The organism is Pseudomonas sp. ATCC PTA-122608, from assembly GCF_001952855.1.
GTDB lineage: Bacteria > Pseudomonadota > Gammaproteobacteria > Pseudomonadales > Pseudomonadaceae > Aquipseudomonas.
The window spans coordinates 228,506-340,860 of the sequence record NZ_LPNO01000046.1 but is presented as its reverse complement, the minus strand read 5'-3'; the positions used below and the strand labels follow the sequence as shown (position 1 = coordinate 340,860).

Below are 112,355 nucleotides of genomic sequence, written 5' to 3'. Positions count from 1 at the left end.
TATTGACCCTTACCCTGTTTTCCAGCCTTGGCTTCGCCGCCTCCCCTGTCGTGCTGCAACGGCCCATCAGCCTGGACACCGGCACTGGTGAGCTATTTGGCTCGCTGTTGTTACCCAAATCCGACAAGCCAGTGCCGGTGGTGCTGATCATCGCAGGCTCCGGGCCCACCGACCGCAACGGCAACAGCGCCGACGGCGCACGCAACGACAGCCTCAAGCGCCTGGCCTGGGTGCTGGCCAAACACAACATCGCCAGCGTGCGCTACGACAAGCGCGGTGTAGCCGCCAGCCTTGCCGCCACCCCCGATGAACGTAACCTGACCCTGGACGCTTATGTGTCCGACGCCGTGGCCTGGGGCAAGATGCTCAAAGCCGACCCGCGCATGGGTCCGTTGATTGTGCTGGGCCACAGTGAAGGCGCACTGGTAGCCGCCCTCGCCGCCCCGCAGCTTAATCCGGCCGGGGTAATTTCCCTGTCGGGCAGTGCGCGCCCGGTGGACCAGGTCATCCGCCAGCAACTGGCCGACCACATGCCTCCCGCGCTATTACTGCGCAGCAACCAGATTCTCGATCACCTCAAGGCCGGCCAGGTGGATGCCGATGTGCCCACACCGCTTGAGGGCATTTTCCGTCCCAGCGTGCAGCCTTATATGATCAGCCTGTTCCGCGCTGATCCTTCGGCGGCATTTGCCCGACTGAAGGTGCCGGCGCTGATCATTCAGGGCACCAATGACCTGCAGGTCGGCGTGGCCGATGCGCAACAACTGCAGAAGGCCAAGCCCGACGCCGAACTGACGGTGATCGAGGGCATGAACCACGTAATGCGCATCGTGCCCAATGACGTGAAGCAGCAATTGGCATCCTACAACGACCCACAGTTGCCGCTGGCTGCCGCACTCGGCACACGCCTGGTTCGCTTTATCGACGGACTTCGCGCCAGTTAAGCGAGTATTGCCCCTCCAGTCCTGAGTAAAACGGCCGATAAGCCATGGGTCGACAGCAAAAAGCCTGTCGGCCCGCAGAGCTTGGACAGGATCGCGCCGAATGACGAACACCGAAGCAACACCCGAACCTACCGCCGACACCACGGCTGACACCGAGGCCGCCGCATCGGCCGCGTTACCGTGGGCGGAGGTACAGGCCGAACATTTCAAGATGCTGCGCCTGGCCCCTTTAGCCACCGACCGCGCCACCGGCGTGCGGCCCCTGCGCTTTGTGCAGTTCGGCTGGGCCGAACGCAACAACAAAGACCACAGCCTGCTGCGCATGGTCATCCAATTGCCTGGCCAGCGGGTGCGCCGGGAACAGAATCACCTGGATATCTGGGTCGACCACGCCACCCACCGCGTGCATTTTGGCCCGGGCAACAGCCTGGAGATCGAACCGGCGAACCGCGGCATCGGCCGCTTCCTGGTGGCCCAGGGCGCTGCCTGGGCGAAAAAGAAGTGGTCGCACTACCGCGTCGACGGCGTTGACCTGGCCAACAAGGACGCACTGAACGAAGCCACACGCTTGCGCCGGGATCACTTCCTGCGAATCCAGGGCTTTGATGTGGCGTATGCCGATGTCCAGCATTTGAAGGGCAACGTGCAGCCGGGCAAGGTCAGCGATGTGCTGGACAGCTGGAACACGGAGAAGCTGCAGTTCGTAGAGATTCTGGAAGCGGCGCAGATGCTGCAACAGGCCGAGCAGAACCTGGCCGAGCAGGAAGTAAAGCTGCGCAAGGAAGAGGAAAAGGTCACCAAGTTCAAGCGCGAAGACAGCGGGTTGCGCTTTACGATTACGTGTTTGGTGGCGTTTACCGTGTTTCAGGCGGGGTTGTTGATCTGGATTGCGACGCACAGGTAACCCGGTTTCTCAATTGAAACCGGATCAAAATGTGGGAGCGGGCTTGCTCGCGAATGCGGTGGTTCAGTCAAGATATCCAGAGACTGACACACCGCATTCGCGAGCAAGCCCGCTCCCACACTGACCGCGTTACTCACTTGGAAGCGGTTAAACCCTGGCGGCAAACACCGCCTGATGCGCCCGGCATTGCTCTGCCGTCAACATGAACACGCCATGCCCACCGCGCTGGAACTCCAGCCAGGCAAAGTCCACTTCCGGGTACAACGCCTCGACGTGAACCTGGCTGTTGCCCACCTCGACAATCAGCAAGCCCTTCTCGGTCAAGTGATCCGCCGCTTCGGCCAGCATCCGCCGAACCAGGTTCAAACCGTCATCTCCGCAAGCCAGGCCCAGTTCCGGCTCGTGCTGGTATTCATCCGGCATGTCGGCAAAGTCTTCGGCATCAACATAGGGCGGGTTGGACACGATCAGGTCAAAACGCTGGCCCGGCAAACCATCAAAACCATCGCCCTGAACGGTATAGACCCGCTCGTCGACGCCATGGCGCTCGATGTTCTGGTTGGCCACTTCCAGTGCTTCAAAGGACAAGTCGCCCAGCACCACTTCGGCGTCCTGGAACTCGTAGGCGCACGCAATACCGATGCAACCGGAACCGGTGCACAGGTCCAGAATGCGTGCTGGCGGTGTGCCAAGCCACGGTTCGAAGCGGTTTTCGATCAGTTCGCCAATCGGTGAGCGTGGAATCAGCACGCGCTCATCGACGATAAACGACATGCCGCAGAACCAGGCTTCCTTCAACAGGTAGGCGGTCGGCACGCGCTCGTGGATACGTCGGTGCAGCAAGCGTTGTACGTGGGAGATTTCCTCTTCTTCCAGGTTGCAATCCAGGTAGCTGTCGGCAATTTCCCACGGCAGGTGCAAGGCGCCGAGCACCAGTTGCCGGGCTTCGTCCCAGGCGTTGTCGGTGCCATGCCCGAAAAACAGGTCTTCCCCATGGAAACGGCTGACGGCCCATCGGATGTGGTCGCGCAAGGTGCGCAGGCGAGAAGTGATCACGGGGGCAAGCTCCTGGAAAAAACGACCGGCGATTCTAACAGTCTTAAGCTGTACCGACGATGTACGAAAAAACCCTTTGCCGCACGTCGGATTTCATCTTAAACGTGGCTTTTGCCTAAACGTAGTGACCTATTGACATCGCTACACGCCAGCAACGGCGTACCTTACGATGGTAGCGATTCACAGAAGCGCTCAGCCAGAGGACAATGTCACAAAAGCCCCACTCACAGGAGCCCCAGAATGTCCGTTCCAAAGACGATGTTTCAACTCAGCGGTCGTGGTTACGCAGCGGCGAACCTGAACCATGCGACCCTCGTGATCATCGACGCCCAGAAGGAATACCTCAGCGGTCCCCTCGCCCTCTCGGGCATGGACGCGGCTGTGGAAAACGTCAAGCAACTGGCCGCTGCCGCGCGCAACGCCGGGCGCCCGATCGTGCATGTGCGCCACTTGGGCACAGTCGGCGGGCTGTTTGATCCCCAGGGCGAGCGCGGTGAATTCATTCCAGGCCTCGAGCCCCAGGCCGACGAGACCATCATCGGCAAGCTGCTGCCAAGCGCCTTCCATGGCACTGGCCTGGAGAAGCACCTGCAGGACCTCGGTTCCCTGGACCTGATTGTCTGCGGCTTCATGAGCCACTCCAGCGTCAGCACCACCGTGCGTGCGGCAAAGAACCTGGGCTTTCGCTGCACCCTGGTAGAAGACGCCTGCGCCACCCGCGACCTGCCGTACAAGGGCGGCATCCTCAGCGCCGACCACGTGCAGCAGACCGAAATGGCCATCATGGCCGACAACTTCGCCACCCTCGCCTTGACCAAAGATCTGATCTGATCGACCTTCGATGAGCGGGTAGCCGCCCGCTCATCCGCAAATACCTGTCATTTGCTGCAATTGCCTCTGTACCCGGAACAACCTGTGTATCTTCCGGTCGAAGGGCCGATACCCTGGAGGAAAGGTCGGAATGAAGATATCCGATGGTTTTGATGCTCGTCGCTTGCGCCCCAAGGGCCCAAGCAACTGGCGTCTGCGCATCGGCGCCGGCTTTGCCGCGCTGTTTGCGATCGTGGGCGTGCTGCTGGCAATTGCCGGTGCCGCTGGTTTGTCTGGACATTCACCGGCTTTGGGCGAACTGAACGCCAGCCCGGGCGGTTCTGCAATACTGTTGGTGATCGGCCTGCTGGTGCTGTGGTTCGGCGTCTGGCTGTGGCGCCGTTGCCGTCGGCGCATGCGCCAGCCCCTGTCACTGAACATCGCCTCGCACCTGATGAAAAAGCACGACTGATGGCGTACAGATAGCGTTTGTTGCGCATCAAGCCGCCGCGATTAGGTAAACTGCCCGCCCTTCGCGGAGGCTGACATGCAAGACGACGATTTTTCCCTATTCAAGAACGAGCTGCGCGGCGTCAAGCCGATCAAGCACGATCGCGCCGAGACCGGCAAACCCAAGACCGACCGCGCCCAGATCGCCAAGCTGCGCCAGGCCGCGACCGTGCGCACGGACGCCACCACCGTGGACGGCCTGTCGGATCAGTTCGTTATCGATGTAGGCCCCGAAGACGAGCTGATGTGGGCCCGCGACGGCGTGCAGGAAAGCCAGATGCGCAAGCTCAAGGTCGGCCAGATTCCGTTCGAAGGCAGCCTCGACCTGCACGGCATGACCGTCGAAAAAGCCCGCGAAACCCTCTGGGCGTTCCTCGCTGAAGCCACCAAATTCGAAATCCGCTGCGTGTGCGTCACCCACGGCAAGGCTGTGCGCCTGGACGGTAAGCGGCCGATGATCAAAAGCCACGTCAACACCTGGCTGCGCCAGCACTCGCAAGTGCTCGGTTTTACCTCATGCCAGCCACGTCACGGCGGCGCTGGTGCGGTGTATGTGATGCTCAAGCGCACCATGATGGAAGGCCGCGACGAGTAACAAGTGCCATCGTCAGGCTTGCAGCGATGTGTTGGCCGCCGTACCCTTGCCCTTTGCGAAAACCCTACTAGGTAGTTTCATGTCCCTGGAACAGAATTACACAGAGATCCTTGGCCAACTCGGCGAGGACGTCTCCCGCGAGGGCCTGCTCGACACGCCAAAACGTGCAGCCAAGGCCATGCAGTATCTTTGCCGCGGTTATGAACAGACCCTCGAAGAGGTCACCAACGGTGCCTTGTTCAGCTCTGACAACAGCGAAATGGTGCTGGTCAAGGACATCGAGTTGTACTCGCTGTGCGAACACCACCTGCTGCCGTTTATCGGCAAGGCTCACGTCGCGTATATCCCGAGCGGCAAAGTGCTGGGCCTGTCGAAGGTCGCGCGTATCGTCGATATGTATGCCCGCCGCCTGCAGATCCAGGAAAACCTCAGCCGCCAGATCGCCGATGCGGTCCAGCAGGTCACCGGCGCCCTGGGCGTTGCGGTGGTGATCGAGGCCAAGCACATGTGCATGATGATGCGCGGTGTGGAGAAGCAGAATTCGTCGATGATCACGTCGGTGATGCTGGGTGAGTTCCGCGAAAACGCGGCGACCCGCAGCGAGTTTCTCAGCCTGATCAAGTAATACGCAGCACCTGGAAAAACCGGCGTTCATCGCCGGTTTTTTTTCGCCTGTGAAAAATCAGGTAAGCTGCGGCCCCTTAAGTCTAGGGCAAGAGGTTTATAACCGTGTTCGTTAAAGCGCTTCGAGTAGGCCTCGGCCAGATCATCATCTTCGGCGACTTCATCACCCGCCCGCGCAAGCAACAACGCCCGGCGAGCGCCCAAGCCCTGGTTGACCAGGCGGCCAAGGACCTGACGCTGTATCAATTCCACGCCTGCCCGTTCTGCGTGAAGACCCGCCGCACCCTGCACCGCCTGAACGTGCCGGTGGCCTTGAAGGACGCGAAGAACAACGAACAGGATCGCCAGACCTTGCTGGAGCAAGGCGGCAAGATCAAGGTGCCGTGCCTGCGCATTGAAGAAAACGGCCAGACCACCTGGATGTACGACTCCAAGGTGATCATCGATTACCTGGACAAGCGGTTTGCGGCGGTCTGAAGCCCGGCCACGCTTCCCCTGTAGGAGCGAGCTTGCTCGCGAAGGTCGCAAACGATAACGCGGGAAGCCTGGCACCCAGCGGGATTCTCAGGTTTTTCGCGAGCACGCTCGCTCCTACAGGGAGCGCAATTCAATATCCAGTAATGCAGAGCCCAGGCACTTGCCATGGGCATCCAGCGCCAGCGACCGCGTCACCCCACCCCGCAAGATCCCCGGCAACACGAAGTTCAGCGCCTGCACATTGGGCAGCTCATAACGCCGCACCGGTGCTGCGCCCTCCTCCAGTAACGGCGCAAAAAACGCCGCCACCGCCTCAGCCGTCAATTGCTCGCAGAGCAGCGGATAGTCCTCGGCCCGATACGCAATGATCGAGATGTTCGAGGTGTCGCCCTTATCGCCGGTACGCGAATGGGCCAGGGTATGCAGCTTCATGACTCGATCCTCGGGTTGACCGCATTGCGCGCCAGCAATAACGACGCCACCGCCACCACCTGGCGCAGGCTCTTGCTCGCGCCACCGCCGCCGGAGGGGCCGTTGGTGTAGAGGGTTTCCACTTCATTGCCGACGCGCACCGCCTCGCTGCGTTCTTCGCAGCGGGCGGCAACGCGCAGGCGCACTTCCCACGGTTCAACAGTGCTGCGCGGGCCGTGCAGGGAGTCGATGCCGATCAATTCGGCACGCACGTCCTGCATGCGCACGCCGGTCAGTTCCAACCGTTTGAGGACTACATCGCGAGCCAACTGCGCACGGGCGATCGCACCCGGGCCGCCGTAGGAAATCTGACCCTCGCCGATCCAGCCATCCAGATACCCGACACTGACTTTCAACTGCTCTGGCCTTGGCCGTCCACTTGCGCCATGGGCTCGCACCCGGTCCACGGCTTCTTCGGTAAACGCCACCCCGGAAAAATCCGCGCACACGTCCGGCGTAAGGTAGGCGGCCGGATCATGCACTTCGTAGATCAGTTGTTCGGTGCACGTGGCCCGGCTGACCCGCCCACCGGTGCCGGCGACCTTGGTGATCAGTGCCTCGCCGTCGGCATCAATCTCGGCCAACGGAAAGCCCAGGCGTGCCAGGTCGTCCACGTCCTTGAAACCCGGATCGGCAAAGTAGCCACCGCTGACCTGCCCGGCACATTCCAGCAAATGCCCCACCAGCGTGCCACGTCCCAGGCGTTGCCAATCATCGCCAGCCCAACCGAATTCGAACATCTGCGGCGCCAGGAACAACGAAGGGTCTGCCACCCGGCCGGTGATCACCACGTCGGCATCGGCGCGCAACGCGTCGATAATGCCGTCGGCACCCAGGTAGGCATTTGCGGAAATCAGCCGATCGCCCAATGAGCCAAGGGTCTGGCCGTTGTCGAGCAACTGCTCCGGCTGGCCCCGCAGGGTCTCAAGCACGTCATCGCCAATCACCGCCAGCACCTTGAGGTTCAGCCCCAGCTCACTGGCAATCCGGCGCACTTCCACTGCCGCCGCCACAGGGTTGGCCGCGCCCATATTGGTAATTACCCGCAAGCGCCGGCGCCCGCCGGGCTGGCCGACAAAGGGCAGCACGCGGCGCATGCGCTCACTCAGCAGCGGGTCGTAACCGCCTTGTGGATCGCTGATCCGCGCCTGTTGCGCCAGGGCGATGGTGCGTTCAGCCAGGCATTCGAAGACCAGGTAATCCAGGTCGCCCTGTTCGGCCAACTCCACCGCAGGCTCGATACGGTCACCGGAGTAGCCGGCGCCGGAACCGATGCGCAAGGTTTTCATGTCAAATCACTCCCAGGAGCAAAGCCGTCAGGGTCATCAACACCGACGCGGCAAACAGAAAGGGGATGGTGAAGCGCTGGTGATCGGCCAGTTCGATCTTGCACAGGCCCACCAACAGGAAGGTCGCGGGCGTCAGCGGGCTGACCGGGAAGCCGGTGGTGTGCACGCCCAGCAACGAGGCCTGGGCCACTTGCAGCGGGTCGACGCCCAGGGCTTTGCCGACTTCGGCAATCACCGGCATCACGCCGAAGTAGTAGGAGTCGGGATCAAACAGCATGCTCAACGGCATCGACAGGAAGCCCACCACCGCCGGGATCAGCTTGCCGTGGCCCGCCGGAATCTGCGCCACCGCCACCTCGGCAATGGCCTTGAGCATGCCGGTGCCTTGCATGATGCCGGTGAACACACCGGCGGCGAGCAGGATGCTGGCCATGGTCAGGGCGGTTTTTGCGTGGGCATCGATCCGCGCGCGCTGGGCGTCGACGTTCGGGTAGTTGATGCACAACGCCACCACGGTGCCGAGCATGAACATCACCACCGGGTCGACCCAACCGGCAATCATCACCACCATCACCAGCACCGTCAGGATCAGGTTGACCCAGAACAGCCGCGGGCGACGCAGGGCAATGTCCTCCTCGCTGAGCACCCGTTGCGGCACGGCGTCCACACTGGAACCGGCGCCCAGCCCCAAGCGTTTTTCTTCACGGTGGCCCAGCCACCAGGCGCAGGCAAACACAAAGACCAGGCCGACGATCTGCACCGGGATCAGCGGCTGGAACAAGTCCGCCACCGGCACATGCAACGCCGCCGAAGAGCGCAACACCGGGCCGGTCCATGGCAGGAAGTTGACCCCGGCCGCCATCGCCGCCACACACGCGAGGATGCGTTTATCAATCCCCAATCGCGTATACAGCGGCAACATCGCCGGGATCGTCACCAGGAAGGTCACCGCGCCGGAGCCGTCCAGGTGCACCAGCAACGCCAGGGTCGCGGTACCGACGACAATCCGTGTAGGACGCGTCCCTACCGTGCGCAGGATGCGATCAATGATTGGATCCAGCATGCCGGCATCGGTCATGATCCCGAAAAACAGGATCGCGAACACAAACATGCCCACCACGGGGGCGACGTTCTTGATGCCGGTGATGATGAAGGTGCTGGTTTGCAGGCCGAAACCGCCGAGCAGCGCGGCGATGATCGGCAAGGCGATCAGGGCCACCAGTGGCGACAGGCGTTTGCTCATGACGGCAGTGAGCAGGCACAGGATGGTGATGACACCCAGGGTAGCGAGCATGGGGTAACTCCAGAACGGCGTTTTCGGCCGGTTATTGTTTTCCTGGAGTATTGGAATCGCGTTAGGCTTTGTAAATTGGAATATTCGGTACTCCACATTCGAAAAAACAAAACGTTCGAGCAAAATAAAAATGAAAAATTCGATCCAGCATATCCAGGCGTTTCTCGCCGTTGCCCGCACGGGCAGCTTTACCAAGGCCGCCAATGAGCTGCACTTGTCGCCCTCAGCGCTGACCGTGCAGGTGCAACAACTGGAGGAATGGCTCGGGGTTGCCCTGCTCGACCGCAGCCCGCGCCACGTCAGCATCACCGCCGCCGGCCTGGATGCACGCGGGCCGATGGAAAAGCTGTTGCTCGACCTGGACAACATCGTCACCGGCTCCCGCGACCTTGCGGCGCTACGTCGAGGCGTGGTGACCATCGCCGCCCTGCCCTCCGTGTGCGCCGGTGCATTGCCGCCGGCCCTGCGTCTGTTTCGCGAGCGCTTTGCCGGGATCGAGGTGCGCCTGCATGACTTGGTGGCCCATCGCATTCATGCGCAAGTGCGTTCGGGCGAGGTGGATTTCGGCATTGGCGTGCGGGCGCGGTTGAGTCATGGGCTGGCGTTTGTGCCAGTGCTGAATGATCGGTTATGTGCGTTCGTGCCGCTGGATCATCCGCTGACTCGCTTTGCAAAGTTGAGCCTGGAGCAACTGGCCGAGCAGCCGATCATCCTCACCGGCCGCGACAGCAGCGTGCGGGAACAGGTGGACGCGTTGTTCGACGAAACACGCCTGACGATGCTCGCGGGGATGGAGGCCAACTACATGTCGACCGTGTTGGCGTTGGTGCGGCAGGGCTTGGGGATCAGTGTGTTGCCGGAATCGGCGGCGGACAGCCTGGAAGGGTTGAAGCGGATTATGATTAATCATCCGGGGGTGAACCGGGAGATCGGGTTGATCAGTCGGAGTGGGCAGCCGTTGAGCCCGGCGGCAGAACGGTGCTTCGAACTCTGTAGGAGCGAGCTTGCTCGCGAAGAACGTTAACGATAACGCGGGGCATCTGATACCCCGCGGTGTTCTTGCGTTTTTTGCGAGCAAGCTCGCTCCTACAGTAGAAGACCGGTGATCAGCCCAGCATCGGCACATGCTTTGGATGGCTGGCCACGCGTTTCAACCACGCCTGCACACCCGGATAAGCGCCCAGGTCAAAACCACCCTCATTCGCCACATGGGTGTAGGCATACAGCGCCACATCGGCAATCGAGAACTGGTCGCCCACCAAGTACGGGGTCAACTGCAACTGACGCTCCATCACCTTCAGGGCTTTATAACCGCCCTTGTGCAGCTTCTTGTATTCCTCCAGCCGATCTTCCGGCAGCCCCAGGTAAAACTGGATAAACCGCGCCACCGCAATATACGGTTCATGGCTGTACTGCTCGAAAAACTGCCACTGCAGCACTTGGGTGCGCAGGCGCGGTTCGGTGGGCAGGAACTCGCTGCCGTCGGCGAGGAAGTTGAGGATCGCATTGGATTCCCACAGGCAGGTGCCGTCTTCGAGTTCCAGCACCGGGATCTTGCCGTTGGGGTTCTTGGCCAGGAACTCTGCGGTCTGGGTGTCGCCGTTCAGGATGTCGACATTGATCCACTCATAGTCGATGCCCAACAAGCTGAGCATGAGTTTGACCTTGTAGCAGTTGCCCGATTTGTAATCGCCGTAAACCTTGTACATGGAGGCTCCCCTATGCCGCTTGCGCGTGCTGTGCTTGACGGACCACCGCGGCAAGACGCTTGAGACCTTCGTCCAAACGCGCCGGGTCGATATGGCTGAAATTGAGCCGCAGGTGACCGTGATGGTTATCCGGCTCGGAAAAGAACGGCTCACCGGGCATGAACGCGATGTCCTGGTCGAGCGCAGGTGCCAACAAGGTGCGGGTATCGAGCGGCTGTTTCAAGGTCAGCCAGAAGAATAATCCGCCCTGGGGTATTTGCCAGTCGGCCAGGTCGCTGAAATGCCGCGCCAGTGCAGCCTGGAATGCATCGCGGCGGCCTCGGTAGAAACTGCGCAGTTCCACCAGGTGGTGCTGGTATTTCTCGGTGCCGATCCATTGCATCGCCTGCCACTGGCCAACGCGATTGGTGTGCAGGTCCGCCGATTGCTTGAGCTTGAGCAGGTGCGGGAACAGGTCCGGGCTGGCGATCAGGTAACCGACCCGCAGGCCGGGCAACAACGTCTTGGATACGGTGCCGGTGTAGATCCAGCTGGCCTTTTTCAGCCGGCTGACGATGGGTTGCGCGCTGCCGCCGTCGAAGGTCAGTTCGCGGTAGGGCTCGTCCTCGATCAGGGTCACGCCGAACTCGTCCAGCAGTGCGGCGACGGCCTCGCGCTTGGCCTCGCTGTAGCGGACCGCCGAGGGGTTCTGGAACGTCGGGATCAAGTAGACGAAGGACGGACGATGCTGCTCAAGGCTGCTGCGCAGCGCCTTCAGGTCCGGACCGTCCGCTTCAAGCTGCACGGTCAGGCACTCGGCGCCGAATAGCTGGAATATCTGCAACGCCGCGAGATAAGTCGGGCCTTCCAGCAGGATTTTGGTGCCGTTGTCGATATACAACTTGGCCGCCAAATCCAGGGTTTGCTGGGAGCCGCTGACCACCATGACCTGGCTGGCCTGGCACGCAATACCCAGCCCCCGCGCCTCGGCCGCCAGCAACTCACGCAACTGCGGCTCGCCTTCGCTCATGCCGTACTGGCCAATATTCAGCGGCATGCCTTCCCAATCCAGCTTGGGCAGCATCACTTCGGCCGGCAGGCCACCGGCGAAGGACATCACCTGCGGCTTTTGCGCCGCCGCGAGGATTTCACGGATCAAGGAGCTTTTGAGGCGCGAAACACGTTCTGAGAAGGCCATATGGGTCACCGGTAGCGAAGCCTGAGGAAAATACGTCAAACTGGTTGACCGAAATTACGACGACTTGGGCAGATACGTCAATATGCTTGACCTTAAAAACCAGACCAGCCAACAAACCGCCATGGAAGCCTTCTTCTTCGGCTACCAGGCGTTCACCGCCAAGGCCGACGAAATGCTTGAGCGCCGGGGCCTGAGCCGGGTGCATCAACGCATCGTGTTTTTTATCGCGCGCTACCCGGCCTTGAGCGTCAAGGAGTTGCTGGAATTGCTCGGCGTGAGCAAACAGGCGTTGAACATGCCGCTGCGCCAGTTGCAGGAGATGCACTTGGTGAACAGCGTGGCGTCCGAGACCGACAAACGTAAGCGCCTGCTGGAGTTGACCGAAGAAGGTCAGCGTTTCGAACAATCCCTGCGTCGCGAGCAAGTGAAGCTTCTGCAACGGGCGTTTGCCGAGGCTGGCGAGACGGCAGTAGAGGGCTGGCTGGCGGTAAACAAGGCACTCGGCGGCCAATCCTGAATTGCCTTTCATCCTTTTCGCACACAAAATAGAAAACATTATTTGCTTTATTTGTATACAAAAGCATAATTCGCTTCGTGCGAGTTCCTGACCTATTGGTCAACAAAACCCGCTGGTACCTCAAAGCGCTGCTGCCCACTCATGTGTCCGGCGCTGGAAATAACAATAAAACTCTTGAGGAGTACTTGCTGTGGAAAGCCGCAAATCCGAAGCCCCTACGCTCGACCTCTCGCCAACCCACAACGGTTGGCTGGAACGCCTGTTCAAACTCCGCTTGCATGGCACCACAGTGAAGACCGAGCTGATCGCTGGCCTCACGACCTTTATCACCATGGCCTACATCATCTTCGTCAACCCCAACATCATGGCCGACGCCGGCATCGATCACGGCGCGGCGTTTGTCGCCACCTGCATCGCGGCTGCGCTGGGTTGCCTGCTGATGGGGCTCTACGCCAACTGGCCGGTAGGCCTGGCACCAGGCATGGGCCTGAACGCGTTTTTCACCTACACCGTGGTCGGCACCATGGGCTACAACTGGGAAACGGCACTGGGTGCGGTGTTTATCTCCGGTGTGTTGTTCATGATCCTGACGCTCTCGCGTATTCGCGAGTGGCTGCTCAGCAGCATTCCGGTGAGCCTGCGCCACGCGATGGGCGCAGGTGTCGGACTGTTTCTCGGGGTGATCGGCCTGAAAACCGCCGGCATCATCGTGCAAAGCCCGGCCACCCTGATCAAGCTCGGCTCCCTGCATGAGCCCGCCCCGCTGCTGGCGGCGATCTGCTTCCTGTTGATTGCGATCCTCAGCTACCACCGGGTATTTGGCGCGATCCTGATCAGCATCATCGCCGTGACCCTCGCCGGCTGGGGCCTGGGCCTGGTGGAGTACCACGGCATCATCGCCTCCCCGCCAAGCCTGGCGCCGACCTGGATGGCCATGGACGTGATGGGCGTGTTCAACGTCAGCATGATCAGCGTGGTGTTCGCCTTCCTGTTTGTGCACATGTTCGACACCGCTGGCACCTTGATGGGCGTGGCCCAGCGTGCAGGCCTGGTGAATGCCGATGGCAAGATCGAAAACCTCTCCCGCGCCCTGAAAGCCGACAGTGCTTCCAGCGTGTTCGGCGCCATGGTCGGCGTGCCGCCAGTCACCAGTTACGTGGAAAGCGCCGCCGGGGTTGCCGCCGGTGGCCGTACCGGGCTGACGGCCGTTACGGTTGGCGTGTTGTTTATCGCAGCGATGTTTTTTGCTCCGCTGGCTGGCATGATTCCCGCTTATGCCACCGCAGGCGCGTTGATCTATGTGGCGATGCTGATGATGAGCGGCATGGCTCACATCAACTGGGACGACGCCACCGACAGCATTCCGGCGATCGTCACGGCGATCATGATGCCTCTGACCTTTTCCGTCGCCGATGGCATCGCGTTGGGTTTTATCACCTACGTGGCGCTGAAGGCCGGCACGGGTAAACACAAGGAAATTTCCATCAGCCTGTGGGTGCTGTGCGCGATCTTCATCGCCAAGTTCGCGTTCCTGTAGGCCAACTGGCTTGACCCTGCCTCACCCCGTCGGGTGGGGCTTTTGTACGAATGGAGGAATGCAATGAGTCTGGAAACCTGGCTGCTGTTCAGCGGCGCTGCGCTGGTGGTGATCCTGATCCCCGGCCCCCTGTCCTTGCTGATGATCAGCAACAGTTTGAACTACGGCCTGCGCCGTTCGTACCCGGCCTTTCTCGGTGGGGTGATTGCTTCCATCTGCCTGTTGAGCGCCTCGGCGCTGGGCTTGGGCGCGTTGTTGTTGGCCTCGGAGCAGCTGTTCAGCGCCCTGAAGATCGTCGGCGCGCTGTACCTGTTTTATCTTGCCTGGCAGAGCTGGCAGCAATCGCGGCAGCCGTCACTCGGTGCCGACGTGCCGCAAGTGGCCGCCACCCCGCGTTTTCGCGCGCTGTTTGGCCGGGCCTTTGTGCTGGGCGCCAGCAACCCGAAAGACATCCTGTTTTTCGCCGCCTTCCTGCCGCAGTTTCTCAGTGCCCAGCAGGCCTTTTTGCCGCAGCTGCTGATCATGATCGCCACCTGGACCGTGCTCGACCTGCTGTGCAAACTGGCCTATGGCTTGGGCGCCCATGGCGCTGCGCGGTATCTGCGCAGCGGCAAGGGCCAAAGCTGGTTCAACCGGGTCAGTGCCGGGTTGTTTTCCGGAGCCGGCGCAGCGTCGTTGCTGAGCCGTTAGCATTGCCCATCAAAACGGTATAAGTTTGACGAAGAACACCGTGACGCCGGAACCCTCGGTACGTTGTATGCCGGCGATAATCCGCACCAGGCGCCGCTCCTCCAGCGCTTTGAGGACAGGGTGATAGCGCTCGGCCTGAAACATGATTGTCGACTGGCCAGCACTGCGAAACCACGCATCGGACAGCTGCAACATATTGCGGGATTTCAGGGTAATGCTGGGCGACTCCGCCCATCGCGTCAGCACGAAATAGAGGTTGCTTGACTTCGGATGGGTGCAGACGAAGTTATAAAACAGCGGGGAGCCGCCTTTGTACAGTCGTCGAACCGAAAACCCCTGTTGCTCCAGCACCTGCTTGACCATCAGTTGCGCGGCGATAGGCCTGGCGTGGCTGATGGACGTATTGTTGAGGACAGCCGGGTCAAGCGGTACGGGCAGTTGAAAGTCCAGGCGCTCCAGCCCGGGAACAACCCCCTCCCTTCCTATATTGACGCTCTTATGACCTCGGCGAACAATCGGCCTGAGCATGCGCAACAAGTCATCCGTCTGGCCCACCGCTCTGGGTATTGGAGGCAGCCAGTCGTCCAGTGTCAGACGAATATTGAGGAGGCGGGTCGCGGTCATTGAGCGACCGGAATCAGCCAGCTCCACCAGACGCTCAGCCACGAAGCGATTACTGGAAGGGGTTAAACCGGGGAACGCGTACCTCACAGATTCGTCGAGGGGCCTGGCGAACAATGGCTCACGTGGCACCCACAACCCATCAGCGCCAAACATTGCGGGAACGGGTTGCTCGCGCACATCCGGTAGCAGCCAGCGCATAAACCCGTGACGCGGCTCTGCAGCGACCACCTCGGGTTTTTTGATAAACACGATACTGTCCGACGCCTTGGAGCCGCTGGGCAACAGTTCATAGAAATTCGCCCCCAGCTTTATCGCATCGAAGGGTTCGTCCCCCTGAACCCGATACAACCGCCGAGTTGCGGAAGTCTCTTGTGTCACCCGCCTCTGCAGCGACCTCCCCCAGCCCTGCCAATGGCTTGAGGCCAATACCGGTTGCCGGGCTATCAGGTCAGTATGAGAAGCCGGCGGGGCAACCCATTCGGTTGCCGGCGTTTGCGCCTCCCAAGGCCTGTGAATACCTGAACTGAGCCCAGGCCGCGGCTCGGGGGCATCGGCGCCCAACAGCCGTTCACCGGACTGTTCGATGTACAAAACCAGCTCATCCTGAGCGTCGTTCCGCGGGCTCTTGAGCCGCAGCGCCCGCTCGTTGCGGCGTCGGTAGACCGGATACGCCTGGCCGTCATCCAACACAAACTGTTCGCCAGCCTTAACAAACGTGCCCTTGTTTACCGGCCCGTGCAGCGCGACGGCCCCATCCACCGGTAACGCTTTCTTGAATCCTTCAAGGCCCTTTACCCCCCACGCAGGGACCGTCAACCCCAGGTTGGAAAACCCAGCCTGGCGAAGCTGGATAAGGTTCATCACCGACGTCCTGGCCTGCAACCCAGGCTTCGGCGTGCCCTTGGCAGAAGGCAGCAACATCAGCGCCACATCGGCCAACAGAATCAACACAGCAAACCCGACACCTACGCCATCCGCAGGATCACCGCTGTGGTGAAACCGCCGGGCCGCCAGAAGCACTTCATAAATATTGACGCCGATGCTCACGCCCGGGATAAACGACAATATTCCCCGCACTCGCGCTTCCGATTGCTCGCCCAGGCGCCATTTGCGATAGCTCGCCAGCGCTTGCTGGGAATTGGCCATGGCCCGCACTTCCCGCCGTAAGCCCAGCACGTGGGCATGGGCCAGGATGCTCAAGATGTCACTGGCGCCGGTAGCCGTGAGCCCCAACCAGTGCTGCGGCGCCTGCTCGTGCTGCTCGTTGATCTCCTGCTCGATCTCTGCCAAGTGACTGGCGGGAAACTCCCGGCGGCGTTTGAACCAGCGCACCAGCCCCCCGACAAGCTGCGCGGCCTTTACCCAGTAAGACTCCTGAAACAGATCGAACACTGAAGTAGCGGCACCGCGCCAATCGATAGTCCCGAACGCAGGCTCCATGGGTACCGGATAACTGCGCAGCGCCTGGTGCTCCCAACCAGGAGCGATGTGCCGGGCCAGGTGCTGACGGTTTTGCGGCGTGCCGGCCATGTTCATCAGCGCCTGCTGTGCCGCTTCCAGGCTCGCATGTTCGCTGAGGGGCGGATGACCGGCTATGTGCGGCCAATAAAGCAGGGTTTTGGCCGATAGCCGATCATGAATGACCAACACACCGGCGATGTGCCGGGGCTGTTGCAAGGTAAACGCCGCAAGGTGTGGGCAAAACAGCTGCAACTGGTGGCCGTTTTTCTGCAGGTCCTGTGGCGTCTTTGCCGCCAGTGCAGTGGAGAAAATGCTCTGCGCTGCGTCGCTTAACCCTTGTTGCCGGGCGCTGAATAACTCCAGGCGTGCAAGCTGCGCCAGCGGTCGCTGGACCAGCGCCTGGAACAGTACAGGCGAGCTGGATGCGTAGAACACCTGATCAATCATTTGCTCGTACGCACCCGCAAGATCCAGGCTGGCGATCAGCTTGACCAGTTTGTCAGGGGGCAAAAGCCGCTGTACCTGCGGGTCCAGGTAGCTGCCGCGCTTCAAGCGCCATTGTGTCCAGGGGGCCTCTTCATCCAGATTGTGCAACGCCAGTTGCAGCAGGCTGTAGGTGTGGCGCTCCTTGCTGACCACCACCCGTATGCCAGAATCCCCAGCCGGGCGCTGCGGATGCGATTCCCAATGAGTGCTGACATCATCGGGCATATCCAGCAGCGGTTGATCGATGTCCAGATGAATCAGGCCTTCACGGCTCAACTGCGCCAACAGGTTTTTGCGAGCAAAGGTTTGCAGGCTCGGCAATATCTTAAGCAGCTGTTCTTCAAGCGCCTGGACGCTGGTCAGATAATGGATGTAATGGCCCTGATAACGTTTGCGCAGGGCACGGGGCGCGGTGGTTAGCCATGCGGGGAAGGTGTTTGTCCGGGCAGCCGCCAGCCGTAGCAGGCTGACATTGGCCAAAGCCATGGCGCGGGCGGCGCTGGTGGGCAGGTGCAGGTTGTCTGCCAACTCACGGGCCAGCAAGGTGTGCGTCAGGGTCGGGTCTATGACCTCACTGAACGGCTTGGCACCCTGCGCCACCCAGCGTTCGACTCGCGCCTGGCACTTGATCTGCTCCTTGAAACTGTCCGCTAGCACATCAGCCCCCATCAACTGGAATGACACGAACATTGCCTGTGTGCCAAGTGCTGCAACCAAGGCCTTCGCCTGCGCTCGTTCATCGCGCCCTATACAACGCCACAACATCGAACCATCCGGGCTCTTGAGGCTGGCATCAATACAAACCTGTAGCTCATCCAGAGACTCGAACGCCTGCAACCCTCCATCAATGCCCGGCACCTGCAACAGGACGGGATGCCTGGCCTGCGGTTGGACGAGGGCTTGCACAGTGGTGACGACAAACACTCCCACCAACCGATACAGCGGTTGCCCACTGCGCCCCACAGACAGTTGCACGACGCGGGTGCTGCGGGTGCTGTCCTCAGCCGGGGCCCGCCATGCAAGGGCTTCACTCAGTGCGGCCAGGTTATCTTCACTGATCAGGCCCAAACGGTATTGCAGTTGCGCATCCTGGAGCAGGGCCTGGCTGCGAGCGAGCAGCCACTGTGCGGCTCGATGCCGCGAAGCTCCCGCAGGCACATACATCCAGAAGGCTTTTTGCCCCAGTTGTGACATGTGCCCCTCCAGCAGCAGCCGCACCGTCTCAGCCTGCTGCTGCCACTGTGTCTGCAACGTGATAAAAGCGCCAAAAGGTTGGTGATCGCGGCTCCAATCGGCGGGATCCAGCAACGCCAGAAGCCCCTGCTCATGACGCCGCACCAATGCCTCCCGAGTGCGAAAGGCCATGCCTGCACCGAGCCCTGCGCAGGTGATGTGCCCTGTTCGACGGTAACCATCCCAGCCCAGTAACTGCTCAACGGCGATGCTCAGCCCAGGCATGTCCGGAGCCCCGTGCCGACTGCGCTCAATCAGCCGTAAACGCTGCGCAGGGCTCATGTCACATCCCTGGCCCACCTTGTCTGTCAGCCAGGGTGCGTAACGGGAATCGATGCTCGCCCATTCGTTATCGCGCTGGGTGTGCAGTTGCGCCAACGCACTCTGACGCAGGGCATCAGCGGTCAAAATCGGCGCGCGGCGAACGCTGAAAGCCTGCACCGTGCTATTCACATCCAACGCCAGTTCATGTCGATTCACCAGAGGCAGGCATTGCCAAAGTAAGGCGCGTTGCGCCCCGTTTATCACCTCTGGTAATCGATGTTGCAGCTGTCTCAGGCTGTCGAACTCATGAAAGGGCTGCACTGACGCAGGCAGGTAAACCACCTGTCGATTATTCAGCCCGTCGCCACTGCGGTAGAGGTGCAGGGCCCCGGCGACCGAAACACCCCCGGCAACATCGCGAGGCCAGAGCAAGCCGCTGACCTGCAACCGTTCCCAGGCACCGCCCGCAGCCAGGCGCGTTGACACGTCAGGGGCGTCCACCAGCTCCAGGACCATGGCCAACCCATGGTCTGACAACATGCACAGCCCATGAGCCAGCAACGCACGCTGGGCAAATACCTCGGTGCACAACTCAACCCACCGCGCTTCACGGTCCAGCGCACTACCGGGGGCCAGGCCCTGCCAATAACCCGTCGTGGTTGCCCGGATATCTGGTGGCACGCCCAGTGCGAGAGTTTGCGTCGACGCCGCGCGCACCCATCGCCGCAGGCTGGGTGCACGGAGCATCAGGCGACGCAGTGCCTTGGTCGATTCGGCGCAACGTACCTGAGCGAGCTGCAACTGGTTGATGAATTGGCTGGGTGAGTTGTGTCGGCCGAGGCGGCGAGTCAGGCCGTCGCGAATCTTTTGCTGCCAGACGAAAGTGTCGGGATCTGTAGCCATGTCACTATCGGCTCCTGATTAAAAATCCGAGCGTAAGCAGCTTGATCATGCGGCGGGCTTTACATAGATAGGGCCCGATCACCCGACGAAAAAAAGCCCGCAGTGTGAGCGGGCGAAAAACCAACGAAGAGCTTTGGGGGTGTGAAGCGCGGTGACGACTCAGCTACCGCGATAGGTGGAGTAGCTGTAAGGCGAAATCAGCAAAGGCACGTGATAGTGATCCTGTTCGGCACTGATGCCGAAGCGCAGTACCACCACGTCGAGAAACGCAGGTTCGGGGAGTTGCACACCGCGGGCGCGGTAGTAGTCACCGGCGCTGAACTGCAACTGATAGACACCGCTGCGGTAGTCATCGCCTTGCAGCAGAGGTGCATCGCAACGGCCGTCGTTGTTGGTCAGGGTGCTGGCCACCAGTTCAAGCTGTGTGCCCTCGACACGGTACAACTCAACCTTGATCGCGCTGCCAGGGCAGCCGTGCGCGGCGTCCAATACGTGTGTGGTCAAACGTCCCATAGCGTCTGCGCGCCTCCCGAAGTCAGTAAAGTGAAAGACCGCACCTTTTCAGGTCACTGAAAAAGCCGGCAATGACTGATTAAGACACTTTTCAAAAAAATTGTACACAATAAATTCAACAAACCCGCTATCCGTTGCTGACGCCGATACTGTAGGAGCGAGCTTGCTCGCGAAGATCGTTAACGATAACGCAGCGCTTCAGAGGTAACGAGGCGCTCTCAGGTTTTTCGCGAGCAAGCTCGCTCCTACAGTAAAGGAGGTTTTTTTCAATATAGTTGACCAGTCAGGCAGGTTTCTTGCAGTGCTATTCTGCAAAGACCCTGCGGAAAAAATGCAGAAATACAGGCTTACAAAGTGCGCACTACGTTGTATACAATCAGTCATCGCTGTGACGCCACCCCAGTCTTTTCGCTGCCCGGCCGCCACACACACCGTTACCACGAACAAGAAGGAAGACTGCAGTGAGCGCTGACTACCCACGCGACCTGATCGGTTACGGCAGTAACCCTCCTCACCCACACTGGCCAGGCAAGGCCCGTATCGCCCTGTCGTTCGTACTCAACTACGAAGAAGGCGGCGAGCGCAACATCTTGCACGGCGACAAAGAGTCGGAAGCCTTCCTGTCCGAAATGGTCTCGGCGCAACCGCTGCAAGGCGAGCGCAACATGAGCATGGAATCGCTGTACGAATACGGCAGCCGGGCCGGCGTGTGGCGCATCCTCAAGTTGTTCAAGGAATTCGATATCCCGCTGACCATCTTTGCCGTGGCCATGGCCGCCCAGCGCCACCCGGACGTGATCCGCGCGATGGTCGCCGCCGGCCACGAAATCTGCAGCCACGGCTACCGCTGGATCGACTACCAATACATGGACGAGGCCCAGGAGCGCGAGCACATGCTCGAAGCGATCCGCATCCTCACCGAACTCACCGGCGAACGCCCACTGGGCTGGTACACCGGGCGCACCGGCCCCAACACCCGGCGGCTGGTGATGGAGGAAGGCGGTTTCCTCTACGACTGTGACACCTACGACGACGACCTGCCCTACTGGGAACCCAACAACCCGACCGGCAAGCCGCACCTGGTGATCCCCTACACCCTGGACACCAACGACATGCGCTTCACTCAGGTCCAGGGTTTCAACAAGGGCGACGACTTTTTCGAGTACCTCAAAGACGCGTTCGACGTGCTGTATGCCGAAGGCGCGGAAGCACCGAAGATGCTCTCCATCGGCCTGCACTGCCGCCTGATCGGCCGCCCGGCGCGCATGGCTGCACTCAAGCGCTTTATCGAATACGCCAAGGGTCATGACCAGGTGTGGTTTACCCGCCGCGTCGACATCGCCCGTCACTGGCATGACGTACACCCTTTCCAGGGAGCCGCCAAATGACAGCTTTCCAGACCTTGAAACCCTCGACCCTGAGCCGCGACGAGTTCGTCGCAGCCTTCGCCGACATCTACGAACATTCGCCATGGGTGGCCGAAAAGGCCTTCGACCTGGGCCAGGACGCTTCGATCGACGAGATCGAAACCCTGCACCAGCGCATGAGCGACATCCTGTTGAGCGCCGATCACACCAGTCAACTTGCCCTGATCAACGCTCACCCGGACCTGGCGGGCAAAGCTGCCGTCCAGGGCCAGTTGACCGAAGCCAGCACCCATGAACAGGCTGGCGCCGGTATTCACCAATGCTCGAGCGACGAGTTTTCGCGCTTCACCGAGCTGAACGATGGCTACAAGGCCAAGTTCAAGTTTCCCTTCATCATGGCGGTAAAAGGCAGCAACCGGCATCAGATCCTCGCCGCGTTTGAAACGCGCATTCACAACTCGGTGGAAGCCGAGTTCAAATGCGCGCTGGCCGAGATCAATAAAATCGCGTTGTTCCGATTACTGACCCTTTAGCAGACCTGGCCCGAGCGGTTCATGAACGCCCAGGGCCTGGCGAGCATCCCAAGCCACTTACTTTAAGGCAGACAAGAAGAATGAAAGCTTACGCCGTACCTTTCGAGAAGTTCGTCAACCTGGCCGACGCCCGCCTGGGCACCAAGATCATCTCTGTTACCGATGACTGGTTCGCCGACGCCAACCGCCTGTTCCAGCCGACCCCGGCCGTGTGGAAGGAGGGCGTTTTCGATGACAACGGCAAGTGGATGGACGGCTGGGAGTCACGCCGCAAGCGCTTCGAAGGCTACGACAGCGCGGTGATCCGCCTGGGCGTACCGGGTTCGATCAAAGGCGTGGACATCGACACTTCATTCTTCACCGGCAACTTCCCGCCATCGGCGTCCCTGGAAGCCTGCTTCCTGGCGTCCGGCGAGCCGGACGACAACACCCAGTGGGTTGAAGTGCTGTCGGCTGTAGAGCTGCAAGGCAACAGCCATCACTTCCACGAGATCAACAACGACCAGGCCTTCAGCCACCTGCGTTTCAACATCTACCCGGACGGTGGTGTAGCCCGTCTGCGTGTGTACGGCATTCCGTTCCGCGACTGGTCGGCGGTGGGCGACAACGAACAAGTCGACCTGGCAGCTGCATTGAACGGCGGCCGTGCACTGGCCTGCTCCGATGAACACTTCGGGCGCATGAGCAACATCCTCAACCCGGGCCGTGGCATCAACATGGGCGACGGCTGGGAAACCGCCCGTCGTCGTACGCCGGGCAATGACTGGGTCATCGTCGCACTGGGCAACCCGGGCGAGATCGAGAAGATCGTGGTCGACACCCTGCACTTCAAGGGTAACTACCCGGACACCTGCTCGATCCAGGGCGCATTCGTGAAGGGCGGCACCGACAGTCAGATCGAAACCCAATCGCTGTTCTGGCGCGAACTGCTGCCGGCGCAGAAGCTGGAAATGCACGCTGAACACACATTTGCCGAGCAGATCAAGGCGCTGGGCCCGATCACCCACATTCGTCTGAATGTGTTCCCGGATGGTGGTGTGAGCCGCCTGCGGGTTTTGGGCAAGGTCTCGAAGTAAGCGGTGAACCTGTGGCGAGGGAGCTTGCTCCCGTTGGGKCGCGAAGCGGCCCCAAGAAATGGGACGGCTACGCAGTCCAGCGGGAGCAAGCTCCCTCGCCACAAAAGCAAACAACACAGAATCCGGATAAGAAGACAGCCATGCGCACACTGATGATCGAACCCCTGACCAAAGAAGCCTTCGCCCCTTTCGGAGACGTTATCGAAACCGATGGCAGCGATCACTTCATGATCAACAACGGGTCGACCATGCGCTTTCATAAACTGGCGACGGTGCAAACCGCCACGCCAGAAGATAACGCGATCATCAGCATTTTCCGCGCCGACGTGCAGGACATGCCGCTGACCGTGTGCATGCTGGAACGACACCCGCTGGGCAGCCAGGCTTTCATCCCGCTGCTCGGCAACCCCTTTCTGATCGTGGTCGCGCCACTTGGCGATGAACCTGTATCGGGCTTGGTCCGCGCCTTCGTCACCAACGGCAGGCAGGGCATTAATTACCATCGCGGCGTCTGGCACCACCCGGTGCTGACGATCGAAAAGCGGGATGACTTCCTGGTGGTTGATCGCAGTGGCACAGGCAACAACTGCGATGAGCATTTTTTTAAAGAGGATGAGCAGTTGATCCTCGCCCCCCACCAATAAGAGAAGGTCTGATCACTCGACGACAGAGTGACAGGCGAGAGGTAAAGACTGTGGAAGCACATTTGATGGAATGGCTGAACCTTAGCGTGCGCTGGGTTCACATGATTACCGGCGTCGCCTGGATCGGCGCTTCGTTCTACTTCGTCTGGCTGGAAAACAACCTCAATCGCGTCAACCCCAAGGACGGTCTCGCCGGTGACTTGTGGGCGATCCACGGTGGCGGTATCTACCACCTGGAAAAATACAAACTGGCCCCGCCGACCATGCCGGACAACCTGCACTGGTTCAAATGGGAAGCCTATTTCACCTGGATGTCCGGCGTCGCGCTGCTGTGCGTGGTGTTCTACGCCAACCCGACGCTGTACCTGCTGGCCCCGGGCAGCAGCCTGAGCGGTCCGGAAGGTGTACTGCTGGGCATTGGCTCGCTGTTTGTCGGCTGGTTCGTCTACTCCTTTCTCTGCGACTCGGCCCTGGGCAAGCGCCCTGCCCTGCTCGGCCTGATCCTGTTCGTGCTGTTGATTGCCGCTGCGTATGGCTTCAGTAAAGTGTTCAGCGGCCGTGGTGCGTACCTGCATGTGGGCGCCGTGATCGGCACCATCATGGTGGGCAACGTGTTCCGCATCATCATGCCGGCCCAGCGTGCGCTGGTGGCGGCGATTGCAGAAAACCGCACACCCGACCCGGCACTGCCGGCCAAGGGTTTGCTGCGTTCGCGTCATAACAACTACTTCACCTTGCCGGTGTTGTTCATCATGATCAGCAACCACTTCCCGAGCACCTACGGCAGCCAATACAACTGGCTGATCCTGGCAGGTATCGCGGTGGCGGCGGTGTTGGTGCGTCACTACTTCAACACCCGTCACAACAGCCAGAAATATGCCTGGACCTTGCCCGTAGGCGCACTGGCGATGATTTGCCTGGCGTACGTGACCGGCCCAAAACCGGTGGCGACTGCACCGGAAGTGGCCAAGGCACCCGCGGCCATCGAGTACCAGCCACTGCCGGAAACGGCGCTGGGTGGCGGGCTTAAACCGGCTGCACCCGCGGCACCTGCACCGGCGCCTGCCGAAGCAGCACCGGCCCAGGCCTCGATTGATTTTGACAAGGTCCACGGGGTGATTCAGGAGCGCTGCGCAGTGTGCCATTCGGCCAAGCCGACCAGCCCGCTGTTCAGTGCCGCACCGGCGGGTGTGATGTTTGATACGCCGCAGCAGATCCAGCAAATGGCCCCGCGCATTCAGGCGCAGGCCGTGGCCAGCCAGATCATGCCGCTGGGCAATATCACTCAGATGACCCAGCAGGAACGGGACTTGATTGGCACCTGGATCAATCAGGGGGCGCGTACCAACTAAACATCGGCCCCCTCCCCTGTAGGAGCGAGCTTGCTCGCGAAAAGCTCAAGGGCAACGCGCTCAAACTGGATGCGCGCGTTATCGTTGACGACCTTCGCGAGCAAGCTCGCTCCTACAGGGATCAAGGGCAGCGCTACCGGCAATCGAATGCCGAACAACACAACAATAAAAAGATCCGAGGTGTTGCATGTCCCAGCTAGAAACGCAGACTCCTGCCGCGCCCACCATGGTGCGGCTACCCCTCTTGCAACTGATTCTGGTAGGCCTGCAACACGTCTTGCTGATGTACGGCGGCGCCGTCGCCGTGCCTTTGATCATCGGCCAGGCCGCAGGCTTGAGCCGTGAAGAAATCGCCTTCCTGATCAACGCCGACCTGCTGGTGGCGGGCATCGCAACCATGGTCCAGTCATTCGGTATCGGCCCGGTGGGCATTCGCATGCCGGTGATGATGGGCGCCAGTTTCGCCGCAGTCGGCAGCATGGTCGCCATGGCGGGCATGCCCGGCATCGGCCTGCAAGGGATCTTCGGCGCGACCATCGCCGCCGGTTTTTTCGGCATCGTGATCGCGCCGTTCATGTCCAAGGTCGTGCGCTTCTTTCCGCCACTGGTGACCGGCACCGTGATCACCGCCATTGGCCTCTCGCTGTTTCCCGTCGCGGTCAATTGGGCCGGCGGGGGCGCGGCGGCGTCCACGTTTGGCTCACCGATTTACCTGGCGATTGCCGCGCTGGTACTGGCCACCATCCTGTTGATCAACCGTTTCATGCGCGGCTTCTGGGTGAGTATCTCGGTGTTGATCGGCATGGCCCTCGGCTATGGGTTGTGCGGGATGATCGGCATGGTCGACCTCAGCGGCCTGGCCCAGGCACCGTGGGTGCAAGTGGTGACGCCACTGCATTTCGGCATGCCGAAGTTCGAGTTGGCGCCGATTCTGTCGATGTGCCTGGTGGTGGTGATTATCTTCGTCGAGTCCACCGGGATGTTCCTCGCCCTGGGCAAGATCACCGGCCAGGAAGTTACGCCGAAGATGCTGCGTCGCGGCCTGTTGTGTGATGCCGGCGCGTCGTTTTTTGCCGGCTTCTTCAACACTTTTACTCACTCCTCGTTCGCGCAAAACATCGGCCTGGTGCAGATGACCGGTGTGCGCTGCCGTTCGGTGACGATCATGGCCGGGGCGTTTCTGATTGTGCTGAGCCTGCTGCCCAAGGCCGCGCTCCTGGTAGCGTCGATTCCGCCCGCAGTGCTGGGCGGCGCGGCGATTGCCATGTTCGGGATGGTGGCGGCCACCGGGATCAAGATCCTCCAGGAAGCCGACATCGCCGACCGCCGTAACCAGTTGCTGGTGGCGGTGAGTATCGGCATGGGATTGATCCCGGTCGTGCGTCCCGAGTTCTTTGCGCAGTTGCCACTGTGGATGAGCCCGATCACTCACAGCGGCATCGCCATGGCCACCCTCAGCGCGCTGTCGCTGAACCTCTTGTTCAACATTCTGGGCGGCGCCGAACGCGCTGCCGCAAGCGAACACGCACACCAACATTGATTCCTGCGTCACAACAAAAACAATAACGATCAGGGAATACACCATGCACGCCATTCACCCGGGGCCGGCTACCCGCCGTGCCCCATTCTCGCCCCGCGCGCTCTGTAACGGCGCACTTGAGCACCCGCCTCGGAGTCAGTATTCTCGGCGCCCGCTCAAATCGACTCAAAAAAAAACAGCGAATGTAAAAGCTGACTGCAAGGCCAACTTATCCGGGCCCCAAGTCCGCAGCCAACGTGTGCAAAAACTCTCCGAATTCGACTGTGGTCATCACAGCCGACGGGGATTTTTTGGCTTTTTAAACACCTTGGCGCAGCTCTTGCTAAAAGCATTAAAGCTGACCGAACAGACGATTTTTGCGGCAAGCAAAAAGACGCCACACCAGAGCGTCCGCTTAGAAAAAAAACCAGAAACCTTTACCTCGGGAGCAACCGAATGAAACGTACTGTGAACAGCCTGATGCTGGCAGGATCCCTGCTGGCCGGGGGCCAGGCCATGGCCGGTGATCTGCTGCAGTGGCAGAACAACAGCCTGACTTATCTGTGGGGCAAGAACTTCACCGTTAACCCGCAGATCCAGCAAACCGTAACCTTCGAACACGCCGATGCGTGGAAGTACGGCGACAACTTCTTCTTCCTCGACCGCATCTTTTACAACGGCAAGGAAGACGGCAACGTCGGCCCAAGTACTTACTACGGCGAGTTCAGCCCACGTTTGTCGTTCGGCAAGATCTTCGACAAAGACCTGTCGTTCGGCCCGATCAAGGACGTGTTGCTGGCGTTCACCTACGAGTTCGGCGAAGGCGACAACGAGTCGTACCTGGTGGGTCCTGGTTTCGACTTGGCAATCCCCGGCTTCGACTACTTCCAGCTGAACTTCTACCAGCGCCAGACCGAAGGCAATCGCCCGGGTGATGGCGTGTGGCAGATCACGCCGGTGTGGTCGTACACGATTCCGGTGGGCAACTCCAATGTGCTGATCGACGGGTTTATGGACTGGGTCGTGGATAACGACAAGAACGCCCGTGGCACTTACCACGCCAACCTGCACTTCAACCCGCAGATCAAATATGACCTGGGCAAGGCGCTGCATTGGGGCGATAAGCAGTTGTATGTCGGTATCGAATACGACTACTGGAAGAACAAGTACGGGATCCAGGACAGCGGCGCGTTCGAGACCAATCAGGACACCGCGAGTTTGTTGGTGAAGTACCACTTCTGATGTTTCTCCTGTAGGAGCGAGCTTGCTCGCGAAGACCGCAAGAACACCGCGCCTATTCTGAATAAACGCGCCGCTCTCAGGTTCTTCGCGAGCAAGCTCGCTCCTACAGGGAATCAGGTCAGGCCTAGAAACCGCTTTAGCTCTTCGCGCTTGGCCAGCGCATCCCGCCGTCCCAATTCGATCAACTCGCTGCAATACCCCGCCTCGAACAGCAGGTAACTGAGCACGCCCGCCCCGCTCGTTTTGGTCGCCCCCGGCCCACGCAGAAACAGGCGCAATGCCGCCGGCAACTCCTGACGATGACGTGCCGCGATTTCGTCGATCGGCTGGCTTGGTGCAATCACCAGCACCTCTACCGGTGCCAAACCCTGTATCGCCGCATCGGCAGGCAACACATGGCTGAACTGGTTCAGGCGCTCAAGCAATTCGATGTCGCTTTCCAGGCTATCGATGAACGTGCTGTTGAGCATGTGCCCACCGATCTGCGCCAAAGTCGGCTCCTGGCCGGTGAAGGTACGTACCGGGTTCGAAGGGTCGTTGCCGCGCGGGTTGCCACTGACGCCCACCACCAGCACCCGGCTGGCTCCCAGGTGCAACGCAGGGCTGATGGGTGCCGATTGCCGGACGGCACCGTCGCCAAAATATTCCTGGTCGAGTTTGACCGGCGCAAACAGCAACGGAATCGCCGAGCTGGCCAGCAGGTGTTCAACGGTTAATTGCGTGGGAATACCGATACGCCGATGGCGCAGCCAGGCATCGATGGTGCCGCCGCCCTGATAGAAGGTCACGGCTTGCCCGGACTCGTATCCGAAAGCGGTGACGGCCACCGCATGCAAGTGTTTCTGGCGGATCGCCTCGTTGATGCCTTCCAGGTGCAGTTTGTCACGCAACAAATCCCGCAGCGGCGAACTGTTGAGCAGCGCCACAGGCACTTGCGCACCAATCCCCAGCAGGCTGTGAATAAGGAAACGACTGGCCTGGCTGACCACTCCGGGCCAGTCACTGCGCAGCACCAGATGGCTGCGAAAGCCTTGCCAGAAGGCGGTCAGACGCTGGATGGCGGCGGTAAAGTCCATGGCGCCGCTGGCCAGGCTCACCGCATTGATCGCCCCGGCCGAGGTGCCGACAATCACCGGAAACGGATTGGCCGCCCCCGGCGGCAACAGCTCGGCAATCGCCGCCAATACCCCCACCTGATAGGCGGCCCGCGCCCCGCCGCCGGAAAGAATCAAGCCTGTGACCGGTTCAGCTGGGCGCATTGCATCACTCCATGGTGCTTGGGGACTTCAGATCAACGACGGCGTTTTTCGTACAGCTTAGGCTCACCCGGTGGCCGGCTCTTGAAGCGGCGGTGGGTCCACAGGTATTGCTCGGGGCATTCGCGCACGGAAGCCTCGACCCACTGGTTGATGCGCAGGCAATCGATCTCGTCGGATTCACCCGGGAAGTCGGTCAGCGGCGGATGGATCACCAGGCGATAACCGCTGCCGTCGGCCAGGCGTTCCTGGGTGAACGGCACTACCAGCGCTTTGCCCAGGCGTGCGAACTTGCTGGTGGCCGTGACGGTGGCGGCCTGAATACCGAACAACGGCACGAAGATACTTTGCTTGGCGCCGTAGTCCTGGTCCGGTGCGTACCAGATCGCACGGCCGGCCCGCAGCAGCTTGAGCATGCCGCGCACGTCTTCACGCTCTACGGCCAGGGAATCAAGGTTGTGCCGCTCGCGGCCTCGGCGCTGGACGAAATCGAACAACGGGTTGCCGTGTTCGCGGTACATGCCGTCGATGGTGTGCTTCTGCCCGAGCAAGGCGGCGCCGATTTCCAGGGTGGTGAAATGCAGGGCCATGAGGATCACGCCCTTGCCTTCCAACTGCGCCTGCTTGAGGTGTTCCAGCCCTTCGACGTGGGCCAGGCGCGCGAGCCGCGGCTTGGTCCACCACCAGCTCATGGCCATCTCGAAAAAAGCGATGCCGGTGGAGGCAAAGTTTTCCTTGAGTAAATGTTGACGTTCTTTGGCGGATTTTTCCGGGAAGCACAGTTCCAGGTTTCGCGCGGCAATGCGTCGACGTTCACCGGCCACCCGGTACATTCCCGCACCCAAGGCACGGCCAATCCCCAGTAAAGCCCGGTACGGCAACTGCACAATCAGCCACAGCAAACCGAGCCCCAGCCATAGCAGCCAGAAACGCGGGTGAAAAAATACAGCTCGAAAACGCGGGCGATCCATTAAAGATTCCGGTAAAGACAACGGCCGCGCATTCTACAACGGTTCGACCCGGCTTGCGGCTAGCGGATGTTCTCGTTATAAGTCTCGACACTTTTCGTGACAAGCCGCTTTGCCGACCATGAGCCAAACCGAACCGCTAGACCAAGATCCCGTGTTCCAGTTGAAAGGCAGCATGCTCGCCATTACCGTGCTGGAACTGGCCCGCAATGACCTTGACGCCCTGGACCGCCAGCTCGCCGCCAAGGTCGCCCTGGCGCCGAACTTCTTCAACAATGCGCCGCTGGTGCTGGCCCTGGACAAACTCCCGGCCGGCCAGGGCGCTGTCGACCTGCCCGGGTTGATGCGTGTGTGCCGCCAGCATGGCCTGCGCACCCTGGCGATTCGTGCCAGCCGTATCGAAGACATTGCCGCGGCGATCGCCATTGAACTGCCAGTACTGCCGCCGTCCGGCGCACGTGAGCGTCCGCTTGACCCGTTGGTCGGCGAAGAGAAGAAAAAACCCGAGAAACCACCAGAGCCGACGATCAAGCCTACAAAGATCATCACCTCTCCCGTGCGGGGCGGGCAGCAGATTTACGCCCAGGGTGGCGACCTTGTCGTCATCGCCCCGGTAAGCCCGGGGGCGGAACTTCTTGCCGACGGAAACATCCATGTATACGGCCCCATGCGCGGTCGTGCACTGGCCGGCATAAAGGGTGACACCAAGGCCCGTATTTTTTGCCAGCAGTTGACCGCTGAGCTAGTGTCCATCGCAGGCCAGTACAAGGTTTCGGAAGATTTGCGCCGCGATCCGCTGTGGGGGGCCGGGGTACAAGTCAGCCTGTCGGGCGATGTGTTGAACATCACCCGTCTTTAACGGATACTGCCGCATTTTCCAAGCATCTCTAGACTCTGATAGCACAGCGAAACCGGCAATACTTGTGTAGGAATAATTGAAAGCTGGCGTTTCCCCTACGGAAACCACATCTTTTTCCTACAAAGGCTGTCCGCCTGCAGCGAGTATCAAGAGATGTTTTTCAGGGACTGAAAGTCCTTTTTCCTTAGGGGTGAAACACCTTGGCCAAGATTCTCGTGGTTACATCCGGCAAGGGTGGTGTGGGTAAGACCACCACCAGCGCCGCTATCGGTACCGGCCTCGCTCTGCGCGGCCACAAGACAGTCATCGTCGACTTCGACGTCGGCTTGCGTAACCTCGACCTGATCATGGGCTGTGAACGCCGCGTGGTGTACGACTTCGTCAACGTAGTCAACGGCGAAGCCAACCTGCAACAGGCCCTGATCAAGGACAAGCGCCTTGAGAACCTGTACGTGCTGGCCGCCAGCCAGACCCGCGACAAAGATGCGTTGACCAAAGAAGGCGTAGGCAAAGTCCTCGCTGAACTGAAGGAAACCTTCGAATACGTAGTGTGCGACTCCCCGGCGGGTATCGAAACCGGCGCTCACCTGGCGATGTACTTCGCCGACGAAGCCATCGTCGTGACCAACCCGGAAGTGTCGTCGGTACGTGACTCGGACCGCATGCTCGGCCTGCTGGCCAGCAAGTCCCAGCGCGCCGAGAAAGGTGAAGATCCGATCAAGGAACACCTGCTGCTGACCCGCTACAACCCTGAGCGCGTCAGCAACGGCGAAATGCTCGGCGTTGAAGACGTCAAGGAAATCCTCGCCGTGACCCTGCTGGGTGTGATCCCGGAATCCCAGGCCGTCCTGAAGGCATCCAACCAAGGCGTGCCGGTGATTCTTGACGACCAGAGCGACGCCGGCCAGGCGTACAGCGATGCCGTTGATCGCTTGCTGGGCAAGACCGTGGAACATCGCTTCCTCGATGTTAAGAAGAAGGGATTCTTCGAGCGTATCTTTGGAGGCAACTAAACAATGAAATTTCTCGACTTCTTTCGCGCCAACAAAAAGCCAAGTACCGCGTCGGTAGCGAAAGAGCGTCTACAGATCATCGTGGCGCACGAACGCGGCCAACGCAGCACTCCGGATTACCTGCCAGCCTTGCAGAAGGAACTGGTGGAGGTGATCCGCAAGTACGTCAATATCGGTAACGATGACGTGCATGTCGCCCTGGAAAATGACGGCAGCTGCTCGATTCTGGAACTCAATATCACCCTGCCTGATCGTTGATCGAAAAGGCGGTCGCCACGGCGGCTCGGTTACTGGGCTTCTGTAGGAGCGAGCTTGCTCGCGAAGGACGTTAACGATAACGCGCTCATACTGAATGGGCGTGTTGTTCTTGAGTTTTTCGCGAGCAAGCTCGCTCCTACAGGAACTTCGGCAACCCAGCCGCCGTTGGCGTTTGTTACGAGGCTGTTTTAATGCCGTTGTCCAATGTCCACATCCTTCATCAGGACGCCGCTGTCCTGGTGGTGAACAAGCCTACCCTGCTGCTCTCGGTGCCCGGTCGCGCCGAAGACAACAAGGACTGCCTGATCACCCGCCTGCAGGAAAACGGCTACCCCGAAGCCCGCATCGTCCATCGCCTGGACTGGGAAACGTCGGGCATCATCCTGCTGGCCCGCGACGCCGACACCCACCGTGAACTGTCGCGCCAGTTTCATGACCGCGAAACCGAAAAGGCCTACACCGCACTGTGCTGGGGCCAACCGGAACTGGACAGCGGCAGCATCGACTTGCCATTGCGCTACGACCCGCCGACCAAGCCACGGCACGTGGTGGACCACGAGTTCGGCAAGAACGCGCTGACCTTCTGGAAGGTCCTGGAACGTTGCGGCGACTGGTGCCGGGTTGAGCTGACGCCGATTACCGGACGCTCACATCAACTGCGTGTGCACATGCTGTCCATCGGGCATCCGTTGTTGGGCGATGGGTTGTACGCCCATGAGCAGGCCTTGGCGGCCTGGCCGCGCCTGTGCCTGCATGCCAGCATGTTGAGCTTCACCCATCCCCAGAGCGGCGAGCGCTTGCGCTTCGAGTGCCCCGCGCCGTTTTAAGCTGCAAACGCAATTAAAATGTGGGAGCGGGCTTGCTCGCGAATGCGGTGGATCAGTTAGCTCATTCAGCAACTGACACACCGCATTCGCGAGCAAGCCCGCTCCCACATTTGTTCTGTGCACTTATCCCGTCGGACGGTAAACTCGCGCCATTGCTGTCTGGAGCTACTTATGCGCGAAGAGTTGAACCAAGGCCTGATCGACTTCCTCAAGGCCTCCCCTACCCCGTTCCATGCCACCGCCGCCCTTGCACAGCGCCTGGAAGCCGCCGGTTTCCAGCGTCTTGACGAGCGCGAGACCTGGACCACCGAGGCCAACGGTCGCTACTACGTGACCCGCAACGACTCCTCGATCATCGCCTTCAAGCTCGGCCGCCACTCGCCCCTGCAAGGCGGTATTCGCCTGGTCGGCGCCCACACCGACAGCCCTTGCCTGCGGGTCAAGCCACAGCCGGAACTGCAACGCCAGGGCTTCTGGCAACTGGGTGTGGAAGTGTACGGCGGCGCGCTGCTGGCGCCGTGGTTCGACCGCGATTTGTCCCTGGCCGGCCGCGTGACCTTCCGTCGTGACGGCAAGGTCGAAAGCCAGTTGATCGACTTCAAGCTGCCCATCGCGATCATCCCCAACCTGGCCATTCACCTGAACCGTGAAGCCAACCAGGGTTGGGCAATCAATGCCCAGACCGAGCTGCCGCCGATCCTCGCGCAGTTTGCCGGTGACGAACGTGTGGACTTCCGCGCGGTGCTTACCGAACAGTTGGCCCGTGAACACGGTTTGAACGCCGATGTGGTGCTCGACTATGAGCTGAGCTTCTACGACACCCAGAGCGCCGCGGTGATTGGCCTCAATGGCGACTTTATCGCCGGTGCCCGCCTCGACAACCTGCTGTCGTGCTACGCCGGCCTGCAAGCCCTGCTCACCGCCGAAACCGACGAAACCTGCGTGCTGGTGTGCAACGACCACGAAGAAGTCGGCTCGTGCTCCGCCTGCGGTGCCGACGGCCCGATGCTGGAGCAGACATTGCGTCGCCTGCTGCCCGAGGGTGATGAGTTCGTACGCACCATCCAGAAGTCGCTGCTGGTATCTGCCGACAACGCCCACGGCGTGCACCCCAACTACGCCGAGAAGCACGACGCCAACCACGGCCCGAAACTCAATGCCGGCCCGGTGATCAAGGTCAACAGCAACCAGCGCTACGCCACCAACAGCGAAACCGCCGGGTTCTTCCGCCACCTGTGCATGGCTGAAGAAGTGCCGGTGCAGAGCTTTGTGGTTCGCAGCGACATGGGTTGCGGTTCGACCATCGGCCCGATCACTGCCAGCCACCTGGGCGTGCGCACCGTGGATATCGGTTTGCCGACGTTTGCCATGCACTCGATTCGCGAGCTGTGCGGCAGCCACGACCTGGCGCACCTGGTGAAGGTGTTGAGTGCGTTTTACGCGAGTCGTGATTTGCCTTGATCGTCTGACCTCCTGTAGGAGCGAGCTTGCTCGCGAAAATCGCCAACGATAACGTGGGCATCCTGGATGCACGCGGTGTTCTCTGGTTTTTCGCGAGCAAGCTCGCTCCTACAGTGGGGGGGATCAGTTCAGAACTTCACTCAACGGAATGAAGTTGACCCGATCACCGATCTCCAGCGTCGTGCCTTCCAGCACTTCCACCAAACCTTCGGCCCACGCTGCACTGCGCAGCACACCCGAGCTCTGGTTGCGGTAGATGATCGCCTTGCCCTGCTCCAGCCGCCCGCGCAGATACTCGCGACGATTCCCCGGCTTGGCCCAGACAAACCCCACCGGCACTTCAATGCGCAACGGCTGCACGTCTTCGACACCCTGGCGGCGCAACAGGTAAGGCCGCGCCAGCAAGGCAAAGGTCACCAGCGTCGATGCCGGATTGCCCGGCAAACCGATCACCGGTACGCCACGGAAATGCCCGAATGTCAGCGGCTTACCCGGCTTGATCGCCAGCTTCCACAGCGCCAGCTCGCCCTCTTCCCGCAGCGCAATCCCGAGGAAATCCGCCTCGCCCACCGACACACCGCCGGTGGACAGAATCAAGTCGACCGAGCCCAATGCGCCCAGGCGTTCGCGGGTTTGTTCCAGGTCATCCGGCAGGATCCCGGCGTCCACCACTTCACAGCCCAGGCGCTCCAGCCAGCTGCACAGCACCCGGCGATTACTGTTGTAGATCTGCCCGGGTCCCAGCGGCAGGCCCGGCTCGATCAACTCGTCGCCGGTGGACAGCACGGCCACGCGGGCGCGTCGCACCACATCCAGCCGATCACGACCCAGCGAAGCCGCCAGGCCCAACTCGATCGGGCCAAGACGTGTGCCGGCGGGCAACACCAGTTCGCCGACCGTGGTTTCCTGGCCTTGGGGACGGATGTTTTGATCCACCTGCAACGCTTCGGTGAAGCTCACCCGCTGATCGGGGTGGACCACGGCGTTTTCCTGCATCTCAACGCAGTCCGCGCCTTCCGGAACCGGGGCACCGGTGAAGATTCGCGCACAGGTGCCGGCGGCCAAAGGCTCCGGTGCCGTGCCTGCGAAAATGCGCTGGCTGACCACCAACGGCTCGCCGGTCCAGTCCGCCAGGCGCAGGGCGTAACCGTCCATGGCGCTGTTGGGCCAGGGTGGCAAGTCCAGGGTCGAGATCAGCGCCTGCGCCAGCACGCGACCATCGCACTCAGCCAGCGGCAACGTTTCCTGCTCACGAATCGGCGCTGCCTCGGCCATTGCCAGCAGTTGTTCGAGGGCGTCTTCTACCGGCATCAACGCACCGGTCTTGCCCGGCTTACCCACGGGATTCACAGGGCTCGGCCTGTTTCAAATGCGCGACGAAGTTGCACGGGCGGTGACGGTTATCCAGTTGCTCGGCGAGAATCCCGTCCCAACCGGTGCGCACCGCGTTGGTGGAGCCCGGCAGGCAGCACACCAAGGTGCCATTGGCCAGGCCGGCCAGGGCACGGGACTGCACGGTGGAAGTGCCGATATCGGCCACGGAAATTTGCCGGAACAGTTCGCCGAAACCGTCCACCTGTTTATCCAACAGGCAGCTCACTGCTTCCGGGGTGCTGTCTCGGCCGGTAAAGCCGGTGCCGCCGGTGATCAACACCACTTGCACCACGTCTTCGGCAATCCAATGCGCCACTTGCGCACGGATTTTGTACAGATCATCTTTAAGCAGAACACGCTCGGCCAGCAGGTGGCCGGCAGCGGTCAGGCGGTCGACGAAGACCTGGCCCGACGTGTCGGTTTCCAGGGTGCGGGTGTCACTGACCGTCAATACAGCGATATTCAGGGGTACAAAGGGCGCATCAGCCTTGGCTTTCATGGCTCGGTCCGGTTGTCGAAGGAACAGCCCGATGTTATATCACAGCCCCCCGTTTCACTGCCCGCAGGAGCCGCCATGCCAAGCCATTCTTCCCCTCTGCCCTGCTCCGTGCTGTTGCTGGCCGGCGGCCGTGGCCAGCGCATGGGCGGCCTCGACAAGGGCCTGCTCGACTGGCACGGTCAGCCGTTGATTGCGCACCTGCATCGTCTGGTGCGGCCTTTGACCGACGACCTGATCATCTCCTGCAATCGCAACCAGCCGCAGTACGCGACCTACGCCGATCAATTGGTCGGCGATGACAGCCCGGATTTCCCCGGGCCACTGGCCGGCATCCGCGCAGGACTTGCGGTGGCACAGCATGCGCATCTGCTGGTGCTGCCGTGTGATGTGCCGCAGATCGACACGCGATTGCTCGCGGACCTGCGCAGCACGGCGCAGCAAAATCCGTTGTTGCCGGTGATGGTGCGCCACGGCGATTTCTGGGAGCCACTGCTCTGCGTCGTACCGACGCGGCTGCGCGAGCGGTTCGATGAGGCTTGGGCCGCCGGCGAGCGCAGCCCGCGCCGGATCATGCAGGCGCTGGGGGCCCTGGCCCTGGATTGCCCCGCCGACGACCCACGCCTGGCCAACCTCAATACACCGGAGTTGTTGCACCGCCCGCCCAGCGTGTCAGAATGAGCGTCGAACAAGGAACTTTGCCGACGTTACACACGTCACAAGGTCAGTACTCAACAAAGCATTCTCTCGGAGACAAACTCATGACTCAACGGACCATCGCCGCTCTCATGCTTGCACTGGGCCTCGCTACCCTTGCCGGTTGCGCCTCGCCTACAGTGATCACCCTGAATGACGGTCGCGAAATCCAGGCCGTCGACACTCCTAGTTTCGACAAGTCCACCGGTTTCTATGAATTTCAGCAACTGGATGGTAAGCAAACCCGGATCAACAAGGATCAGGTTCGCACCGTTAAAGACCTGTAAGTCTTAACGCCAGATACAAAAAAGCCCGCGTAATGCGGGCTTTCTCGTTCCTGGGGGTTTACCAGTCCAGGCTGATCTCGCTGCGAAAGTTACGCTCCAGACCGGTAACCGGGTCGATGAAACGCACGCCTTGGGCCAGCAGCTTGAGTGGGTTGGCGTAATCGTCCTCGGCATCCTTGATGACATCGGGGTAGAACGGGTCGTTACAGATACTCGCGCCCAACGCCGTCATGTGCACCCGCAACTGATGCTTCTTGCCGGTCACCGGAAACAGGCCGTAGCGCCATAGGTCGCCGTTCTTTTCCCGCACCTCGACCGCCGTCTCGGTATTGCTCGCGCCCTCGCCTTCCTGCATGCGAAAGAACGGCTCACCATCCACCAGCCGGCTTTTGTGCACCAGCGGAAAGATCAGCCCAGGTAATGCCGGAGCAATGGCTTCGTAGAACTTGTCGATCTTGCGCGTGGGAAACAGCTGCTGATACGCCGAGCGCGTCTGCGGGTTTGCCGAAAACAGCACCAGCCCGGCGGTATGCCGATCGATACGATGCAGCGGCACCAGGGCCGGGTTGTCCAGGCGACGAATCAAGCGCCGCAACAGCGTCTGCTCGACATACTCGCCGGCGGGCGTTACCGGCAGGAAGTGCGGCTTGTCAGCCACCACCAGGTGTTCATCGGCGTACAGGATCGTCTCCTGCACCGGGATCACTTTCTCGTTCGGTACTTCGCGGAAATAGTAGATGCACAGGCCTTCGCGGTAGGCCAAGTCCTGAGTGATAGGTGCGCCGTTGATGTCCAGCACCCGGCCCCGGGCGATGCGGTCCAGCCATTGTTCACGGCTGATGGCCTGGAAGTGCTCGCACAGACACTCCAGCACGGTGGCCCAGGCGCCCGGCGGCAAGTACAAGGTGCTGGCTTGATGCTGGGCAGCGGAAAAAACGGACATGGGCAGGCTCAACGCATGGACATACAGGCGGGCATTATCCCGCATGCGGCCGGATCAGGCCCAGCACAGTTTCAAGCCTTGGCCAATTCTGCGCGCAGCACCGGCGACGCACTGGCTGCCTCGGTGAATTCCTTGAGCCAGCGCAGCACATCCACCGCTTCCCAGCGGCCCGGGTCATAAAGCGCGTACAGCAAGCCCTGATAGCCCACCACATCCAACTGCTTGTGATAACCGGCACGCTGGAACAGCGCCTCGATCTCGGCAAAGCAGGTATTGAAGTGCACTTTGTTAAACGGCGTCTTGCCTTCCGTGACCAGGCCATCGAGGCGCAGCTCGTTCACCGCGTCGCGCACGACGTCGGCGGACATGCGATTGACGCTGCTTTTCAGTTGTTCAACATTCACCACGGGCGTTCCCTCTCATTCAATCGCTGTACAAACATACAGTAACTGAATAATCGGGAACTCGCCATCGCAGAGTGCTAGAGAAGAAAGCTCACCACCTGCGCTTCATCGAACGGCCAATCCAGCTCCGCGCCCGTATCCACCCGGCGCAGCACCGGAATACGCAGGCCGTAGGCTTCGAACAAGGCCTCGGAATCGGCGATATCCACCAACTCCACCAGCAGGCCGTGCTCGACCAACGGCATGATTTCGGCTTCGGCAAACTCGCAAAGATGGCAGCCCAGGGTGCCGAACAACTGACATTCAGGAAGCATGGCAAAGGATCCGAGAAGAATCAGGCGACTATTCTAACAGCGTCGGGGCATGGCAAAAGCCTGACCCAGATCAGGATGGCCTATAACTGATTCAGTGATTCTCGCGACTTTTTTTCCCGTAATACCTGCAATGGAGCTGTGCGTGTTTGCCAACCTGTTGATTATCCTGGCCTCCTCTCTGGTGGTGATTGCGCTGTTTCGCCGCCTGCAACTGCCACCGGTGCTGGGCTATCTGTGCGTCGGCCTGGCCGTAGGCCCCACCGCGCTCGACTGGGTCAATGACAGCGAAGAACTGCCAGACCTTGCAGAACTGGGGGTGGTGTTCCTGCTGTTTTCCCTGGGCCTGGAGTTTTCCCTGAGCAAAATGCTCAGCCTGCGCCGGGTGGTGTTTGGCCTCGGCAGCCTGCAGGTGCTGTGCTGCGGGCTGCTGCTGGGCGGCTTGCTGGTGCTGTTTGGCCTGTCGCCGACGACTGCACTGTTACTCGGCGCAGGCCTGGCCTTGTCGTCCACCGCGATCGTCAGCAAGGAGCTGACCAGCCTTGGCGAAGTCTTCAGCAGCCACGGCCAGAATGCGATTGGCGTGCTGCTTTTTCAGGACGTAGTAGCGGTGTTGCTGCTGACCCTGGTGCCCGTGTTCGCCGGCGCCAGCGAGCAAGCCTGGTACTGGGCGTTGCCGCTGACCCTGGGCAAAACCGTGGTGCTGTTCCTCGGCCTGCTGCTGGCCAGCCGTTGGTTGCTGCCGCGTTTGTTCCGTGAGGTGGCGGCATCCCATTCGGCCGAGTTGTTCGTGCTGCTGGCACTGGTGATTGTGCTGCTCACCGCCTGGCTGACGCACCTGTTGGGCCTCTCCCCGGCCCTTGGCGCTTTTCTCGCCGGAATGCTGTTGGGGGAAAGCCATTACCGCCACCAGATCGAAGCCGATATCCGACCGTTTCGCGACATCCTGCTGGGACTGTTTTTTGTCAGCATCGGCATGCTGATCGACCTGCAATTGTTCATCAGCCACAGCCTGTTGATTCTCGGCCTGACCCTCACCCTGATGCTGATCAAAGGCTGCGTCGTCGCGCTACTGGTGCAACTGCGCGGCAGCGACGGCGAAACCGCCTGGCGCAGTGGCTTGGCGTTGGCTCAGGGCGGTGAGTTTTGTTTCGCCTTGATGGCGCAAATGCAGCAAAGCCGCCTGATGCCCGCCGACATCAGCGGGCTGCTGCTGGCCGCCACGTTCTGCTCGATGCTGCTGACGCCACTGCTGCTCAGGGCGGCACCCGCGATTGCCCTGCGCCTGCACCGCAAGCCCAATCAGCAAGTGCAGCTTGAAGAGATCACCGTCCTCAACGCCGAGCTGCGAGGCCATGCGGTGATCTGCGGTTATGGTCGGGTTGGCCAGTCCATCGGGCGCTTCCTGCACCGTGAACAACAAGCCTTCATCGCTCTGGATGACGACCCCGAGCGGGTCCAGGAAGCGTCCTCTGAAGACAACGCCGTGCACTACGGCGACTGCCGCCGTGGTGCCCTGCTCAGCGCCGTTGGCCTGGAACGTGCGCGCCTGGTGGTGATCGCGGTGGACAACAGCGACGTCGCCCTGACCGTGCTCAACGAAGCACGGCGGATCAACCCGAACGTGCCGATCCTGGTGCGCACCCGTGACGACAGTCAACTGGCCGAACTGAAGGCTGCAGGCGCGACCGAAGTGGTGCCCGAGTTGCTGGAGTCGAGCCTGATGCTCGCCTCCCACGCGCTGATCCTGCTGGGGTTGTCGGACCAGCAGGTGAAGGACCGCTTGGATGAGGTACGCCAGAGCCGCTATCAGCTGCTACAGGGTTTCAACCACGACGAAGGTGACACGCCCCTCAATCCTGACTGACCGCCCCAATCTTGTGGATCGACAGATCCGCACCGTAATACTCTTCCTCCTGACTCAGGCGCAGGCCGCTCACGCGCTTGATCACGCCGTACACCAGGAAGCCGCCGGCCAGCGCCACGACCACGCCCAGCGCGGTGCCGATCAACTGGCTGATCAGGCTCACGCCGCCCAGACCACCCAGGGCGGTCTGGCCGAAGATCCCGCAGGCAATCCCGCCCCACACACCGCACAGCCCGTGCAGCGGCCACACACCCAGCACATCGTCGATCTTCCAGCGATCCTGGGCCGCGATGAAGAACCAGACGAACAAGCCGCCCGCCACCGCGCCTGTCACCAGGGCGCCCACCGGGTGCATCAGGTCGGAGCCAGCACAGATCGCGACCAACCCGGCCAGCGGACCGTTGTGCAAGAAGCCTGGGTCGTTACGCCCGATCACCAATGCCGCCACGGTGCCGCCGACCATCGCCATCAACGAGTTGACCGCCACCAGCCCGCTGACCCCGGACAGGGTTTGCGCACTCATGACGTTGAAGCCGAACCAGCCGACGATCAAGATCCACGAGCCCAACGCGAGGAATGGAATGCTCGACGGCGCGAATGCCACCAGGCGCCCTTCCCGATAACGTCCCTGGCGCGGGCCGAGCAGCAACACGGCCGCCAGTGCCAGCCAACCGCCCATGGCGTGCACCACGACGCTGCCGGCAAAGTCATGGAAGCTCGCGCCGAAGCTGGCCAGCAACCAGGCTTGCAGTCCGTAATTGCCATTCCACACCATGCCTTCGAAAAACGGGTAGATGAAGGCTACGATCAACGCGGTGGCACACAGTTGCGGCGCAAAACGTGCGCGCTCGGCAATCCCACCGGAGATGATCGCCGGGATCGCTGCTGCAAAGGTCAGCAGGAAGAAGAATTTCACCAGGCCGTAACCGTGGTCGGCGCTGATCACCGCCGCCGGTTGCATGAAGGTCACGCCGTAGGAGATCCAATAGCCTATAAAGAAATAGGCCAGTGTGGAGATGGCGAAGTCACTGAGGATTTTCGACAGGGCATTGACCTGGTTCTTCTGGCGCACGGTACCGACTTCCAGGAAGGCAAAGCCGGCGTGCATGGCCAGGACCATGACCGCACCAATCAGAATGAACAGCGTATTGGAACTGTGGACGAGGGTGTCCACCGCGCTTTGCAAATTTTCCATGGAGGATGGCAGGCCTGCACATGCAGGAAAAAGCACCAAAGCAGTTCATGACCTTCATGACGCGCACTAAATTGGCCCCGACGGTTCGACCTTCTTTTGAGGCCGTGAACCGGTTTAGCGCAGCGATCATTGAGAAAGGCAGAATCCGACAGGGTTTTTCCGCGAGTTTTAGTTATTTAGGGTAAGGTTTTTCAGGGTTTGAGCCCCAACCGCCCGGATTCAGCGCAAGGCCCCAGGCCTGCGCACCAAGGCAAAGCAAAAGCTGTACCAGACAATTGCAGTGAACCTTCACCGATGCCGGTGACTCGAAACCAAAAGTAAACAGACCAGCTACTCACGGAGATAACCATGGCCAGAAAAACGGCAAAGACTGCTCAAGAAATACTGATGGCGGATTTTCAAACCCTGGTCAGCGATACCGAGAAGCTGCTGGACGACACGGCGATTCTCGCCGGTGACCAGGCTGACGAGCTGCGCAGCAAGATTCACGACAGCCTGCTCAAGGCCCGTGAAACCCTGCAACTGACCGAAGACTCCCTGCGCGAACGCGGGCAGGCGGCGGTCACGGCCACTGAGGATTATGTCCAGGCCAACCCATGGCAGTCCGTCGGCATTGCAGCCGGCGTGGGCTTTTTGATCGGCCTGCTGGCTACAAGGCGCTAATCATGTCTATCGGCGAATCCGGCTCGTCCACGGGCCCAAGTTCTACTTCACGGCGCCTGGGAGCGGCTGTCCTGGGTTTGCTGCACAGCCACGTCGAGCTGTTTGGCATCGAGTTGCAGGAGCAGAAAGCCCGCACCGTCAGCCTGTTGCTGTTCGCCGGCCTGGCGCTGGTGTTTGCCTTGCTGCTGCTGGTGGGTTTGTCGGCGCTGGTGATGATTCTGGTGTGGGATACCTACCGCCTGACCGGGATCATCAGCTTATGTGTGTTCTACATACTGGCCGCAGCATTCTGCGGGTTGCGCCTGAAGGCGGCGGTGTTCGATGAGTCCACGCCGTTCCATGCCACCCTCGAAGAGCTGGCCAACGACCGGGAGCGCCTGCTGCCATGAGCATGACTGAATTGCCGCAAAACACTTCCCGGCGAGAGATGCGCAAGGCGTTGATCCGCCTGCGCATGGAAATGCACCGCCAGGAAATTCGTCACGAGTCCCAGCAACTGATGCTGCCGCTGCAAAAGGTCCGCAACATGGGCCAGAGCTGGCAGGACGGTTTTGGTATCAAGCACGCGCCGCTGTGGGGCGTGGGCGTGGTGACACTGTTGGGCTTTCTTACCGGTAAAGGCGCCAAGGGCGGCGGAATCGGCACCATGACCCGCCTGGTGCGGCTTGGCGCCGGTCTGATCCCGTTGATCAAATTGGCCATGCAGGGTGCTTCGCGCAAACGTTAAGCCGCGCTGGCTGCATTCTTGCAAACAGATCAGGCCCGGCCCTCACCCTCGAGGGCCGGGCCTTTTTTATTCCGGTCTTTTAAGGAGGCCCTGTGATCGACGGGCAACCGCTCGCCTGCTTCCAGCCATTCATCGACACCGCTACCGGCCGCATCGCCGGCGTAGAAGCCTTGGGGCGAGTGCGCCAGGCGAACGGTGAACTGCGCTCGGTGGGTCCGTTGTTTGCCGACCCGCGTACGCCCTCCGTGGCCTTGCGCCGCCTGGACCGACAGATCCGCGACAATGCCCTGAGCCGTCTGCATGAAGCCCCGCAAGAGTGGTTCCTCAGCCTGAACATCTCGCCACGCTGGATTACCCGGCTGCGCCCGGGGCAGGCCTTGCCGAGCCTGAAGCAATTGCAGGTGCATAACGTCGACCCGCGCCGTATCGTCTTCGAGATCACGGAACTGGGCGGTAATATCCAGCGCCTGGCCGAAGTGGTCGAGCGCTACCGCGAAGCCGGGGCGCGGATTGCCATTGATGATTTCGGCGCTGGCTATTCGCAACTGGACCGGGTGCTGGCCCTGCAACCGGACATTCTCAAGCTCGACATGCGCCTGTTCCAGGCTGCTGCCCGGGGTGGCCCCAGCGGGGACGTGGTGCGGGCGCTGGCACAAATGGCGGAAAAAACCGGCTGCTGGATCATTGCCGAGGGCGTCGAAACCGAGACCCAGCTCAATTTCGCCCTGGAATGTGGTTCGCGTTATGTCCAGGGCTACCTGTTCGCCCAGGCCCAGCTGGACTGGTTCGACACCGACGCGTTCGTGCCGCGCTTCGCCCAACTGCGCACCGGTTACGTCCAACAGAAGCTGGCCGAACGTGGCCGGATCATGCAGCTGCGCCAGCAACTGGCGGAGCTGATGCAGATCCTGCAAACCTGGGCCCACACCCATGCACCGCTGAGCCAACTGCCGCAATTGCCGGCGTTTCCCTGGCTGCTGCGTTTTTACCAGTGCGACCGGCATGGCACGCAACTGACGCCGAATTTCGAATGGCACCAGGGCGCCTGGCAAGCCGACAGCCGCTACCTGGGCCACAACTGGTCATGGCGTCCGTATTTTTATCATCTGCTGGCCGAAGGTTGGGAGGAGCGGCGGCTGACCCTGTCCTCAACCTATCGCGATGCCACGACCAACCAGTACTGCCTGACTGCCGGACAATTCTTTGATAATGGTCAGCGCCTGCTGCTAATCGATATCGACGCCGCCGGCCTGTAGTTTTTCGCTTGCGAAGGCCCGGCTGAACCGGGAAGCTGGGAGGCGTCATTCACCGCACGGAGAGTACCCGCCTTGGATTGGCCCACCCTGCTTACCCGCGAACGCCTTGGAAAACCGCTGCACAGCCCGGAAGAACTGGGGCGCAGCCCGTTTCACAAAGACCATGATCGCATCATCTTTTCCGGCGCGTTTCGCCGACTGGGCCGCAAGACCCAAGTGCATCCGGTGACCAGCAACGATCACATCCATACGCGGCTGACCCATTCCCTGGAAGTCAGCTGCGTGGGACGGTCCCTGGGCATGCGCGTGGGCGAGACGATCCGCAGCGCCCTGCCCGACTGGTGTGACCCGAGCGACCTGGGCATGGTGGTGCAATCGGCCTGCCTGGCCCACGACATCGGTAATCCGCCGTTTGGTCATTCCGGTGAAGACGCGATCCGGCACTGGTTCCAGCAGGCTTCCGGGCGTGGCTGGCTGGATGACATGACCAGCGCCGAGCGCAATGACTTCCTCAATTTCGAAGGCAATGCCCAGGGCTTCCGGGTACTCACGCAGCTGGAATACCACCAGTTTGACGGCGGTACCCGGTTGACTTACGCCACCTTGGGCACCTACCTGAAATACCCCTGGACCGCCCGCCACGCCGACTCGCTGGGCTACAAGAAACACAAGTTCGGCTGCTACCAGAGCGAGCTGCCGATTCTCGAGCAGATCGCCCAGAAGCTCGGCTTGCCGCAACTGGAAGAACAGCGCTGGGCGCGACATCCGTTGGTGTACCTGATGGAGGCCGCCGACGATATCTGCTACGCGTTGATCGACCTCGAAGACGGGCTGGAAATGGAGCTGCTGGAATACGCCGAGGTCGAGTCACTGCTGCTGGACCTGGTGGGCGACGACTTACCGCAAACCTACCGGCAACTCGGCCCGCTGGATTCCCGGCGACGCAAGCTAGCGATCCTGCGGGGCAAGGCCATCGAGCACCTGACCAACGCCGCTGCCCGGGCGTTCGTCGAACAACAGGACGCGTTGCTGGCCGGTACCCTGCCGGGGGACCTGGTGGAACATATGCACGGCCCCGCCAAGCGTTGCGTACTGGATGCCAAGGACATGGCGCGCAAGAAGATCTTCCAGGACAAGCGCAAGACCCTGCATGAAATCGGCGCCTACACCACCCTCGAAATCCTCTTGAACGCCTTCTGCGGCGCGGCCCTGGAACAACATGGTGGTCGCACCCCGTCGTTCAAGAACCGGCGCATCCTCGACCTGCTGGGCAACAGCGCCCCCGACCCGTCGTGGTCATTGCACGCTTCGTTCCTGCGCATGATCGACTTCATCGCCGGCATGACCGACAGCTACGCCAGTGAAATGGCCCGAGAAATGACTGGACGCTCCAGTCCGCAATAAACCTGCGCCCTGGCTTATAGCCAGGGCCACTTTTTCACAGAATCGCCCTACGCACGGAACAGAGCGGCCTGATCGAACTTCCTCCCCGTAGCGATGAATAATCGCGCGCCATGACCGCAGTGTTTCGACACACTCCTGCGCCCCATAACTGGCGGGCCATTAACGTCTTACTACGTGCCCTGGCGGAGCGTCTCCCGGGCGCTTGGTCACTTCATGGAAAACCCCATGCACGAACAACTTCGAATCCTCTTGGTGGAGGATCACCCCTTTCAGTTGCTGGCCACCCAATGCCTGCTACGCAACTATGGCTACCACGACCTGACCCTGGCTGAAAATGCAGAGCAGGCAATGCGGCTGATGACACAAACCGCCGTACCATTCGATATTCTGTTGTGTGATCAATGCCTCCCGGACCTGCCTGGGCTGGAGTTGATTGAAATCGCCAACCGCAGGGGCTTTATAAAATCCGCGATATTGCTCAGCGGCCTGCCCGTGAACGAACTGGAAATCCTCAAGGCCCAGGCATTCCAACGCAACTTTCCGCTGCTTGGCTACTTGTCGAAGCCTTTGAACCACGTTGAACTGAGCGAGCTCATACGCCAATCACCCCTTCCCCCGCACAACAAGATAGTAGGAAGTTAAACGCCCGCCCCGTATGAAAATCCCTCGCTGTAAAACAGCTTGCCCGCTGCCACTTATTTTTAAACTCTACCCACGCAAATTTCTTACACCCAAACAACAAACACCTCACAGGGCGTAATCCCTTGCTTTTTTTATTGTAGGAATATTCTTGTTTTACGTTTGTTCCACATCGAGTTCATCCTCCTTCATTGCCATGTGAGCTAATGTGCCGACTTTATTTGCGCTTGCATGGAATTTGATCATGAACTCAGTTTTTATTATCGACGACCACCCCGTTATCCGACTTGCCATTCGAATGTTGTTAGAACACGAAGGCTATAAAGTAGTTGGAGAAGCAGATAATGGTTGTGATGCGATACAAATGGTCAAGGAGTGCCAGCCGGACCTGATCATCCTTGATATCGGAATTCCAAAACTCGACGGCCTGGAAGTGCTTTGCCGGTTCAACGCAATGAGTACACCGACCAAGACATTGATCCTCACCGCCCAGACGCCAAAACTCTTTGCCACACGGTGCATGCGTTCCGGTGCCGATGGGTATGTGTGCAAGGAAGGTGACTTGAGCGAACTGCTCAGTGCTATCAGGGCAGTCCTGTCAGGTTACAACTACTTCCCGAGCCAGGCCCTCAACGGCAACACTAATGAAACAGATTGCAACGAAGAGCTTGAATTGTTCAAAGTGGTCAATGATCGCGAACTCATGGTATTGCAATTATTTGCACAAGGCCGGACAAACAAGGAAATAGCCAAAGGCATGTTTCTCAGCAACAAGACTGTCAGCACCTACAAAAAAAGGCTCATGCAAAAACTAAAAGCCAAATCCTTGGTAGAACTTATCGAGATGGCAAAACGTAACGCGCTAGTGTGAGAAATCGGATGCCCAGGCGTTTAAAGGACTATCTAATCATATTGAGTATCGGGGCGTGCCTCAGCACTTCCGTGCCTGCCGAACAAACTGTTCCCGAGCAATACGCACTGTTGGGGCGTGCCGGTGCCGTTCAACTGGACACCCCACTGAACAAGACTCAGCGCCAGTGGCTGCAAAACAAACGCGAACTGATACTGGGCACGTCTGCACCGGACTACCCGCCCTTCGACATCACCTCCAGCGGTCGCGATTATGAAGGGTTGACCGCCGATTACGCCGGCCTGGTGGCCAGGACGCTGGCAATACCGCTGAAGGTGCTGCGCTATCCCTCCCGGGAAGCCGCGATCCGGGCGCTGGAAAACGGCGATATCGACTTTCTGGGGTCCGCCAACGGCTTTGAAGCGGCGAATCCCGATATTGCCCTGTCATTGCCCTACGCAGTGGATCAACCGGTACTGGTCACCCGCGAAGGTGAACACCGCAACCTTGGCGACGGCCTGGCGGGCCTGCGCCTGAGCCTTGTCTACCACTACCTGCCCATGAATGAGGTGCAGGCGCTGTATCCAAAGGCGACCATCCATGCCTACCCCTCCTACCAGAATGCCTTGAATGCGGTGGCATTCGACCAAGCGGACGTCTTTCTGGGCGACACCATTTCCACTCACTACATGATCAACAAGGGCTACCTGAAAAACATCCGCATGGCCAACTTCGGCAAGCACGAGGCTTACGGTTTCAGCTTCGCCTTGCGCAAGGATCAACCCATTCTCCTGAGCATCGTCGATTCAGTGCTCGATGGCGTATCAACCTATGAACGCGACAGCATCGCCAAGCGCTGGAGTGCGGGCAGCGACATTCTACTGACCGACCGAAAGCTGCAACTGACCCTGCGCGAAGAGCGCTGGCTCAAAGGCAACCCGGTGGTAAAGGTGGTGGTCAACGAAACCCTCGCCCCGCTTACATTTTTTGATACCGACGGCAATTTCCGGGGCGTCACCGCCGACCTGCTGGAGCTGATTCGCCTGCGAACCGGCCTGCGCTTCGAGATCCAACACGTGCGGGACGTCGCCAGCATGATTGAGCTGGTCCATAGCGGGGCAGCCGATATCATCGGCGCAATCGTTCCAAGCGCCGGGCGCGAGTCCCAGTTGAGCTTTAGCCGCCCCTACCTGGAAAACTCCTATGTACTGCTGACGCGCAAAGAGGCAGGCGCGCCCGCAAGCCTTCAACAGATGGCCGGCAAGCGCCTGGCGATTACCCAAGGCAACCCGCTGGAAAAATTCCTGCGCCAGGAGTTTACCCAGGTCACTCTGGTAGAGGCCGGTGATACCTTCAAGGCCTCCGAACTATTGGCACAGGGCCAGGTAGACGGCGCAGTAAACCCCTTGGTGATCGCCAACTACTTTCTCTCCTCACCGGTGTTCCAGGACAAGTTACAGATCAGCTCCAGCATTGGCACGCTGCCTGCGACCTTTGCGCTGGCGACGTCCCGCCACGCCACCGAACTGAGCTCGATCCTCGACAAGGCGCTGCTCAGCATTGCCCCGGATGAGCTGGCGGCGATCAACAGTCGTTGGCGCGGCTACAACGCGGCATCCGACGGTTACTGGCGCAATTACCACCGCCTGATTGCCCAGATCATCATCGGCACCGGGCTGCTGCTGTTGATTTCCCTGACCTGGAACGGCTACCTGCAGCGCCAGATCAAGCATCGAAAACTGGCTGAGCGCGCCCTTAACGACCAGTTCGAGTTCATGCGGGCGCTGGTCAATGAAACCCCGCATCCGATCTACGTACGTGACCACAACGGCTTCCTTCAGACCTGCAACGACAGTTACCTGCAAACGTTCGACGTCAAGCGTGAGGACATCATTGGCAAAAGCATCACCCAGATGGACATGGCCCTTGAGACGGAGGCGGCTCAGTACCATGCCGACTACCAGCAGGTGGTGGCCGAAGGCAAACCGCTGATCCTGGATCGCACCCTGCATGTCCACGGGAAAAAACTCACGATCTATCACTGGATTCTCCCGTACCGCGACTCGATGGGCGAGGTGCAGGGCATCATTGGCGGCTGGATCGATATCAGCGAACGGCGCCAGCTGTTCGATGAACTTCGTGCCGCCAAGGAACGCGCCGACGAAGCCAACCGCGCAAAAAGTACGTTCCTCGCCACCATGAGCCACGAAATCCGCACACCGATGAACGCCGTCATTGGCATGCTGGAGTTGACACTCAAGCGTGCCGACCAGGGTCATCTTGATCGCCCCGCCATCGAGGTCGCGTACAACTCGGCCAAGGACCTGCTGGAGCTGATCGGCGATATTCTGGACATTGCACGCATCGAGTCCGGCCGCCTGAGCCTGGCCCCGGAGCGGGTCAACCTGCGCGAGGTGATCGAGTCGGTGGTGCGCGTGTTCGATGGCCTGGCGCGCCAGAAAACCCTGAGCCTGGTGCTGGAGTTCAGCCCCGATGCCGGCGACACCGATGTGCTGATCGATCCGTTGCGGTTCAAACAGGTGCTTTCGAACCTGGTGAGCAATGCGATCAAGTTCACCGAACGCGGGCAGGTGAAGATCAAGGTGCAACTGAAAGCGACCGGGCAACCTCAGCAGGTCGAGATGAAACTGGTGGTAGAGGACACCGGCATCGGGATCAATCGCGAAGACCAGTCACGCCTGTTCGAGCCTTTTGCCCAAGCCGACAACTCCGGGCACCTGGCCCGGAGCGGCGCCGGCCTGGGGCTGGTGATCTGTCGCAGCCTGTGCGCCATGATGGGCGGGCAACTGAGCCTGAGCAGCGTACCCATGGTGGGCACCCAGGTCCACGTCAGCCTGAAGATGACCAGCCTGCAACCGGTCAAGGCCGTAGACCAGTTGGAGCCTGCCGCGACCAAGCCGGCGCCGGTACTCAATGTGCTGGTGGTGGATGACCATCCGGCCAACCGCTTGCTCATGTGCCAGCAACTGGGCTTCCTGGGACATCAGTTCACCGCCGCCCATCATGGTGCTGCAGGGTTTCAGGCCTGGCGCGAGGAGCACTTCGACCTGGTCATTGCCGACTGCAATATGCCGGTCATGAACGGCTATGAGTTGAGTCATTCCATTCGCGAGTATGAGCAGCGCGAGCAAAAAACGCCGTGCGTGATACTCGGTTTCACCGCCAACGCTCAACCTGAGGAGAAACAACGCTGCTTCGACGCAGGCATGGATGATTGCCTGTTCAAACCCATCAGCCTCACCGCGCTGGAGCAGCAACTGGCACAGGTCGCCCCGTTGCCCACCGGCAATGTGTTCACCCTTCAAAGCCTGGACGCGATGACAGGCGGCGACCCACAGTTGAGTCAGCGTTTGCTTGAAGAATTGCTCAGCAGCAGCCGGCATGATCGAGTCGAGCTGATGGCCTTACTGGCGCGACAAGCCGCCCCCCAAGACCTGATCGAGCAAGCCCACAAGATCAAGGGCGCCGCACGGATCATCCAGGCGGATATCCTGGCCGGGCAATGCGAAGCCTTGGAGCTGGCCTGTGGCCAAGGTGACAATCGGCACGCTATCGAGGTGGATATCAAGGCCATGGAGAAATCCATGCTTGAGCTGGAAAGGATGCTGCAGATGCAACTGGAGGCCCTGGACCGTCGATAATTTGTAGGAGCGAGCTTGCTCGCGAAAATCGCCAACGATAACGCGGTCATTCTGGATGCACGCGGTGTTCTCTGGTTTTTCGCGAGCAAGCTCGCTCCTACAGGAGGCTCACGCCATCAGCAATCGGTCAACCGCAGGAAAATCGCCGCCAACTGCTCGATGCCGGCCTGGTCCTGCGGGGTAAACCGCGACAGCGATGGGCTGTCCAGGTCCAGCACACCAATCAGGCGCCCTTCCTTGACCAGCGGAACCACCAGTTCGCTATTCGACGCGCTATCACAGGCGATATGCCCTGCAAATTCATGCACGTCTTCCACCCGCTGGGTTTGTCGCGAGGCCGCTGCCGCGCCGCACACCCCACGACCAAACGGAATGCGCACACAGGCGATCTGCCCCTGGAAAGGCCCGAGCACCAGCTCTTCATTGCGGTTGAGGTAGAAGCCCGCCCAGTTCAAATCGTCCAGCTGGTTGAACAGGAACGCAGAAAACTGCGCGGCATTGGCGATGAAATCCCGTTCATCCGCCAGCAACGATTCCAACTGCGCATGCAGCATGGCGTAACCATCAAGGCCGGTGCCGGACTGTTGCAAATCGATCATGGTTGACGCTCCAACAACTTGAGGCCCACCCAGTAGCGGGCGAACTGATAGGCACAACGGCCGTTGCGATTGCCACGCCCGGTTGCCCAACGCACCGCGAGGATGTCCAGCTCTTCATCGCGCTGCCACTGCAAACCGGCCTTGTTCGCCAGCTCACCGATCCAGTGCTCGACCACATCCAGGAAGTGCTCTTGATTGAACGGGTAAAACGACAGCCACAAACCGAAACGGTCAGACAGGGCAATCTTGTCCTCCACCGCTTCGTTAGGATGCAGCTCGCCATCTACCGTCTTCCAGTTTTCATTGTCGCTCTGGTTCTCGGGCACCAGGTGACGACGGTTGGAGGTGGCATACAGCAAGACGTTTTCCGGCGCCTGCTCCAGGGAGCCGTCGAGTACGCTCTTGAGCACGCGGTAATCGCTCTCGCCGGCTTCGAAGGACAGGTCATCGCAGAACAATACAAAGCGCTGTGGCAATTTGATCAGTTGCTCAACCACTCGCGGCAGGTCCGCCAAGTGATCGCGCTCGATCTCGATCAGGCGCAACCCGGCCTTGGCATGCTGGGCCAGCAAGGCGCGTACCATGGACGATTTCCCAGTACCGCGCGAGCCCCAGAGCAACGCATGGTTGGCCGGCAGGCCGTCGAGAAACTGTTGGGTGTTGCGGGCCAATTGTTCGCGTTGTTTGTCCACGCCGATCAAGTCGGACAGGCGCATGTCCAGGCTGACTTCCAGCGGCAATAAAAAGCCGCTGCGACCTTCGCGCTGCCAGCGGGCAGCCAGGCAATGGTTCCAGTCAACCGCCTCGCGTGGGGCAGGCAACAAGGGCTCCAGGCGAGCAAGTACCGCGTCGGCACGCTCAAGAAAGGCATTCAATCGAGAATCCACGACTATTCCTCTGGCAAGTTCTTGTAAAAGATGGCGTATTGACAACCCTGAGGCAGACTCAGCAGGGCTGCACCGAATAAAATCGATTTATGCCGGGCAAGTTTGAGCCTGTGGATGTTCAGCTATGCTTGCCGGGCGAAAGGAAACGTAAAGTGGTACAGCACCCGATGGATATCAAGTTCGCCCACCGCTTGTCTTATAAACAAGCCAGACTGACAGTGCTGGTCGGGTTCGTCTTGGGAACCCTGCTCAGCCTGCTACAGATTGGGATTGATTATGCCAGCGAAGACGCATCCATCAACCGGGAAATACGCGCGCTGATTGAAATCAGTCATAACCCGGCTTCTCGCATCGCCTACAACATCGACGCCGAACTGGCTCAGGAACTGACCCTGGGCCTGCTGCACTCCCCCGCCATCACCCGAGCACAACTGGTCGACAACAACGGCTTGGTACTGGCCGATGTCCAGCGCCCGCGCAAGGAAAGCACCTACCGCCCCATCAGCGATTTCCTGTTTGGCGCCAACCGCCAATTCGAAGACCGGCTGTACCTCACCCACATGCCCAATGACGCCCTTGGCGTATTACGTCTCGACGTCGACACCTACGCGTTCGGCAGCCGCTTCCTGCGCCGCGCCGAGATCACTCTGCTCAACGGCTTTGCCCGCAGTCTGATCCTCACCGGCATTCTGTTGGCGCTGTTCTACGTGATGCTGACCAAGCCGCTGGTGCGCATCATCCGCGAGCTGAGCTCACGCAAGCACGAGCGCCTGGACTGCCCACCGGGGCACGAACACGACGAGATCGGCGTACTGGTCAACGTTGCCAACCAGCAGTTTGAAAACATGGAGACAGAGATCCAGCAACGCCGACACGCCGAAAACCGCCTGACTGAATACCTCGGCCAACTGGAAGACATCGTTTCTGCGCGCACCACCGAACTCAAGGCCATCAATCATCGACTGACGCTGTCGAACGACGAACTGGAAGCGGCGAAGATGACGGCCCTGTCCATGGCCCAGGCACGGGCGGCGTTCCTCGCCAACATGAGCCATGAAATCCGTACGCCGCTCAACGGCCTGCTCGGGATGATCGCCCTCTCCCTCGACAGCCCGCTGAATGCCGAGCAACGCCAGCAACTGTCGATCGCCCATGACTCGGGCAAAGTGCTGGTGGAGTTGCTCAACGATATCCTCGACCTGTCCAAGTTCGATGCCGGTCAGTTGGAGCTGGAAAACATCCCGTTCGACCTGGGCGCACTGGTGGAGGACACCGCCAACCTGCTCTCGCAAAACGCCGCGCCCAGCGTGGAGTTGACGTGCCTGATCGACCCGCAGTTTCCCGCCCAGGTGCTGGGCGACCCGACGCGGGTACGGCAGATTGTCAGCAATTTGCTGTCCAACGCCCTGAAGTTCACGCGCTTTGGCCGGGTGGACGTGCGCCTCAGTGCCCAGGCCGACCGGGTCAGAATCGAGGTATGCGACACCGGCATCGGGATTGCGCAGGATGCTCAGGTCAAGATTTTCCAGCCGTTCACCCAAGCCGGTGCGGGTATCACTCGCCAGTTTGGCGGCACCGGCCTGGGCCTGGCGCTGACCCACAACCTGTGCGAGGCCATGAAGGGCCGCCTGAGCATCAGCTCCGAAGCCGGCTTTGGCAGCCAGTTCTGCGCCGACCTGCCACTGCCGACGCATTTACCGGCGATGCGCCTGGCGCCGCTGGCAGGCGACGTCATCGCGATCACCAGCAGCAGTAGCGGCCTGGCGGAACTGCTCAACAGCCTGCTGCCGAGTTGGGGGCTGACGCCGCGCTGCTACTCCATTGACGATGACTTGAGTGGGCAGAACCCTGACCTGTTGATCACCGACTGCCCCGAATGCCTGTTTCGCCTGCGCCCGTCGATCACCGCGCCGATCCTGGTGGTGACCGCCTACGGCAACTTCATGCCCAGCGAAGAAGTTGCGGCCCTGGCGCCGCTGCAACAACAAGCCCGACCCCTGAGCCGCACGGCGCTCTACCAGATTCTGCAACGCAACCTGCGCATCGATCCGCACGTGGTGCTTGACCTGATCCAGCTGGAAACCGGCCCCCTCGCTCACCGGGCGCGCGTCCTGCTGGTGGAAGACAACCCGGTTAATCAACTGGTGGCCAAGGGCATGCTCGCCAAGCTCGGCTGCGAGGTGATCGTCGCCGCCCACGGTGGCGAAGCCCTCAAGCTGCTGGAAGAACAAAGCTTCGACATGGTGCTGATGGACTGCAATATGCCGGTGATGGATGGCTATGAGGCCAGCCGGCAGATCCGCCGCAGCGGGCGCTGGCCGGACTTGCCGATTGTCGCGCTGACGGCCAACGCGATGTCCGAGGAACGCGAGCGCTGCCGGGCGGCAGGCATGAATGACTACCTGGCCAAGCCGTTTCGCCGGGAAGAACTCAAGGCCTTGCTCGACCTGTGGGTGCCGACTACGACAAGTCTTTGATCAGTCGCAACAGCTGATCCAGGCCGTCACGCAAGGCATCGGCCTGGTTCAGGTCAACCCCGCTGTCACACAACAGGCGGGCCTTCAGCGGCTGCACCTGGTCACGCAAGTGTCGACCTTCATCGGTCAGGCTCAGGTGCACCTCACGCTCATCCTGCGCACTGCGCTGACGCCGCACCAGAGCAAGCTGCTCCAGGCGCTTGAGCAGCGGCGTCAGCGTGCCGGAATCCAGCAACAAGCGCTCGCCCAAGGCCTTGACCGTCGGCTGTGGCATGGCTGCGGCCTGCCATTCCCACAACACCAGCATCACCAGGTATTGCGGGTAGGTCAGCCCCAACTGATCGAGCATCGGCTTGTAGGCCCGGGTGACCGCGCGGGAGGCGGCGTAGAGCTTGAAGCACAGTTGGTCGTCAAGGGACAGGGACAGGTCGGTCATTTGAGCAGGGCTTCAATCTCTTGGGTCAGGTCCTGGGGCTTGGTGGTCGGGGCGAAACGCTTGACCACCTTGCCATCGCGGCCGATCAGGAACTTGGTGAAGTTCCACTTGATGCCCTTGGAGCCGAGCAAACCCGGGGCCTGTTTTTTAAGCTGCACGAACAATGGGTGAGCATCGCTGCCGTTGACGTCGATCTTCTTGAACAGCGGGAAGCTGACACCGAAGTTCAGCTCGCAAAACTCGGAAATGGCGCCTTCGTTGCCCGGCTCCTGCTTGCCGAACTGGTTGCAGGGAAAGCCCAGCACCACCAAGCCCTGGTCCTTGTAATGCTGCCAGAGTTCTTCAAGCCCCTTGTACTGCGGGGTGAAGCCGCACTTGCTGGCGGTATTGACCACAAGAATCGCCTTGCCGGCGAAATCGGCCAAGGTCTTTTGCTCACCCTTGATGGTGGTGCAAGGGATGCTCAGCAGGTTGTCGCTCATGGCAGTGCCTCGAAAGAAATAAGAAGACCTGAAAGATAGTAGGCAATTCAATTGTGTGCAATTTAATTGCTCGGGCTTATGCCTTGGTATAACGGCCCCTGCGGACACGAAGGCCCGCAGGAGATAGACGGTTTAGCGCGGCACCAGATCCAGGCACACCGAATTGATGCAGTAACGCAAACCGGTCGGCGGCGGACCATCCGGGAACACGTGGCCCAGGTGCGCATCGCACTTGGCGCAGGTGACTTCGGTACGGATCATGCCGTGGCTGATATCGCGAATCTCGACCATCGCCTGCTCGGCAATCGGCTCGTAGAAGCTGGGCCAGCCGCAGCCGGAGTCAAACTTGGCCTTGGAATCGAACAGCGGTTCATTGCAGCAGATGCAGTGGTAAACGCCGTCGGTCTTGGTGCCGTTGTACTTGCCGCTGAACGGTCGCTCGGTGCCTTTGAGGCGGCACACGTTGTACTGCTCCGGGTCGAGCATGGCTTTCCACTCTTCAACGGTTTTCTGCAACTTTTCCATCGGTACACCTCGGCAACTGAAAAAGCCTGATCTGTGTCTTTTCCATGGATCAGGCGGCACGTATGATTGCGCCTCTTCAAAGCGCCAGTCTGGCACCCGCGTTACCGGCATTCAAACGTATTTATGGGTCAGGCCAACGCAGGATTCTCAGCACGGTAGTCCTCACACCGTCTGGATCGTTCATTTTCAGGATCACATCGCCATGCAGGTCAGCAAATCGAACAAGCTCGCCAACGTCTGCTACGACATTCGCGGCCCAGTGCTCAAGCACGCCAAACGCCTGGAAGAGGAAGGCCATCGCATCCTCAAGCTGAACATTGGCAACCCGGCACCCTTTGGTTTCGAAGCGCCGGACGAAATCCTCCAGGACGTGATCCGCAACCTGCCGACCGCCCAGGGCTACAGCGACTCCAAGGGCCTGTTCAGCGCGCGCAAGGCCGTCATGCAGTACTACCAGCAGAAGCAGGTTGAAGGTGTCGGCATCGAAGACATCTACCTGGGCAACGGCGTGTCCGAGCTGATCGTCATGTCCATGCAGGCCCTGCTCAACAATGGCGACGAAGTGCTGGTGCCGGCTCCCGACTACCCGCTGTGGACCGCCGCCGTCACCCTGGCCGGTGGCCATCCGGTGCATTACCTGTGTGACGAGGGCGCGGACTGGTTCCCGGACCTGGCCGACATCAAGGCCAAGATCACCCCGAATACCAAGGCCCTGGTGATCATCAACCCGAACAACCCCACCGGCGCCGTCTACTCCAAGGAAGTGCTGCTGGGCATGCTCGAACTGGCGCGCCAGCACAACCTGGTGGTGTTCTCCGACGAGATCTACGACAAGATTCTGTACGACGACGCGGTGCACATCTGCACCGCGTCCCTGGCCCCGGACCTGCTGTGCCTGACCTTCAATGGCCTGTCGAAGTCCTACCGGGTGGCGGGTTTCCGTTCCGGTTGGATCGCGATTTCCGGTCCCAAGCACAATGCCCAGAGCTACATCGAAGGCATCGACATGCTGGCCAACATGCGCCTGTGTGCCAACGTGCCGAGCCAGCACGCCATCCAGACCGCCCTGGGCGGCTACCAGAGCATCAACGACCTGGTGCTGCCACAAGGCCGCCTGCTCGAGCAGCGCAACCGCACCTGGGAGCTGCTGAACGCGATTCCGGGTGTCAGCTGCGTCAAGCCCATGGGCGCGCTGTACGCGTTCCCGCGGATCGACCCGAAAGTGTGCCCGATCTTCAACGATGAGAAGTTCGTGCTCGACCTGCTGCTGTCGGAAAAGCTGCTGGTGGTCCAGGGCACAGCGTTCAACTGGCCGTGGCCGGATCACTTCCGGGTGGTCACCTTGCCGCGGGTGGATGACCTGGAGATGGCCATCGGTCGTATCGGCAACTTCCTGAAGTCCTATCGCCAGTAATGGACATTGCGCTGTACGGCCCGCCCATGGTCGTACAGCGATTATCTGGCAACACTTCTCTGCCTTGCGCAGGTCCCTCGCCGTTCACACTCACCGGTTACCCCCTCGGTCAAGCATCACCCTATAATTACAGGGCCGCAAGGTAATGGAGCGAGACTGCCGAGCTACCCCGGGCCTCGGAAATTCCCTTCAAGGCTCTACATTCAGGCTGTAGGACACAGTTTGAAATAGTCCCTCGGTTGAATAGCCCCATGCTGCACCTTATATACCCCGCAGTACGCGACATATTTAGCATGAGGAGAATTCTACAACCATGATGCGCATTCTGCTGTTCTTGGCCACTAACCTGGCGGTCGTGCTGATTGCCAGCATCACGCTGAGCCTTTTTGGCTTCAATGGGATCATGGCGGCCAACGGGGTTGATCTGAACCTCAATCAGCTGCTGATCTTCTGTGCGGTCTTTGGTTTTGCCGGCTCGATTTTCTCGCTGTTCATCTCCAAGTGGATGGCGAAGATGAGCACCAGCACCCAGATCATTACTCAGCCACGCACCCGGCATGAGCAATGGTTGCTGCAAACCGTCGAGCAACTGTCCCGCGAAGCCGGGATCAAGATGCCTGAAGTCGGGATCTTCCCGGCCTATGAAGCCAACGCCTTTGCCACCGGCTGGAACAAGAACGACGCCCTTGTGGCCGTCAGCCAGGGTTTGCTGGAGCGTTTCTCGCCCGACGAAATCAAGGCGGTGCTGGCCCACGAGATCGGCCACGTGGCCAACGGTGACATGGTCACCCTGGCGCTGGTCCAGGGCGTGGTGAACACCTTTGTCATGTTCTTTGCGCGGATCATCGGCAACTTCGTCGACAAGGTGATCTTCAAGAACGAACAGGGCCAGGGCATGGCCTACTACGTGGCGACCATCTTCGCCGAACTGGTACTGGGCTTCCTCGCCAGCTCGATCGTGATGTGGTTCTCGCGCAAACGGGAATTCCGTGCAGACGAAGCCGGCGCACGCCTGGCCGGTACCGGCGCAATGATCAGCGCCCTGCAGCACCTGCGCTCCGAACAGGGCTTGCCGGTGCATATGCCGAACACCCTGACTGCCTTTGGCATCAACGGTGGCATCAAGCAAGGCATGGCTCGCATGTTCATGAGCCACCCGCCGCTGGAAGAGCGGATTGACGCACTGCGTCGTCGCGGCTGACAGCGAAAAGAAGAAGGGGCGATTTGATCGCCCCTTTTTTGTGGGCGCGATTCAGCCCTTGGCTAACCGATACGCCCGCTCTTCCAGGCGTGTGACGCCGTCCTGAACAAACTTCCAGCTCTGCCCCAGAATGTCCTGCTGCTCCAGTACCTCGGGGCTCCACTGCGCGCCAAGCAGCAGTTGCACTTCTTCATCGCTCACCGCAAACGGCGGGCCTGCCTTCTGCGCCTGTTCATAGTCGAGGGTGATCAACAGGCCACGACTGCCTCCCGCCAGAATCCTGGTCAAGTGCGCGGCGTACTGTTCTCGCATCAACGGCGGCAAGGCAATCAACGCCGCCCGGTCGTAAAGCGCCCGGCAATCTGCCACTGCGCCTGCATCCAGGGCGAAGAAATCCCCGCACCAGAGTTCGATGGAGCCCGCCTGGTAGACCTTGAAAGCACCGCGCTGACTGATCTGCGGCGTCAGTCCCTGCTCGGTGAAAAACGCTTCAACGGCTTTTTCCGACAGCTCGACCCCCATCACCCGATGCCCGACACTCGCCAGCCACACCAGGTCCAGGCTCTTGCCGCACAGCGGCACCAGCACCTGCGCCCCGCTCGCCACACCCAGGCCAGGCCAGTGGCGCAGCAGGTAAGGATTCACCTCGGGCAGATGGAAACCCGTCTGATTGCGCGCCCAACGCTCATGCCAAAATCCAGGCTCCATGATTCACCCTAAAACTTGATCAAATAGCGCTAAAACTTATATTAGATTTAGATCAATGATCTGATTGAAGATGGTCCCATCTTAACCCTCAGGACACGATCATGCTCCCCAGCCTGTTTATCTCCCACGGTTCACCGATGCTTGCCCTGCAACCCGGTGCCAGCGGCCCGGCACTCAAGCGCCTGGCAGCCGAGTTGCCACGGCCCAAGGCCATTGTGGTGGTCTCGGCACACTGGGAAAGCCAGGGCCTGCTGGTTACCGGCAGCGCCGCGCCCGAGACCTGGCACGACTTCGGCGGCTTCCCGCGGGAATTGTTCGCCGTACAGTACCCGGCGCCCGGCGACCCGGCATTGGCCGCCGAGATTGTCCAATTGCTCAAGGCTGACGGCCTGGAGGCGCACATTGATGACCAGCGCCCCTTCGACCACGGCACCTGGGTGCCCCTGTCGCTGATGTACCCGGCTGCCGATATTCCGGTGGTGCAGGTATCGCTGCCAAGCCGCATGGGCCCTGCCCTGCAAACCCGTGTCGGCCACGCACTGGCAAGCCTGCGGGAACAAGGCGTGCTGCTGATCGGCTCCGGCAGCATTACCCATAACCTCGGTGAACTGGACTGGCATGCCGGGCCGGAGAGCATCGAGCCCTGGGCGCGGGATTTTCGCGATTGGATGGTCAGCAAGCTGGCGGCCAACGATGAAGCCGCCCTGCACGACTATCGCCGCCAGGCACCCCATGCCGTGCGCAGCCACCCCAGCGATGAGCATTTGCTGCCGCTGTACTTTGCCCGGGGCGCAGGCGGTGAATTCAGCGCAGCCCACCAAGGCTTCACCTTGGGCGCGCTGGGCATGGATATCTATCGTTTCGCTTAATCGCAGGCAAAAAAAATCCCCGAACCAGTCGGGGATTTTTTATGTTCGATCAATCAGCCCAAGGGCGGATCAATCTTCGCGGTAGCGACGCAGCTTCAACTGCTTACCGGCAACGCGAGTGTCCTTCAGCTTGGTCAGGAGCTTTTCCAGACCATCTTCCGGCAGCTCCACCAGGGAGAAGCTGTCACGCACCTGGATGCGACCGATCGCTTCACGTGCCAGGCCACCCTCGTTGAGGATAGCGCCCAGCAGGTTCTTGGCAGCGATGCCATCACGCGCGCCCAGCGCGGTACGGCAGCGAGCACGGCCTTCAGCCAATGGAACCGGAGCACGACGCTCGCGATCACCACGGTCTGGACGGTCGCCAGTACGTTCTGGACGATCACCGCGCGGAGCGTTGTTCGGCACCAGTGGACGTTCTTTCTCGATGGCCGCCAGGGTCAGGGCCTGACCGTTGGTAGCCTTGCGCAGCAGGGCTGCGGCCAGGGCACGCGGGGTGCAACCGATATCGGCAGTCAGGCGGTCCAGCAGGTCGCCGTGGGTCGATTCAGCGTCAGCCACCAGCGGCGACAGGCTGTTGGTCAGTTTCTTGATGCGGGCATCGAGAACAGCCTGGGCATCCGGCAGGCGGACTTCGGCAACTTTCTGACCGGTTACACGCTCGATCACTTGCAGCATGCGGCGCTCACGTGGAGTCACCAGCAGCAATGCGCGACCTTCGCGACCGGCACGGCCGGTACGGCCGATACGGTGCACGTAGGACTCTGGATCGTAAGGCATGTCAACGTTGAACACGTGAGTGATACGTGGAACGTCGAGGCCACGAGCGGCAACGTCGGTCGCCACAACGATGTCCAGACGGCCATCCTTGAGGGAGTCGATGACGCGCTCACGTTGGTTCTGGGCAATGTCACCGTTCAGCGCAGCGGCTTTGTAGCCTTTGGCTTCCAGGGCACTGGCCAGGTCCAGCGTCGCTTGCTTGGTGCGCACGAACATGATCAGGGCGTCGAAGTCTTCGACTTCCAGCAGGCTCAATACAGCCGAGGTCTTCTGGTCAGCGTGAACCAACAGGTGAGCCTGTTCGATCGCGGTAACGGTCTGAGTCTTGGTCTGGATCTTAACGTGTTGCGGATCGCGCAGATGGCGTTCGGCAATGGCACGGATCGACTGTGGCAGGGTGGCCGAGAACAGTACGGTCTGACGGGTTGCTGGCAGCGACTTGAAGATGACTTCCAGGTCGTCCATGAAGCCCAGCTTGAGCATTTCGTCAGCTTCGTCCAGAACCAGGTGGTTCACGGTCGACAGTACTTTTTCGTCGCGACGCAGGTGGTCGCACAGACGGCCCGGAGTGGCGACAACGATCTGTGCGCCGTTACGGATTGCTTTCAGTTGTGGGCCCATAGGCGCGCCGCCGTAAACGGCCACAACGGTAACGCCCGGCATTTGCTTGGCGTAGGTTTCGAAAGCGGTTGCTACTTGCAGCGCCAACTCACGGGTTGGCGCCAGGATCAGGGCTTGCGGCTCGCGCTTGGCAGGATCGATGCAGTGCAGGATTGGCAGGGCGAACGCGGCGGTTTTACCGGTACCGGTTTGCGCTTGGCCAATCATGTCTTGGCCGGCCATGATGATCGGGATCGATTGCTGCTGAATAGCCGAAGGTTCTTCGTAGCCAGTCGCGATGACGGCAGCAAGAATATTCGGGTTAAGATTAAAAGCGGCGAAGCCGCCGGTTTCCTGGGTCATGGGTCTGCCTCTAAGTGCATCCGCAAAGACCCATGCTCCAAAGCTGCGCATGCCGTGTTGAGACTCAAGAGTCGCCCTGGCTGCTTTGTCGGCGGGGATTTGCGAAAACGAATGAATGAAAAAGATTCGTCAAGGAAGAGTCCGCTGTGCGGACGTGCAGCCGAAGCTGACTTCGGGGAATTGCGCTACCTAAACGCGGCCCGGTTAAAGGCCGGCGCGCACTATACCGGAAATCGCTGAAAAAGGGAGCTTTTTTTATCGGAAAACCCAGTGGAACTGCTCTGCGCCAAAGGCTTTGCGCATTGCGGCGACTGGGTCTATTTTTCAAAGGCCCGGCCCTGTTGGTCATGACGCTTAAACGGTTCACCCTTAACAGCGGGCCCTTCGGTCCGAAACCTCCCTTTGCGCCCGAGGGCACACCCCATGAACCAAGCCACCAGCAGCCGCGTCAGCCGTGAACAGCAGGGCCATATCCTGTTGCTGGGCCTGGATCGCGTGGCCAAGCGCAATGCGTTCGACCTGGAATTGCTCAATGAGTTGAGCCTGGCTTATGGCGAATTTGATCGCAATGAGGAGGCGCGGGTGGCCATTGTCTTCGGGCATGGCGATCATTTTACCGCCGGGTTGGACCTGGCCAATGTCGGTCCAACGATGGCACAAGGCTGGCAACCACCGTTGGGCGGTTGTGATCCGTGGGGAGTTTTCGCGGGGCCCCGGGTGAGTAAGCCGGTGATTGTTGCGGCTCAGGGCTACTGCCTGACCATTGGTATCGAGTTGATGTTGGCGGCGGATATCAACCTGTGTGCCAGCAATACCCGCTTTGCGCAGATGGAGGTGCAGCGTGGGATTTTTCCTTTTGGGGGCGCGACGTTGCGTTTTCATCAGATCGCGGGGTGGGGGAATGCCATGCGCTGGTTGCTCACGGGGGACGAGTTTGATGCCCATGAGGCGCTGCGGTTGGGGTTGGTGCAGGAGGTGATGGCCAGCGAGGATTTGCTGCCCCGGGCGGTGGCGCTGGCAAACCGCATAGCCCAGCAGGCGCCGCTGGGGGTGCAGGCCACGCTGATGTCGGCCCGCCAGGCGCGGATTGAGGGGGAGATCGCGGCGGCGGCCGGGTTGCCCGTGCTGGTGGAGAAACTGCTGAACAGTGAGGATGCCAAGGAAGGTGTACGGGCGATGGTCGAGAAGCGGCCTGGGGTTTTTAAAGGCTGTTGATTGTGGAGGGGGGCTTGGGGCGGGGTACATATCCGTTATTTAGGTAACGGCTATTATGGGTTCCGCTCTTACAGCGGCTCACTTTTGAAAAGCGCAAAAGTAAGCAAAACGCTCTTGCCCCACCACTCGGCACCTCGCTTGGGCTCGGTGTGCCCTCACTCCGGCAGCACGAAGCGGGCCGCCGCGACGGGGCGTCCCTGCCCCGTCGCGGCTAAACCGGCGTCCTGCCGGTTTACCCGCTCCGTACTGCCTACGTTCGGCCAGCGTGGTTTAACGGGGCGCCTAAGATCAAGATCAAAAGCAGATCAAGAGCACAGCGGCCTACCGGCCGGCTTGAGTGTGGTGAAGCAACAGCAACAGCAAGATCAGAAGCTAAAGCGGGCACGGTCCAAATGTGGGAGCGGGCTTGCTCGCGAAGGTCGTTAACGATGATGTGGGCATCCTGATTCAACGCGGCGGTCTCAGGTTTTTCGCGAGCAAGCTCGCTCCTACAGAGAAGCAAGCCGGCCGGTAGGCCGCTGTGCTCTTGCTTTTGATCTGCTTTTGATCTTGATCTGCGGGCCCCGTCAACCACGATGGCCGGAGTGCGGGCATGCCGAGCCTAGGCGAGGCACCGAGTGGTGGGGCAAAGACCTTTTGGTTACTTTTGGCTGGGCCGGCATTCCGGGCGTTTGCCAAAAGTGACCCGCTGTAAGAGCGGAACCATAAGTAGCCGTTACCTAAATAACGGATATGTACACAATAAAAACCCTACGTAGCCGGCCGAATCGCCTTAATCAGCGACTGCAACGAATACCCCAACCGCGACGCCAACCCCTCAGCCCGCGCAGACAACGCAACCAGATCAAGCTCCTGATCCAGGTCCGCCGGCACCAAAAGAATCACATTCCCCTCCTTCACCGGCAGCTCCCAGTAATGCCGGTGATACAACCCACGCAACAACGCCGCCCCCAACGGCTTGCCGTCATCGGTAGCCCACTGATTAATCACCAACCACCCACCCGGATTCAGCTTCTTCTGGCAGTTCTCCAGAAACGTCCAAGCCAGATGCCCAACGCCCGGGCCAACATCGGTATACAGGTCAACAAAAATCAGGTCCGCCGACTCAGCCGAAGGCAGCAACTCCAACGCATCCCCAACGCGGATATACAGCCGAGGATCATCATCCAGCCCCAAGTACTCAATGGCCAGGCGCGGCACATCAGGCCGCAACTCGATGGCCTCAACATCTTCCAAAGGCAAAAACTTCAGACAAGCCTGAGTCAACGTCCCGGCGCCCAAGCCCAAGAACAACGCACTCTCCGGCTGCTCATGACACAACGCCCCAATCAGCATCGCCCGGGTGTAATCGTATTCCAACCAACTCGGGTCAGCGGTAAACACGCAACTCTGCTCGATGGAATCGCCGAACTCGAGAAAGCGATAATCGGCCACTTCCAGCACACGGATCATGCCGAAGTCATCATGGACCTCAGCCAGCAGGCGCTCGACGCGCTCCTCAGACATTGCAACTCCTAACGCGGGGCCAACAGGAAAGGCGGGATTGTGGGCGAACCGGCAGCAGCAGGTCACGTACTAATTGCTGATAACATGACGGCCCGACCGCAAATCACTCGAGTTCATGATGAGCCAACCCTGGAGCCCCGACAGCTGGCGCGCCCTGCCGATCCAGCAACAACCCCAGTACCCTGACGCTGCGCACCTGTCGCAGGTCGAGCAGAACCTGGCGAGTTATCCGCCGCTGGTGTTTGCCGGTGAGGCCCGTGAATTGCGCCGTCAGTTTGCCGAGGTCACCCAGGGTCGCGCCTTCCTGTTGCAAGGCGGCGATTGCGCCGAGAGTTTTGCCGAGTTTTCGGCCGCAAAAATTCGCGACACCTTCAAGGTGCTGCTGCAGATGGCGATTGTGATGACCTTCGCCGCCGGTTGCCCGGTGGTCAAGGTCGGGCGTATGGCGGGCCAGTTCGCCAAGCCGCGCTCTTCCAACGATGAAACCATCGACGGCATCACCCTGCCCGCCTACCGCGGCGATATCGTCAACGGCATCGGCTTCGACGAAAAAAGCCGCGTGCCGGACCCGGACCGCCTGCTGCAGTCCTACCACCAGTCCACCGCCACCCTGAACCTGCTGCGGGCCTTTGCCCAGGGCGGTTTTGCCGACCTGCACCAGGTGCACAAGTGGAACCTGGACTTCATCGCCAACTCGGCCCTGGCCGAGAAGTACAGCCAACTGGCCGACCGTATCGATGAAACCCTGGCCTTTATGCGCGCCTGTGGCATGGACAGCTCGCCACAACTGCGCGAGACCAGTTTCTTCACCGCCCACGAGGCGCTGCTGCTCAACTACGAACAAGCCTTCGTACGCCGCGACAGCCTGACCAACGACTATTACGACTGCTCGGCCCACATGCTGTGGATCGGTGATCGCACCCGTCAACTGGACGGTGCCCACGTCGAATTCCTGCGCGGGGTGAACAACCCGATCGGGGTCAAGGTCGGCCCGAGCATGAACCCCGATGACCTGATCCGCTTGATCGACATCCTCAACCCGGACAACGAACCAGGCCGCCTGAACCTGATTGCGCGCATGGGTGCGAACAAGGTCGGTGACCATCTGCCGAACCTGATCCGCGCCGTGCAGCGCGAAGGCAAGCGGGTGCTGTGGAGTTCCGACCCGATGCACGGCAACACCATCAAGGCCAGCAGCGGCTACAAGACCCGGGACTTCGCGCAGATCCTCAGCGAAGTGAAGGAGTTCTTCCAAGTACATGAAGCCGAGGGCACGTATGCCGGCGGGATTCATATCGAGATGACCGGGCAGAATGTCACCGAGTGCATCGGCGGCGCGCGGCCGATTACCGAAGACGGGCTATCGGACCGCTACCACACTCACTGCGACCCACGGATGAACGCCGATCAGTCGCTGGAATTGGCGTTCCTGATTGCCGAGACGCTAAAACAGGTCAAGCGCTAAGAGCGCCACCCGCAACCGCGCCGCACTGGCCCGCTGGCAATTGAGCTGGATCTGCTCAAGCCCGAGCCAGTCGGCCATCTGCCGCAGGTTCAGGGCCAGCGCCTGCATCCCTTTCTCGTCCAGCCCCGGCTCTTCCTCGTGAACGGCATGCACCGCCAGACGCCCGGCCGCCCGCTCTGCGCGTAAATCCACGCGCGCGGCGATCCGCTCATTGTGCAGGAACGGCAACACGTAATAGCCATACACCCGCTTGTCCTGAGGCGTGTAGATCTCCAGACGATAGCGGAAATCGAACAACCGCTCGGTACGGCTGCGCTCCCAGATCAGTGAATCGAACGGCGATAACAATGCGCTGGCGAGCACCTTGCGCGGGACTTTTGGCTCGGGCAGGCAATAAGCCGGCTGTTTCCAGCCCTGGACCTGGCACGTGATCAATTGCCCGTCCTCGACCAGTTCCGCCAGACGTCCGCGGCTGTCGGCCGGGTCGAGGCGGAAGTAGTCCCGCAGGTCTTTTTCAGTGCCCACACCCAACGCCGTGGCGCTGTGCAGCAGCAAGCCGCGCTGCGCTTCGGCCTCGTCCAACGGGGCTTGCTGGAGAATGTCGGCCGGAATCACACGCTCCGGCAGGTCATACAAACGCTCAAAACCACGACGCCCGGCGACGGTCACCTGGCCGGCGGCGAACAGCCATTCCAATGCATGCTTTTCATCGCTCCAATCCCACCAGGGGCCCGCGCGCTCCTCGCGGGTCGACAAACTGCCCGCACCCAAGGCGCCTTGCTGCTCAACGATGCCCAGCACCCGCGCGATAGTGGCCTGCTGCTCACGACCGAACCGCGCCATTTGCTGATAGATGCCCTGCCCCTGGGCCGCCCGCGCCATGCGCCAGCGCATCAGCGGGTACAGCGCCATCGGCAACAAAGAAGCCTCATGCCCCCAATACTCGAACAGCGAACGGCGCCGCCCCGAACTCCAGGCGGCCTGTTCAAGAATCAATGGAGAGTAGTTACCCAGCCGGGAAAACAGCGGCAGGTAGTGCGAGCGCACCACCGCATTCACCGAATCAATCTGCAACACGCCCAAACGCTCAACCAGGCGATTGACCTGTGCGGCCTTGATCAACGCCGGCGGCTGGCGCCCGGAAAAACCTTGGGCAGCCAGCGCCAGGCGTCGCGCTTGCTTGAGGGAAAAGGATAACTCTGCGGGCATGTGTCTCTCCTTGTGTGCTCGCGAACCACCCTACTGCATCCCGCGTCATTTTCGCAGCGGATCTTCCCAAAAGTGCCGGCGGCTTTCCTGCTCGACATCGCCACGGTTGAGCCCGATATCCTTGAGCGCATCATCGCTCATGCCCATCAACAGTTGGCGCTCACGGTGCACGGCCAGCCACCGGGAACCCAGTTGAAGCAGCCCGGAAAACGGCCGCTTCGCCATCAGAACAAAGCCTCTTTGACCTTTCATCATCTCGCCCTCCAGTGGGGATGACTGAAGTCTGTGCCTGGGGCTATGATCAATCCAACGAATGTTTCTTATGCAATACATCTCGGAGATTGATCGATTGTCCAGCTACCCGAGTATCGACACTGAAGTGCTGCGCACCTTCGTCGCCATCGCCGATCAGGGTGGTTTCACCCGCGCTGGCGAGCAGGTCAACCGCACGCAGTCGGCGGTGAGCATGCAGATGAAACGCCTGGAAGAAGATGTGTTGCAGCGCAAGTTGTTCGAGCGCGATGGCCGCCAGGTACGGCTGACTCCGGAAGGCCAGGTGCTATTGGGCTATGCCCGCAGGATCCTGAAGTTGCACAGCGAAGTATTCAACACCCTGCGCGAGCCGCACATGGTCGGGCTGGTGCGCATCGGCACACCCGACGATTACGTGATGCGCTACTTGCCGGGGATTCTCAAGCGCTTCTCCAAGGCTTACCCGCTGATCCAGATTGAAATGCACTGCGAGTCGTCGTCGATATTGATGCAGCGCCGGGACCTGGCCCTGACGGTCATCAGCCGCGAACCCGGGAATGAGATGGGCGAGCTGTTGCGTAATGAGCGGATGGTCTGGGTGGCCGCCCCGTGTTTCTGCCTGGATGATCACAGCGCCCTGCCCTTGGCGATTTCCGGCATGGACAGCTTCTGCACCCAATGGACCCGCGCTGCACTTGATGCCGTTGGCCGTGAATATCGCCTGGCGTACCACAGCTCCAACGGCGCGGCGATCCAGGCAGTGGTCGGCGCGGGCCTGGCGGTCACTGTCAGCATGGAGAGCCTGGTAACCGAAGACTTGCGGGTGCTGGGCAGTGAAGAAGGTTTCCCACCGCTGCCCTCGGTCAATCTGCGGCTGTTGCGCAATCCCGGGATGACTTCGCCGATTACCGAATGCCTCGCCGAATACATCCTCGAAGGCTTCAAACTTTAAAGGTCAGCATCACCGCGCAAACTGCCAGGAACCCGCAGAACAGCCCGCGCAACATACGCTCCGGCATGGCGTGGGCGACTTTCACACCCCAACTGATGCTGAGCAGGCCGCCGACGGCCAGTGGTACACCGATCACCCAGTCCACTTCATGGTGCCAGGCGTAGGTCACCAGGGTCACGCTGGTGCTCGGCAAGGCCAGGGCCAGCGACAGCCCTTGGGCAACCACTTGGCTGGTGCCGAAAATGCTGGTCAGCACCGGCGTGGCCACCACCGCGCCGCCCACACCGAATAAGCCGCCCATGGAGCCCGACGCCGCGCCCAGCACCCCCAGCCACGGCCAGGAGTAGCGCATCTGCGCGGAAGGTGGTGCGTTGTGGGTAAACATTCGCAGCAGGTTGTAGGACGCCAACACCAGCAGAAACGCGATAAAACCCACACGCATCACATCTGCATCGATCCCCACCGCCCAGATGGAGCCCAGCCAGGCGAAGGAGAATCCCATCACGCCCAGCGGTAATGCATGGCGCAATTCGATCCGGTTGCGCTGGTGATAACGCCACAACGCGAGCATCACATTCGGCACCACCATCACCAGGGCCGTGCCTTGGGCGATCTGTTGGTCCAGGCCGAAGAACACCCCCAACACTGGAATCGCAATCAGCCCACCGCCAATGCCGAACAAGCCGCCGACCGTGCCCAACGCGACACCCAGTGCCAAATACAACGCTAAATCTGCCACCACTTCGCTCCCGCCATTCCCGAGCCTTGCATGCTACGCAGTCCGTCCTGGCGCGGAAACGCACAGCAACGCACAATGGCTGTGCCAACTTCGCATAAGTAGCCGCTGATGAACCCCAATACGCTGACCGACCAACTGAGCCTGTTTCTGGATGTACTGGAAGCGGGCAGTTTTTCCGCCGCTGCGCGACGTCATCCGCTCACGCCCTCGGCGGTGGCGCGGCGTATCGACAGCCTGGAAAGCTCGGTGGGCAGCCGGCTGTTCCAACGCAGCACCCATGCGGTGGTGCCAACACCCGCCGGCCTGGCGTTTGCCGAGCGCGCCCGCCGGATCGTCAGCGAGCTGCAACTGGCGCGGGCCGAAGCGGTGTCGCTGAGCCATGCGCCTGAAGGGTTGATCCGCGTGGACGCCCCGGCCGCCTTCGGTCGGCGGCACCTGGCGCCTGCCATCGCCGACTTTCTCAACGTCTACCCAGGCCTGGACGTGCACTTGCACTTGATCGACAGCTTTGTCGACATGCAGGGCGAGCATTTGGGCAAGGTCGACCTGGTGCTGCGGGCCGGGCATATCGTCGACACCCGGCTGATCGCCACGCCCCTGGCCAGCATCGTGCGCATCGCCTGCGCCAGCCCGGCCTACCTCAAAAGCCGTGGCACACCGACTCATCCCAGCCAGTTGAACGAACACGACGGCCTGGACTGGGAAGGCCTGGCACCGATGTTCGCCTGGCGTTTTGAGTTGGACGGGCGCAAGGCCACCTACCGCCCGCAACGCATTCGCATGAGCGCCAACAACGCCGAAGCCCTGCTTTCAGGCGCCCTGGCGGGGTTGGGCATCGCGCACCTGCCCACCTGGCTCGCCAGCGAATACCTGGTGCGCGGCGAGCTGGTGCCACTGTTCTGCGAGAACGGCTTGCCGACACCTGAAACCGCCGGAATCTACGCCCTGCGCCTGGAGCAACACGCCAACGCCCGCAGCCGGTTATTGCTGGAATACCTCAAGGCGCGCTTCAGCCCGGTGCCGCCGTGGGATCTTGCGCTGCAAAGCGCCTTCGGCTGACCGAGCGGACAGAATTGTCTGGCGCGTTAAAGATTTGCCCGCTAGATTCAAAACCAGACACGTTTTAAGGCACTGCCATGACCAAGCCCCTCGATACCTGCGAATCCTTGCTGCTCGACAACCAACTGTGTTTTGCCCTGCATTCCACCTCGTTGTTGATGACCAAGGTCTATAAACCCCTGCTGCAAGCCCTCGGCCTGACCTATCCGCAGTACCTGGCCATGATGGTGCTCTGGGAAGAGGATGGATTGACCGTAGGCGAAATCAGCAATCGCCTGCTGACGGATCCCGGCTCCCTGACCCCGCTGCTCAAGCGCCTGGAAGCCGAAGGCCTGCTCAGTCGCACCCGCAGCCGTGAAGACGAGCGTGTGGTGGTGGTTGAGTTGACACAAGCCGGGCGCGCCCTGCGGGACAAGGCGATGGATATTCCGCAGTGCATTCTGGGCGCCAGCGGGATGGACATCGAACAACTGCGCAAGCTGCAGGGCGATTTACTGGCGCTGCGGAAAAACTTGCAAGTCTCCCTCTAAAGGCACCACGCATCAAAAAATGTGGGAGCGGGCTTGCTCGCGAATGCGGTGTGACAGTCACTGGATGCATTGACTGATGCACAGCATTCGCGAGCAAGCCCGCCCCCACATTTGCTTGTGCAGTGCCCCGCCATCGAGCCAGGCAAAATATTTTCAAAATTTATCTTGTGCACTAACTATTAGCGCGATACATTCATCTCGCCACTTACTTAGCGCGCAAACAATTAGCGCAAATACTGACGAGGAAATCACCATGCAAACTCTCTATACCGCAGTAGCCACCGCCACCGGCGGCCGTGATGGTCGCGCTGTTTCCAGCGACAATATCCTCGATGTAAAACTCTCCACGCCAAAAGAGCTGGGCGGCGCGGGTGGCCAGGCCACCAACCCGGAACAACTGTTCGCCGCCGGCTACTCCGCCTGCTTTATCGGCGCCCTGAAATTCGTCGCCAGCCAGACCAAACGCAAAATCCCGGATGACGCTTCGATCACTGCCCACGTCGGCATCGGTCAAATCCCCGGCGGTTTCGGCCTGGACATCGACCTGCACGTCAGCCTGCCCGGCCTGGCCCAGGACGAAGCACAAAGCCTGGTCGACGCGGCCCACCAGGTCTGCCCGTACTCCAACGCCACCCGTGGCAACGTCGATGTACGCCTGCACGTGACCGTCTAACCCCACGCGGTTTTTTGGAGAAGAACATGAACACATTTGGCAAAGTACTCACCGGCACCCTGCTCGCTTTCTCGATCACCAACGCCTTTGCGGCCGGCGGCGACGTGGAGCACAACACCCAGGCGTTTCTGGATGCACTGAACGCCGGCACCGGCAAACCGATGGAGCAGCTGACGCCCAAAGAAGCTCGCGCCGTGCTGACAGGTGCCCAGTCGGGAGTAAAACTGACGCTGCCCAAGGCCGACGTCAGCCAGAAGACCATTCAGGTCGATGGCCAGCCGCTGAGCCTGACCATCGTGCGTCCGGCCGGGGTCAAGGGCACATTGCCGGTGTTCATGTTCTTCCACGGCGGTGGCTGGGTACTCGGGGATTTCCCGACCCACGAGCGGCTGGTGCGTGACCTGGTGGTGGGGTCGGGAGCGGCGGCGGTATTCGTCAACTACACGCCATCCCCTGAAGCGCACTACCCGGTGGCGATCAACCAGGCGTACGGCGCAACGAAGTGGGTGGCCGAACACGGCAGCGAGATCGACGTCGATGGCAATCGCCTGGCCGTCGCCGGCAACAGCGTCGGCGGCAACATGGCGGCAGTGGTCAGCCTGATGGCCAAAGACAAAGGCACCCCAAAGATCAAGTTCCAACTGCTGTTGTGGCCGGTGACCGATGCAAACTTCGACACAGGCTCCTACAACCAGTTTGCCGAAGGCCACTTCCTGACCCGAAACATGATGAAGTGGTTCTGGGACAACTACACCACCGATGCCAAGCAGCGCGCCGAGATCTATGCGTCGCCGCTGCGGGCCACCACCGCACAGCTCAAGGGTTTGCCACCTACGTTGATTCAGACCGCTGGCTCCGATGTGCTGCGTGACGAAGGCGAAGCCTACGCCCGCAAGCTGGATGAAGCCGGTGTGCCGGTGACCGCCGTGCGCTACAACGGCATGATCCATGACTACGGTTTGCTGAACGTCGTCAGCCAGGTGCCGGAAGTTCGCTCGGCGCTGCTGCAAGCGTCCGAGGAGCTGAAGCAACACTTGAAATAAAAAACAGCGCCCACAAAAAAGCCCGACTCATGGTCGGGCTTCTTGTTGTACCGGTGGCGCAAGAATTACTTCTTGGCGCGACCTTTGTACGAACCACCTTCACGGGTGTCGATCTCGATCATGTCGCCGATTTCGATGAAATCTGCAACCTGCAGTTCGGTACCGTTGCTCAGTTTGGCAGGCTTCATCACCTTGCCCGAAGTGTCGCCGCGAGCGGAACCTTCGGTGTAGTCGACCTTACGCACGATGGTGGTCGGCAGCTCTACGGAAACCAGGCGCTCTTCGAAGAAAATGGCTTCGCAGACGTCGTCCATGCCTTCTTCGATGAACGGCAGAACGGCTTCGATATCTTCAGCGTTCAGCTCGTACATGGTGTAGTCGGTGGTGTCCATGAACGTGTAGGTGTCGCCGCTGATGAAGGACAGGGTCGCTTCTTTGCGGTCGAGGATCACGTCGTCCAGTTTGTCATCGGCGCTGTAGACGATCTCGGTCTTGTAACCGGTCAGCAGGTTCTTCAGCTTGGTCTTCATGATTGCGCTGTTACGACCAGACTTGGTGAACTCAGCTTTCTGAACCAGCCAAGGGTCGTTTTCGAGACGGATCACTGTACCGGGTTTCAGTTCTTTACCAGTTTTCATTGCGAATATCCGAAATTTGGATGGGATTTACAAAAATCAAGGTCGCGTATCATATCCAATTTACATAAAACTGTACCAGCGCCGTCGCAAGATCGGTCCGCGAGCCTTGTTCCAGAGCCCATTTCTCGGCATTCGCGGTTACTTCCGGCCAGTGTTCCAGCAACATTTTCCAGCTATGTGCCATATCGCCATCAGCGTTCCAGGCTTGCCAAAGGCTGACCAACGCGGTTTTCGCGGCGGGTGAAAGGCCGTTGGTATACAGCTCGAGGAAGGCATCGAGTTTGTCCAGGTGAATGTCTTCGTCCTGGCGATAGATGTGCCACAACAACGGCCGACCCGCCCATTGCGCCCGCACAAACGAGTCTTCACCGCGTACGGCATTGAAGTCGCAGCACCACAACAGGCGGTCGTATTGCTCCTGGCGCACGAATGGCAGCACTTGCACCGTCAGGGCATCGCGCTGGAACACATCGCCGACGCTCAACGACTCGACACCCAGCCAGCGCTGCACGTCACCGAGAATTCGCCCTTCGGGCACCAGCAGATGAGTGGCGCGTCCATCGGCCGCCAGCACGTCGAGCCAACTGGCCAGCCCGGCGTTTTCATAGGCGAACAACGACATCAGTCGCGCACCGGCTGCCGGGAAAACCCCGAGCGCCTGCAAAAAGTGTTGCCGGGCGATGGCGTCTTGCTGGAAGGCATCGCGCTGTTCCAGCAGCCCGTCCTCACGCAGCAAGCCGCCGGTACCGGGACGAAACCCCGGAAAGAAGAAGTACTTTTGCACGCCCTTGAATTTCACCGATGGCAGGCCGTGACAGCCGACCACCCAGTCCTCGGCGCTCAGGTAATCCAGGTTCATCCACAGCGGCGTGCGTTCGCGCGCGGCCATCGCTTCCATATAGTCCGGCGGCAGTTGGCAGGCGAACGCAGCGATCACCACGTCTGCCGCGTCGGTCGCCGGCCAGTCGGCTGGCCAGTAGCGCACGTCAACGCCCTCTTGCCACTGCTGGTGCACCTGCACGTCAATCTCGGGGCACATGCGTTCGAACGCCCGCAGGTCATCGACCCACAAACGCACCGCGCAACCTTGTTCCGCCACCAATTGCCGGGCCAGGCGCCAGGTCACGCCGATGTCGCCGTAGTTATCGACGACGCTGCAAAAAATATCCCAGCGGGCTTTCATTCCGGGCTCCAACGCTCAAAGGCTCGATTGTCCGTATAAATGCCTCGATTGCGAAGGGTTGATCGCGATTATTCTGCGCGTGGCTGTGGGACAATCGGCGCCATGCCGCACGTGCCTGCCAGGAGGCCACCATGTCTGATCGTTCGTTCTCGCTGTTCAAGCTCAGCATCGCCGTGGCCTTCGGCCTGTGGCTGGGGTTTATTGCCATCGTGCTGAGCCTGTGGCTGGCGTCCCGCTACCTGCCTGAGCAAACCGTAGCCCCAGTGGCCCGAGTGGTGCAGCAGCTGGGCAAGCCGGAGGTGGTTGCACCGGAGCCGCCGAACCGAATGTTCGAGCAGTACCAGGAGAACCTCCGCAAGCAGGAGCAACAGCAAACCCTGGAGCAGGCCCGCAACAACCCGCGCAACCTGTCCAACCCCAAATGCCAGTTCTGGCTGCAACAGGACCAGAACGCTCCCAACGACAAGAGCCGGGCCAACGTCCTGCAATTTTGCGATTGATCACGAAAGCCGCCCATGAATAAGCACGCCGTTCACCAACTGGTCCTGGACAAACTCGCGGTCGATCTCGATATCGCCCAGCGCGCCGCGCAAACCGCGTATGAAACCGCGACCCACGAAGAAAACATCGCCGAGAACAAGTACGACACCCTGGGGCTGGAAGCGTCCTACCTGGCCGCAGGCCAGGCCCGGCGCGTCGAAGAAATCAAGCAGGCGCTGACGCTCTGCCAGAACATGCAACTGCGTGCCTACGATGACCACCGCGGTATCGAGGTGGGCGCATTGCTGGGGCTGGTGGATGAAAACGATCGCCAGCAGTGGCTATTCCTGGCACCGGACGGCGCAGGGTTGAAGGTCGATGTGGTGGGGCAACCGGTGACCGTCATCACCCCACGCTCGCCTCTGGGCAAAAGCCTGCTGGGCAAGTTCGAAGGGGATGAGGTGGAGATTCTGGTGGGGGGCGCTCGGCAACAGTTTGCTGTTACCGAGGTCAAGTAAGCCGATCAGTGAACCGGCAGTTCAACGCCGTCGAACAGCTCTTCCAGCTCCTGCTTGTTATGGCACTGGATGGCCTTGGCCATCACTTCGCGCGTCAGGTGCGGCGCGAATTTCTCGATGAAGTCGCACATGAAACCGCGCAGGAAGGTGCCGCGACGGAAACCGATCTTGGTCACACTGGACTCGAACAGTTCGCTGGCATCAAGCACCACCAGGTCACTGTCGAGCTTGGTATCGACCGCCATCTTGGCGACGATACCGACGCCCAGGCCCAGGCGTACATAAGTCTTGATGACGTCGGCGTCGGCAGCGGTGAACACCACTTTCGGCGTCAGGCCACGATGGCTGAAGGCTTCGTCAAGTTTCGAACGGCCGGTAAAACCGAATACGTAAGTCACGATCGGGTACTCAGCCAGGGCTTCCAGGGTCAGCTTCGGCAGCTTGGCCAGTGGGTGACCTTGAGGCACTACCACACAGCGGTTCCAGCGATAGCACGGCATCATCACCAGGTCGCCGAACAACTCCAGGGCTTCGGTGGCAATCGCGAAATCGACGGTGCCGTCGGCGGCCATCTCGGCGATCTGCATCGGCGAACCCTGGTGCATGTGCAACGCCACGTCCGGGTACTGCTTGATAAAGCTGCTGATCACCGGCGGCAGCGCATAACGCGCCTGGGTGTGGGTGGTGGCGATCGACAGGGTGCCCTTCTTCTCGTTGGAGAATTCCTGGGCGATCTGCTTGATGCTTTCGACCTTGCGCAGGATCTCGCCGGCGGTGGTGATGATGCGCTCACCGGCCGGGGTGACGCGGGTCAGGTGCTTGCCGCTGCGCGCGAACACTTCAACGCCCAACTCATCTTCGAGCAGGCGGATCTGCTTGCTGATACCGGGTTGCGAGGTGTAAAGGCTTTGAGCAGTAGCGGAAACGTTGAGGTCGTGGTGCGCCACTTCCCAGATGTAGCGCAGTTGTTGAAGCTTCATATGTGTCCCTCAAAGCGGATAGACGCCACGGGTATCAGCGACGGTATATAACTATATTAAAGGTTAGACGTATAAATCTAGAACTTTTTATCGTTTTCTACCAATCACACGTCATCACTGCGACGACGCTGCAACAGCGGCACCAGGTACACCGGCACCTGCGACAACTGCAGCACCCGTGCGGCGGTTCTCCCCAGGGGCGTTGCCACCCCGACCGCCTGGCTGTGACTACCTACGATCAACAAATCCACGGAGAGTTTCTGCGACTGGTCGAGAATCACTTCACAGGGATCGCCCTGGATCACTCGCACCGAACGGATCAACTTGAGGTCCTGCTCCCCTTCCCCCAGTTCCTCGCGAAAACTGTCGAGCACCCGTTGCTCGATGGTCGCCATCACCGTTGTCAGCCCCTGGCTTTGCCATTCACTCAAGGCCTTCTCATCAAGGTAGCTCTGCAACACGGATTCGGCGAACAGCCCGATGGGCTCGACCACGTGAATCACGTACAGATCAGCCTTGAACGTTCGCGCCAGCGCCAGGGCATGTTGCATCACATAAGGCGCATACAGACCCAGATCAGTGGCGTACAGCATCGAACGAATCATAGAACCTCCTGGGCAGCCAGGATGGCGGGGATTGATTCAGCTTAGCAGCGCCTTTGGCAGTGCTCAGCCCTCGGTCTGAATTTTCAACTCGTTACTGATGCCATGGGGTACGTGCCCGGTGGCCACGAACTCCCGGGCCTTCTCGCAATGCCCTTCCTGGTCATCGAAAAACACATCGGCGGCAAAGGCCTCAAGGAACGCCGACTTCTCCAGGCCACCGAGGAACAGCGACTCGTCGAGACGGATGTCCCATTCGCGCAGCGTGCGAATCACCCGCTCGTGGGAAGGCGCCGAACGGGCCGTGACCAGCGCGGTGCGGATCGGGCAGGACTCGTCCGGGAACTCACGTTGCAACAAATTGAGCGCCGCCAGGAAGCCCTTGAACGGTCCGCCGCGCAAAGGCTCGCGTGCCGACTCCCGCTCGCTGGCCTGGAAGGCTTCAAGACCTCCCGACTGATAGACGCGCTCGGACTCGTCGGAAAACAGCACCGCGTCACCATCGAAGGCGATCCGCAATTCAGCACTCGAGGCCCGACGTGCACCGCCCGACAGAATCGTCGCTGCGGCAAACCCGGCATCCAGGGCGCTGCGCACATCCTCGGCATGGGTGGACAGAAACAGGTGGCAACCAAACGCCGCCAGATAAGGATAAGGACTGCGCCCGCCGACAAACGCAGCGCGGGAGATATCCAGGCCGTAATGCTGGATCGAATTGAACACCCGCAGGCCGGTGTCGGCACTGTTGCGCGACACCAGCACCACCTCGACCCGGGCACGGCCGAGGCTGGCGTTGAGGCTCAGGAGTTTCTTCACCAGCGGGAAGGCGTCGCCGGGCTCGAGGATTTCATCCTCGTGGTCGATCTGGTACTTGCGATAGGTCTCGACCCCTTGGGCCAGGTAGACCTTGTGGCTTTCGCTCAGGTCGAACAGCGCCCGCGAGGAAATCGCCAGCACCAGTTTGTCGCCCAATCCCTTTGCCATGGTGTTCCCCCCAATCAGCGGTTATGCCGATCCATAAAACTCAAGGCCTGGTAGAGCGCCTGCATGCGTGGCAATTCACAACCGGCCGCTTTTGCCGCAGCCAAGGGCCGTGCGTAAATCGCCGCCAGTTCCAGCGGGCGCTTGTTCGCGTAATCGTGATACATGCTGGGCAGGTAGTCATCCATGCTTTCGGTCATGGTGAACATCTGCCCGGCGTAACTGGCGGGGATTTCATGCCCGCAGGCGTGGGCGGCCTGTACCACTTCGGCCATCAGCGCCTGAATCAGTTCGCGACTCGACTCATCCGCCATCATCGCCGTAGTGCCGGTGCCGAACAATACGGAGAGACCGTTGTAAGGCACGTTCCACACCAGTTTATGCCAGCGTGCCTGATGCACATTGGCCATGGCCTGGGAGTCGATACCGGCCTGGTGAAACAGCGCGGCGCCTTCTTCGACAATCGCCTGCCGGCTGGCGTCGTCGTTAGCTGCCGGACCACTGTGGTAACCCAGGTTGACCCGGCCCAGCGCCTGATGCTCGACAACGCCGGGGCCGGAGCGGTGCACGCCGATGTAGCACAGGCCACCCAGCAGGTGCAGCGACGGCGGCAGGTGTTCACGCAGGCTGTCCTCTACGTCGAGGCCATTTTGCAGCAGGATTATCTTGGCGTCCGGGGCGGCGACCTGAGCGATGGTCGGGGCCAGCTCGACATTCCCCGTCGACTTGGTGCCCACCAGCAGCCAGTCGCATGGCGGCATGTCCGCGGCGCGGGCATAGGCCTGCACCGGGTGCAGGTGCAAGGTCCCGTGGAGGGTGCTGTTAAGTTGCAGGCCGCGCTCACTGACTGCCGCGTACTCGCTGCGCAGCAGGAAATGCACATCGAATCCGGCACGCGCGAGCATCACACCATAGAAGCCACCGATGGCCCCGGTGCCGATAATCCCGATCCGTGGCGACTGTGTTTTTGCAACTTCGGTCATGGCAATTCCTCTGGTATTCGTTTGAGCGCCTGCTGCACACCCTGAGTCAGGTCGCCGGCGGTCAGACGCGTCAGTGACGCTAATATTCCATGGAGTTTCCCGTCACACACCACAAACAACGCCGGCAGATGAAAGATTTCGTAGCGTTCCACCGCGCCGCCATTGTGGCCTGCATCCACCCAACAGACCCGGTCCACGGGCAAATCCCAACCGGGCAGTTGCTGGTGCAGGAAGCGGCAGCGCGAGCATCCGTCGCCGGTGAACACCACCAGCGAGGTGCCGGAAAGCCCCAATAATTGCTGGTCGATATCCAGATCGGTAAGGTGCAGTTCTTTCACTATACTGCTGCCACCGCCGTCAACTGGACGGTGCTCGGAGTCCGTGTGCATGGGTCGTTTCTTTCCTCACCCTGATGATGTCGCTGTCGAATTAACCCAACGTCCCATGTCCGGCATTTCCCGCCAACGGCTGCACACTATCGGCCTGGGCGGCGTCGCATGCAATTACCCTCGCGCCTGGCGCCAGGGCACCGCCATCGAGATGCGCATCCCTTCATTGGGCCTCACGGCCCGCTATCCGGGCTATGTAGCGTGGTGCCGCAAGGCTGAAAACGGCTACCGCGTCGGCATCACCTTTACTGATGAGCAGGCCTTGTTCGGGGCACGGATGGGCGAGCAAGTGTGCCAGATCCAACGTTACTGCCGACTCCACGAAGGCGCCAGGCCAACACCCCGGCAGAGCGAAGCGCTGGCCCGGGAATGGGTCACGCGCCATGCCGGCGAGTTCTCCCAGGAGGCTTTTGTGCAGCCAGTGCTGGATTAAAGCGACCTTTGCCCATTGTCTCGCAACCTTGTAACGCGCTAAGGTTCGGCTCCCCGCTGCACTTAAATCATGCTGTGCTCCGCCGCACGGGGATCGCTGGCGGCCGGCACCCGTGACCCTGACGAGTAACACGATGGCTGATTTACCGATCAACGACCTTAACGTCGAATCCAACGAGACCCTGATCACGCCCGATCAGCTCAAGCGCGAAATCCCCCTGAGCGACGCTGCCCTGCAGACCGTCACCAAGGGTCGCGAAGTCATCCGTGAGATTCTCGACGGCACCGACCACCGCCTGTTCGTGGTCATCGGGCCGTGCTCGATCCATGACCTCAAGGCTGCCCACGAATACGCCGAGCGCCTGAAGGTGCTGGCGGCAGAAGTGTCCGACACCTTGTACCTGGTGATGCGCGTCTATTTCGAGAAGCCGCGTACCACCGTCGGCTGGAAAGGCTTGATCAACGACCCGTACCTGGACGACTCCTTCAAGATCCAGGATGGCCTGCACATCGGTCGTCAATTGCTGCTGGACCTCGCCGAAATGGGCCTGCCGACGGCAACCGAAGCCCTGGACCCGATTTCCCCGCAGTACCTGCAAGACCTGATCAGCTGGTCGGCGATTGGCGCACGTACCACCGAATCCCAGACTCACCGGGAAATGGCTTCCGGCCTGTCCTCGGCGGTCGGTTTCAAGAACGGTACCGACGGCGGCCTGACTGTGGCGATCAACGCCCTGCAGTCGGTGTCCAGCCCGCACCGTTTCCTGGGTATCAACCAGGAAGGTGGCGTGTCCATCGTCACCACCAAAGGCAATGCCTACGGTCACGTGGTGCTGCGTGGCGGCAACGGCAAGCCCAACTATGATTCGGTCAGCGTGGCCCTGTGCGAACAGGCGCTGAACAAGGCGAAGATCAAGCCGAACATCATGGTCGATTGCAGCCACGCCAACTCCAACAAGGACCCGGCTCTGCAACCGCTGGTGATGGAGAACGTGGCCAACCAGATTCTGGAAGGCAACCAGTCGATCATCGGCCTGATGGTCGAAAGCCACCTCAACTGGGGCTGCCAGGCGATTCCAAAGGATCTGGCCGACCTGCAATACGGCGTGTCGATCACCGATGCCTGCATCGACTGGGCTGCCACCGAGACCACCTTGCGCAGCATGCATGCCAAGCTCAAGGACGTGTTGCCCAAGCGCCAACGCGGCTGAGCAAACACTGCGGACACAAAAACGCCGGGCTAAACCCGGCGTTTTTTTTGATCGTTCCCACGCTTTGCGTGGGAATGCATCCTGGGATGCTCTGCGTCCCGCCTTACTCAATGCTCAAAGCTTTGCGGCATGGCGCTGGTGGCGCTCCATGTAGCGCTCCACGTAAGAGCAGGACGGGATCACCGTATAACCTGCCTCTTCGGCGAACTTCAACGCTTCCTCGGTGAGCGCAGCAGCAATGCCACGGCCTCGCAATGCGTTGGGCACGAAGGTGCGATAGATATCCAGGGTCTGCTTCCCAAGGTCCATATAGGTCAGATAGGCACGATGACCGTCCACATTGGTCTCGAACTGATGACCAGCCTGGTCATGGTGGATGGACAACGCCTCGCTCATCACTACTCCTCGCGGGTCTTGGTTTCTGACCCCTACCTTACCGATGTTTTTCCGGCGAAGGAACATCTACGCCACCCGGTGCCGGTTTCGACAACGAGAAAAGCCGCCAGTGCCTCGCACTAGCGCTCACAACCAACACAGGGAAATAGTAGGCGCCAATCGCACAATTGCTCAAGACGCGCTCGTCTTCCGTTGCGCTGGCGGACATAGAAAGGGCCAATCGAGCATCCTTAGGTCGATGGCCTGAACATTGCCGGCAGTTGAAGCTTGAGACGAACACGCGCTCTTAAAGTCACCTCAACATGCACAAAAGATACCGAAGACCGAAAAGACAATCTGAACAATAGTGTCAGGGACGATATATAAAATGACTTATGTTTACATGGCTTAACACATGCCAGCCGGCCCTTTCAGGCTGGATCCAATCCTCGGCCGAGTGCAAGAATCTGGATATTTTTTATACAGACTCTCAAAAGATTAGCCAAAATAGATTGGCCGCGAGAATTTTTTTTGCTTCTTGCGCTACGTCAGTTTACTTACTACAAGTAATGGGTAGTATGTACGCCGGCTATTAGCTCACTCTGAGAGAATAGTCATTTAATAGAAAGTCCTTGAAGGGGAACACGATGAACAACGTTCTGAAATTCTCTGCTCTGGCTCTGGCCGCAGTTCTGGCTACCGGTTGCAGCAGCGTCTCCAAAGAAACCGAAGCTCGTCTGACTGCAACTGAAGACGCAGCAGCTCGCTCCCAGGCTCGTGCAGACGAAGCCTATCGTAAAGCTGATGAAGCTCTGGCTGCTGCTCAAAAAGCACAACAGACTGCTGACGAAGCTAACGAGCGCGCTCTGCGCATGCTTGAAAAAGCAAGCCGCAAGTAATAATCCTTCGGGGTTGTTATCAAGCCGGTCCATTCTTGGATCGGCTTTTTTTTGCCCGCAATTCGGCTGGATTCCAGACAATAAAAAACCCGTCACCGCGCGAGGCGATAACGGGTTATGGATCGTGCAGGCTTATTGCTGCAGATCTACCGGCGTACTCGACACCATTGGCGCCCCGCCCGGTACACCGATTTCCGTCGGCAAACCGTCTTCGGCGGCAACGACGTCACGCACCTGGTCCCAGTTGACCCGCAGGTTGTTGGACAAGTCTTCACGCTTGAGCAAAGCGTTGATCACCGCAGTGTGCTTGTCGACGACCGATGGAGTGCCATCGTCGTTCAACGGCGTATGCGCCTCCAGGTAAACCTTGCCCCCGGCTGCGCCGAACTTGTAGGCATCGTTGATAATCCGCACCGACGTCCCTACCGGCACCATGTCGGCCATTTCCAGCACGTTGTTGTTGAACATGCGGAAGCAACCGTGGCTGGTACGGGTACCGATGCCGAACTTCATGTTGGAACCGTGGATCAGGTAGCCGGGCGTGCCCAGGGTGAACTTGAACGGCCCCAACGGGTTGTCCGGGCCAGCCGGCACCACGTTCGGCAACGGGTCGCCATTGGCGGCGTGTTCGGCCTTGATCGAGGCTGGCGGGGTCCAGGTCGGGTTCGGGATCTTGCCCGTGATCGTGGTGTGAGCCACCGGTGAACCCCAGCCTTCACGGCCAATCCCCAACGGGAACGTGTACACCACGTTCTGACCCTTGGGATAGTAATAGAGCCGGTATTCCGCCAGGTTGATCACGATGCCTTCACGCGGGCCGGGCGGCAGGATGAAGCGCGTCGGCAACACGATCTCGGTACCCGCCCCCGGCAACCAGGCATCGACGCCCGGGTTGGCCGCGACCATCTCCGAATAGCCCAGGTCGTAGGTGGTGCCCAGGTCAGCGAAGGTATCTTCGTACTTGGCCTTGATCACCTGGACCTGGCCAACGATATCTTCACCCGGTGGCGGCAAAGGCAACTGCAACGCTGCAGCGGAACCGGCCGCGCAGATCGCAGCAAGAGACAGGCAGCAGGTGACGGCGGAAAGGCGCGACAACATCCGGGAATTCCTTCGCAGATCGACGGGTAGTAAAAAATGGATTGTACACGGCTGCCCGGCGGGCACCCATATTCAAAGTTCGAAGCGCAGCTCTGGCCAGATCGGCGGTGTACCGCGCTTTTGCGACTCGAGGATCGCCCGGCACAGGGGGCACAAACGCTGGTCCTGGAAGATCGAGCGATCCACCGACGACCAGCGCGGCTGGGCAGGCAGTAACGTACCGCAGAGGGTGCGGTCGATCGACCCGCCCAACTCCAATTGACGCGTCACCAGATGCACCCGGACTTCCTGGCAGGCGAACAGATCCAGCTGTTCGTCAGGCTCGATCAGTTGGTAGGCAAACAGGGACCAGGCAGGACGCGACATCGGGGGCTCCAAATCGGGGGGGCGCCACCTTAGCCGAAAGACCGCTGCTAGAAAAGCGTCATAGCAGTGGTTTTAGCGTCGGCCAGACATTTTCCAGCAACTTGCCCTGCGCGCCAACCGCCGGGTGCAATTGGTCAGCCTGCATCAGCTCCGGATGACCACCGACGCCTTCAAGGAAAAACGGCACCAGCGGGACGCTTTTTTCCTTGGCCAGGGCCGCGTAGACATTGGCAAACGCGGTGGTGTATTTCGGCCCGTAATTAGGCGGCAACTGCATGCCTAACAGCAGCACCTTGGCACCGCTGGCCTTGGACTGGTCGATCATCGATGCAAGATTTTGTTTCAATTGCGCGGGGGGCTGCCCACGCAGGCCGTCATTGCCGCCCAGCTCAATGATCACCAGGTCTGGCTTATGCTCTGCAAGCGCCGCCGGCAGCCGCGCCAGGCCTCCGGCACTGGTGTCGCCGCTGATGGAGGCGTTGACCACTTTATCGTCGAAACCTTCGCTCTTGAGCCGTTGTCCCAACAACGCTACCCACCCTTTGCTGGTATCCAGTCCGAAACCGGCACTGATACTATCGCCAACGATCAGGACTGTACCCGCCGCTGCGTTCTGGGCCATGCACATCAAGGCCAGGCCAGCACTCAAAAACCACATTCGCATTGGATTCTCCATGGGCGCAAGCATTCTCACCGCGCGAAACCTTAGCAAAGTGGTTCCCAGCGCGGAAGGTGAACTGACTATCCTGCACGAACTGAGCCTGGAACTGAACAAGGGCGATAGCCTGGCTATCGTCGGCGCCTCCGGTTCCGGCAAATCCACCCTCCTCGGCCTGCTGGCCGGCCTCGACCTGCCGAGCAGTGGCGAAGTCACCCTCGCTGGCCAAGCCCTGAGTACCCTCGACGAAGACCAGCGTGCGCGCATCCGCGCCGAGCACGTCGGCTTTGTGTTCCAGTCCTTCCAGTTGCTCGACAGCCTCAATGCACTGGAAAACGTGATGCTGCCGTTGGAACTGGACGGCCGCAAGGACGCCCGCGAACGTGCCAGGCACCTGCTGGAGCGCGTCGGCCTGGGCCAGCGCCTCACTCACTCACCGCGCCAACTCTCGGGTGGCGAGCAGCAACGGGTAGCGATTGCCCGGGCGTTTGCCGCCGAACCGGACGTGCTGTTTGCCGACGAACCTACCGGCAATCTCGACAGCCACACCGGCGAACGCATCAGCGACTTGTTGTTCGAACTCAACAAAGAGAGCGGCACGACCCTGGTGCTGGTGACCCATGACGAGCGCCTGGCCCACCGCTGCCGCCGCCTGATCCGTCTTGAAGCCGGCCTGATGGTCGCGCCCCTGGAGCCTTGATGGCACGCTTGCCCTTTTTGCGCCTGTTCAGCCTTGCCCTTCGCCAGTTGCTGCGCGATGCCCGCGCCGGCGAACTGCGCGTGCTGTTCTTCGCCCTGCTGGTGGCCGTCGCCGCCAGCACCGCCATTGGCTACTTCGGCGCACGCCTGAACAGCGCCATGATGTTGCGTGCCACGGAATTCCTCGCGGCCGACCTGGTGCTGGAAGGCAGCTCGCCCGCCCGTACCGAGCAAATCCAGAGTGGTACCGAGCTGGGCTTGCAGCACGCCAGGGTGGTGGAGTTCTCCAGCGTGATTGCCACCGACAATGGCATCCAGCTGTCCAGCATCAAGGCGGTCAACGACGAGTATCCGTTGCGCGGCGAGCTGAAGAGCGCCGCAGAACCCTTCGCCGAAGAAACCGCCGGGGGTGGTCCCAAGCCCGGTGAAGCCTGGGTGGAGGCACGGCTGCTGACGGCACTGAACCTGAAAATCGGCGACAGCATCGACGTCGGCATGAAGACCCTGCGCCTGGCCCGCGTGCTGACCTACGAGCCGGACCGCGCCGGCAACTTCTATAGCCTGACGCCCAGGGTGATGATCAACCTGGCCGATCTCGAGGCCACCGGCGTGGTGCAGCCCGGCAGCCGCGTCAGTTATCGCGACCTCTGGCGCGCGCCCCAAGGCGGCACCGTACTGCAAACCTATCGCGACCTGGTCAAGCCCGGCCTGGCTGCCAACCAGCGGCTGCAGGATGCCCGGGACGGCAACCAGCAGATCGGTGGCGCACTGGGCAAAGCCGAGCGTTACTTGAACATGGCCAGCCTGGTGGCGGTATTGCTCTCGGGCGTGGCGGTGGCGCTGTCGGCGAACCGCTTCGCCAGTAGACGCTTTGATGCCAGTGCCTTATTGCGCTGTCTCGGGCTGTCCCGGCGCGAGACCATGTTGCTGTTCAGCCTGCAATTGACCGTGCTGGGCCTGCTGGCCAGCCTGACCGGCGCCCTGCTCGGCTGGCTCGCGCAATTGGGGCTGTTTGCGCTGTTGCATGACCTGCTGCCGGCGGACGTTCCACCCGGTGGGCTGTTGCCAGCGATTGCCGGGATTGGCACCGGGCTGGTCGCCCTCGCCGGTTTCGCCCTGCCGCCATTGGCCGCGCTGGGGCGCGTGCCTCCGCTGCGGGTACTGCGACGCGACCTGCTGCCGATCCCTTCCAGCACATGGATGGTCTACGGTGCCGCGCTGTTCGCCCTGGGCCTGATCATGTGGCGCTTGAGCCTCGACCTGGTGCTGACCTTCGCCCTGCTGGGCGGCGGCGTGATTGCCGCGCTGATTCTCGGCGGCCTGCTCCTGCTGCTGTTGCAGAGCCTTCGACGCCTGCTGGCCCGGGCCTCCCTGCCCTGGCGCCTGGGGTTGGGCCAGTTGCTGCGTCATCCCTTGGCGGCAGCGGGCCAGTCCCTGGCATTCGGGCTGATCCTGTTGTCCATGGGCTTGATCGCGCTGCTGCGTGGCGAACTGCTGGACACCTGGCAAAACCAGTTGCCCAAGGACGCCCCCAATTATTTCGCGCTGAACATCCTGCCCGCCGACAAAGACACCTTCGGCGCACGCCTGCTGGAATTGCAGGCGCAGTCTGCACCGCTGTATCCGGTAGTGCCGGGCCGATTGATCAGCATCAATGGCGCCCCGGTGCAGGAAATTGTGAGCAAGGACTCCAGCGGCGATCGTGCTGTACAGCGCGACTTGAGCCTGACCTGGGCCGCCGACCTGCCGCCAGGCAACAAGCTGACGGCGGGTTCCTGGTGGACGGCGCAACCCACCGACGAGATTCCCGGCGTCTCGGTGGAGGCCAAGGTCGCTGACAGCCTGAAACTCAAGCTCAACGATCATCTGGTATTCACCGTCGGCGGGGAAAACCGTGAAGCGCGGGTCACCAGCCTGCGGGAAATCAACTGGGATAACTTCCAGCCGAACTTCTTCATGATCTTCCAGCCAGGCACCTTGAAAGACCTGCCTACCACCTACCTGACCAGCTTCTACCTGGCGCCCGGCCATGACCAGCAGATCGTCGACCTGTCCCGGGCCTTCCCGGCAGTGACCATCCTGCAAGTGGAGGCGCTGCTTGAACAGCTGCGCAGCATCCTCGCCCAGGTCACCCTGGCGGTGGAGTACGTGCTGTTGTTTGTCCTGGCTGCGGGGATGGCGGTGTTGTTCTCCGGGCTCCAGGCAACCCTTGACGAGCGGATTCGCCAAGGTGCCCTGCTGCGGGCGCTGGGGGCGGAGCGCAAGTTGCTGGTCAAGGCGCGGCGTATCGAGTTCGGGCTGTTGGGCGCGGTCAGCGGCCTGTTGGCGGCGCTGGGTACGGAACTGGTGACACTGGTGCTGTATCGCTACGCGTTCGACCTGGCTTGGCACCCACATCCGTGGCTGTTGCTGCTGCCGGTGATCGGTGCAGTGCTGATCGGCGGTGCCGGCGTGTTTGGCACTCGCCGCGCGCTGAATGCCAGCCCGTTGACGGTGCTGCGCGAGGGCTGAAAACGCAAATGGCCCGCCCTCTGCCAAGAGGGCGGGCCATCCGTTGTTACTTCACATATTCGATGGCAGTGATCCACCAGCACACTTCGCCGCTCGGGGTCTGCACGAGTGCCTCGTCATCCACCTCTTTGCGCAGCAACGCGCGGGCCATGGGTGAATCGATGGAGATGTAGTCCATGCGTTCATAGATCTCATCGTAACCCACGATGCGAAAGCGCTTGGTCTCGCCCTGTTCGTTTTCAATCTCTACCCAGGCGCCGAAGAACACCTTGCCTTCCTGCTCCGGCATGTACTCCACCACGCGCATGTCTTCCAGGCGCTTGCGCAAATAGCGCACCCGGCGATCAATTTCCCGCAGCAGTTTCTTGTTGTACTGGTAGTCGGCGTTTTCGCTCCGGTCTCCAAGGGAGGCGGCCCACGTGACTTTACGGGTGGTATCAGGACGCTTTTCTCGCCACAGGTAATCAAGCTCCTTTTTCAGGGCTTCATGACCTTCTTTGGTAATCAGCTTAGTGCTCAAAAGCTCTACATCCCCTGGAAGTTCCAATGTTCAGACCCGCTGCCGCATCAGGCACAACGCATTTGACGCTCAATGTCAGCGGTGGAGGTCGATGATAAATGAACACAGGAAAGTAGCCAGACCCGCCGATGGATTCCAGTATCCAGCGTCAATCTGCATCCGACTGGAGTAGGCGACTTACAGGCTGGCTGTGTGCTAACTCACTCAGCCGTGCAAGAGACTCGTCCAGGGTTTGAAACGCGGCACTCAGGTTTTCCCGCAGGATAGGCAACTGAGACAGAGTCGCCGTCAGTTGTTGCTCTTTTTGACTAACCGCCCGTTCACGGTTGTGCACCTGGGCTTCCTCGCTCTCCAGGCCGCGCGCACGCTCGTCCATTCGACGCTGCTCTGCCTGGTTTAACGCCGAGCAATCCGCCAGATGCTCCTCCCGGGTCGTCAGCGTGCGGGTCAACAGTTCCAGGGAGGCCTCTTTTTCGGCAACTCTCTCGGCACTCCGTTGACTCTCCTGCTCAACCTCGACCTTTTCCTGGCGCAGCTCGAGACGTAACTGCTCAAGTGCTTCCTCCTGCTTGAGCACGCCGAGCTTTTGTTGTGTCAACTCTTGCGCCAGTCGGGAAAGATTGGCCAGCGTAGTGTCCACCTCGAACAATGAGGGCGCTTCATGCCGGGCGGGTTCAGGCTGCGGCGTTGCCGGTGCCTGCGGTGGCGTTGGCGGTGGCGCGGCGACTACCGGCTCGATCGGTGGCGCAATCAGTGGCTCGGTTATCTCGAACGTATCCGCGGGTGCCTGTGGCACCGGTTCGGACACTGGCGGTGCAGGCTCCGCAGGGTCCGCGGCCCTCTGAGGAGAAATCATCCTTGAGGAGAAACGAATCGACGGGACAATCAATGAATTGCTTTCGATGGCGGGCAAACCGGGCGCCGACGTTCCCAGGGTAATGACCTTCATCACAAGAGATTTCTTGATCGTCAACGAGTGATGATCTTCAGGCCTGGCGGGGGGCAACTTGCAGCCTTTCAGATCAACGAAATGATAAGGAATGTGGGCCTCGCCGGCACTTGCGGATTTGGTCCCGGGCGCAGCGGCAAGCGTCAGGATTTGCTTGAAGACACGGGTCGCGGTTTGCAGGTCTTCCTTGGAATCTATCGCCCCCAGAAAGTACCGTTCGAATTTTTTGCGCAACGCCGCGATGTATACCCGTGAACTACCGGGCTCTGTCTCTTCATCCAGACTATAAGCAAGGAAGTTCGAAGCGATCTGAGCCACCGCAAAACCACACAGCAGTGCACCGTTGACCGGCGCATCATGCTCGGATTGTTCTAGAACAAGGGTACGTAGAAGCAGCATGACGTTCAGGCTCCATTTCAAATTGGCAGAACTTCAAATACACGCCAAATAAACAACGACAGTAATTAAAGCATCAAATGCCTAACAATTGTTTCAGCGAGACATAGCTTGACACGTAGGACTTATCTTATTCAGCCCCCTTAATGTTTCCAAGACCGCCTATTGAACGTACCATTTTTAAAATGTAAGACACCGGACACGCGCACAACAAAAATATTTCAAATTTTGACTTTTCGACCAATCACAACCTGCCGCTCATGCAGGTTAATCGAGGCTTCGACTTAACCGAGCCTTGCCATATCCATCCAGTAGAAAAGCATAATGATCGAGATAACGAGCCTGACAAAAAAGATGGGCGGGAAAGCTATCATCCAGGACTTTTCATTTAGTGCCCAACCTCAGGAATGCCTGGGACTGTTTGGAAATGATGGTGCGGGAAAAACAACTCTCATCAAAATGCTAGCAAGCTCGATTCTCCCCTCTTCAGGCCATATAAAAGTATTCGGTCACGATATTACCCTCAATACACTCCACGCAAAGAAAGTCACGGGCTACCAGCCAGAATGTCTGAGTCATGGCGCAATGAGTGTAACGGGCTTTCTCGGTTTTATTGCCGGCATACGCGGATTCCGCGGCGCGGAAAAACGCAAGATGATTGACCGCGCAGTCGCACGGCTTGAACTGGGGCGGATACTCAAATGCCCGGTCGATACCCTCCCGGCAGGGTTGAAACGCAAAGTAGCCATCGCCCAGGCAATCCTGCATGACCCCAGACTGCTGTTGCTCGATGAGCCAACGGAAGGTCTGAATGCCGAGCAAAAACACAAGGTCAGAATGCTCATCAAGTCGCTGAACGACGAAATGACGATTATTGTCGCGTCCCGAATGCCCGAAGAGCTGGCCAGCATTTGCAACCGGGCATTGGTGATCGCCAACGGCCGATTAGTGGCAGACATGCCCCTGCCCGAACTGCAGCGCAGTTCCCGGCATTACCAGGCAGTCACCCTTGCCGCTGACACGCCGCTGGACCTACTGGCCCTGGCGGTATTGCCCGGGGTCGCCGGCATCGAGGAAGACCACGAGATGCCCGGCACAGTGACCGTACTCGCCATGCCGGGGCAAACCATTTACCCCCATATCAACGCACTGATCACTCACCGCCGCTGGAAAATCAATGCCCTGAAACTGGAGCCCGGACGCCTGGATGACGTTATCCATCACATGCGCCAGGAGGCATCGATTTGAAACTTTTACCGGTGATCATCAAGCGTCAACTTGCCAGTTATTTTTCGGCCCCCGTCACCTACCTGAGCACTGCAGTTTTCCTGACAGCCGCCGCTGCATTTGGCTTTCATACAAGCCAACTTTTGGAACAAAGCAGCGTCGACTTGCACGGATTCTTCCAGTTACACCCATGGCTTTACTTGCTGTTGACCCCTGTGCTTTCCACTCAACTTTGGGCAGACGAGCACACGGCCGGCTCCATGGACTTCATGAAAACCCTACCCGTCACTGGTTTCGAAATGGTTATCGGAAAGTTTTTGGCGGCCTGGCTTGTTTCTGGCATTGCCTTGCTATTGACCTTTCCAATCGTCATCACCGTCAACTATTTTGGAAATCCGGATAACACCGTCATTGCGTCCCAATACTTGGGAAGTTGGCTATTGGCTGGAAGTTATCTGTCGGTGGGCGGTTTTATCTGCGCACTGACGCACCATCGTCTGATCATATTTACAGTAACACTTTGTCTGCTGCTGGTCGCCAGCGGACTCTCTTCTCTACTTGACGCCATAGAACATCAAGCACCGATCTGGCTCGTTGACCGTATCATCTCCCTGAGCCCGTCAACGCGCTTTGACGCTATTGACCAAGGGGTACTGGCTCTTCAAGACAGTTTGTACTTCATCAGCATAATCGTCGCCTTTCTTGCCATGACGACCATTGCCCTGAATGTCAGAAACTCTTGAGAAGGACACGCTACGATGAGATCGCCATTAAGTGCCAGCATCACAATTAGCATCCTGCTATTACTCTTTCTCGCTTTTAATCTGGTATGGGCGCTTAAACTTCCAACTGTGCGGTTTGATTTCTCAGAACATAAAATTCATACATTGTCCGACCCTGTACGGACACTGCTCGCTTCACTGGAGCAACCGGTTGATCTGTATTTTTTCAACTCAAGCCACCCTCCGCAAAAATCCAATGCCGTGAAAAGCTACGGTAAACGGGTGGAGTTGTTGCTCAAGGAGTATGAAAAAGCGGCAAAGGGCAAAATCAACCTGCACCTCATCGACCCCAAGCCTTTTTCGGAAGATGAGTACAAGGCGCGGTTACTGGGGCTTGACGCCCAACAAGGATTCTTCGGCTTGGTCGGTACCAGCGCGGGTCATGGGCCACATAGTATCGAGGCGTTCAGCCTGGCCCGGGAGTCGCTGCTGGACTATGAGATCAGCCATTTGCTTCATAAAGTGCTCCACCCGGAGCAGCCGGTGATAGGCCTGATAACCCTGCTGCCAATGGACGGCGAACGGGATGAGCGCAGCGGCGTGAATACGCCTCCTTGGCAGTCATTGCAGGCGATGCGCCGCCAATTCAATCTCGTGAGCCTGGAGCCAGGCATCGAGAAAATCCCCGAACACATCAGAACCTTGATGGTGGTGCACCCCGGCAAACTGCCTGAGCAAACCCTGTACGCGATCGATCAGTTTGTATTGGGCGCCGGCAAGCTGATGATGTTTATCGACCCGCTTGCCGGGCTGGAGCCCAGCGCCACCGCCCCGGAAAACCCCAGGCTGGAAGCATTGCTGACCGCCTGGGGCATCCAGATGACCGCGGATAAGGTAATCGCCGATCATGACTACGCCACTCAAGTGATCATGACCACAGGTCAGCCGGCGGTGCGCCATCCCGCTGCGTTGTCCTTGTCCCGCCAGACGATGACACAGGATGACTTAAGCACCTGGAAACTCCACAGCGTCAATGTCTTGAGCAGCGGTGCGCTGGCGCCCACCAAGAAAAGCCGCATGACCTTCACCCCGCTGCTGCAAAGCTCCGGGCAAGCGGCCCTGTTTAATGCTGAGCGTTTTGCCCTGCCGGCGCAGTTCGATTCTCTGATCAATGAAGCCGCCGCTCGTGGTCAGCACCAGGTGATCGCCGCACGCGTCGAGGGGCCCGCCTACTCCGTCTTTCCTGACGGGATCAGCGGGGGTGAACCCGGCTTGCAAAAGTCTGCGCACATTCATGTGGTCGTGGTCGCGGACACTGATCTGCTCAGCGATCGTGTGGCCGGAATGCTTCATGACAACGATGCGCCGAGTGATCCCTCGTCAGATAACGCCATGTTTGTCTTGAATACCCTGGATAACCTGGCGGCGCCTGACACCCTGATGAACATTCGCCCCCGCGCAGGTGGCGGTCGATCACTGCAGGTGTTAAGGGCGATGCGCGAAGACGCGGCACGGGCCTTCCAGGAAAAGTCCGCGGAACGGGCGCAACGCCTGGAGCAAACGGAAAAGGAATGGCAATTGCTGACCCCCCGAACGCTTTCTCCAGGCGCTCAGGCGGTAACCTCCGACGTATTGCTGCAAGCGCTCAACAAGGAGCGTTTGCGAATACCGATGGAAATTCACGCGCTGAAGGTTCAGTCATATGCCCAGGTTCACGCGTTGGAGCGCAACGTGAAGCTGCTCAATATCCTGCCTGTACCGCTGATACTGTGCTTGATTGCGTGGGGTATCTTCCTGCTGCGCCGCCGTCGCCAGCACCCGCCTCCAGCGGCATTTCACTGAGAATTCAACGCCGGGCTATCAGCCCTTGTCGGGCAATCCGGGTCAACTGGCGTATGACTTCGCCCGCGTCGCTGGCACTGGGGGCTTGAATAACGGCCAAGTCAAAGCTGTTGGACGCAAAGCGCGCAAGGGAGTCGCCGTCTTCGACGAACTGGATCAAAAAGGCTGAAGGTCGCCCCGTGCGGCGTGGCCAACCATCCAGATAACGCAGTAGCGTCGGCTGGTGCTTGCCGCCCAAGAGGATTTTCGGATTGCGTTGGGTAAGGTCCGCGGTGATCGGGGCCAGGCGTATAACGGGGCGTAGTGCATTCATCGTGTCGTGTCTCTGCCTCAAAAGTCTGCGGGCAGGTGAGAGGCAACACCGAACCAGCGCTTTAGCGGAATTTCGAAGCTGGCCCATGGCTCTGGCTTCTGTCGGGACTGTGATCAGTCACCCGTGGCGCCCCGCAATTAGCTGTTTAAATCGGCGCATGGGCAACATCCTAGAGAAGCCTGTAGGGCGGTGTCAAGAATCCCGAGCAATGAAAAGGCCCGCACGGGGCGGGCCTTTAAAGGGGTTTACGCGGTATCAGTGAGTGATGGCGCGGTCGGCAGACAACTTGCCTGCACCTTCCGACAAGACCGCCAGCGTACCGCCCAGCAACGCCAGGGCGAACTCGTAACCGTTGTTGGCCATGAACAAACCGTTGTGGATGTGTACCGAGAAAATCGCCACCAGGGAGATGATCGACAAGCCCAACGCCGCAGGCCGCGCCAGCAAGCCGATGATCAGCGCCAGCCCGGCGAAGAACTCGGTACCACCCGACAACAGCGCCATCAAGGTACCCGGCGCCAGGCCGATGCTTTCCATCCACTGGGCAGTGCCCGCCAGACCGCCACCGCCAAACCAGCCAAAGAGCTTCTGCGAACCGTGGGCGGCGAAAATGATCCCGACAAAAATCCGCAGAACCGTCAGGCCGTAGCCGGCGCGGGTGGAGAGGATGCGGGTGATCAATGGGCTCATGCTGATAATCCTTTTCGATGTAGGGGTTGGTTGGCCGCTATATTAATCAGTTTAAGCAATGATAAAAGCCGATAAAACGGCTAATAACAATCTAATTAATAGATTATTTACGAGAGGCGACTCGCGGCGCTGCAGGCTCCAACGACTCCCGTTCCCGATCAAACGCCAGGTAATACTTGTTCACGCTATTAACATAGCTGACGCCACCCATCCCCACCTGCTCCATGGCAATGCGCTCGACCTGGAAAAACCATTGGTTTGGGTTAAGCCCGCGCCGCCGCGCTTCGGCACGCATTCCCTGGACCCGCTCCGGCCCCATGTTGTAGGCCGCCAGCACAAACGCCATGCGCTCGCGTTCGTTGAGCTTGGGGCTTGAGAAAAACTTGCGCCGGATCATCGCCAGGTACCGCGCGCCCGCCTGCACATTGCTGTCCAGGCTCTCGATGTTATTGACCCCAACCCGCTGGGCCGCCGATGGCGTGATCTGCATCAGCCCCGTGGGGCCGCCACTGCTTCTGGCGCCGGGGTCGAGGGCAGACTCCTTGAACGCCAGCGCGGCCAGGTTCAGCCAATCCATGCCCTGCTCACGGGCATGCTTTTGCAGCACTGGGCGCAGTTTTTCCAGGCGCTGTCGATCGGCACGGGCCAGCGGATAACGCACTTGATACAGGCGGCGGTAGATACGCTGAAATGCCACGTCCTGGTCGGACGGGGTGTGGTAGGTCTTGAGGAAACGGTCAATGCTGGCCCGCAGCATCGAAGCATCCTGGCGCACAAACCAATATTCTTCACCCGGCTCGCTTATGGCTACTTGCCGGTCAAACCGCAGCTTGGGCAGGATCTTCGCCCAGCGCTCGGCAATCGGTCGCTCGACAATCGTCAGGTGGAAAATCCCGGCCTGGACCATCTCCAGCACATCTTCCACTGCCAGGCTGGGGTCGACCCATTCCACCTTCACCGGCGGCAACTTGTGCAGCGCCAGCTTCTGGTTGACCTGATTGATCGCGTCCGACGCGGCACTGCCCGTGGTCAAGGCCAGCGTGCGCCCGGACAATTGCTCAAGCTTGGTAAACCGCCGCTCGCCCTTGAGCCCTACCAGCCACAACGACACATCGCTGGCTATCGGGTCGCTGGCGGCAATCTTGTGGGCGGCCTTCACGTCTAGCAATTCGCCGGGGGCTACCAGGTCGCCCTCGCCACGGGCCAATGCGCCAATCAGTTGATCCTTGGCTTTGGGAATAATTTTGAGGTTGATCTCTTCACCGTCACGGGCGTGACCGTTGAGGTATTGCTCGAAAGCGCGCAGGCGGTGGTATTCAACACCGATGGCCTGGCCCTGGACTTCACCGGAACTGTTGCGACTCTGGTTGACCAACACCCGCAAGGTGCGGCTGCTGCGGATCTGCGCAAGATCCCGGACCTTGCCGGGCTTGATCACCTCCAGCGGGCCGTCCAGACGCGCAACCGCCGCGATGGGCAGCAGTAACGTCAGGCACAACACAAGCAACGCCGAGGGTCGGATCATCCGCTCTCCGGAAGAAAGAATACTGCCCATTGCTTCGCGAAAAACGAGGCGTTGGGGGACAGAAACAGAGCGCCATGAGCGCAGGCTTTGGGCGCAAGGGTGGCACGGCAGATGGCGACAAACCAAACACGGTGTTACTTGCGACTTTCAAAGACAGCTTTAACTCGTTGTAGTTCTTGGCTTTTCTTATAAATCTACAGCTCTGATATGCTTTCCGACCGCAGGCGGAGGTAGCACCATGCAACTCATTGATATCGGCGTCAACCTGACCAACCCAAGTTTCGACGAAAAGCACCAGGCCGTTCTCGACCGTGCCTACGCCGCCGGGGTGAGCCAATTGGTGCTCACCGGCACCAGTGTCGATGGCAGTGAACAGGCCCTGGAACTGTGCGAACAACTGGACGAAAGCGGTCAACGCCTGTTCGCCACTGCCGGTATCCACCCCCACTCCGCCAGTGACTGGAATGCCGAAAGCGCCAGGCGCCTGCGCGGTCTGCTCAAGGAAAGTCGTGTGCGGGCGGTGGGTGAATGCGGGCTGGATTTCAACCGGGATTTCTCGCCGCGCCCCCAGCAGGAAAAAGTCCTCGAAGAACACCTGGCCCTGGCCGTGGAACTGAAACTCCCGGTTTTTCTTCATGAGCGTGACGCCAACCAGCGCCTGCTGGAAATCCTGCGGGACTACCGCGATCACCTGTCGGCTGCCGTGGTGCACTGCTTCACCGGCGAGCAGCGTGCTTTGTTCAGCTACCTCGACCTGGACCTGCACATCGGCATTACCGGCTGGATCTGCGACGAGCGCCGTGGGACGCACCTGCATCCGCTGGTCAGGGAAATTCCCCGTGGACGCCTGATGCTGGAAAGCGATGCGCCCTATTTGCTGCCACGCACCTTGCGACCCAAGCCGAAAAACGGGCGCAACGAACCCGCCTATTTGCCGGAAGTCCTGCGGGAAGTCGCCTTGCACCGCGAAGAAACCGTGGAAGACCTGGCGCAACACAGCACCGCCTGCGCCCGGGCCTTTTTTGGATTGCCTGTGCCGGATTGACGCGGCTCATTGACCCACATCAAAACCCGGCGCCTCGATAGCGGCACAATAATGGCACCTTGCCAATGCTGTTTCCGCTATCAGAGAAAACCTTCCATGGGTGCCTGGCTTAGCAACATCTCGCTTAAATACAAATTCTGGGCCGTAAACGCGGTCGCCTTCATCACCACGTTGCTGCTGGTGTTGTACGCCGTGCAGCTCGAACAACAGGCCCGCAGCCAGGCCTCCCAGGCTTCGGCGCAAGCCCAGGCGCACTTGCTCAGTGCCTGGCCGGCCGGCCAACCGCTGCCTAAGGGCGAGCACTGGCTGACCTATGCCAAGGGCAAAGTCCCACAACTGGGCGACGAGGATCTGTCAGCCCTGGCCACCGCCAGTGGCTGGGTGGACTTCAATCACATGCCGTTGTTTGGCGAAAACCCGCTGATGGGCGCCGAAGTGATCGCTCGTGCCGACGGCCAGCAGGTCGCCGTGCTGGCCTACGGACCCAGCTTGAGCCAGGTGTTCGAAGAACGGTTCGCCAATTACGCCGTGGCGGTGATGATTCTGATGCTGGCCATGCTCGGTGCCTCACAGCTGTTGATCCGCTTTCTGCTCAGCCAACTCAACACCTTGAAAGACGTGATGCTGCACGTCGAAAAAACCGGCGACCTCTCGGCCCGCGTGCCCTTGGCTTGTAAAGACGAGGTCGGGCAGATGGCTACTGCCTTTAACGCGATGCAAGCGGGTTATCAGCGCGTGGTCAACACCGTCGCGCGCACCGCCAAGCAACTGGACGACGGTGCCGCACGCCTGGCCAGCAGCATGAACGAGGTGCAACACGGCATGCTCGGCCAGCAAAGCGAAACCGACCAGGCCGCCACCGCGATCAACGAGATGACCGCCACCGTTTACCATATCGCCCAGCATGCCGGCGCCACCCGCGACCTGTCCCAGACTGCCGACACCCTCGCCGGCAGCGGCCAGGAAGTGGTCAGCCGGGTGCAGCGCTCGATTGCCGGGCTGTCTACCGGCGTGCAGCAGACCGCCGAAATGATCCAGAAACTGGCCGAGGACAGCCAGAAAATCAACAGTGTGGTCGGGGTGATTCACAGCATCGCCGAACAGACCAACCTGCTGGCCCTCAACGCCGCCATCGAAGCGGCGCGTGCTGGCGAAATGGGTCGGGGGTTTGCCGTGGTCGCCGACGAAGTGCGCAACCTGGCCAAGCGGGTGCAGAGCTCCACTGATGAAATCACCCGTATGGTGTCTGCCCTGCAAGCCGGCACCCGGGACGCGGTGGACTTTATGCAGGAAAGCTCGTTCAAGGCCGACGACTGCGTACAACAGGCGCAAGAGGCCGGGATCGCCCTCGCTGAAATCACCGGGGCCGTGGCGCAGATGCGCGAGAGCAATACGCAGATTGCCGTGGCGGCCGAACAGCAAAGCCACGTGGCCGAGGAGATGAATCGGGCGGTGGTGAGCATCCGTGACGTCACCGAGAATACCGTGCAACAAACCGTGGACTCGGCCACCACCAGCAATCAGCTGGCGACCCTGGCCGGTGAACTGAGCAAGGCCATCGGACAATTGAAGCTGTAAACCCGAATGAATGGCTATGGCCCCCATAGCCATCCTTGATTCGCCGCCCCGCCCTGCCCGTCCTACACTCTGTTCAAGATGTTTCAACGAACAGAGGAATCACGATCATGGGCAAACGTCATCCGAATCTCCCCGCCTGGCAATGGCGCACCCAACCGCAGAATCATCAGCATGCAACCAATCAAGTGCTGCAGCTGCTTGCGCTGCCACTGTTGGTGATCGGCTTTCTGTTGATGGTCTCCGGGGTGTTCAGCGAGAACCTGGCGAGCGTCGCTATCGGGGTTGTCGGCATTCTGGCCGCGCTGGCATTGCAGCATCACGGTCGCAGCCTGGAGGCACGCACCGGCGATGCCTCCAACGATCAACACCTGTTGGTCTGAGGACTCAGGCGAACACCACCACCGACTGGCGACTGATAGCAATCAACTGGCCGTCAGGGCTCCACAGCTGCGCAGCCGCATGGCCGTAGCCGTCGCGGGCATGCTCGATGTGGACCCGGTACTGGCACCAGTCCAGGGTGCTGAGGGCTTGCAACGGCTGGACGAATTCGATGGTCCAGGTCAGGGTGCTGCCCGGTGCGGGTTGTGTCAGGTGCGGCAACACCGCAGGTGGCCACGCATCCACCAGCGCGAGGATATGCGCTTCGGTCAGCGGTTCTTCTTTCACGTCGCCACGCAAGCGCACCCAGCCGCCCATCTCACGGGATTTATTGCCGGTGAACGGCAGGCCGCCCACGCTCCAGCGCATCGCCAGGTGCCGCATGAATTCCGGCGTTACGCCTTTTACGTAGGGCAGCTCCTGGCATTCGTCCCAGTGTTTGAAAGTGGGCGCAGGTTCAGCGGCGACGTCGATCTGCGATGGCCGCGACGCGCCGAAGCTGGCCTGCACCAGGGTCATCGTTTCGCCGTTCTGCACCACACGGCCCAGCAATTGGCTGACGGCCTTGCCTTCGCGCAGCACTTCCACTTCGTAGCGGGCAGACACATCCGGCGCCACCGGGCCGACAAAGGTAATCGCCAGCGAACGCAACGGGCGATCCGCCGGGACCTGCGCACGCAGGGCTTCGTACTCCAACGCCACGACAAGCCCGCCAAAGGTGGCGCGGCCCTGGGCCCATTCGGCCGGGACCGAGACGTCCAGCGGGTGGCTGCGGGCAGCGTCGAGCAAATCACTAAAGCGCATGGCGATCTCAACTTGAAGAAAGGATTGAGGGATCTTAACCACCCGGCCTGCGCCACACAGCACCTATTCCAGCCAAAAGTCCGGACAGAAAGGCCGCGCAATCACGCGAAGCAGTCGGCGCTCAACTTGTCCAGCACCCGGTCCGCTTGCCCTTCAGCCTCCGCCATGGTGCGGTGCCAGCCGGTCACGCACGGCTGCAAGTCAGGCTCATGCCCGGCTTGCGCCAGCCATTGCCAGCAGTCGTGCCAATCGCCAAGGGCGCCTTGAGCCGCCTTGAGACGGGACACGGCTTTAGGCGGCAGCTTGTTCAGCTGGGGATAAGCCTCGGCGGCATAACGCACGCGCTTGATCAACAGGCGCAGGCGATGACGGTCATGATTGGGATCGCGCAGCGCCTCGCCGAGGTTTTTCCATTGCTTGGCCAGGCGTTTTTCAATGCGCGTGCTCAGGCCCTTAAGCAACTTCTGCCGTTGGGAGGCGCGGATAAAACGGGGGAATGCATCGAGGATCAGCAGCAGTTGCGCCAGCTCCGGCCCTTGTGCAACCGAGCGGTAGGTGGCCGGCTGCTGCCGCATACGCCGCTCAGCCGCCTCGTGATGGCCGTGCTGGTGGAGGTAGGCCGCCAACACCTCACGGTCGCGAAACGGCGTGGTCAGTTGGCCGACGGCACTGGCGGCCGCCTCGAGTTGCTCGACACCGGGCAACCCGCGCAATGGTCGCAACAGGCTGCGCAAGCGCCGCACGGTGGTGCGCAGATCATGCAGGGCCTCGTCGTCCGTGACGGCGGCGAGGCGCGCCTGGCAGTTCAGTAACCCTACTTCCAGACCAATGACCTGAGCGACTAGCTGATCGACCAAGGCTGACATCCTTTCCTCCTCAATGATTAGACTTCTGTGAGCTTGAGGCCGCTGACGCAGCCTCGTTGCACTCGACAGTTGCTATGCGGGGGTTGCTATGCGGGGTTAGCGCCCTGCACGGGACTCACGAATGTAGAAGCGGGCCTTCTCGGCCTTGGTCGAGCAGCCTTCGAAGGCTTCAAACTGCTGCTGGGTCTTGGCGCCAGTCAACAACGACAGAGCCTTGGAGTAACTCACGGTGCCGGCAAAACCTTCGGCCTTGGCCAGGTCCAGTTCGTGCCACGCCGCGTCCAGTTGCGTGCCGCAGCTGTCGCGATAAGCGGTTTTCCCGGCACAACCGGCCAGGGCCAACACGATCACAGGCACACACATCCAGGCTTTCATCAAATGACACCTCAAGAAAAGAAAAAACAGTCAAAGCTGTAGACGTTGCCTACACAGAAAAGTGCCTTATCCGACTGCCTGAATCCGCAGCTCCGATTGCCAGAGCATACCCGAGCATGATCGCCCGCTCGCGAAAATAATCGGTTGTGACAGTGATGATTGAAGCGCGCCCCTCGATGGGTGCATTGTGGGTACCTGTTTTACGAAGGATCAGGTCATGAACAAACGTGTTGCATTGGTGCTGGGCTCCGGTGGCGCCCGGGGCTACGCCCATATCGGCGTGATCGAGGAAATCGAAAAACGCGGCTACGACATCGCCTGCATTGCCGGCTGCTCCATGGGTGCGGTGGTGGGTGGGATCTATGCCGCGGGCAAGCTGGAAGCGTATCGAAACTGGATCGAAAGCCTCGACTACCTCGACGTACTGCGCCTGGTCGACGTGAGCTTTCGCCTGGGGGCGATTCGTGGCGAGAAGGTCTTTGGGCAGATCCGCAAGATCGTCGGCGAGATCAATATCGAAGACCTGCGCATTCCCTACACCGCCGTGGCCACCGACCTGACCAACCAGCAGGAAATCTGGTTCCAGGAAGGCTGCCTGCACCAGGCCATGCGCGCCTCGGCGGCGATTCCCAGCCTGTTCACACCGGTGATGCAGGGCAACCGCATGCTGGTGGACGGCGGCCTGCTCAACCCGCTGCCGATCGTGCCAGTGGTGTCGAGCCATTGCGACCTGATCATCGCGGTCAACCTCAACTCCACCAACCAGAAGCACTACACGCTGCCGGTGATCCAGCGTCCGCCGGCGTTCAGGAGCCGCTTCGATAACCTGGTGCGTTCACTGGGTTCGCACTTGCCGTTTCGACGCAAGCAGGCCGAGCAATTATTGATGCTGGAACAGGAAGCGCTGCTGGCCCAGGCCGCCGATATCAACCCGTGGCTGGACTCTGCCGAACCCGAGGCACAACAACCGGCGGCGGCACCGGAAAAGGCCGGGGCGCCAAAGTCGGCGACCGGCTCGTTCATCATCGATAACGTGGGGCCGGCGTCGCTGCTGGACCTGATCAACCAGAGCTTCGAGGTGATGCAGACGTCCCTGGCGCAGTACAAGATCGCAGGGTACCCGCCGGATATTTTGATCAACGTGCCGAAGCGGGTGTGCCGGTTTTTCGAGTTTTACAAAGCGCCGGAGTTGATCGCGCTGGGCAGGGAGATCGCCAGCGATACGCTGGATCGGTATGAGAGTGAGCAACACTGAGGTTTTATAAGCAGGGCTTTTGTGGCGAGGGAGCTTGCTCCCGCTGGAGTGCGAAGCGCTCCCGGGATTTTGGGGCTGCTGCGCAGCCCAACGGGAGCAAGCTCCCTCGCCACAGGTTGAGCTAACGCTTCAGGCCTCGGTGTTCAACAACCGATAGCCCACACCGGCCTCAGTCACGATAAACCGTGGCTGAGTCGGATCATCCGCCAGTTTCTGGCGCAGATGCCCCACCACAATCCGCAGGTAATGGCTGTCTTCGGTATGGGTCGGGCCCCAGATATCCTTGAGCAGTTGCTGCTGGGTGATCACCCGCCCGGGATGCCGCGCCAGTTGCGCCAGCACCGCGTATTCCTTGCGGGTCAGCGCCACTTCGACACCGTCCAGCAGCACCCGCCGATAAGCCAGGTCTACCGTCAGCGGGCCAAACCGCAATGCCGCTTCCTGTGCCTCCCCCGCCGGCGCCTGGCGCAACAACGCCCGTACCCGCGCAAGAAACTCCTGGATGCCAAACGGCTTGGTCACGTAGTCGTTGGCGCCGTTATCCAGCGCCTCGACCTTTTGCACTTCGCTGGCACGTACCGACAGCACCAGCACCGGCACCGTGGACCATTCACGAAACTCGCGCAGCACTTGCTGGCCGTCCATGTCCGGCAGGCCGAGGTCGAGCACCAGCAGGTCCGGTTTACTCAAGGCGGCCTGGGCCAGGCCTTCGTTGCCGGTGCCGGCCTCGATCACTTTGTAGCCCTGGGAGGCCAGGCTGATACGCAAGAACTTGCGGATCTGCGGTTCGTCGTCAATGACCAAAATCGTCGCAGTCTGGCTCATGGTGTCCAATCAAAATCCGTGAAGAAACATTTCATTGTAGGAGCGAGCTTGCTCGCGAAAAACGCAAGGGCTGCGCGTTAACTCAGAACACCATCATCATCGTTAATGATCTTCGCGAGCAAGCGCCAGGCGCCCCCTCGATCCTACAGTTCGCTTTCCAGGCCAGGCTGGGTCTGCAATGGCAGGAATAACGTGATGCAGGTACCGCGGCCTTCGATGCCATCGGCCACGCTGATATGCCCGCCGTGCGCACCGACCATGCCCTGGCAGATCGCCAGGCCGAGCCCTGTGCCCTGCCCGCCACGATCACCTCTGGCGGCGGTGTAGAACATGTCGAAAATCTTCGCCCGCTCCTCCTCGGGAATACCCGGGCCTTCATCGGCAACAGCGAAGAACAATTGATTATCCTGCACACCAGCACTGAGTTGCAGGCGGCCTTGGGGCGGCGAGAAGCGTGCGGCGTTTTCCAGTACGTTGACCAGCGCCTGCTCGATCAAGGCCGCATGCACGTACAACAACGGCAGTTCGGGCGGCACGTCGGTGGTCACTTGCAGCGGCGCCAGCACCGCGCGCAAACGGCCAAGGGAACTGCCGACGATATCGCCGGGTGAGACCCAATCCCGCGCCAGCTTCAGCGCACCGTGGCCCAGGCGAGTCATGTCCAGCAGGTTCTGGATGTAGCGATCCAGGCGCTCGGCCTCATCGCGGGTGCCTTCCAGCAGCTCCCGGCGATCTTCCAGGGGAATCGCTTCGCCGAGGGCCAGCAGGCTGTCGATGCTGCCACGCATGGAGGTCAGCGGTGTGCGCAAATCGTGAGACACGGAGGCCAGCAAGGCGCTGCGCAATTGCTCGGTTTCGCCGTGCAGGCGTGCCGCTTCGAGTTCCTGGCCAAGCTGCGCACGGGCCAGGGCTTGAGCCAATGGCTGACTCAAGGCGGTGAGCAGGCGACGGCGTTGGCCGCTCAGTTCAAGCCCGGCTTTCGGGCTGACACCCAGCAGGCCCAACGGGCCTTCTTCGCCGGACAACGGCCACCACCACCAGCGCCCGAACGGCAAGGTGCCGGTGCCCATGCCGGCTGGTTGATCGTGCTGCCAGGCCCAATCGGCGGCGGCGCGCTCGGCTTCGGTGAAGGTGATCGGCCCGCCGGTCTCGACCTTCCAGTCGCCCTGGCCGTCGCGGTTGAGCAGGCACAGTTGCAGGTCGCTCCAGCCTTCCAGGTGATGCGCGGCTGCACTGATCACCGCCTGGCGATCGGTGGCAGCGGTGAGCTTGCGGGACAGGTCGAGCAGCTCGCTGGTTTCTTCCTGGGTGTCGCGCAACGCTTGCAACTGCCGACGCTGGCGCGCGGCCAAGTTGCCGGTGAGCGCGGCCATCAGCAGGAAGAACAACAGCGTCAGCACGTCCTCTTCACGCTGGATGGCGAAGGAGAAATTCGGTGGGATAAACAGAAAGTCGTAGCTCAGGAATGACAGCGCCGCACACGCCAACGCCGGGCCCAAGCTGCTACGTACCGCTACCAGCAATACGGCGGCGAGGAACACCAGAGAGATATTCGGCAACGGCAAGGCACTGGCGACACCCCATGCGACTGCGGCCGCGATCACGGTCGCCACCACCGCCAGGGCATAGTCAAACCACACCAGCCCACGCACATCCGGCAGGCGCGGCGGGGCCGGCACTTCGTCGCTGTCGAGGACATTGATTTCCAGGCCCCGGGCATTGCGCAGCAAGCGTGAGGCCAAGCCACCCCCAAACACGGTGCGATGCCAACGCGGCCGGGATTGCCCCACCAGGATCAAGCTGGCACGACGCTCGGCTGCGTGCTGGATCAGCGTCTTCGCCACCTCCCCCGCCCGCAGCAGCACCACTTCGCCGCCAAGACGCTCGGCCAGTTGCTGGGCGTTTTGCAGGCGCAGGCGCGATTGTTCATCCCGCACCCGGCCGTTATCCACATGCACAAGGCTCCACGGCAAATGCCGACGCTGGGCCACACGGCTGGCATGACGCACCAGGCGTTCGGCCTGGGCATCGCCGTCCACACCCACCAGCAACCGGCCACGCACGGCGGGCGCGGCTTGGCCCAGTTGGCGATAACCCTGGGCCAAATCATCGTCGACGTGGGCCGCCGCGGTTTGCATCGCCAGCTCGCGCAGGGCCATGAGGTTGGTCTGGGTGAAGAACGCATCGATGGCGGCGCGGGCCTGTTCCGGCACGTAGACCTTGCCGTCACGCAGACGCTCCAGCAATTCGCGGGATGGAAGGTCGATCAGCAGCAGCTCATCGGCTTCCTGCAAGACCCAGTCAGGCAAGGTCTCGCGCACTTGCACGCCGGTGATGCCGCGCACCTGGTCATTGAGGCTTTCCAGATGCTGAACGTTGACTGTGGTGAATACGTTGATCCCGGCAGAGAGCAATTCCTGGATGTCTTGCCAGCGTTTTTCGTGGCGGCTGCCGGGGGCGTTGCTGTGGGCCAGTTCGTCCACCAGCACCAGTTTGGGCTTGGCGGCGAGCAGGCCGTCGAGGTCCATTTCCTCCAGCATCACGCCGCGGTATTCGGAGCGCAGCAGCGGCTGTTGTGGCAGGCCGCTGAGCAAGGCTTCGGTCTCGGCGCGGCCGTGGGTTTCCACGACGCCGGCGATCAGCCGCACGCCCAGGCGCAGCTGGGTGTGAGCGGCCTGGAGCATGGCGTAGGTCTTGCCCACGCCGGGCGCGGCGCCGAGGAAGACTTTGAGCCGGCCACGGCCGTCCCGGGGTAGATCGGCTAACAGGGCATCGGCGCGGCCGGAGTCGCTCATGCGGGCGGGCTTCCTTCAGGTGTTGATGTGGGTTTCTTGAGTCCGCCTTCGCGAGCAAGCCCGCTCCCACATTTGACCGCATTCCAAACATGAAACTCAGTCGAATGTGGGAGCGGGCTTGCTCGCGAAAGCGGCGCCACGGTTTACAGTTTTTCCAGGGCCATGTTCAACGCCAGCACGTTCACCACCGGCGGGCCCACCAACGGGCTTTCGATGTGCTCGTCCATCAAGCGCTCCAGGGTCGCCACCGGCAGATTACGTGCGGCAGCCACCCGGGCCAGTTGATAGGCAATCGCTTGTGGTGGCAAGTGTGGATCAAGACCGCTGCCGGAGGTAGTCAGCATTGCTATCGGCACCGGCCCCTGACCGGGTACCAGCAGCTTGTTGGCGTCGTCGAATACGCGGGTAGCCAAGGCCGGGTTGCTTGGGCCGAGGTTGCTGGCGCTGCTGGAAACCGTCGCAAACGCGCCGGCAGATGGTCGTGGGTGGAACCAGCCGTCACCAGTGAAATCCTGGGCGATCAGGCTCGAACCGCGAACCTTGCCGCTGGCATCGTGTACCAGGCTGCCGTTGGCTTGGTCAGGGAACGCGACTTGCGCCACGCCAGTGACAACCAGGGGATAGGCCACGCCGGTGATCAGGGTCATCAACACCAGCAGGCTCAGGGCCGGGCGGATTATGTTGGACATTTCAAGTTCCTCAATTCGGTTATTGCAACCTGCAGGCACCGGTTTGCCGGCGCCTGCAGGCATCGGGTCAAACCAGGTGCAGCGCGGTCAACAGCATGTCGATCGCCTTGATGCCCACGAACGGCACCAGAATCCCCCCCAGGCCGTAGATCAGCAGGTTGCGACGCAGCAATGCCGCCGCACTCGCCGCCTGTACGCGCACACCGCGCAGTGCCAGCGGGATCAGCACCACAATGATCAGCGCGTTGAACACGATGGCCGAGAGGATCGCGCTTTGCGGGCTTTGCAGGTGCATCACGTTGAGCACGCCCAGTTGCGGGTAGATCGAGGCAAACAGCGCCGGCAGGATCGCGAAGTACTTGGCCACGTCGTTGGCGATAGAGAACGTCGTCAGCGCACCGCGGGTTACCAGCAATTCCTTGCCGATCTGCACCACGTCCAGCAGCTTGGTCGGGTCGCTGTCGAGGTCGACCATGTTGGCCGCTTCACGGGCAGCCTGGGTGCCGTCATTCATCGCCATGCCGACGTCCGCCTGGGCCAGCGCGGGGGCATCGTTGGCACCGTCGCCGCACATCGCAACCAGGCGACCGTCGTTCTGTTCGTGACGAATGCGTGCCAGCTTTTTCTCTGGCGTCGCTTCGGCGAGCACGTCATCCACGCCAGCTTCAGCGGCAATCGCAGCAGCGGTCAGCGGGTTGTCACCGGTCACCATCACGGTGCGAATCCCCAGCTTGCGCAACTCGGCGAAACGTTCACGAATGCCGGGTTTGACCACGTCCTTGAGGTGAATCGCGCCGAGCAACTTGCCGTCGGCACACACCAGCAAAGGCGTGCCGCCGCTCTGTGCGATCTTGTCGATTTCCCGGGACAGCGCCGGTTGCAGGTCGCGGCGTTGCAGGCCGATAAAGGCCAGCAGCGAATCTACAGCGCCTTTACGGAATACACGGCCCTGGTAGTCGACGCCGGACAGGCGGGTTTCCGCGCTGAACGGTACGGAGGTCAACTCATCCGTCGATGGCTCGGCTTGCGGGTGCTGGCCACGCAGGTACTCGACGATGGATTTACCTTCGGCCGTGTCGTCCGCCAGGGACGCCAGCAGTGCGCCTTCGGCCAGCTCCTTGCCGCTGACACCGGGCGCGGCGATGACGTTGGTGCAGCGACGGTTACCGAAGGTGATGGTGCCGGTTTTGTCCAGCAACAGCACGTGCACGTCCCCCGCCGCTTCCACTGCGCGGCCGGACTTGGCAATCACGTTGAGGCGCACCAGGCGGTCCATACCGGCAATACCGATGGCCGACAACAGGCCGCCGATGGTGGTCGGAATCAGCGTGACCAACAGCGCCACCAGGAACACCAGCGGCAGGTTGCCATTGGCGAAGTGGGCGAACGGCTGCAGGGTCACCACCACCAGCAGGAAGATCAGCGTCAGGCCGATCAGCAGGATATCCAGCGCGACTTCGTTGGGGGTTTTCTGGCGTTTGGCGCCTTCCACCAGGGCAATCATGCGGTCCAGGGTCGACTCGCCCGGGTTGGCGGTGATGCGGATCATCAACCAGTCCGAAACCAGGCGGGTGTTGCCGGTGACGGCCGAACGGTCGCCGCCGGATTCGCGGATAACCGGAGCCGATTCGCCGGTGATCGCCGCTTCGTTGACCGCGGCAATCCCTTCGATGACTTCGCCGTCACCCGGGATCATTTCCCCAGCGGCCACACGTACCACATCACCTTTGCGCAGGCTGGTGGCCGGTACGACTTTGAAGCTGCCGTCGGTTTCCTTGCGGCGGGCGCTGAGGCCCTCGCTACCAGCCTTGAGGCTGTCGGCGCGGGCCTTGCCGCGACCTTCAGCCAAGGCTTCGGCGAAGTTGGCGAACAGCACGGTGAACCACAGCCACACGGCGATTTGCACGGCGACGTAGGTCGGTACGGCAACATCCGGCACAAAGCACAGGACGGTGGTGAGGATCGCGGTCAGTTCGACCACCAGCATCACCGGCGAACGCTGCAGCTGGCGCGGGTCCAGCTTGACGAAGGCCTGGACCAGCGCCGGGCGCCACAGGGCCGACATTGCGGTTTTGGCCGGCTCCTGGGTTTTGACGGGAGCCGCGTTTTTTGCAGGCAAGTTCATTTTCATATCCCCTAGGCTCTTCATTTAAAAAGCAGCCATGCTCAAATGTTCAGCAATTGGGCCCAGTGCCAGCGTCGGCAGGAAGGTCAGGCCGCCCACCAGCAAAATGGTCACGGTCAACAGGGTCACAAACAGCGGGCCGTGGGTCGGGAAGCTGTTCTGGCCAATCGGTGCGGTCTTCTTCATCGCCAGGCTGCCGGCCAGGGCCAGTACCGGGAGGATGTAGCCGAAGCGGCCAAGCAACATCGACAGGCTCATCATCAGGTTGTGGAATGTGGTGTTGGCGCTGAAACCGCCGAACGCCGAACCGTTGTTCGCACTGGCCGAGGTGTAGGCGTACAGCAACTGACTGAAACCGTGGGGGCCAGGGTTACTGATGGCGCCAGCCGGGCCAGGCAGGCTGGCGGCGATGGCGCCCAGCACCAGGGTGCCGACCGGCATCACCAGCAAGGTCACGACCAGCAACTGCACTTCCTTGGCCTGGAGTTTCTTGCCGAGGTATTCCGGTGTACGGCCAATCATCAAGCCGGCGAGGAATACCGCGATCAACACGTTAAGCAACATGCCGTACATGCCGGCACCGACGCCGCCGAAGATCACTTCGCCGACCATCATGTTGACCAGCGAGACCATCCCACTCAGAGGGTTGAGGCTGTCTTGCATGCCGTTGACCGAACCGTTGGACGCGGCGGTCGTAGCCACCGACCACAACACGGTACCGGTGGTGCCGAAGCGCGCTTCTTTACCTTCCTGCGGCGCGGCCTGTTCAACCGCCGGGTTGTTCAGCGCCGGGTTGGGCTGGTACTCGGCCCACATCGCGGTAGCGCCGCCGATGATGAACAAGGCCAGCATGCAACCGAGGATCGCCCGGCTCTGACGCAGGTCTTTCACGTAGTGGCCAAAGGTGAACACCAGCGCGACCGGAATCAGGATGATCGCGCCCAGCTCAAACAGGTTGGCCCAGGCAGTCGGGTCTTCAAATGGATGCGCCGAGTTGACACCGAAGAAGCCACCGCCGTTGGTGCCCAATTGCTTGATCGCAATCTGGCTGGCGGCCGGGCCCAGTGGGATCACCTGGTCAACACCCTGCATGGTTACCGCGCTCACATAGTGCGCGAAGGTTTGTGGTACGCCCTGCCAGACCAGGAACAATGCAAACACCAGGCACATCGGCAGCAGGCCGTAGAGCGTAGCGCGGGTCATGTCGACCCAGAAGTTACCTAAAGTCTTGGTGGATTTGCGACCGATCCCACGGCACAACGCGACGAGTACCGCGAGACCGGTGGCCGCACTGACGAAGTTCTGCACGGTGAGGCCAGCCATCTGGCTGAGGTAGCTCAGGGACGCTTCACCACTGTAGTTCTGCCAGTTGGTGTTGGTCATGAAACTGATCGCGGTGTTAAACGCCAGGGTCCATTCCAGCCCCGGCAATTTCTGCGGGTTCAGCGGCAGATACTGCTGGAACAGCAAAAACGCGAACAGCAGCAAGAAACCCGCAAAGTTGAAGGCAAGCAAGGCCAGCGCGTATTTCTGCCAGCTCTGTTCCTGGTCTGCATCGACACCCGAGAGGCGATAGCAAACGCGCTCGACCGGGCCGAACACCGGCGTGAGCCAGGTTCGCTGCCCTTCCATTACCTTGTAGTAGAACCGCCCCAGGGCCGGTGCCGGAATCAGCACCAAGGCAAAGAAGGCGATGATCAGCCAATAGTCATAACTGTGCATAGCCTGCTCCTAGTTCCGATCCGCGCGTAACAGCGCAACCAGCAGATAAATGAACAGCGCCACAGCCAACAGCAGTGACACCCCGTCCAGAACGCTCATGGAAGTTTCTCCGTCGTGCGGCGACTGCCGCGTGTAGGAGGATTGTCCGCAGGAGTGGCGTAAAGGAACGAGAGCGACGGTATGGGTGGGGCGTAAAGACGGCGTAAAGAGTGGGTTTATGCGGGGTTTACAGGCGGATTTGTGAGCGTTTCCTGTAGGCAGCGCCCTTATCTGGTGCAGGCCCAGGGCGCATTCAAACGCCAAACCGTCCCCTCGGCGACAGTTCGGCGTCTTTACGACATGGCATTGATGAATGGCATGTCCGCTGCAATGCCCTGAAACATTCCAAACCGTTCAGGGAGTGCTACACGATGAACACACAACTCAAACCCACCTTGGGCACCCTGCATTTGTGGGGCATCGCCGTCGGGCTGGTGATTTCCGGGGAATATTTCGGCTGGAGCTATGGCTGGGGCGTGGCAGGAACACTGGGCTTCCTGGTGACCTCATTGATGGTCGCCGCCATGTACACCTGCTTTATATTCAGCTTCACCGAACTGACCACCGCAATTCCCCACGCTGGCGGCCCGTTTGCCTACAGCCGCCGGGCGTTTGGTGAGAAAGGCGGATTAATTGCCGGGTTGGCGACGCTGATTGAATTCGTGTTCGCCCCGCCCGCTATCGCCCTGGCCATCGGCGCCTACTTGAATGTGCAGTTCCCGGCCCTTGATCCGAAACACGCGGCCGTCGGCGCTTACATTGTATTCATGGGCCTGAACATCCTCGGCGTGAAGCTGGCGGCGACCTTTGAACTGGTGGTATGCGTGCTTGCCGTCGCCGAGTTGCTGGTGTTCATGGGCGTAGTCGCCCCCGCGTTCAGCTTCAGCAACTTCGCCCTGAACGGCTGGGCCGGCTCCGACACTTTCGGCGCGCCGGCGATTGCCGGAATGTTCGCGGCGATTCCATTTGCCATCTGGTTCTTCCTCGCCATCGAAGGCGCCGCCATGGCCGCCGAAGAAGCGAAAGATCCCAAGCGCACCATTCCAAAAGCCTACATCAGCGGCATCCTGACCCTGGTAGTGCTGGCGATGGGCGTAATGTTCTTTGCCGGCGGCGTCGGCGACTGGCGCACCCTGTCAAACATCAACGACCCCCTGCCCCAGGCGATGAAAACCGTAGTCGGCGACAGCTCGGGCTGGCTGCACATGCTCGTGTGGATCGGCCTGTTCGGCCTGGTGGCCAGCTTCCACGGGATCATCCTCGGTTACTCCCGCCAATTCTTCGCCCTGGCGCGCGCGGGCTACCTGCCCTCTTTCCTGGCCAAACTGTCGCGCTTTCAGACGCCGCACCGGGCAATCATCGCTGGCGGCATCGTCGGCATCGCCGCCATCTACAGCGATGGACTGATCAACCTGGGCGGCATGACCCTGACCGCCGCAATGATCACC

At 60.6% G+C, this 112,355-nt stretch carries 112 protein-coding genes and 2 pseudogenes (2 of these 114 running past the window's edge); 62 read left to right on the top strand and 52 right to left on the bottom strand.

Annotated elements, in window-relative coordinates; genetic code table 11:
• Both AU074_RS27485 and AU074_RS27480 read left to right on the top strand, forming a co-directional pair.
• On the top strand, positions 1–944 hold the 3' portion of the coding sequence (locus tag AU074_RS27485) for an alpha/beta hydrolase (RefSeq protein WP_076017398.1). 19 nt of this gene lie to the left of the window's left edge; only the last 944 of its 963 coding nucleotides appear in the window; the start codon falls outside the window, past its left edge; its stop codon occupies positions 942–944.
• A 100-nt stretch (positions 945–1,044) separates the two neighbouring features.
• Positions 1,045–1,848, top strand: coding sequence for a hypothetical protein (locus tag AU074_RS27480; RefSeq protein WP_003213127.1), 804 nt, complete (start codon positions 1,045–1,047; stop codon positions 1,846–1,848).
• A gap of 147 nt (positions 1,849–1,995) precedes the next feature.
• Here the strand turns inward: AU074_RS27480 and prmB are convergent, their stop codons facing one another.
• On the bottom strand, positions 1,996–2,904 hold the full coding sequence (prmB, locus tag AU074_RS27475; RefSeq protein WP_003213129.1) for a 50S ribosomal protein L3 N(5)-glutamine methyltransferase: 909 nt from the start codon (positions 2,902–2,904) through the stop codon (positions 1,996–1,998).
• Between the two features lie 240 nt (positions 2,905–3,144).
• On the opposite strand from prmB, the gene AU074_RS27470 reads away from it, so the two are divergent.
• The 5 genes from AU074_RS27470 to AU074_RS27450 all read left to right on the top strand — a co-directional run bounded on the left by AU074_RS27470 (position 3,145) and on the right by AU074_RS27450 (position 5,920).
• Positions 3,145–3,735: a cysteine hydrolase family protein gene (locus AU074_RS27470; RefSeq protein WP_076017397.1), complete on the top strand. Its 591-nt coding sequence runs from the start codon at positions 3,145–3,147 to the stop codon at positions 3,733–3,735.
• Between the two features lie 130 nt (positions 3,736–3,865).
• A complete protein-coding gene (locus AU074_RS27465; RefSeq protein ID WP_076017396.1) occupies positions 3,866–4,186 on the top strand; it encodes a hypothetical protein in 321 nt (106 codons plus the stop codon).
• 75 nt (positions 4,187–4,261) lie between these two features.
• Positions 4,262–4,819: a Smr/MutS family protein gene (locus AU074_RS27460; protein ID WP_076017395.1), complete on the top strand. Its 558-nt coding sequence runs from the start codon at positions 4,262–4,264 to the stop codon at positions 4,817–4,819.
• A 79-nt stretch (positions 4,820–4,898) separates the two neighbouring features.
• Positions 4,899–5,444, top strand: coding sequence for a GTP cyclohydrolase I FolE (gene folE / locus AU074_RS27455; protein WP_024076633.1), 546 nt, complete (start codon positions 4,899–4,901; stop codon positions 5,442–5,444).
• A 104-nt stretch (positions 5,445–5,548) separates the two neighbouring features.
• The gene (locus AU074_RS27450) at positions 5,549–5,920 is read left to right on the top strand and encodes a glutathione S-transferase N-terminal domain-containing protein (RefSeq protein WP_076017394.1); all 372 of its coding nucleotides are present in this window, start codon (positions 5,549–5,551) and stop codon (positions 5,918–5,920) included.
• Positions 5,921–6,034: 114 nt separating this feature from the next.
• Here the strand turns inward: AU074_RS27450 and AU074_RS27445 are convergent, their stop codons facing one another.
• From AU074_RS27445 to AU074_RS27435, 3 genes are read right to left on the bottom strand one after another with little or no spacing between them, the layout of a single operon-like run.
• On the bottom strand, positions 6,035–6,352 hold the full coding sequence (locus AU074_RS27445; protein ID WP_076017393.1) for a hypothetical protein: 318 nt from the start codon (positions 6,350–6,352) through the stop codon (positions 6,035–6,037).
• Positions 6,349–7,680 carry an acyclic terpene utilization AtuA family protein gene (locus AU074_RS27440; RefSeq protein WP_076017392.1) on the bottom strand — a complete coding sequence of 444 codons (1,332 nt, stop codon included), beginning with the start codon at positions 7,678–7,680 and terminating at the stop codon, positions 6,349–6,351. The genes AU074_RS27445 and AU074_RS27440 overlap by 4 nt, the downstream gene beginning before the upstream one ends.
• Position 7,681: 1 nt before the next feature.
• Positions 7,682–8,974 carry a CitMHS family transporter gene (locus AU074_RS27435; RefSeq protein WP_076017391.1) on the bottom strand — a complete coding sequence of 431 codons (1,293 nt, stop codon included), beginning with the start codon at positions 8,972–8,974 and terminating at the stop codon, positions 7,682–7,684.
• A gap of 130 nt (positions 8,975–9,104) precedes the next feature.
• On the opposite strand from AU074_RS27435, the gene AU074_RS27430 reads away from it, so the two are divergent.
• Together AU074_RS27430 and AU074_RS34675 are read left to right on the top strand one after the other, a co-directional pair.
• Positions 9,105–9,998: a LysR family transcriptional regulator gene (locus AU074_RS27430; RefSeq protein WP_076017390.1), complete on the top strand. Its 894-nt coding sequence runs from the start codon at positions 9,105–9,107 to the stop codon at positions 9,996–9,998.
• A pseudogene (locus tag AU074_RS34675) lies at positions 9,979–10,068 on the top strand (outer membrane lipoprotein carrier protein LolA); the annotation flags it as partial. The gene AU074_RS27430 and the pseudogene AU074_RS34675, both read left to right, overlap by 20 nt.
• Before the next feature lie 12 nt (positions 10,069–10,080).
• Here AU074_RS34675 and AU074_RS27425 read toward each other — a convergent pair.
• Both AU074_RS27425 and AU074_RS27420 read right to left on the bottom strand, forming a co-directional pair.
• The gene (locus AU074_RS27425; RefSeq protein ID WP_076017389.1) at positions 10,081–10,683 is read right to left on the bottom strand and encodes a glutathione S-transferase family protein; all 603 of its coding nucleotides are present in this window, start codon (positions 10,681–10,683) and stop codon (positions 10,081–10,083) included.
• Positions 10,684–10,693: 10 nt separating this feature from the next.
• Positions 10,694–11,860, bottom strand: a complete 1,167-nt coding sequence (locus AU074_RS27420; RefSeq protein WP_076017388.1) for a PLP-dependent aminotransferase family protein — start codon at positions 11,858–11,860, stop codon at positions 10,694–10,696.
• An 82-nt stretch (positions 11,861–11,942) separates the two neighbouring features.
• Here AU074_RS27420 and AU074_RS27415 point away from each other — a divergent pair, with 82 nt between their 5' ends.
• The 3 genes from AU074_RS27415 (at position 11,943) to AU074_RS27405 (ending at position 14,604) form a co-directional block, all read left to right on the top strand.
• Entirely contained in the window at positions 11,943–12,377 is a 435-nt protein-coding gene (locus AU074_RS27415) for a MarR family winged helix-turn-helix transcriptional regulator (RefSeq protein WP_010176086.1), read from the top strand.
• Positions 12,378–12,567: 190 nt separating this feature from the next.
• The gene (locus tag AU074_RS27410) at positions 12,568–13,914 is read left to right on the top strand and encodes an NCS2 family permease (protein ID WP_076017387.1); all 1,347 of its coding nucleotides are present in this window, start codon (positions 12,568–12,570) and stop codon (positions 13,912–13,914) included.
• A gap of 63 nt (positions 13,915–13,977) precedes the next feature.
• Positions 13,978–14,604: a LysE family translocator gene (locus AU074_RS27405; protein WP_076017386.1), complete on the top strand. Its 627-nt coding sequence runs from the start codon at positions 13,978–13,980 to the stop codon at positions 14,602–14,604.
• Between the two features lie 9 nt (positions 14,605–14,613).
• Here the strand turns inward: AU074_RS27405 and AU074_RS27400 are convergent, their stop codons facing one another.
• Both AU074_RS27400 and uraH read right to left on the bottom strand, forming a co-directional pair.
• Entirely contained in the window at positions 14,614–19,575 is a 4,962-nt protein-coding gene (locus AU074_RS27400) for a dermonecrotic toxin domain-containing protein (protein WP_076017385.1), read from the bottom strand.
• A gap of 159 nt (positions 19,576–19,734) precedes the next feature.
• Positions 19,735–20,088 (bottom strand): hydroxyisourate hydrolase, encoded by a 354-nt coding sequence (gene uraH / locus AU074_RS27395; RefSeq protein WP_010176091.1) that lies wholly within the window; start codon positions 20,086–20,088, stop codon positions 19,735–19,737.
• A gap of 461 nt (positions 20,089–20,549) precedes the next feature.
• Between uraH and puuE the strand changes: the two genes are divergently transcribed.
• The 8 genes from puuE to AU074_RS27355 all read left to right on the top strand — a co-directional run bounded on the left by puuE (position 20,550) and on the right by AU074_RS27355 (position 27,821).
• Complete coding sequence (puuE, locus tag AU074_RS27385; protein WP_076017384.1) at positions 20,550–21,476, top strand: allantoinase PuuE; 927 nt, start codon at positions 20,550–20,552, stop codon at positions 21,474–21,476.
• Positions 21,473–21,988, top strand: a complete 516-nt coding sequence (gene uraD / locus AU074_RS27380; RefSeq protein WP_076017383.1) for a 2-oxo-4-hydroxy-4-carboxy-5-ureidoimidazoline decarboxylase — start codon at positions 21,473–21,475, stop codon at positions 21,986–21,988. The genes puuE and uraD overlap by 4 nt, the downstream gene beginning before the upstream one ends.
• A gap of 80 nt (positions 21,989–22,068) precedes the next feature.
• Positions 22,069–23,064: an allantoicase gene (gene alc, locus AU074_RS27375; protein WP_076017382.1), complete on the top strand. Its 996-nt coding sequence runs from the start codon at positions 22,069–22,071 to the stop codon at positions 23,062–23,064.
• A 140-nt stretch (positions 23,065–23,204) separates the two neighbouring features.
• Positions 23,205–23,708, top strand: coding sequence for an ureidoglycolate lyase (locus AU074_RS27370; RefSeq protein ID WP_076017381.1), 504 nt, complete (start codon positions 23,205–23,207; stop codon positions 23,706–23,708).
• Between the two features lie 50 nt (positions 23,709–23,758).
• On the top strand, positions 23,759–25,060 hold the full coding sequence (locus AU074_RS27365) for a urate hydroxylase PuuD (RefSeq protein WP_076017380.1): 1,302 nt from the start codon (positions 23,759–23,761) through the stop codon (positions 25,058–25,060).
• Positions 25,061–25,247: 187 nt separating this feature from the next.
• Positions 25,248–26,600 carry a nucleobase:cation symporter-2 family protein gene (locus AU074_RS27360; protein WP_076017379.1) on the top strand — a complete coding sequence of 451 codons (1,353 nt, stop codon included), beginning with the start codon at positions 25,248–25,250 and terminating at the stop codon, positions 26,598–26,600.
• Positions 26,601–26,643: 43 nt separating this feature from the next.
• Positions 26,644–27,039 (top strand): hypothetical protein, encoded by a 396-nt coding sequence (locus tag AU074_RS33795; RefSeq protein ID WP_143503702.1) that lies wholly within the window; start codon positions 26,644–26,646, stop codon positions 27,037–27,039.
• Positions 27,036–27,821 (top strand): outer membrane protein OmpK, encoded by a 786-nt coding sequence (locus tag AU074_RS27355; RefSeq protein ID WP_076017378.1) that lies wholly within the window; start codon positions 27,036–27,038, stop codon positions 27,819–27,821. Before AU074_RS33795 ends, AU074_RS27355 begins: the two co-directional genes overlap by 4 nt.
• A 113-nt stretch (positions 27,822–27,934) precedes the next feature.
• Here the strand turns inward: AU074_RS27355 and AU074_RS27350 are convergent, their stop codons facing one another.
• Both AU074_RS27350 and AU074_RS27345 read right to left on the bottom strand, forming a co-directional pair.
• Complete coding sequence (locus AU074_RS27350) at positions 27,935–29,080, bottom strand: patatin-like phospholipase family protein (RefSeq protein WP_076017377.1); 1,146 nt, start codon at positions 29,078–29,080, stop codon at positions 27,935–27,937.
• Positions 29,081–29,112: 32 nt separating this feature from the next.
• Complete coding sequence (locus AU074_RS27345) at positions 29,113–30,048, bottom strand: lipid A biosynthesis lauroyl acyltransferase (RefSeq protein ID WP_076017376.1); 936 nt, start codon at positions 30,046–30,048, stop codon at positions 29,113–29,115.
• 118 nt (positions 30,049–30,166) lie between these two features.
• Between AU074_RS27345 and minC the strand changes: the two genes are divergently transcribed.
• From minC to AU074_RS27320, 5 genes are all read left to right on the top strand, one after another.
• Positions 30,167–30,904: a septum site-determining protein MinC gene (gene minC, locus AU074_RS27340; RefSeq protein WP_076017375.1), complete on the top strand. Its 738-nt coding sequence runs from the start codon at positions 30,167–30,169 to the stop codon at positions 30,902–30,904.
• A 200-nt stretch (positions 30,905–31,104) separates the two neighbouring features.
• Positions 31,105–31,917, top strand: coding sequence for a septum site-determining protein MinD (minD, locus tag AU074_RS27335; RefSeq protein WP_003209098.1), 813 nt, complete (start codon positions 31,105–31,107; stop codon positions 31,915–31,917).
• Positions 31,918–31,920: 3 nt separating this feature from the next.
• Positions 31,921–32,175: a cell division topological specificity factor MinE gene (minE, locus tag AU074_RS27330; RefSeq protein WP_003175252.1), complete on the top strand. Its 255-nt coding sequence runs from the start codon at positions 31,921–31,923 to the stop codon at positions 32,173–32,175.
• 191 nt (positions 32,176–32,366) lie between these two features.
• Positions 32,367–33,002: an RluA family pseudouridine synthase gene (locus AU074_RS27325; protein WP_063032017.1), complete on the top strand. Its 636-nt coding sequence runs from the start codon at positions 32,367–32,369 to the stop codon at positions 33,000–33,002.
• 171 nt (positions 33,003–33,173) lie between these two features.
• Positions 33,174–34,463 carry a M18 family aminopeptidase gene (locus tag AU074_RS27320; protein ID WP_003209095.1) on the top strand — a complete coding sequence of 430 codons (1,290 nt, stop codon included), beginning with the start codon at positions 33,174–33,176 and terminating at the stop codon, positions 34,461–34,463.
• 123 nt (positions 34,464–34,586) lie between these two features.
• Here the strand turns inward: AU074_RS27320 and glp are convergent, their stop codons facing one another.
• Together glp and moaB are read right to left on the bottom strand one after the other, a co-directional pair.
• On the bottom strand, positions 34,587–35,813 hold the full coding sequence (glp, locus tag AU074_RS27315) for a gephyrin-like molybdotransferase Glp (RefSeq protein WP_076017374.1): 1,227 nt from the start codon (positions 35,811–35,813) through the stop codon (positions 34,587–34,589).
• Positions 35,797–36,336, bottom strand: coding sequence for a molybdenum cofactor biosynthesis protein B (moaB, locus tag AU074_RS27310; RefSeq protein ID WP_076017373.1), 540 nt, complete (start codon positions 36,334–36,336; stop codon positions 35,797–35,799). Before moaB ends, glp begins: the two co-directional genes overlap by 17 nt.
• A 75-nt stretch (positions 36,337–36,411) precedes the next feature.
• On the opposite strand from moaB, the gene mobA reads away from it, so the two are divergent.
• Positions 36,412–37,014 carry a molybdenum cofactor guanylyltransferase MobA gene (gene mobA / locus AU074_RS27305; protein WP_076017372.1) on the top strand — a complete coding sequence of 201 codons (603 nt, stop codon included), beginning with the start codon at positions 36,412–36,414 and terminating at the stop codon, positions 37,012–37,014.
• An 80-nt stretch (positions 37,015–37,094) separates the two neighbouring features.
• On the top strand, positions 37,095–37,316 hold the full coding sequence (locus AU074_RS27300) for a YgdI/YgdR family lipoprotein (RefSeq protein ID WP_076017371.1): 222 nt from the start codon (positions 37,095–37,097) through the stop codon (positions 37,314–37,316).
• 58 nt (positions 37,317–37,374) lie between these two features.
• Here the strand turns inward: AU074_RS27300 and AU074_RS27295 are convergent, their stop codons facing one another.
• The 3 genes from AU074_RS27295 to AU074_RS27285 form a co-directional block, all read right to left on the bottom strand.
• Positions 37,375–38,265 (bottom strand): pseudouridine synthase, encoded by an 891-nt coding sequence (locus tag AU074_RS27295; protein WP_143503706.1) that lies wholly within the window; start codon positions 38,263–38,265, stop codon positions 37,375–37,377.
• A gap of 65 nt (positions 38,266–38,330) precedes the next feature.
• On the bottom strand, positions 38,331–38,666 hold the full coding sequence (locus tag AU074_RS27290; RefSeq protein ID WP_003209087.1) for a hypothetical protein: 336 nt from the start codon (positions 38,664–38,666) through the stop codon (positions 38,331–38,333).
• A 74-nt stretch (positions 38,667–38,740) separates the two neighbouring features.
• A complete protein-coding gene (locus tag AU074_RS27285; RefSeq protein ID WP_026078284.1) occupies positions 38,741–38,977 on the bottom strand; it encodes a glutaredoxin family protein in 237 nt (78 codons plus the stop codon).
• A gap of 142 nt (positions 38,978–39,119) precedes the next feature.
• On the opposite strand from AU074_RS27285, the gene AU074_RS27280 reads away from it, so the two are divergent.
• Complete coding sequence (locus AU074_RS27280) at positions 39,120–40,841, top strand: monovalent cation:proton antiporter-2 (CPA2) family protein (RefSeq protein ID WP_076017370.1); 1,722 nt, start codon at positions 39,120–39,122, stop codon at positions 40,839–40,841.
• Here AU074_RS27280 and AU074_RS27275 read toward each other — a convergent pair.
• Positions 40,828–42,036, bottom strand: a complete 1,209-nt coding sequence (locus AU074_RS27275; RefSeq protein WP_076017369.1) for an ammonium transporter — start codon at positions 42,034–42,036, stop codon at positions 40,828–40,830. The two genes, AU074_RS27280 and AU074_RS27275, sit on opposite strands and share 14 nt — an antisense overlap.
• A 348-nt stretch (positions 42,037–42,384) precedes the next feature.
• Between AU074_RS27275 and AU074_RS27265 the strand changes: the two genes are divergently transcribed.
• From AU074_RS27265 to AU074_RS27230, 8 genes are all read left to right on the top strand, one after another.
• The gene (locus AU074_RS27265; protein WP_026078283.1) at positions 42,385–42,699 is read left to right on the top strand and encodes a YqjD family protein; all 315 of its coding nucleotides are present in this window, start codon (positions 42,385–42,387) and stop codon (positions 42,697–42,699) included.
• A gap of 2 nt (positions 42,700–42,701) precedes the next feature.
• Positions 42,702–43,088 (top strand): phage holin family protein, encoded by a 387-nt coding sequence (locus AU074_RS27260; protein WP_003209078.1) that lies wholly within the window; start codon positions 42,702–42,704, stop codon positions 43,086–43,088.
• Complete coding sequence (locus tag AU074_RS27255) at positions 43,085–43,426, top strand: hypothetical protein (protein WP_076017367.1); 342 nt, start codon at positions 43,085–43,087, stop codon at positions 43,424–43,426. Before AU074_RS27260 ends, AU074_RS27255 begins: the two co-directional genes overlap by 4 nt.
• Before the next feature lie 92 nt (positions 43,427–43,518).
• Complete coding sequence (locus AU074_RS27250) at positions 43,519–44,682, top strand: EAL domain-containing protein (RefSeq protein WP_076017366.1); 1,164 nt, start codon at positions 43,519–43,521, stop codon at positions 44,680–44,682.
• 72 nt (positions 44,683–44,754) lie between these two features.
• The gene (locus AU074_RS27245; RefSeq protein ID WP_076017365.1) at positions 44,755–46,086 is read left to right on the top strand and encodes a deoxyguanosinetriphosphate triphosphohydrolase; all 1,332 of its coding nucleotides are present in this window, start codon (positions 44,755–44,757) and stop codon (positions 46,084–46,086) included.
• Between the two features lie 225 nt (positions 46,087–46,311).
• Entirely contained in the window at positions 46,312–46,728 is a 417-nt protein-coding gene (locus AU074_RS27240) for a response regulator (protein ID WP_076017364.1), read from the top strand.
• Positions 46,729–46,969: 241 nt separating this feature from the next.
• A complete protein-coding gene (locus AU074_RS27235) occupies positions 46,970–47,596 on the top strand; it encodes a response regulator transcription factor (protein WP_076017363.1) in 627 nt (208 codons plus the stop codon).
• Between the two features lie 8 nt (positions 47,597–47,604).
• The gene (locus AU074_RS27230; RefSeq protein WP_076017362.1) at positions 47,605–51,237 is read left to right on the top strand and encodes a transporter substrate-binding domain-containing protein; all 3,633 of its coding nucleotides are present in this window, start codon (positions 47,605–47,607) and stop codon (positions 51,235–51,237) included.
• Positions 51,238–51,353: 116 nt separating this feature from the next.
• Here the strand turns inward: AU074_RS27230 and AU074_RS27225 are convergent, their stop codons facing one another.
• Together AU074_RS27225 and AU074_RS27220 are read right to left on the bottom strand one after the other, a co-directional pair.
• Positions 51,354–51,836, bottom strand: a complete 483-nt coding sequence (locus tag AU074_RS27225) for a GAF domain-containing protein (RefSeq protein WP_076017361.1) — start codon at positions 51,834–51,836, stop codon at positions 51,354–51,356.
• Entirely contained in the window at positions 51,833–52,723 is an 891-nt protein-coding gene (locus AU074_RS27220) for an ATP-binding protein (RefSeq protein ID WP_076017360.1), read from the bottom strand. The genes AU074_RS27225 and AU074_RS27220 overlap by 4 nt, the downstream gene beginning before the upstream one ends.
• A 167-nt stretch (positions 52,724–52,890) precedes the next feature.
• Between AU074_RS27220 and AU074_RS27215 the strand changes: the two genes are divergently transcribed.
• A complete protein-coding gene (locus tag AU074_RS27215; protein ID WP_076017359.1) occupies positions 52,891–55,200 on the top strand; it encodes a response regulator in 2,310 nt (769 codons plus the stop codon).
• Here the strand turns inward: AU074_RS27215 and AU074_RS27210 are convergent.
• The 3 genes from AU074_RS27210 to msrB form a co-directional block, all read right to left on the bottom strand.
• The gene (locus AU074_RS27210) at positions 55,184–55,636 is read right to left on the bottom strand and encodes a MarR family winged helix-turn-helix transcriptional regulator (RefSeq protein ID WP_076017358.1); all 453 of its coding nucleotides are present in this window, start codon (positions 55,634–55,636) and stop codon (positions 55,184–55,186) included. The genes AU074_RS27215 and AU074_RS27210 overlap by 17 nt on opposite strands.
• Positions 55,633–56,118 (bottom strand): glutathione peroxidase, encoded by a 486-nt coding sequence (locus AU074_RS27205; protein ID WP_076017357.1) that lies wholly within the window; start codon positions 56,116–56,118, stop codon positions 55,633–55,635. Before AU074_RS27205 ends, AU074_RS27210 begins: the two co-directional genes overlap by 4 nt.
• Before the next feature lie 132 nt (positions 56,119–56,250).
• The gene (gene msrB, locus AU074_RS27200) at positions 56,251–56,643 is read right to left on the bottom strand and encodes a peptide-methionine (R)-S-oxide reductase MsrB (protein WP_076017356.1); all 393 of its coding nucleotides are present in this window, start codon (positions 56,641–56,643) and stop codon (positions 56,251–56,253) included.
• Positions 56,644–56,845: 202 nt separating this feature from the next.
• Between msrB and AU074_RS27195 the strand changes: the two genes are divergently transcribed.
• The gene (locus tag AU074_RS27195; RefSeq protein ID WP_076017355.1) at positions 56,846–58,057 is read left to right on the top strand and encodes a pyridoxal phosphate-dependent aminotransferase; all 1,212 of its coding nucleotides are present in this window, start codon (positions 56,846–56,848) and stop codon (positions 58,055–58,057) included.
• Between the two features lie 313 nt (positions 58,058–58,370).
• A complete protein-coding gene (gene htpX, locus AU074_RS27190; RefSeq protein WP_076017354.1) occupies positions 58,371–59,258 on the top strand; it encodes a protease HtpX in 888 nt (295 codons plus the stop codon).
• A gap of 51 nt (positions 59,259–59,309) precedes the next feature.
• On the opposite strand, the gene AU074_RS27185 is transcribed toward htpX, so the two are convergent.
• Entirely contained in the window at positions 59,310–59,966 is a 657-nt protein-coding gene (locus tag AU074_RS27185; RefSeq protein WP_076017353.1) for a thiopurine S-methyltransferase, read from the bottom strand.
• A 101-nt stretch (positions 59,967–60,067) separates the two neighbouring features.
• On the opposite strand from AU074_RS27185, the gene AU074_RS27180 reads away from it, so the two are divergent.
• Entirely contained in the window at positions 60,068–60,835 is a 768-nt protein-coding gene (locus AU074_RS27180; protein ID WP_076017352.1) for a class III extradiol ring-cleavage dioxygenase, read from the top strand.
• A gap of 69 nt (positions 60,836–60,904) precedes the next feature.
• Here AU074_RS27180 and AU074_RS27175 read toward each other — a convergent pair whose 3' ends face one another.
• The gene (locus AU074_RS27175) at positions 60,905–62,578 is read right to left on the bottom strand and encodes a DEAD/DEAH box helicase (RefSeq protein WP_076017351.1); all 1,674 of its coding nucleotides are present in this window, start codon (positions 62,576–62,578) and stop codon (positions 60,905–60,907) included.
• 423 nt (positions 62,579–63,001) lie between these two features.
• Here AU074_RS27175 and AU074_RS27170 point away from each other — a divergent pair, with 423 nt between their 5' ends.
• Positions 63,002–63,793 (top strand): crotonase/enoyl-CoA hydratase family protein, encoded by a 792-nt coding sequence (locus tag AU074_RS27170; protein WP_076017350.1) that lies wholly within the window; start codon positions 63,002–63,004, stop codon positions 63,791–63,793.
• A 750-nt stretch (positions 63,794–64,543) separates the two neighbouring features.
• Here AU074_RS27170 and AU074_RS27165 read toward each other — a convergent pair.
• A complete protein-coding gene (locus AU074_RS27165; protein ID WP_076017349.1) occupies positions 64,544–65,299 on the bottom strand; it encodes a spermidine synthase in 756 nt (251 codons plus the stop codon).
• 118 nt (positions 65,300–65,417) lie between these two features.
• Here AU074_RS27165 and AU074_RS27160 point away from each other — a divergent pair, with 118 nt between their 5' ends.
• Positions 65,418–66,764 (top strand): class II 3-deoxy-7-phosphoheptulonate synthase, encoded by a 1,347-nt coding sequence (locus tag AU074_RS27160; protein ID WP_076017348.1) that lies wholly within the window; start codon positions 65,418–65,420, stop codon positions 66,762–66,764.
• Here AU074_RS27160 and AU074_RS27155 read toward each other — a convergent pair.
• Together AU074_RS27155 and AU074_RS27150 are read right to left on the bottom strand one after the other, a co-directional pair.
• A complete protein-coding gene (locus tag AU074_RS27155; protein ID WP_076017347.1) occupies positions 66,744–67,973 on the bottom strand; it encodes a winged helix-turn-helix domain-containing protein in 1,230 nt (409 codons plus the stop codon). The two genes, AU074_RS27160 and AU074_RS27155, sit on opposite strands and share 21 nt — an antisense overlap.
• A 45-nt stretch (positions 67,974–68,018) precedes the next feature.
• On the bottom strand, positions 68,019–68,225 hold the full coding sequence (locus AU074_RS27150) for a DUF1127 domain-containing protein (RefSeq protein ID WP_173860412.1): 207 nt from the start codon (positions 68,223–68,225) through the stop codon (positions 68,019–68,021).
• Positions 68,226–68,295: 70 nt separating this feature from the next.
• On the opposite strand from AU074_RS27150, the gene AU074_RS27145 reads away from it, so the two are divergent.
• Complete coding sequence (locus AU074_RS27145) at positions 68,296–69,177, top strand: LysR family transcriptional regulator (protein WP_076017345.1); 882 nt, start codon at positions 68,296–68,298, stop codon at positions 69,175–69,177.
• Here AU074_RS27145 and AU074_RS27140 read toward each other — a convergent pair.
• Entirely contained in the window at positions 69,167–69,916 is a 750-nt protein-coding gene (locus AU074_RS27140) for a sulfite exporter TauE/SafE family protein (protein ID WP_076017415.1), read from the bottom strand. The two genes, AU074_RS27145 and AU074_RS27140, sit on opposite strands and share 11 nt — an antisense overlap.
• Before the next feature lie 108 nt (positions 69,917–70,024).
• Here AU074_RS27140 and AU074_RS27135 point away from each other — a divergent pair, with 108 nt between their 5' ends.
• The 4 genes from AU074_RS27135 (at position 70,025) to AU074_RS27120 (ending at position 73,221) form a co-directional block, all read left to right on the top strand.
• Entirely contained in the window at positions 70,025–70,975 is a 951-nt protein-coding gene (locus AU074_RS27135; protein ID WP_076017344.1) for a LysR family transcriptional regulator, read from the top strand.
• A 77-nt stretch (positions 70,976–71,052) separates the two neighbouring features.
• The gene (locus AU074_RS27130) at positions 71,053–71,505 is read left to right on the top strand and encodes a MarR family winged helix-turn-helix transcriptional regulator (protein WP_076017343.1); all 453 of its coding nucleotides are present in this window, start codon (positions 71,053–71,055) and stop codon (positions 71,503–71,505) included.
• A 253-nt stretch (positions 71,506–71,758) separates the two neighbouring features.
• A complete protein-coding gene (locus tag AU074_RS27125) occupies positions 71,759–72,178 on the top strand; it encodes an organic hydroperoxide resistance protein (protein ID WP_076017342.1) in 420 nt (139 codons plus the stop codon).
• A gap of 26 nt (positions 72,179–72,204) precedes the next feature.
• Positions 72,205–73,221, top strand: a complete 1,017-nt coding sequence (locus AU074_RS27120; protein ID WP_076017341.1) for an alpha/beta hydrolase — start codon at positions 72,205–72,207, stop codon at positions 73,219–73,221.
• A 65-nt stretch (positions 73,222–73,286) separates the two neighbouring features.
• Here the strand turns inward: AU074_RS27120 and AU074_RS27115 are convergent, their stop codons facing one another.
• Together AU074_RS27115 and earP are read right to left on the bottom strand one after the other, a co-directional pair.
• Positions 73,287–73,859: an elongation factor P gene (locus tag AU074_RS27115; RefSeq protein ID WP_076017340.1), complete on the bottom strand. Its 573-nt coding sequence runs from the start codon at positions 73,857–73,859 to the stop codon at positions 73,287–73,289.
• Positions 73,860–73,908: 49 nt separating this feature from the next.
• Positions 73,909–75,042 (bottom strand): elongation factor P maturation arginine rhamnosyltransferase EarP, encoded by a 1,134-nt coding sequence (gene earP / locus AU074_RS27110; protein WP_076017339.1) that lies wholly within the window; start codon positions 75,040–75,042, stop codon positions 73,909–73,911.
• Between the two features lie 131 nt (positions 75,043–75,173).
• Between earP and AU074_RS27105 the strand changes: the two genes are divergently transcribed.
• Both AU074_RS27105 and AU074_RS27100 read left to right on the top strand, forming a co-directional pair.
• Positions 75,174–75,542: a hypothetical protein gene (locus AU074_RS27105; RefSeq protein WP_076017338.1), complete on the top strand. Its 369-nt coding sequence runs from the start codon at positions 75,174–75,176 to the stop codon at positions 75,540–75,542.
• A 15-nt stretch (positions 75,543–75,557) separates the two neighbouring features.
• Positions 75,558–76,040: a GreA/GreB family elongation factor gene (locus AU074_RS27100; RefSeq protein WP_076017337.1), complete on the top strand. Its 483-nt coding sequence runs from the start codon at positions 75,558–75,560 to the stop codon at positions 76,038–76,040.
• Between the two features lie 5 nt (positions 76,041–76,045).
• Here AU074_RS27100 and cysB read toward each other — a convergent pair whose 3' ends face one another.
• From cysB to AU074_RS27075, 5 genes are all read right to left on the bottom strand, one after another.
• Entirely contained in the window at positions 76,046–77,020 is a 975-nt protein-coding gene (gene cysB / locus AU074_RS27095; RefSeq protein ID WP_010176165.1) for an HTH-type transcriptional regulator CysB, read from the bottom strand.
• Between the two features lie 104 nt (positions 77,021–77,124).
• Complete coding sequence (locus AU074_RS27090; protein ID WP_017477371.1) at positions 77,125–77,625, bottom strand: universal stress protein; 501 nt, start codon at positions 77,623–77,625, stop codon at positions 77,125–77,127.
• A 63-nt stretch (positions 77,626–77,688) separates the two neighbouring features.
• The gene (locus tag AU074_RS27085; RefSeq protein ID WP_063032090.1) at positions 77,689–78,606 is read right to left on the bottom strand and encodes a 5'-nucleotidase; all 918 of its coding nucleotides are present in this window, start codon (positions 78,604–78,606) and stop codon (positions 77,689–77,691) included.
• 14 nt (positions 78,607–78,620) lie between these two features.
• A complete protein-coding gene (locus tag AU074_RS27080; protein WP_076017336.1) occupies positions 78,621–79,586 on the bottom strand; it encodes a putative 2-dehydropantoate 2-reductase in 966 nt (321 codons plus the stop codon).
• Positions 79,583–79,975, bottom strand: a complete 393-nt coding sequence (locus AU074_RS27075) for a thioredoxin (RefSeq protein WP_076017335.1) — start codon at positions 79,973–79,975, stop codon at positions 79,583–79,585. Before AU074_RS27075 ends, AU074_RS27080 begins: the two co-directional genes overlap by 4 nt.
• Between AU074_RS27075 and AU074_RS27070 the strand changes: the two genes are divergently transcribed.
• A complete protein-coding gene (locus tag AU074_RS27070) occupies positions 79,974–80,408 on the top strand; it encodes a PilZ domain-containing protein (protein WP_076017334.1) in 435 nt (144 codons plus the stop codon). The two genes, AU074_RS27075 and AU074_RS27070, sit on opposite strands and share 2 nt — an antisense overlap.
• Positions 80,409–80,541: 133 nt before the next feature.
• Complete coding sequence (locus AU074_RS27065) at positions 80,542–81,618, top strand: 3-deoxy-7-phosphoheptulonate synthase (RefSeq protein ID WP_017477367.1); 1,077 nt, start codon at positions 80,542–80,544, stop codon at positions 81,616–81,618.
• 114 nt (positions 81,619–81,732) lie between these two features.
• Here the strand turns inward: AU074_RS27065 and AU074_RS27060 are convergent, their stop codons facing one another.
• Positions 81,733–82,014, bottom strand: a complete 282-nt coding sequence (locus AU074_RS27060) for a GNAT family N-acetyltransferase (protein WP_003189869.1) — start codon at positions 82,012–82,014, stop codon at positions 81,733–81,735.
• Positions 82,015–82,640: 626 nt separating this feature from the next.
• Between AU074_RS27060 and oprI the strand changes: the two genes are divergently transcribed.
• Positions 82,641–82,892: an outer membrane lipoprotei OprI gene (gene oprI / locus AU074_RS27055; protein ID WP_003172710.1), complete on the top strand. Its 252-nt coding sequence runs from the start codon at positions 82,641–82,643 to the stop codon at positions 82,890–82,892.
• Positions 82,893–83,024: 132 nt separating this feature from the next.
• Here oprI and AU074_RS27050 read toward each other — a convergent pair whose 3' ends face one another.
• From AU074_RS27050 to AU074_RS27040, 3 genes are all read right to left on the bottom strand, one after another.
• Positions 83,025–83,993 (bottom strand): L,D-transpeptidase family protein, encoded by a 969-nt coding sequence (locus tag AU074_RS27050; RefSeq protein WP_076017333.1) that lies wholly within the window; start codon positions 83,991–83,993, stop codon positions 83,025–83,027.
• A 72-nt stretch (positions 83,994–84,065) separates the two neighbouring features.
• A complete protein-coding gene (locus AU074_RS27045; RefSeq protein WP_003218723.1) occupies positions 84,066–84,359 on the bottom strand; it encodes a hypothetical protein in 294 nt (97 codons plus the stop codon).
• A 58-nt stretch (positions 84,360–84,417) separates the two neighbouring features.
• Positions 84,418–85,023, bottom strand: coding sequence for an arylesterase (locus AU074_RS27040; RefSeq protein ID WP_076017332.1), 606 nt, complete (start codon positions 85,021–85,023; stop codon positions 84,418–84,420).
• Between the two features lie 10 nt (positions 85,024–85,033).
• Between AU074_RS27040 and AU074_RS27035 the strand changes: the two genes are divergently transcribed.
• Together AU074_RS27035 and AU074_RS27030 are read left to right on the top strand one after the other, a co-directional pair.
• Positions 85,034–85,717 (top strand): ABC transporter ATP-binding protein, encoded by a 684-nt coding sequence (locus tag AU074_RS27035; RefSeq protein ID WP_010176179.1) that lies wholly within the window; start codon positions 85,034–85,036, stop codon positions 85,715–85,717.
• Positions 85,717–88,227, top strand: a complete 2,511-nt coding sequence (locus AU074_RS27030; RefSeq protein WP_076017331.1) for an ABC transporter permease — start codon at positions 85,717–85,719, stop codon at positions 88,225–88,227. Before AU074_RS27035 ends, AU074_RS27030 begins: the two co-directional genes overlap by 1 nt.
• 46 nt (positions 88,228–88,273) lie before the next feature.
• Here AU074_RS27030 and greB read toward each other — a convergent pair whose 3' ends face one another.
• Positions 88,274–88,747 (bottom strand): transcription elongation factor GreB, encoded by a 474-nt coding sequence (gene greB, locus AU074_RS27025; RefSeq protein ID WP_008437752.1) that lies wholly within the window; start codon positions 88,745–88,747, stop codon positions 88,274–88,276.
• A gap of 148 nt (positions 88,748–88,895) precedes the next feature.
• Entirely contained in the window at positions 88,896–90,095 is a 1,200-nt protein-coding gene (locus AU074_RS27020) for a hypothetical protein (protein WP_076017330.1), read from the bottom strand.
• A gap of 321 nt (positions 90,096–90,416) precedes the next feature.
• Here AU074_RS27020 and AU074_RS27015 point away from each other — a divergent pair, with 321 nt between their 5' ends.
• Genes AU074_RS27015 through AU074_RS27005 form a run of 3 tightly spaced genes read left to right on the top strand, consistent with a single transcriptional unit; the run spans position 90,417 to position 93,883 of the window.
• Positions 90,417–91,340 carry an ABC transporter ATP-binding protein gene (locus AU074_RS27015; protein WP_076017329.1) on the top strand — a complete coding sequence of 308 codons (924 nt, stop codon included), beginning with the start codon at positions 90,417–90,419 and terminating at the stop codon, positions 91,338–91,340.
• The gene (locus AU074_RS27010) at positions 91,337–92,062 is read left to right on the top strand and encodes an ABC transporter permease (RefSeq protein WP_076017328.1); all 726 of its coding nucleotides are present in this window, start codon (positions 91,337–91,339) and stop codon (positions 92,060–92,062) included. The genes AU074_RS27015 and AU074_RS27010 overlap by 4 nt, the downstream gene beginning before the upstream one ends.
• A gap of 15 nt (positions 92,063–92,077) precedes the next feature.
• Positions 92,078–93,883, top strand: coding sequence for a Gldg family protein (locus AU074_RS27005; RefSeq protein ID WP_076017327.1), 1,806 nt, complete (start codon positions 92,078–92,080; stop codon positions 93,881–93,883).
• 4 nt (positions 93,884–93,887) lie between these two features.
• Here AU074_RS27005 and AU074_RS27000 read toward each other — a convergent pair whose 3' ends face one another.
• The 3 genes from AU074_RS27000 to AU074_RS26990 all read right to left on the bottom strand — a co-directional run bounded on the left by AU074_RS27000 (position 93,888) and on the right by AU074_RS26990 (position 96,411).
• Positions 93,888–94,196, bottom strand: a complete 309-nt coding sequence (locus AU074_RS27000) for a hypothetical protein (RefSeq protein ID WP_076017326.1) — start codon at positions 94,194–94,196, stop codon at positions 93,888–93,890.
• Between the two features lie 255 nt (positions 94,197–94,451).
• On the bottom strand, positions 94,452–94,886 hold the full coding sequence (locus AU074_RS26995) for a DoxX family protein (RefSeq protein ID WP_076017325.1): 435 nt from the start codon (positions 94,884–94,886) through the stop codon (positions 94,452–94,454).
• Between the two features lie 103 nt (positions 94,887–94,989).
• The gene (locus AU074_RS26990) at positions 94,990–96,411 is read right to left on the bottom strand and encodes a transglycosylase SLT domain-containing protein (RefSeq protein ID WP_076017324.1); all 1,422 of its coding nucleotides are present in this window, start codon (positions 96,409–96,411) and stop codon (positions 94,990–94,992) included.
• A gap of 238 nt (positions 96,412–96,649) precedes the next feature.
• On the opposite strand from AU074_RS26990, the gene AU074_RS26985 reads away from it, so the two are divergent.
• From AU074_RS26985 to AU074_RS26975, 3 genes and pseudogenes are all read left to right on the top strand, one after another.
• Positions 96,650–97,456 (top strand): TatD family hydrolase, encoded by an 807-nt coding sequence (locus tag AU074_RS26985; RefSeq protein ID WP_076017323.1) that lies wholly within the window; start codon positions 96,650–96,652, stop codon positions 97,454–97,456.
• A gap of 96 nt (positions 97,457–97,552) precedes the next feature.
• Positions 97,553–99,034 carry a methyl-accepting chemotaxis protein gene (locus AU074_RS26980; protein ID WP_076017322.1) on the top strand — a complete coding sequence of 494 codons (1,482 nt, stop codon included), beginning with the start codon at positions 97,553–97,555 and terminating at the stop codon, positions 99,032–99,034.
• 107 nt (positions 99,035–99,141) lie between these two features.
• Positions 99,142–99,399, top strand: a pseudogene (locus tag AU074_RS26975) (terminase); the annotation flags it as partial.
• A gap of 19 nt (positions 99,400–99,418) precedes the next feature.
• Here AU074_RS26975 and AU074_RS26970 read toward each other — a convergent pair.
• From AU074_RS26970 to AU074_RS26960, 3 genes are all read right to left on the bottom strand, one after another.
• The gene (locus tag AU074_RS26970; RefSeq protein WP_076017320.1) at positions 99,419–100,216 is read right to left on the bottom strand and encodes an acyl-CoA thioesterase II; all 798 of its coding nucleotides are present in this window, start codon (positions 100,214–100,216) and stop codon (positions 99,419–99,421) included.
• A 101-nt stretch (positions 100,217–100,317) separates the two neighbouring features.
• A complete protein-coding gene (locus AU074_RS26965; RefSeq protein WP_076017319.1) occupies positions 100,318–101,082 on the bottom strand; it encodes a CHAD domain-containing protein in 765 nt (254 codons plus the stop codon).
• 96 nt (positions 101,083–101,178) lie between these two features.
• Complete coding sequence (locus AU074_RS26960) at positions 101,179–101,457, bottom strand: hypothetical protein (RefSeq protein WP_003218744.1); 279 nt, start codon at positions 101,455–101,457, stop codon at positions 101,179–101,181.
• Positions 101,458–101,674: 217 nt separating this feature from the next.
• Between AU074_RS26960 and AU074_RS26955 the strand changes: the two genes are divergently transcribed.
• Positions 101,675–102,712, top strand: a complete 1,038-nt coding sequence (locus AU074_RS26955) for a patatin-like phospholipase family protein (RefSeq protein WP_076017318.1) — start codon at positions 101,675–101,677, stop codon at positions 102,710–102,712.
• 129 nt (positions 102,713–102,841) lie between these two features.
• Here the strand turns inward: AU074_RS26955 and AU074_RS26950 are convergent, their stop codons facing one another.
• The 6 genes from AU074_RS26950 to kdpF all read right to left on the bottom strand — a co-directional run bounded on the left by AU074_RS26950 (position 102,842) and on the right by kdpF (position 110,967).
• Entirely contained in the window at positions 102,842–103,537 is a 696-nt protein-coding gene (locus AU074_RS26950; protein WP_003218747.1) for a response regulator, read from the bottom strand.
• A gap of 143 nt (positions 103,538–103,680) precedes the next feature.
• Positions 103,681–106,332: a sensor histidine kinase KdpD gene (locus AU074_RS26945; protein WP_076017317.1), complete on the bottom strand. Its 2,652-nt coding sequence runs from the start codon at positions 106,330–106,332 to the stop codon at positions 103,681–103,683.
• A gap of 143 nt (positions 106,333–106,475) precedes the next feature.
• Complete coding sequence (gene kdpC / locus AU074_RS26940) at positions 106,476–107,021, bottom strand: potassium-transporting ATPase subunit KdpC (RefSeq protein WP_076017316.1); 546 nt, start codon at positions 107,019–107,021, stop codon at positions 106,476–106,478.
• 67 nt (positions 107,022–107,088) lie between these two features.
• Positions 107,089–109,146, bottom strand: coding sequence for a potassium-transporting ATPase subunit KdpB (kdpB, locus tag AU074_RS26935; RefSeq protein WP_173860411.1), 2,058 nt, complete (start codon positions 109,144–109,146; stop codon positions 107,089–107,091).
• 24 nt (positions 109,147–109,170) lie between these two features.
• A complete protein-coding gene (kdpA, locus tag AU074_RS26930) occupies positions 109,171–110,868 on the bottom strand; it encodes a potassium-transporting ATPase subunit KdpA (RefSeq protein ID WP_076017314.1) in 1,698 nt (565 codons plus the stop codon).
• 9 nt (positions 110,869–110,877) lie between these two features.
• A complete protein-coding gene (gene kdpF, locus AU074_RS26925) occupies positions 110,878–110,967 on the bottom strand; it encodes a K(+)-transporting ATPase subunit F (RefSeq protein WP_003218754.1) in 90 nt (29 codons plus the stop codon).
• 311 nt (positions 110,968–111,278) lie between these two features.
• Between kdpF and eat the strand changes: the two genes are divergently transcribed.
• Positions 111,279–112,355 carry the 5' portion of an ethanolamine permease gene (eat, locus tag AU074_RS26920; RefSeq protein ID WP_076017313.1) on the top strand. It continues 288 nt past the right edge of the window, so 1,077 of the gene's 1,365 nt are visible here — the first part of the coding sequence; it begins with the start codon at positions 111,279–111,281; its stop codon lies off the right edge, out of view.

Coding starts and splice junctions, on each gene's coding strand:
- AU074_RS26945 (WP_076017317.1), bottom strand. CDS start 106,332: ATGAGCGACTCCGGCCGCGCCGATGCCCTGTTAGCCGATCTACCCCGG.
- AU074_RS27355 (WP_076017378.1), top strand. CDS start 27,036: ATGAAACGTACTGTGAACAGCCTGATGCTGGCAGGATCCCTGCTGGCC.
- AU074_RS27155 (WP_076017347.1), bottom strand. CDS start 67,973: ATGCCCGCAGAGTTATCCTTTTCCCTCAAGCAAGCGCGACGCCTGGCG.
- AU074_RS27180 (WP_076017352.1), top strand. CDS start 60,068: ATGCTCCCCAGCCTGTTTATCTCCCACGGTTCACCGATGCTTGCCCTG.
- AU074_RS27005 (WP_076017327.1), top strand. CDS start 92,078: ATGAGATCGCCATTAAGTGCCAGCATCACAATTAGCATCCTGCTATTA.
- AU074_RS27235 (WP_076017363.1), top strand. CDS start 46,970: ATGAACTCAGTTTTTATTATCGACGACCACCCCGTTATCCGACTTGCC.
- cysB (WP_010176165.1), bottom strand. CDS start 77,020: ATGAAGCTTCAACAACTGCGCTACATCTGGGAAGTGGCGCACCACGAC.
- AU074_RS27015 (WP_076017329.1), top strand. CDS start 90,417: ATGATCGAGATAACGAGCCTGACAAAAAAGATGGGCGGGAAAGCTATC.
- AU074_RS27300 (WP_076017371.1), top strand. CDS start 37,095: ATGACTCAACGGACCATCGCCGCTCTCATGCTTGCACTGGGCCTCGCT.
- AU074_RS27480 (WP_003213127.1), top strand. CDS start 1,045: ATGACGAACACCGAAGCAACACCCGAACCTACCGCCGACACCACGGCT.
- uraH (WP_010176091.1), bottom strand. CDS start 20,088: ATGGGACGTTTGACCACACACGTATTGGACGCCGCGCACGGCTGCCCT.
- AU074_RS26955 (WP_076017318.1), top strand. CDS start 101,675: ATGAACAAACGTGTTGCATTGGTGCTGGGCTCCGGTGGCGCCCGGGGC.
- AU074_RS27370 (WP_076017381.1), top strand. CDS start 23,205: ATGCGCACACTGATGATCGAACCCCTGACCAAAGAAGCCTTCGCCCCT.
- AU074_RS27210 (WP_076017358.1), bottom strand. CDS start 55,636: ATGACCGACCTGTCCCTGTCCCTTGACGACCAACTGTGCTTCAAGCTC.
- AU074_RS27000 (WP_076017326.1), bottom strand. CDS start 94,196: ATGAATGCACTACGCCCCGTTATACGCCTGGCCCCGATCACCGCGGAC.
- AU074_RS27440 (WP_076017392.1), bottom strand. CDS start 7,680: ATGAAAACCTTGCGCATCGGTTCCGGCGCCGGCTACTCCGGTGACCGT.
- kdpC (WP_076017316.1), bottom strand. CDS start 107,021: ATGTCCAACATAATCCGCCCGGCCCTGAGCCTGCTGGTGTTGATGACC.
- AU074_RS27360 (WP_076017379.1), top strand. CDS start 25,248: ATGTCCCAGCTAGAAACGCAGACTCCTGCCGCGCCCACCATGGTGCGG.
- AU074_RS27105 (WP_076017338.1), top strand. CDS start 75,174: ATGTCTGATCGTTCGTTCTCGCTGTTCAAGCTCAGCATCGCCGTGGCC.
- moaB (WP_076017373.1), bottom strand. CDS start 36,336: ATGAAAGCCAAGGCTGATGCGCCCTTTGTACCCCTGAATATCGCTGTA.
- AU074_RS27460 (WP_076017395.1), top strand. CDS start 4,262: ATGCAAGACGACGATTTTTCCCTATTCAAGAACGAGCTGCGCGGCGTC.
- alc (WP_076017382.1), top strand. CDS start 22,069: ATGAAAGCTTACGCCGTACCTTTCGAGAAGTTCGTCAACCTGGCCGAC.
- AU074_RS27175 (WP_076017351.1), bottom strand. CDS start 62,578: ATGACCCAGGAAACCGGCGGCTTCGCCGCTTTTAATCTTAACCCGAAT.
- uraD (WP_076017383.1), top strand. CDS start 21,473: ATGACAGCTTTCCAGACCTTGAAACCCTCGACCCTGAGCCGCGACGAG.
- AU074_RS27345 (WP_076017376.1), bottom strand. CDS start 30,048: ATGGATCGCCCGCGTTTTCGAGCTGTATTTTTTCACCCGCGTTTCTGG.
- AU074_RS27265 (WP_026078283.1), top strand. CDS start 42,385: ATGGCCAGAAAAACGGCAAAGACTGCTCAAGAAATACTGATGGCGGAT.
- AU074_RS27065 (WP_017477367.1), top strand. CDS start 80,542: ATGGCTGATTTACCGATCAACGACCTTAACGTCGAATCCAACGAGACC.
- AU074_RS27445 (WP_076017393.1), bottom strand. CDS start 6,352: ATGAAGCTGCATACCCTGGCCCATTCGCGTACCGGCGATAAGGGCGAC.
- AU074_RS27400 (WP_076017385.1), bottom strand. CDS start 19,575: ATGGCTACAGATCCCGACACTTTCGTCTGGCAGCAAAAGATTCGCGAC.
- AU074_RS26980 (WP_076017322.1), top strand. CDS start 97,553: ATGGGTGCCTGGCTTAGCAACATCTCGCTTAAATACAAATTCTGGGCC.
- oprI (WP_003172710.1), top strand. CDS start 82,641: ATGAACAACGTTCTGAAATTCTCTGCTCTGGCTCTGGCCGCAGTTCTG.
- AU074_RS27420 (WP_076017388.1), bottom strand. CDS start 11,860: ATGGCCTTCTCAGAACGTGTTTCGCGCCTCAAAAGCTCCTTGATCCGT.
- AU074_RS27165 (WP_076017349.1), bottom strand. CDS start 65,299: ATGTCTGAGGAGCGCGTCGAGCGCCTGCTGGCTGAGGTCCATGATGAC.
- AU074_RS27425 (WP_076017389.1), bottom strand. CDS start 10,683: ATGTACAAGGTTTACGGCGATTACAAATCGGGCAACTGCTACAAGGTC.
- AU074_RS27090 (WP_017477371.1), bottom strand. CDS start 77,625: ATGATTCGTTCGATGCTGTACGCCACTGATCTGGGTCTGTATGCGCCT.
- kdpA (WP_076017314.1), bottom strand. CDS start 110,868: ATGCACAGTTATGACTATTGGCTGATCATCGCCTTCTTTGCCTTGGTG.
- AU074_RS27255 (WP_076017367.1), top strand. CDS start 43,085: ATGAGCATGACTGAATTGCCGCAAAACACTTCCCGGCGAGAGATGCGC.
- AU074_RS27130 (WP_076017343.1), top strand. CDS start 71,053: ATGACCAAGCCCCTCGATACCTGCGAATCCTTGCTGCTCGACAACCAA.
- AU074_RS27240 (WP_076017364.1), top strand. CDS start 46,312: ATGCACGAACAACTTCGAATCCTCTTGGTGGAGGATCACCCCTTTCAG.
- AU074_RS27115 (WP_076017340.1), bottom strand. CDS start 73,859: ATGAAAACTGGTAAAGAACTGAAACCCGGTACAGTGATCCGTCTCGAA.
- kdpF (WP_003218754.1), bottom strand. CDS start 110,967: ATGAGCGTTCTGGACGGGGTGTCACTGCTGTTGGCTGTGGCGCTGTTC.
- AU074_RS27080 (WP_076017336.1), bottom strand. CDS start 79,586: ATGACCGAAGTTGCAAAAACACAGTCGCCACGGATCGGGATTATCGGC.
- AU074_RS27075 (WP_076017335.1), bottom strand. CDS start 79,975: ATGCACACGGACTCCGAGCACCGTCCAGTTGACGGCGGTGGCAGCAGT.
- AU074_RS26985 (WP_076017323.1), top strand. CDS start 96,650: ATGCAACTCATTGATATCGGCGTCAACCTGACCAACCCAAGTTTCGAC.
- AU074_RS27205 (WP_076017357.1), bottom strand. CDS start 56,118: ATGAGCGACAACCTGCTGAGCATCCCTTGCACCACCATCAAGGGTGAG.
- minE (WP_003175252.1), top strand. CDS start 31,921: ATGAAATTTCTCGACTTCTTTCGCGCCAACAAAAAGCCAAGTACCGCG.
- AU074_RS26970 (WP_076017320.1), bottom strand. CDS start 100,216: ATGCGCTTTAGTGATTTGCTCGACGCTGCCCGCAGCCACCCGCTGGAC.
- AU074_RS33795 (WP_143503702.1), top strand. CDS start 26,644: ATGCACGCCATTCACCCGGGGCCGGCTACCCGCCGTGCCCCATTCTCG.
- AU074_RS27100 (WP_076017337.1), top strand. CDS start 75,558: ATGAATAAGCACGCCGTTCACCAACTGGTCCTGGACAAACTCGCGGTC.
- AU074_RS27320 (WP_003209095.1), top strand. CDS start 33,174: ATGCGCGAAGAGTTGAACCAAGGCCTGATCGACTTCCTCAAGGCCTCC.
- AU074_RS27045 (WP_003218723.1), bottom strand. CDS start 84,359: ATGTCGCGTCCTGCCTGGTCCCTGTTTGCCTACCAACTGATCGAGCCT.
- AU074_RS27470 (WP_076017397.1), top strand. CDS start 3,145: ATGTCCGTTCCAAAGACGATGTTTCAACTCAGCGGTCGTGGTTACGCA.
- AU074_RS27405 (WP_076017386.1), top strand. CDS start 13,978: ATGAGTCTGGAAACCTGGCTGCTGTTCAGCGGCGCTGCGCTGGTGGTG.
- AU074_RS27225 (WP_076017361.1), bottom strand. CDS start 51,836: ATGATCGATTTGCAACAGTCCGGCACCGGCCTTGATGGTTACGCCATG.
- mobA (WP_076017372.1), top strand. CDS start 36,412: ATGCCAAGCCATTCTTCCCCTCTGCCCTGCTCCGTGCTGTTGCTGGCC.
- AU074_RS27120 (WP_076017341.1), top strand. CDS start 72,205: ATGAACACATTTGGCAAAGTACTCACCGGCACCCTGCTCGCTTTCTCG.
- AU074_RS27085 (WP_063032090.1), bottom strand. CDS start 78,606: ATGGCAAAGGGATTGGGCGACAAACTGGTGCTGGCGATTTCCTCGCGG.
- folE (WP_024076633.1), top strand. CDS start 4,899: ATGTCCCTGGAACAGAATTACACAGAGATCCTTGGCCAACTCGGCGAG.
- kdpB (WP_173860411.1), bottom strand. CDS start 109,146: ATGAACTTGCCTGCAAAAAACGCGGCTCCCGTCAAAACCCAGGAGCCG.
- AU074_RS27195 (WP_076017355.1), top strand. CDS start 56,846: ATGCAGGTCAGCAAATCGAACAAGCTCGCCAACGTCTGCTACGACATT.
- AU074_RS26965 (WP_076017319.1), bottom strand. CDS start 101,082: ATGTCAGCCTTGGTCGATCAGCTAGTCGCTCAGGTCATTGGTCTGGAA.
- AU074_RS27150 (WP_173860412.1), bottom strand. CDS start 68,225: ATGAAAGGTCAAAGAGGCTTTGTTCTGATGGCGAAGCGGCCGTTTTCC.
- msrB (WP_076017356.1), bottom strand. CDS start 56,643: ATGGAAAAGTTGCAGAAAACCGTTGAAGAGTGGAAAGCCATGCTCGAC.
- htpX (WP_076017354.1), top strand. CDS start 58,371: ATGATGCGCATTCTGCTGTTCTTGGCCACTAACCTGGCGGTCGTGCTG.
- minC (WP_076017375.1), top strand. CDS start 30,167: ATGAGCCAAACCGAACCGCTAGACCAAGATCCCGTGTTCCAGTTGAAA.
- AU074_RS27185 (WP_076017353.1), bottom strand. CDS start 59,966: ATGGAGCCTGGATTTTGGCATGAGCGTTGGGCGCGCAATCAGACGGGT.
- AU074_RS27145 (WP_076017345.1), top strand. CDS start 68,296: ATGCAATACATCTCGGAGATTGATCGATTGTCCAGCTACCCGAGTATC.
- AU074_RS27125 (WP_076017342.1), top strand. CDS start 71,759: ATGCAAACTCTCTATACCGCAGTAGCCACCGCCACCGGCGGCCGTGAT.
- AU074_RS27070 (WP_076017334.1), top strand. CDS start 79,974: ATGGGTCGTTTCTTTCCTCACCCTGATGATGTCGCTGTCGAATTAACC.
- AU074_RS27415 (WP_010176086.1), top strand. CDS start 11,943: ATGCTTGACCTTAAAAACCAGACCAGCCAACAAACCGCCATGGAAGCC.
- AU074_RS27170 (WP_076017350.1), top strand. CDS start 63,002: ATGAACCAAGCCACCAGCAGCCGCGTCAGCCGTGAACAGCAGGGCCAT.
- AU074_RS27215 (WP_076017359.1), top strand. CDS start 52,891: ATGGATATCAAGTTCGCCCACCGCTTGTCTTATAAACAAGCCAGACTG.
- AU074_RS27160 (WP_076017348.1), top strand. CDS start 65,418: ATGAGCCAACCCTGGAGCCCCGACAGCTGGCGCGCCCTGCCGATCCAG.
- AU074_RS27030 (WP_076017331.1), top strand. CDS start 85,717: ATGGCACGCTTGCCCTTTTTGCGCCTGTTCAGCCTTGCCCTTCGCCAG.
- AU074_RS27230 (WP_076017362.1), top strand. CDS start 47,605: ATGCCCAGGCGTTTAAAGGACTATCTAATCATATTGAGTATCGGGGCG.
- AU074_RS27260 (WP_003209078.1), top strand. CDS start 42,702: ATGTCTATCGGCGAATCCGGCTCGTCCACGGGCCCAAGTTCTACTTCA.
- AU074_RS27035 (WP_010176179.1), top strand. CDS start 85,034: ATGGGCGCAAGCATTCTCACCGCGCGAAACCTTAGCAAAGTGGTTCCC.
- AU074_RS26960 (WP_003218744.1), bottom strand. CDS start 101,457: ATGAAAGCCTGGATGTGTGTGCCTGTGATCGTGTTGGCCCTGGCCGGT.
- AU074_RS27020 (WP_076017330.1), bottom strand. CDS start 90,095: ATGCTGCTTCTACGTACCCTTGTTCTAGAACAATCCGAGCATGATGCG.
- AU074_RS27060 (WP_003189869.1), bottom strand. CDS start 82,014: ATGAGCGAGGCGTTGTCCATCCACCATGACCAGGCTGGTCATCAGTTC.
- AU074_RS27275 (WP_076017369.1), bottom strand. CDS start 42,036: ATGGAAAATTTGCAAAGCGCGGTGGACACCCTCGTCCACAGTTCCAAT.
- AU074_RS27050 (WP_076017333.1), bottom strand. CDS start 83,993: ATGTTGTCGCGCCTTTCCGCCGTCACCTGCTGCCTGTCTCTTGCTGCG.
- AU074_RS27435 (WP_076017391.1), bottom strand. CDS start 8,974: ATGCTCGCTACCCTGGGTGTCATCACCATCCTGTGCCTGCTCACTGCC.
- AU074_RS26950 (WP_003218747.1), bottom strand. CDS start 103,537: ATGAGCCAGACTGCGACGATTTTGGTCATTGACGACGAACCGCAGATC.
- AU074_RS27325 (WP_063032017.1), top strand. CDS start 32,367: ATGCCGTTGTCCAATGTCCACATCCTTCATCAGGACGCCGCTGTCCTG.
- AU074_RS26995 (WP_076017325.1), bottom strand. CDS start 94,886: ATGAGCCCATTGATCACCCGCATCCTCTCCACCCGCGCCGGCTACGGC.
- earP (WP_076017339.1), bottom strand. CDS start 75,042: ATGAAAGCCCGCTGGGATATTTTTTGCAGCGTCGTCGATAACTACGGC.
- AU074_RS27430 (WP_076017390.1), top strand. CDS start 9,105: ATGAAAAATTCGATCCAGCATATCCAGGCGTTTCTCGCCGTTGCCCGC.
- AU074_RS27465 (WP_076017396.1), top strand. CDS start 3,866: ATGAAGATATCCGATGGTTTTGATGCTCGTCGCTTGCGCCCCAAGGGC.
- AU074_RS27350 (WP_076017377.1), bottom strand. CDS start 29,080: ATGCGCCCAGCTGAACCGGTCACAGGCTTGATTCTTTCCGGCGGCGGG.
- AU074_RS27040 (WP_076017332.1), bottom strand. CDS start 85,023: ATGCGAATGTGGTTTTTGAGTGCTGGCCTGGCCTTGATGTGCATGGCC.
- AU074_RS27285 (WP_026078284.1), bottom strand. CDS start 38,977: ATGCTTCCTGAATGTCAGTTGTTCGGCACCCTGGGCTGCCATCTTTGC.
- AU074_RS27135 (WP_076017344.1), top strand. CDS start 70,025: ATGAACCCCAATACGCTGACCGACCAACTGAGCCTGTTTCTGGATGTA.
- AU074_RS26990 (WP_076017324.1), bottom strand. CDS start 96,411: ATGATCCGACCCTCGGCGTTGCTTGTGTTGTGCCTGACGTTACTGCTG.